Consider the following 112984-nt stretch of genomic DNA (forward strand, 5'->3'; position numbering starts at 1 on the left):
GAGAACCGGCATCCGCTGACCCCGGCGGTGATCGGGGTTCCTTAGGTCCCTAAAGGTGAATGGGACCCCGCGATCCCGTCGGTCAAGGGATCCCTCCGGCCGCGAGGTACGCGGCCACCCTGTCCGAGCGATTCCACATGAGCGGCCCACTTGGTCGTTGCGGCGAAAGCGCGCAAAAAACCTGCCATTCCAGGCACTAAATCCACGCCCTGTCGCCAATAAATGCGAATAATTCGCATTGCCAAATCTGGCGTGACGTGGCTCTATGCGCCTCAGAAATGATGCGGCTGCGACGCATGCGCAGTTCCGTTGGCGCCGTGGCTGGCCGGTCGATCGGATCGGTCCGGACGACGCCTCCAAATGGATGGATAGATGCTGAAGATGGGATCGTTCTCGGGCCGCGTGCTGGCCCCAATCGGCGCCGTGGTTTTTTTGACCCTCGCGACGGCGCTGCCCGCCGCTGCGCAGGAGGCACCGGCCACCACAAATGTACCAGCCGCTGCTGATCCGAGCGCGCCGGCGCCCACCACGGATGCCACTGTCACGGATGCCACTGCCGCCGGTGCGACGCCCACCGATGCTACAACCGGCGCGGTTCCCGCTGCCGATGGCCTGCCGCCCGGCACCACGGAAACGGTGGACGGCTATCTCCTGGGACCCGATGGGCAGCTGCTCCTGGGGCCGGATGGCCAGCCGCTGATGGCCGAGGAAGTCGCCGGCAATCTGCCGCACGATCTTTCGCCCTGGGGCATGTTCATGCAGGCCGATTGGGTGGTGAAGACCGTGATGATCGGTCTTGCCTTTGCCTCGGTCGTCACCTGGACGGTCTGGCTGGTGACCAGTCTCGAATTGATGGCGGCCCGGCGCCAGGCGCGGCGCGCGCGCGCCACTTTGGCCGATGTATCCTCGCTCGCCGAAGCAGTCGCGGTGGCACAGAGCAAGGAAGGCGAGCTCAAGGAAGGTGCCGCCCGCGATCTCATCGCCGCCGCCGCCCATGAAATGCACATCTCGACCGGGCTCCCGGCGGAAGGCATCAAGGAACGCGTGGCCTCGCGGCTGGAACGGATCGAGGCGGCGGCCCAGCGTTACATAACGCGCGGTACCGGCATCCTGGCGACGATCGGTTCGACGGCACCCTTCGTCGGTCTCTTCGGCACGGTCTGGGGCATCATGAACAGCTTCATCGGCATCTCCAAGGCGCAGACCACCAATCTCGCCGTGGTGGCGCCCGGCATCGCCGAGGCGCTGCTCGCAACCGCGATCGGCCTGGTGGCGGCCATTCCCGCCGTCGTCATCTACAACAAATTCTCGCGCTCGATCTCGGGCTACCGCGCACTTCTCGCCGACATCTCGGCGGAATTGCTGCGCCTGGTCAGCCGCGATCTCGATCAGCGGCGCGGAACTTTACGCGAAGCGGCGGAGTAGGAGGGCAGGATGGCCGTCCGGCTCAATCACGGTGAAGACGAGCTTGCCGAGAATCACGAAATCAACGTGACGCCGTTCATCGACGTCATTCTGGTGCTGCTCATCATCTTCATGGTGGCCGCACCCCTGTCGACGGTGGACGTGCCGGTTGATCTGCCGGCGGCCAGTGCCACGCCGCAGCCTCGGCCGCAGAAGCCGGTCTTTCTCACCATCGAAGAGACTCTGGCGCTCAGCCTCGGCAACAACCAGGTCCCGCGCGAGCAATTCGCCGCCGCCATCGATGCCGAAACCGGCGGCAACAAGGACAGCCGGATTTTCCTGCGCGCCGACGAGAAGGTCGATTACGGCGAGGTCATGCTGGTGATGAACCTGCTGCGCGAGGCCGGTTATCTCAAGATCGCCCTGGTCGGCCTCGAAGGAGCCGCCCCCTCGACTGGCGCCACGCCGGTGGTGGAGTAGGGCGATGGGCGAAGGGCTCGACCTCTCTCTGGAAAAGCCGCGCCGCTACTGGGCGCGCTGGCTGGGGGCCGGGATCGTCATCGCTGGCATGCATGTCTCAGGCGCTGCCATCGGCATGATGATCGAATGGCATCCGCCGCTCGAACAACCTGCCGCCATGCCGCCTGCCGTGATGATCGATCTGCAGCCGGTGGGCCGCACACCGCCGCCGCCGCAACGCATCCCGCCCCAGGCCGAACGCCAGCCGAGCGAAATCGAACCCGATCTGCCGCCGCTGACCGAGCTTGAAGATCTGCCGCTGCCCCTCCCCGACGTGCAGCCGGAGGTCGAGGTGAAGAAGAAGGAAAAGAAAAAGAAGAAGAAAGAGGACAAGGCACCGGTCAAGAAGGTCGAGAAGAAACCCGAGCCGAAACCGGTCGAGACCCAGCAGCCGCCGCAGGATTTCAAGACCGCGACCGAGGCGCCCTCGCCGACCCAGCATGAGGTCGAGAACGCGGAAGTCGCCGCAGCGCCCAATCTGCCCGTGGGACCGAGTGCCGCCGAGCTTGCCGCCGAGATGAACGAGATGAACATCTGGGCGGGTCAGGTGAATGCGCATTTGAACAAGTACAAGAAATATCCGCGCGCGGCCAAGCGCCGGAACCAGACCGGCAGCCCGGCGGTGCGCTTTTCCATGGATCGGAACGGTTATCTGATCGATGTCGTGCTGATTGACAGTTCGGGCCATGAATCGCTCGACGAAGAGGCGATCGACATGTTCCGCCGCGCCGAACCGCTGCCACCTTTGCCGCGCAGCAGCCGCACGTCGATGGTGACGCGCGAATTGGCGATCAATTTCAGTCTGAACGACTAGAACGCCGCGCAGGCGATCTCGACATAGGTCTCCGGCGCGGGCGGACCAGCGCAGAAACGCGCCGTCGCATCCGTGCGATTGCACCAGATACCGGAGAAGATCGTGAATCCGATGGGATCGTCCGGGCTGCTGCCGTCCCGGCGCAGAGGCGCTTCCGACAACGCGGCTTTGGCCCGGCCGGTGGCGAGCGCTGCTTCAATGGCGGCAAGGCGCGAGCGTGAAATCGGCGAGCCCGATTCCGGCGCCTGCTTGGGATGGTTGGTATGCCCATACCAATCCGCGCCGCCGGGCACCCGCCGCACACCCGCCGCGTCGCATTCGAACCCGCACCACGCATGCGGATCGGCGATCAAATAATGGAGACCCGAGGCGTGGCGGATCTCGCGGAGAAACATGTCGGCATCGCTCAGCGATGGACGTTCCAGCACGCCCCGGATGACGAAGAGACAGGGAAGGCCGCGCCGCGTCGGCGGCAATTGCAGCAAAGTATTGCAGCAGATGGAAAGGCCATGACTGTTGATGCCGCTCATGCCCAGCGTGCCCGCCAGTGTCGCCACCATGGCCGATCCGCCCTGTTCGAGCGGATAGCGCAACACCACCTGCAACCCGTCCATCCAGGCGCTGATATCGAGATTCTGCCCGGACCAGACGCGGCCCTCAGTGTCGCGATAGGCAAAGCTGGTGCAGGCTTCGGCATGCTTTTGGTTGGTGATCCACCATTGCTCGTCGGTGAGATTGAGCAGCAGCACGTCGTCGAAACGCTGCTTGGCTCCGGCGGCGATGCCCTGTAATTCCACCCAGAGATCCGGCGTCCATTTCTGCGCGGCGGCGGCGAAACCGGTGCCTTGCAACAGCCTGTCGGCGATCTCGCGCCAGGGCATACCCATCTGCGTTGCCGTCGTCTCGCGCCACAGATCGATATGCCGCGCGATCATCTCGCGGCAGGCTTCGCCATGGGCGCGGCCGCGCGTCCGCGCATCGCCGCGCAAATCGAGGATGGGAAAGGGCGCTCTCACTTGGGCGCAGCCTTGTGCAACTTCGCCCGCCTTTGCACGGCTGAGGTAAGCGCCAGGAGCAGCCCGGAAATCACCACCAGCACGATGGCAGCGGCGGCGATGGCCGGACTGATCGATTCTCGGACACCGCTGAAGATCTGTCGGGGCAGCGTGCGCTGATCGGCACTGCTGATGAAGCTCGCGATCACCACTTCGTCGAAGGAGATGAGGAAGGCAACCAGCGCGCCGGTCATGATGCCGGGCGCCACCAGCGGCACCAGGATGCGGCGGAAGCTCAGCCACGGCCCGGCACCCAGCGAGGCACCGGCACGCATCAAGGTGCGGTCGAAACCCTTGAGGCTCGCCATCACCGTCGTCACCACCACGGGGGCCGCCAATCCGGCATGGGCGAGAATGAGCGAGAGGCGTGAGCCGATGAGGCCCAGCGCGGCGTAGAAGCTGAAACAGGCGACACCCAGGATGATGATGGGGAGGACCAGCGGCAGCGAGATCACGGCCAGGATGCTGCGCTGGCCGGGAAAGCGGCCCCAGGTGAGACCCATCGCCGCGAGGGTACCGAGCGCGGTGGCGATCGCGGTCGAGGCGACGCCGATAATGAGCGAATTGACCAGCGCCCCGGTCCAGCGCGGATCGGTGAACACGACCTCATACCAATGCAGCGACCAGCCCGGCACCGGCAAAGTCAGCATGGTGCCGCTGGTGAGCGAGATCGGCACCATGATGGCGAGCGGCGCCAGCAGGAAGATCATCACCAAAGTGGTATGGAATTGTGCGAGGCGAGCACGGAATTTCGGCCAGAAGAACATCAGCGGCGCATCCCCTGCAGCTTCTGGAAGGCACCCCAGGCCAGAGCGGCGATGAGCAGCACCGCCATCAATTGCACGGCAAGGGCGCCGGCCAGGCCCCAATTCAGCGTCTTGTTGGTATAGAGCGCCACATAGGAGCTCAGCATCTGGTCGCGCGGCCCGCCGATCAGCGTCGGCGTGATGTAATAGCCGAGCGCGAAGACGAAGACGATGGCCGAACCGGTGAGAATCCCCGGGGCGAGGAGCGGCAGCAGCACCCGCCAATAGCCCTGCCACCAATCGGCCCCCAGCGACGAGGCCGCGCGCAGCAATTCCTTCGGCAGTTTCAGAAGAACGGCGAGGATCGAGAGGATCATGAGCGGCAGCAGCACCTGCACCATGGCGACATAAAGCGAGCCCCGCGTATAGACCAGCCGCAACGGCTCCTCGATGAGGCCGAGGAATTGCAAGGTCGCATTCACCGGCCCTTCGCCCTGAAGGATGATGATCCAGGAAACCGTGCGCACCAGCAGCGAGGTCCAGAGCGGGAAGAGGACCAGTGCCAGCAGCACATTCGACCAGGGCGGTCGCGCATTGGCCAGCACATGAGCGACCGGCAGGGCGAGAAGGATACAGATCAGCGTCACGTTGATGCCGATGACAATGGTGCGCCAGATGATCTCGCGGAAGATCGCACGGTCGGCCGATACGTTGACGATGCCGCCCGCGATGTCGCGCTCGAGATCCAGCGATTGCAGCAGATAGAAATCGGTCCAGGGGGCGCCGGCCGATTTGAGAAGCGCCCAGAAGCGGATATCGCTGAGCGCGGGAATCGCCTGAAGGAGGGCGGCGGGCCGGGTTTCCGCCGGCCCGTCCACCAGCATCCCCGCCTTGATGAAGCCATTGCGGACGCCGGTCATCTGCTGGTTGAGCGCCTGGGCGACCTGACCCAGCGTGCCGGCCTCGCGCGCGGCCAGGATGTCGTCCGCCAGCGCCGACAGGCTGGCATCGCCGGGCAGGCCATAGCCGGGCTGCCAATCGGCAAGGCTCGCCGCGACGCGCGGCAGGTTGTCGGCCAGCAGATTGTTGTCGATGGCGCGATAGAGAAACTGTGCCACCGGGATGACGACCGTGATCACGATGAACAGCAGCAGCGGCAGGACCAGCAGGAACAGGCGCAGATCGCGATTCACCCAAAGACCCGAAAGAACCGAGCGCCAGTTGCCTGGCGCTCGGTGTCTCGGACCCATTCGCTGCGCGTCGCCCGTTCGCTGCGTATCGTTGGTCAAAGCGACGCAATCTCCTCGGTTATTGGGCGAGCCAGGCCTGGAAGCGCTGCTCCAGGGCTTCCTTATTCTCTGCCCAGAAATCGGTGTCGTAAACCGCCGCGTAAGGGAGGTTCTTGTCCGAGGTCGGCAGACGGTCGAGCTGTTCCGGCGTCAGGTATTCGCTGACCTTCTTGTGGCCGACGCCATAGGCATAGAGCTTCGGGAAACCCGCCTGATTCTCCGGCTTGGCGAAGAATTCGACGAATTTCTCGGCCTGGGCCTTGTTGGGAGCCCCCTTCACGATCGCCCACATATCGGTGCCGTAGAAGAAGCCGGCTTCCCAGGCGATGACGTATTTCGCCTTGGGATCCTTCTCGTTCTCGGCCGTGACGCGGGCATTGTAGAGATCCGTCATCACCACTTCGCCGGCCTGCAGGTTCTGGAAGGCATTGGTCGAGCTGGTCCACCAGACGACGTTGGGCTTGATCTTGTCGAGCATGGCGAAGGCGCGGTCTACGCCACCTTCCTTGCGCAATTCGGCATAGACCTCGCCCGGTGCCACGCCATCGGCCATCAAGGCGTTTTCCAGCGTGTATTGCGCCTGGCCCAGCATGCCGCGCTTGCCGGGAATCTTTTCGACATTCCAGAAATCGGCCCAGCTCTTCGGGCCGTCCTTCAGCTTGTTGCCGTCATAGACCATGACCGTGGCCCAGGTGTCGGAAGCAAGTCCGCAGGGATGGATCGTGCCGGGCAGGTAATCGTCCTTCTGGGCATAAATCGCGTCGGGCAGTTTCTCGAACAGCCCCTCGGCGCAACCCATTTCCAATTGCGGCGCCTCGACGCTGACGAAATCGTAGACGATCGCATTGCTTTCAATCTGCGTGCGCAGCTTGGCCAATTCGCCGCCCCATTCGTCGAGCGTCACCTTGATGCCGCTCTCGGCGGTGAAGGGCTGGAACACGCCCTTGTCATAAGCCTCGTTCCACGATCCGCCCCAGCCGACGGCGGTCATCGTCTCTTCCGCCTGCGCCGATCCGGCGGTTGCGAGCAAAGCAAAGGCAGCGAACATTATGCGGGATTTCATGCAAACCTCCTGTTTGAACGTCTGGTGTTTTTTGTTGTTTTGGATTTGATCAAATCCTATGGATGTGTATGCTCGCTGTCAACGGCAAGAATGTGAACGCACCTCCGATCGCTGGAAGGAACGCGAAAATGCCGAGGATCTCGTTCGAGCATAAAGGTGAGGCATGGATCGACCGAATTTGGAAATCGACGCCGCGATTGCCGAGGCGCATGGCCGCTTCCTGAAGGCCAATCCGAAAAGTGCCGCGCGCCACGAAGGGGCGAAGCGCGCTCTCCCTGGCGGCAATACCCGCGCGGTTCTCTGGTACGAACCCTTTCCGCTGACCCTGACCGGCGGCGAGGGCTGCCGCGTCACCGATCTCGACGGCAACACCTATGTCGATTTTGTCAGCGAATACACCGCGGGCCTTTACGGCCACTCGAACGCGAAGATCGCGGCCACCATCAAATCCATCGCCGATAGCGGCTGGGTGCTGGGCGGCCCCAATCCCTACGAAGCGCGGCTTGGCCAGGCGATCGTCGATCGCTACCCGGCGATCGAGCGCGTGCGGTTCTGCAATTCAGGCACCGAGGCCAATCTGATGGCGCTGTCGACGGCGCGTGCCGTCACCGGCCGGAAATCGATCCTCGCTTTCGACGGCGGCTATCACGGCGGCATCCTGACCTTCGCCCATGGCGGTTCGCCCTTGAATGCGCCCTATCCCTTCATCTTCGCGCAATACAACGATCTCGAAGGCACGGCGACCCTCATCCGCCAGCATGCCGGCGACCTCGCCGCGGTCATTCTGGAACCGATGATGGGTGGTGGCGGCTGCATCGCCGCGGAGCCGGAATTCCTCGCCATGCTGCGGGAAGAGACCGCCAAAGCCGGCATCATCCTGATCTTCGACGAGGTGATGGCCTCGCGCCTCTCCTATCGCGGCTATCACGGCATGGCCGGTATCAAGCCCGACATGATCAGCCTGGGGAAATATATCGGCGGCGGCTGCAGCTTCGGCGCCTTCGGCGGCCGCGCCGACATCCTCGACCGGTTCGATCCGGGCCGGCCGGATTCCTTCGGCCATGGCGGCACCTTCAACAACAACGTCTTCAGCATGGCGGCGGGCCTGACCGGCTTTACCGAGGTGCTGACGGAAGAGGCGCTTAACCGCATGAATGCGCTGGGCGAAGAGTTGCGTGCCGGCATGAACGCGCTCATCGCCGCGCGCGGGATCGGCGCCGTCGTGACCGGGGTAGGCTCGATCATGAATCTGCATTTCGTGGCGGGGGAGGTGACATCGCCCCATGATGCCGAGGCGGGCGACCCGCGCCTCCTCCATCTGTGGCAGATCGAATCGCTCCTCAAGCGGCAATATGTGACCCCACGCGGCATGATCGCCCTTTCGCTGCCGATCGGGCGCGCGGAAATCGTTGCCTTCCTTGACGTCTTCGCCGAATTTCTCGACAGCTATCGCTCGGTCCTGCCGAATCGCGAATAGCGGCGGGTGGGCAACAGGACGTCCCAAGGTATGGCGAACAAAGATCAGGCGGCTCGACAGCGCAAACCGGCGACGCCGCCCAGCCTCGCAAAAAGGATGGGGCGCGCCCGCCGCGTGCCCCATGGCAGCACCCATGAGGACATCTATCGGCGCCTGAAACACGCCATCATGTCGGCGCGCTTCATCCCCGGCGAACGCCTGGTCGTCTCGCAGCTGGAGAAGACCTTCGGCACCAGCGCCATGCCGATCCGCGAAGCTCTCCGCCGCCTGGTGGCCGAGCAGGCGCTGGAGAACAGCCCCAATCGCGGCGTCCAGGTGCCCTTCATGACGGCGAGCCGCCTCATGGATCTCCGGCGCGTGCGCTGCGAGATCGAGGGCCTGGCGACGGAATGGGCGGCGACCCACATCACGCCGGCCGAACTCGACCAGTTGCAGGCGATCCAGGACCGGCTCAACGGCCTGGTCGCCGCCCATATCAGCCAGGATTATCTCGACCTCAATCTCGAATTCCATTTCACCATGTACCGCGCCGGCCGCTCGCCCATGCTGATGCCGATCATCGAAAGCCTCTGGCTGCAGGCGGGGCCCAGCCTCAACGCGATGCGCATGACTTCGACCCTGGGCATCGGCATGGATCATCACGAGGAAAACTTGAAAGCCCTGCGCCTGGGCGACGGCAAGGCGGCACGGGCGGGGCTTGAGCGCGAGATCACCGAAGCGGCGGAGATCATCCTGAAATCGCTCGCCGGCAATGGCGACGAGCAAGACTGAAAATCGGTAGCAAATAAAGACAGGGGAGAGAAAAATGGCTGAAGCAGCCAAGACGACCAAAACCGCGGGTGCGCGCAAGGTGATCATCACCTGCGCCGTCACCGGCTCGGTACACACGCCGACGATGACGCCCTATCTCCCCATTACGCCGGACGAGATCGCCAAGGAATCGATCGCCGCCGCCGAGGCCGGCGCTTCCGTCATCCATCTTCATGCCCGCGACCCCAAGGACGGGCGGCCGACGCCCAATCCGGACGTCTTCATGCAGTTCCTGCCGCGCATCAAACAATCCTGCGACGCGGTCATCAACATCACCACGGGCGGTTCGCTCGGCATGTCGATGGATGACCGCCTGGCGGCCCCCTTGCGCGCCAAGCCCGAGCTCTGCTCGCTCAATATGGGCTCGATGAATTTCGGCATCTTCCACGCCGCGGACAAGATCACCGAGTGGAAATACGACTGGGAAAAACCCTATGTCGAAAAGACCCGCGACAACATCGTCAGCAACACCTTCGCCCAGATCGAACGCGTGATCCGCGAGCTCGGCCATGGCTGCGGCACGCGCTTCGAATGCGAATGCTACGATATCGGCCATCTCTACACTTTGGCGCATTTCCTGGATCGCAAGCTGCTGGAGCCGCCGCTTTTCGTGCAGACCATTTTCGGTGTGCTGGGCGGCATCGGTCCGCACCCCGAGGACCTCGCCCATATGCGCCGCACCGCCGATCGGCTGTTCGGCAGCGATTACCAATGGTCGATCCTGGCCGCCGGCCGCCATCAGATGACACTCGCCACCATGGGCGCCACGATGGGGGCCAATGTGCGCGTCGGCCTCGAGGACAGCGTCTATCTGGGGCCAGGGCAGCTCGCCAAGAGCAATGCCGAGCAGGTCGCCAAGATCCGCGGCATTCTGGAGGGTCTCTCGCTGGAAATCGCCACCCCCGCCGAGGCCCGCGCCATGCTGAAACTCAAGGGCGGCGACCAGGTCGCGTTCTGAGGACCGGTATTTGTGAGGAAATGTAACCGGCGGCGACGATTTTGAAGGAATTGTCGCCGACCGGCCCGACTTGCTAGGCTGGTGCCTTATCGCAGGAGCCGCCACCAGCACGCATGCGCCCCACCCGATCCCCCAAGAGCGACATGGCCTTGACCGCCGATCTGGTGGCCCTGTGCGAACGCGCCGTGCCGGATCCCGGCCCGCGTCCGGGCGTCACCCATTTCACCGAGGCGGAACTCGCCGCAACCGCCCAGCGGCTCTCGGCGGAACATGGCAGGGAGCCGGTCTGGGTCTTCGCCTATGGGTCGCTCATCTGGAATCCGGGTTTCACCTGGGATGCCTATCGACGGGCGACCGTTCATGGCTGGCATCGCTGCTTCTCGATGAAGATGGAGCGCTGGCGCGGCACGCCGGAACAACCGGGCCTGATGATGGCGCTGGAACGCGGTGGGTCCTGCGAGGGCATTGCCTACCGCCTGCCGGAACAAGATCGGCAGGCCGAGCTCATCAATCTCCTGAAGCGCGAGATCGACGGCCATGAGGACTTGCCTTACGTGCGCTGGCTCAATGTCCGCGCCGAAGGCGAGACACACAAGGCCCTGGTCTTCTGGGCTCTCCCCAAGGGCTATGATTTCCCCGAACGGCCCAGCCTGGAGACGGCCGCGCATATGCTGGCCCGGGCCTGCGGCCATGCCGGGTCGGGTGCTGCCTATCTCCACCGCACGGTCGAGAAGCTCGCCGAACACGGCATCTGCGACCGCAACCTCTGGCGGTTGCAGGAAATGGTGGCAAGGGAGATCGAGGCCTTGCGGCGGGCATAGCTTCGCATTGTCACGTCACTTGGCTTTGGCTAAGACTGGCGCGAGCCATTCGCCGGAGCACATCCATGACCGCCATCAATCCACAGCCCTTTCCCTTCGTTTCCGTGAGCGGTGCGCCCTATGAGCGGGGCGTGCAATATGGCCGGGCGGTTCCGGAACGGGTAAAGCGCAGCATCGGGCTCTATGGCGGGACGCTCGACGAATTGGGCATGGATGCCGCGCAGAAGAAGAAGCTCATCACGGCCTTTGCCGATCAGATCGCGGGCTTCGGCGCGCATTATCTCGCGGAGATGCGCGGCATCGCCGATGGCGCAAGCGTGGCCCTCGACGACATCATCCTCATCAACGCGCGCACCGAGATCGTGGCGCAGGCGCGGCGCGAGATGCGGAAGCCGGAGGCGGAAGATGATGCGGTGGATGGCTGCACCGGCGCGGTGATCCTGCCTGAACGCAGCGCCAGCGGGCGGATCATTCACGGCCAGAACTGGGATTGGCGCGCGGAATGCGCCGAGACCGCGATCGTGCTGCGCGTGGCGCGCGAGGATGGCCCGGATTTCATGACCTTCGTGGAAGCCGGCGGCCTGGCCCGCTGCGGCCTCAACGCGGCCGGCATCGCCATCACCGCCAATTACCTCGAATCCGATCGCGATTACCGCGAGACCGGAATCCCCCTGGTGCTGATCCGCCGCAAGGTGCTGGAGCAGAAACATTTCGCCATGGCCTTGCGCGCGGTGGCGGCGACGCCGAAGACCTGCTCCAACAACATGATGGTGAGCAGCTCGGAAGGCTATGCCGTCGATTTTGAATGCGCGCCGGACGAGGTCTTTCCGCTCTATCCGGCGGACGGGCTGCTGGTCCATGCCAATCATTGGGTGAGCCCGGTCGCACTCGCGAAATTGAAGGATGTCGGGTTGCTGGGCGATTCCTTCTACCGCGACAAGCGCGTCGAGCATCTGCTGGGTGCGCGCAAGCTGACGCCCGATGATCTCAAGGCGGCCTTCTTCGACGATTTTGCCACACCCTTCGCGGTCTGCCGCCCGGTCCTTCCCAATTCGGCGGGCGATCTCTCGGCCACCGTCGCCATGATCATCCTCGATTCGACCGAGGGCACGATGGACATAGCCCCCCTGCCGGCGCATTGCCGCGACTTCACCCGCTATTCGCTGCAGGCGCCGCCGCAAGCTCTCCGCCGGGCGGCGGAATAGGATGGCGAAGAAACCCGCCCCGACCGGTCCCCGGCTCCGTGTGGTGATCGAGCCCGATATCGCGATCGGGCCGGGCAAGGCCGATCTCCTCGAGGCGATCCGCGAGACCGGATCGATCTCAGCCGCCGGAAGGCGCCTCGGCATGAGCTATCGCCGCGCCTGGCTGCTGGTCGACGAGCTCAACCGGCATCTGGGTGCCCCGGTGGTCGATGCGGTGACCGGCGGATCCAAGGGCGGCGGGGCGGCGCTCACCCGGACCGGGGACGAGGTCCTCACCCGCTACCGGCGCATGGAAGAGGCCTGCCGCGCCGCCATCGCCGCCGATGTCCAGGCGCTCAAGCAATTGATCCGGCGCAATCAACGCCAGAAATAGCCCGCCAGGACCTCGGCCCAACCCCGTCGGAAACGCATAAGTCCTTGCCGGTTGGATGTTTCTTGCCGGCAAAGCAGCATGTTAATCTCAGCCCCATGACGCCTTTGCCGCTCATTCATGAACTGCCCGCAGCGGCGCTCGATCCGGAGCGCTGGGCCGCCGCCTTGCGGCCGCAGGGCGGCTTCGTCTTTCTCGATTCCGCCCTCCGGGATCCGGCGCTCGGCCGCTATTCCTTCCTGATGGCCGACCCGTTCCACTGCCTGGTGGCGGAAGGTGCGCGTGTCACCCTCGATGGCGCGGCGGTCGCGGGCGATCCCTTCGCGGCCCTGGCCGATCTGATGGCGCGCTATCCATTGCCGCGCCAGCCGGATCTGCCGGCCTTTATCGGCGGCCTCGCCGGTTCCTTCGGCTATGGCCTCCGCCATCACGTCGAGCGCCTGCCGCATCACCGCCGCGCCCAAAGCGGGCAGGACATGCCCGATCTGCTCGCCGGCGCCTATGATCTCGTCGTTGCCATCGATCATGTGGTGGGGCGAGGCTGGCTGATCTCTAGCGGCTATCCGGCCGAGGGGGCCGCGCGCGAAGAGCGCGCTCGGGCGCGGATCGATTGGGCGCGGGGCCTCTACGATGCGGCGACGCCCGAAGGCGAGCCCAGCGCCGATTGGGCGATCGCCGCCCGGCCCGATCTCGACGGCGCCCAGTACAAGGCGATGGTCCGCCGCACGATCGATTACATCGAAGCGGGCGACATCTATCAGGCCAATATCACGCAGCGATTCCGCGCGCGGCTCCATGCCGGCATGGATCGCCTGGCGCTTTACCGCGCCCTGCGCCGCCGCAATCCCGCGAGTTTCGCGGCCTTCCTGGAATTCGGCGACACCGCCATTCTTTCGTCCTCGCCCGAGCGGTTCCTGAAATTGCAGGATGGCCAGGTCGAGACACGGCCGATCAAGGGCACCCGCCCGCGCGGCCGCAATGCCGCCGAGGATGCGGCACTTGCCGCCGAATTGCTGGCCAGCGAAAAGGACCGCGCCGAAAATCTGATGATCGTCGATCTCTTGCGCAACGACATCAGCCGCGTCTGCCGCATGGGCAGCGTCAAGGTGCCGGTGCTCTGGGGATTGGAATCCTTTGCGACCGTGCATCATCTGGTCTCGGTCGTGACCGGCGAGATGCTGCCGGAGAAGAACGCCGTCGACCTGCTGCGCGCGACCTTTCCGGGGGGGTCGGTCACCGGGGCGCCCAAGATCCGCGCCATGGAGATTATCGCCGAGCTGGAGCCGACGCCCCGCGGCCCCTATTGCGGCGCCATCGGCTATCTCGGCTTTGACGGCGCGATGGACAGCAACATCGTCATCCGGACCTATTGCGTGAAGGGGAACGATCTCACCTTCCAGGTGGGTGGCGGCATCGTCGCCGACAGCGATCCGCAGGCCGAGCTGGAGGAAAGCCTCACCAAGGCGAAGGCGCTCATCGAGACTCTGGCACAAGGCATCGGCACAAAGCGCATCGGCGGGTCGGCGGCATGATCTGGCTCAACGGCCAGATATTGCCCCCGGGTGCTGCGCGCATCGATCCGCGCGACCGCGGTTTCACCCTGGGCGACGGCGTGTTCGAAACCATGGCCGCCAGAGACGGTCACCCGATCCGCCTCGGCGATCATCTGGAACGCCTGGGGCGGGCGGCGAAGCTGCTCGATATCCCGCTGCCGGTCGAAGCGAGCGAGCTCCCCGCGGCAATCGCGGCGGTTCTTGCCGCCAACGATCTCACGACCGGCATGGCGGCCTTGCGCCTCACCTTGTCGCGCGGGGTCGGCTCGCGCGGTCTCCTGATGCCGCTCGATCCCAAGCCCACTTTGGTCATCATCGCCGCGGCGCATCCGCCGGTGCCGGATCACCTGGATGCCGCCATCGTCGCCGTGCGGCGCAATGAGGGCTCGCCCCTCTCGCGCATCAAATCGCTCAATTATCTCGACAACGTCCTCGCCCAGCAGGAAGCCCAGGCGCGCGGCGCCGATGAAGGCCTGATGCTCAACAATGCCGGCCATCTCGCCGGTTTCGCGCGCGGCAATCTGTTTCTCCTGAAGGGGCGCCATCTGCTGACGCCGCCTTTGGTGGACGGGGTGCTGGACGGCATCGTCCGCCATGTATTCCTGGTCCGGGCGGGAGAGATCGGCCTCGATCCCGGCGAGGCCTCGCTGCAGCGCGCCGATCTCGAGACCGCCGATGCCGTCTTCATCACCAATTCGCTGCTGGGCTGCGTCGCGATCCGGCGCCTGGACGGACACGATCTGGCCCAGGCTCCGGAAACCGTTGCCGGCCTCCTTTCTCTCCTGAAATCATAGGTTTAGCTCGGGATTTGGTCGATCAAGATCGATCGATTGATCGATTGTGTCGATCAATCATATCGGAACAACCCGTTTGAGCTTTCCGGCACTCTCAGCCATATTTGCAGTTAAGAATTATTCGCAATCACAGGAGATTGCCATGCTGAGAGACATCGCCAAGACCCTGAGCTTCGCCAGCCTGCATTTCGGCGTCGGCTTCGGTGTCACCTATGCCCTGACCGGCTCTCTCTCGATCGCGACCGGCGTCGCGCTGATCGAGCCGGCGGTGAACACGGTGGTCTTCTTCTTCCATGAGCGGATCTGGGCCAAATTCCCGGCCAAGGTCAGCGTCCATGGCGGCCATGGCTATCGGCATGGCGTGGACCAGCCACAACGTCTGCCGCTGATCGAGGACAGCCACACGCATATGGGCCACGATCATTTCGGCCTCCTGCGGCGCTTCGCCCAGCAGGGATAGAACGAGCCGGGCGACGGGTTGCATTCCGCCGCCCCTCGCCGCAGCATGCCGCCCGCAAAGGATGGGGCGGTTTCAAGATGAGTGATGTGATCGCGGCATTGTCGGCGGCTCTGGGTAGCCACAATGTTCTGACCGGTGCCGATATCGGTGCCAAATACAAAAGCGATATGAGCGGAAGCGGCGAGAGCTTACCCCGGGCTCTCATCCGCCCGCGTTCGGTGGCGGAGGTTTCGACCGCCCTGCGGCTTTGCCATGAACACGGCACCGCGGTGGTGCCGCAAGGCGGCCTCACCGGCCTTGCCGGCGGGGCCAATCCGCGCGGCGAGGATATAGCACTCTCCTTGGAGCTCTTGAGCGGAATCGAGGAAATCGATGTCCAGGCCGGCACCCTCACGGCATTTGCCGGCACGCCGCTGGCGCGCGCACAGGATGCCGCGGCGGCAGCGGGCTTTCTGCTGCCCCTTGATCTGGGGAGCCGCGGCTCGGCGCAAATCGGCGGCAATGTCGCCACCAATGCCGGCGGCAACCGCGTCATCCGTTACGGCATGGCGCGCGCCCTCGTGTTGGGATTGGAAGTCGTGCTGGCTGACGGCACAATCCTCACCCATCTCAACAAGATGCTGAAGAACAATGCGGGCTTCGATCTCAAGCAGCTTTTCATCGGCAGTGAGGGGACACTCGGCATCATCACCCGCGTGGTCTTCCGCCTGAAGCCTTTGCCGCGTTCGACCGCGACCGCCTTTTGCGCCGCGCCCGATTTCAAATCCGTGCTGAATCTGTTGGGCCGGGCGGAAGGCGAATTGGGCGGCCCGTCCGCCTTCGAAGTGATGTGGCCGGATTTCTATCGCTTCGTCACCGCCCATCCGGCGACCAAGGCGCAACCCTTGCCGCAAGATCACGGCTTTTACGTGCTGATCGAGCATCAGGGGAATGATGCCGAAGCCGACCCGGCGCGGTTCGAGGCGTTTCTGGGCGCAGCATTGGAAGACGACATCATTGCCGATGCCGTCATCGCGCAGAATGAGAAGGACGCGCAGAGCTTCTGGCGCGTGCGCGAAGGCCTGGCGCTGGATACCCTGCCGCATCTCGTCAATTTCGACGTATCACTGCCCATCGGCAGCATCGACGATTTCGCGCGCGATTGCCGGCAGCGCCTCGCCGTGCGCTGGCCGCTGGAGGGGGAGAACCACGCCGCCTTCTTCGGCCATATCGGCGACAGCAATCTCCACATCTGCGTCTCGGTCGCCTACGGACCGGGCGAGGGCATGCACGATGTCGACGAGATCGTCTATGCGACCGTGCGCGATTTCAACGGCTCGGTCTCGGCCGAGCATGGCATCGGCACCTTGAAGCGGGATTATCTCGGCCATTCCCGCTCGGCGGCCGAGATCGAGGTGATGCGGCGGTTGAAGGCAGCACTCGATCCCAAGGGCATCCTCAATCCGGGGAAAGTGATCTGAGCCCAATCCGGTCCTTCCCTGAGGAGAGACCGGGTTGGACCGGATGGATCGCTATCCCTGGTTCCAGTCGTCGTAATGGATTTCGACCAGACTGTTGAGCTGCGCCACGCTGCTCACATTGGCGAGTTGCTCGTTGCCGACGAAATCGACCGAGCCGCCGCCGGCGAAGTTGAGTTGCAGCCAGCCATTGGCGGTATGGCTGATGGTGACCCCCGGATCGCCAGCCTCGCCGATGCCCTGGAAGTCGAGGATGTCGTCGGCGATGTCGAAATCCTTGACGTGATCGTGGCCGTTATTGCCGAACACGTCGAAGAAGAAGATGTCGGCGGTGGTGAGCGCGGTGCCGTCACCATAGAGCGAGTCGTCGCCGGCCCCGCCGAACACCCAATCCGTGCCGGTGCCACCGCGTATTTCATCATTGCCGGTGCCGCCATCGAGATAATCGTCGGCCGCGTCGCCATTGATCATGTCGTTGCCGCCGCCGCCCCAGATGAAATCGTTGGCTCCGCCGCCGAACAGATAGTCGCGGTCGTCGCCGCCATCCAGGCTGTCCTCGCTGGTGCCGCCATAAAGGATGTCGCTGCCTTCGCCGCCTTCCATCAGCGCGCCGCCGCCCTCGGCATGGAGGGTGTCGTCGCCATTTTCGCCCTTCAGCGTGTCATAGCCCTCGCCACCATGGATATAGTCGTTGCCGGTGCCCCCGGTGATGAGATCGGCCCCACCATCGCCGTGAAGGTCGTCATTGCCGGACCCTCCGGTGATTACGTCGTTCTCGGTACCGCCATGGATTTCGTCGGCGCCACTGCCGCCGTTCAAATGGTCGATGCCGCCATCGCCCCACAATTTGTCATTGCCGGATCCGCCGGCAAGTTCGTCATTGCCGTTGCCGCCGTCGAGGACGTCGTTGCCAATACCGCCGTCCAGCGTATCATTGCCGTTATAGCCATTGAGCGTATCGTCGCCCGACATGCCGAACAGTTCGTCATCGCCACCGAATCCGACCAACTGGTCGTTGCCGTCATAGCCGTAGAAGATGTTGTCTTCGTCGTCGCCGACGATGGTGTCGGCAAAGGCCGAACCGTTGATCTGCTCGATGCCGGAGAGCTGGTCGCCATAGCTGTCGGCCGGGATGTCGTTGTCGATGCCGGTATCGCCGCTATTGCCGTTGCCAAGATCGATATAGATGCCGTCGGGGGAATCGATGTAGCTGGCGACGTCATAGCCGGCACCGCCGACCAATTGATCCGCGCCGGCTCCGCCCACCAGCCAGTCATTGCCATAGCCGCCGATGAGCACGTCATTGCCGGCACCACCGAGGATCTTGTCGTCGACATTGGACCCGATCAACGTGTCGGCGCCCGTTGTGCCGTTGCTCGTCGCGGCGAAGGTCCGATAATAGCCCATCTTCAGCAAATCGAGATCGTAGCTGTAGGTGCCCGGGTTCTGGCCGATCGGCCCCACGGGCGGTTTGTTCACAAGCATGGCAACCTCCTCAAGACTGGGTTGACGGAAAGCGGGGCAGACGAAATGCCTGCCTTGAGGAGAGGTCGCGCGGGGTGCGGGAATCGACGGTTGCCATGGACCGGAATGTGACGCGGCGCACAGATGCGGCGCGTGCCGCAAACTATCGCGGCCGATCGCATACGTCCGTGTAGTTTTTCTTTAGAGCGCGCCGCGCGCCAAGGCCATGCTGAACCGCGGCAGCAGGCGACCGCGATAGCCGGTGGCCGTGTCGCCGACATGCCGGGCGCCCATGGCGGCGTAGAAGCCGGCGGCCTGCGGGTCGGAATCGATCAGCAATTCCTCGGTGCCCAAATCGCGTGCCAGATCGCAGGCCTTGTCGAACAGCGCGCGGCCGAAGCCCCGGCCCATTTGTTCCGGCGCCACGAAGAGCAGGGTGAGGTCGGCGCGGGCTCTATCCAGCCGGTCGACCTGCACGACACCGCCGGGTGCGCCGCCCGGATCCAGCGCCACCCAGACGCGACCCAGGGCGATGGCTTCGCCTGAAACGCGGATATGGTCGCGCACATTTTCCATGAAGACGGTATCATAGCCCCAATGCGCCTTCGCTCGAAAGCAGATGTCATCGAGCATTGCGCGCTCATCTTCGCGCGCGGGGCGCAATAAGATCCCCACCGGCGCTCAGACCATTTCCAGCGGCCGCGCTTTTTTGGGCGGCGGGAAGGCGGCGTCGATCTCGGTCAGATCCTGTGGGGAGAGGACGATATCCGCGGCGGCGGCGTTTTCCTTGAGGCGATCGATATTGCGGCTCTTCGGCACGGCGAAGACATGGGGGTGGCGGATGACCCAGGCGAGCAGCACCTGCGCCGCTGTTGCCTGGTGGCGCCGGGCAATGGGTTCAAGCGCCGTCAGCGTGCGGGCATCGCCTTGCGCCAGCGGGCAATAGGACATGATCGGGATGCCGAGCCTGGCCTGCTGCGGCAGCAGGTCGAATTCGATGCCGCGCGCGGTGACGTTATAGAGCACCTGATTGGTCTGGGTTGTTTCCGCGCCGGGCAGGGCCAGCCATTCCGTCAAATCGGCGGGGTCGAAATTGCTTACCCCGAAACTCCTGATCTTGCCCTGGCGCTGCAGATCTAGAAAGGCATCGAGGGTCTCGGCCAAGGGATGGCCGCCCCGCCAATGCAGGAGATAGAGATCGACATGATCGGTCCCGAGGCGTTTGAGGCTCTGCTCGCAGGCCTGGATCGTGCCCTTGCGGCTGGCGTTCTGGGGCAGCACCTTGGTCACCAGATAGACCTCCTCCCGCCGGCCGGCGATGGCCTCGCCCGTCACTTCCTCGGCGCCGCCATTGCCGTACATTTCGGCGGTATCGATGAGGGTGAGGCCGAGATCGAGCCCGGCGCGCAGGGCCTTGGCCTCGGCCGCCCGTTCGGCCCCCCGTTCCCCCATGCGCCAGGTGCCTTGGCCAATGACCGGAATCCGGCTGCCATCCGGCAGGGCTAATCGTCGCATCGTTAAATCCTCGTGTTTCTGATGATTGGCTTCAGTCTAGCGCGGCGCGGCCGGGGCGGCTATCATCGCCGCCATGGCAAACATCCTTCTCATCCTTCTTATCATCTTCATGGTGCTCGCTTTGGGCTCGCTCCTGGTCGGCGTTTTCGCCATGGGCAAGGGCGGCGAGTTCAACAAGAAGAACAGCAACAAGCTGATGCGCTACCGCATCCTGTTCCAGGGCCTGGCGGTCGCCTGCTTCGTGCTCTATCTGCTGGCGCGCTGAGTTTTCATATGGTGCAGCTTACCCGCATCTATACCAAGGGCGGTGACAAGGGCTCGACCTCGCTCGGCTCGGGCAAGCGCGTCAAGAAGCACGATTTGCGCGTGGCCGCCTATGGCACGGTGGACGAGGCCAATGCGGTGATCGGTGTCGCGCGCCTCCATACCGATGGCGAGATCGACGCCATGCTGAACCGGATCCAGAACGATCTCTTCGATCTCGGCGCCGATCTCTGCCAGCCGGAAGATCCCGCCGATTACCCGGCGCTGCGCATTGTCGAGGCGCAGGTCGAAAGGCTGGAGCAGGAGATCGACCGCCTCAATGCCGAATTGCAGCCCCTGAAAAGCTTCGTCCTCTCCGGCGGCTCGCCCGCCGCGGCCTATCTCCATCTCGCCCGCACCGTGGCGCGCCGCGGCGAGCGCGACATGACGGCGCTGATGGAGGTGGAGGCGATCAATCCGGCGGCCCTCCGGTATATCAACCGCCTCTCCGATCTCCTTTTCGTCATGGCCCGCCATGTGAACGGCAAGGGCAAGGACGACGTGCTCTGGGTTCCGGGGAAGAATAGGTAGTTTTTCAGCGATCTCGGTGCATTGATGCGCCTGCGAAGACGGCCCTCCGGACCGGCTGCCAATGCCCAAATTTCCAGCATGGCTTGCCTAGCGAAGCTGCAATTTGTCGCCGGCCCACAGTCCGCCATAGGGTTAATCCGGCTGGTCGAAAGTCCACGAAGTCATTGAAATTTCGCCCATAAGCGCTTGTCTGACGTTCCTGGGCCAGAACCCTCGCGGCGTTGACACAAAGATGCCATGCCCCTATTTTGCGCGTGCGAAATTTACTGCCTCGATGCCAGGTCGCGCTCCAGGGCAGGGGGTGTCGCGCCAGGCGCCGGTGATCGTCCAGTAGACGGGACCGATTCAACCAATCTGGCATCGGCCGTTGCAACCTTATGTCTCATCCGGGTTTATCAAGATGAAAGTCCTCGTCGCTGTTAAGCGGGTGATCGATGCCAACGTGAAAGTGCGCGTCAAAGCGGACGGCACGGGCGTCGAGACCCAGAACGTGAAGATGTCCATGAATCCCTTCTGCGAGATCGCGACCGAGGAGGCCGTGCGCCTCAAGGAAGCGGGCAAGGTGACCGAGATCGTCGCCGTCTCGCTGGGTAACGCGCAATGCGCCGAGACGATCCGCACGGCGCTCGCCATGGGCGCCGATCGCGGCATCCATGTGCAGACCGATGTCGAATTGCAGCCTTTGGCCGTCGCCAAGCTGCTGAAGGCGGTGGTCGAGAAGGAACAGCCGGGCCTGGTCATCCTGGGCAAGCAGGCGATCGACGACGACGCGAACCAGACGGGCCAGATGCTCTCCGCGCTCTTGGGCTGGCCGCAGGCGACCTATGCCTCGAAGCTGGTCTTGAACGACAACAATACCGCCAATGTGACGCGCGAAGTGGATGGCGGCCTCGAGACGATCGAGGTGAAGACGCCCTTCATCATGACGACCGATCTGCGTCTCAATGAACCGCGCTATGCCTCGCTCCCCAACATCATGAAGGCGAAGAAGAAGCCGATTGATGCGCTGACCCCGGAGCAATTGGGTGTCGACCCCACCCCGCGCCTGAAGACCCTGAAGGTGACCGAGCCGCCGAAGCGTTCGGCCGGCATCAAGGTCGCCAGCGTCGCCGAACTGGTCGACAAGCTGAAGAACGAAGCAAAAGTCATCTGAGGGTCATCCATCATGAGCATTCTCGTCCTCGCCGAGCATGACAATTCGTCGCTGAAATCCGCGACCCTGCATGCCGTCACCGCCGCCCAGAAGATCGGCGGCGATATTCACATTCTCGTTGCCGGTGCCGGCGCCCAGGGTGCCGCCGACGCGGCCGCCAAAGTGGCCGGTGTCGCCAAGGTGCTGCTGGCCGACGATGCGGCCTATGCCCATGCGCTCGCCGAAAACGTGGCGAAGCTGATCGTGAGCCTCGCGCCGAATTACAGCCACATCCTCGCGGCCGCGACCGTCAACGGCAAGAACATCCTGCCGCGCGCCTCGGCTCTCCTCGACGTGCAGCAGATTTCGGAAATCTCGGCCGTCGACAGCGCGGATACCTTCACGCGTCCGACCTATGCCGGCAACGCGCTCACCACGGTCCAGTCCGCGGACAAGATCAAGGTGATCACGGTGCGTGCGACGGCCTTCGACGCCGCTGCCGCCGAAGGCGGCTCGGCTGCGGTTGAGAAGGTGGCGGGCGCCGGCGATGCGGGGCTTTCCAAATTCCTCGGCCAGGAAGTGCAGAAGACCGAACGTCCCGAACTCACCTCGGCGCGCATCGTCGTCTCCGGTGGCCGCGGCATGCAATCGGGCGACAATTTCAAGATGCTCGAGGAAGTGGCCGACAAATTGGGCGCCGCCGTCGGTGCCAGTCGCGCCGCGGTCGATGCGGGCTTCGTGCCCAACGATTACCAGGTCGGCCAGACCGGCAAGATCGTCGCCCCCGACCTCTATGTCGCGGTCGGCATCTCGGGTGCCATCCAGCACTTGGCCGGCATGAAGGACAGCAAGGTCATCGTCGCCATCAACAAGGACGAGGACGCGCCGATCTTCCAGGTGGCCGATTACGGCCTGGTCGCCGATCTCTTCCAGGCGGTCCCGGAACTCGCCAAGGAACTCAACAAGTAAGTCAGTGAGCGGGGCGGCGGCGTGCTAAGCGCGCCGCCGCAACCTGGTTCCAACCAGCAAAGAGGTACCAACGTGACGATCGAAAAGGTGGGCATTATCGGGGCGGGGCAGATGGGCAACGGCATCGCCCATGTGAGCGCTCTGGCCAAGCTCGACGTCAAGATGGTCGACACCAATCCGGCGCAGCTTAACAAGGCGCTGGAGACCATCCGCGGCAACATGAACCGCCAGGTGAAGCGCGGCATGTTCTCCCAAGCGGAGGAAGACGCGGCGATCAACCGCATCAAGGTGTCGCAGAACCTCGCCGATCTCAAGGATTGCGATATCGTCATCGAGGCCGCGACCGAAAAGGAAGAGGTCAAGAAGGAGATCATGCGCGCGGTCAGCCCGCTCCTGAAGCCGGAAGCGCTGATCGCCAGCAACACCTCCTCGATCTCGATCACGCGCCTCGCTGCTGCCACTGACCGGCCGCAGAAATTCATCGGCATGCATTTCATGAACCCCGTGCCGCTGATGAAGCTGGTCGAGCTCATCCGGGGTCTCGCCACCGATGACGACACCTTCAACCAGGTTCGCGAACTGGCCGAGAAGCTCGGCAAGACCACCGCGACCTCGGAAGATTTCCCGGCCTTCATCGTCAACCGCATCCTGCTGCCGATGATCAACGAGGCGGTCTATACGCTTTATGAAGGTGTCGGCAATGTGGAAGCCATCGACACCGCGATGCGGCTTGGCGCCAACCACCCGATGGGTCCGCTGGAGCTTGCCGATTTCATCGGCCTCGACGTCTGTCTTGCCGTCATGCAGGTGCTCTATGAGGGCCTTGCCGACAGCAAGTACCGTCCGTGTCCGCTGCTGGTGAAATATGTCGAGGCCGGCTGGTACGGCAAGAAGGCCGGCCGCGGCTTCTACGATTACAGCGGCGAGACGCCGATCCCGACGCGCTGACCGTGTCTCCCGCCCCGTCGGGCCTGAGCGGGCAGAGGGCGGCGGGAGCGCGCCCTCTCTTTCTTTTCCTGCTGCTGTCGGCCGCGATCTGGCTGATCTGCCTTTATCGGCAGCAACTGGTCATCCTCAACGAAGACGTGATCTGGCTGATCGTGGCGGCCGGGCGCCTGCTGGACGGGGCACGCCTCGGTGCCGATATCGTCGAAGTGAATACGCCGATCGCCGTCCTCCTTTATCTGCCTGCGGCCCTGCTGATGCGCTGGCTCCATCTGCCGATGGCGCCGGCACATCATCTCGCGACCTCGCTGATGATATTGGCGTCTCTCGGCCTCACCGCGGCGATCCTGCGTCCGGTCTGGCTGGGAAACGGCATGCGACCCTGGCTGTGGCCGGTACTGCAGGCGGTCTTTCTCGCTTTCTCTTTGCAGGCCTATCATTTCGGGCAGCGCGACAGCCTGGTCTTCATGTTCCTGCTGCCGCTCATCGCCTATCTCGCGGTGCTGCTGACCGGCGGTGAGTGCCGGCTTTCCCTGCGGATGGCGATCGGTATCGCCGCCGCCCTCGCCATCGCGATCAAGCCGCATTACCTGCCGGTTGCGATATCGATCTACGGGCTCCGGATCTGGCGTTTCGGCTTTCAAAGCCTGTTGAAATCGGTCGATCTCCGCGCGGCTGTTCTGGCTGGCCTGGCCCTTCTCGCGATCAGCTTCGCGATCTTTCCCGATTGGCTGGAAATGGTGCGCTTCACCATTCGCTTCTATCTGCCGATCTCGCACGATACCGGCTTTCTCTTCGGCGATTTCTTCCGACAGCGCATGCCGGCGATCGCCATCGCGGCCATCGGTGCCTTGCTCTGGTGGCGCCTGCCGAAAACAGCGCCCTTGCGCCCGCTCATCACCGCGCTGCTGGTAACGGAACCGGCCTTCCTGCTGGCCTATTTCCTGCAGGCGCGCGGCTATGCCTATCACCTCATTCCCTTCGAGATGGCGAGCGGACTCGCCGGGTTTCTCGCAATCCTCTCGCTCCTCGCGCAACCTTTCGGCCGCGCAAGAATGGCACTCGGCGTCTCGGCTTTGCTGGCGGCCTTTGCCGTCTTCGCCACCGCGGCGCTGCAGACCTACAATCTGCAGCCGGAACGGATGGCGGAGGATCGGGTGGTCGCGGCGGTGCATCGTTATGACCGCGGCAATGGCATGGCCCTGCTGGATATTCGCGGGCCGCCTGCGATCTTTGCCATTCCCATCTTCGGCACCAAGATGGCGGCGCGCGGGCAGAGCCTCTGGGCGATCCAGAGTATCGAGCGCGTCGCGGCGCCGGACCGCGACGCCTTTTTGCAGAGCGTGATCGCCGATTTCCGGCGCTTCCAGCCGGATGTGGTGGTGGTCAACCGGACGGCCTTGCTGCCCGATGGCCGCAACATGGCGGATCGCCTCAATGACGAACCAGCTTTCGCCGAGATCTGGAGCAACTACCGCCTGGTCGAGGAAACGCGCTCCAACCACACGGACTTTGCCATCTATGCGCGGGAGTGACGGCGCCGGCGCCTAGCCTGCGGGCGTCGCCGCCGCGAGATAGGGCTTCAGCTTTTCCTTCACTGCCTCGCCGTTCCAATCGGTGGGGCCGATGAATTTCTCCACCACCTGGCCCTCGCGATCCAGGATGAAGGTGGTGGGCAGGACCGAGCCTTCGAGTTCCTGGAAGAGGTCGCTCAACCGGTCGGTATAGAGGGTGAGGTGCTTCACCCCGGTCCGGCGGAAGAAGGGGGCGGCCTTTTTGATCCCCTCGCGGTCGAGGGAGACGGCGATCACCTTGAGGCCATCCGGGCCGAGGCTTTCCTGGAGGGCATCCAGGGTCGGCATTTCGGCGATGCAGGGGGCGCACCAACTGGCCCAGAAATTCAAGACCACGACCTGGCCCCTGAAAGCGGTCAGGTCGAGCTTGGCTCCCATCTGGTCCTCGAAGCCTTCTTTGGGCGTTGGCAGGGGTGGATCGATCGGGCTAAAGTCGCCCACCTGTTCCGCGCGGGCGAAATCGGCCGTGACCGGGGCCAGAAAGACCGCCAGAAACAGCCCGAAAACCGCCATTCTTCTTGAGAACATGAGTACCAAATCAACCTCGAACCAGCCGGATGCCGCGAATGCGATGTGGGGCGGGCGCTTTGCCGCCGGCCCCGCCGCGATCATGCAGGAGATTAATGCCTCCATCGGCGTCGACAAGCGACTTTATGCCGAGGACATCCAGGGTTCGCTGGCCCATGCCGCCATGCTGGTGAAGCAGGGGATCATTTCCGAGACGGACGGGGCGGCGATCGCCAAGGGTCTCCAGCAGGTGAAAGCCGAGATCGAGGCGGGGAAATTCGAGTTCAAGGTGGCACTCGAAGACATCCACATGAATGTCGAGCAGCGCCTCCGCGAACTGATCGGCGAGCCGGCGGGCAGGCTCCATACCGCGCGCTCGCGCAATGATCAGATCGCGACCGATTTTAAACTCTGGGTGCGCCGCGCGGCCGACGAAGTTGCCGCCGAGACGAAAAATCTGGTGGCAGCACTTATCGACCGGGCCGAGGCCGAGGCGGCGACGGTGATGCCGGGCTATACCCATCTGCAGCCGGCCCAGCCGGTCACCTTCGGTCATCATCTCCTTGCTTATGTCGAAATGCTGGGGCGCGATCTGGGGCGTCTTTCCGATGCACGGAAGCGCCTCAATGAATCGCCTTTGGGGGCGGCAGCACTCGCCGGCACGACCTTTCCCATCGACCGGCAGATGACGGCCAGGGCATTGGGCTTCGACCGGCCCAGCGCCAATTCGCTGGATGCCGTCTCGGACCGCGATTTCGCGCTCGAATATCTGGGCGCACTCTCGATCCTCGCCGTGCATCTCTCGCGCCTTGCCGAAGAGATCGTGATCTGGATGAGCGAGGGCTTCCGCTTTATCAAATTGTCGGATGCCTTCACCACCGGCTCCTCGATCATGCCGCAGAAGAAAAATCCGGATGCCGCCGAATTGGTGCGCGCGAAAGCCGGCGAAGTCATCGGCATGATGGTGCAGCTTCTCATCATCCTGAAAGGCCTGCCGCTCACCTATGGCAAGGACATGCAGGACGACAAGGCGCCGACTTTCGCCGCCACCGATACCGTGCTGCTGTCGCTGGCAGCCATGACCGGCATGGTGCGCGATTTGACACCCAACCGGGCGCGCATGCGCGATGCCTGCGAGCGCGGATTCCTCACCGCCACCGATCTTGCCGATTGGCTGGTCCGGGAACTCGGCATGCCGTTCCGCGACGCCCATCACGTGACCGGATCGCTGGTGAAGCGCGCCGAGGATCAAGGCAAGGGCCTTGCCGATCTCAGCCTTGGCGAGATGCAGGAAATCGAGCCCAGGATCAGCGAGGCGGTCTATCCCGTTCTTTCGATCGAGAATTCCGTGGCCGGCCGCAAATCCGAGGGCGGCACCGCGCCGGACAATGTGCGTGCCGCCGCACTTGCTGCCCGCAATCGTTTTCTGGGAGAGAGATTTCTATGAACCGATCGCCGATTGCCGTTCTGACGATCGTTGCCGTTTTGGCGCTGGCCCTAAGTGTCAGCGCCTGTGGCCGCAAGGGTGATCCCGTTTTGCCGAAAGAACAGCGCAACACCTTCCCCGACCAATACCCGAAATCGACCCAACCGCAGGGCGGTGTCTTCAGCGGTACCTAAGGCAGCAGCACCATCACATGAGCCAGTTCCATTACCAAGACGGCGTGCTCCACGCCGAATCCGTGAAGCTTGCCGACATCGCCGCGGCGGTGGGGACGCCGTTCTATTGCTATTCGACGGCGAAGCTCACGCAGAATTTCCAGAACTTCTCGGATGCCCTGGGCGGGCTCAACGCCAAGCTCTATTACTCGCTGAAAGCCAATTCCAACCAGGCCGTGATCAAGACCCTGGCCGGTCTCGGTGCCGGCGCCGATGTGGTGTCGGTGGGCGAGATGTACCGCGCCTTGAAGGCCGGCATCGCCGCCAAGGACATCGTCTTTGCCGGCGTCGGCAAGACGCGCGAGGAGATGGCCGAGGCCTTGAAGGCCGGGATCTATCAGTTCAACGTCGAATCCGTCGGTGAATTGCGTGCCCTCAACGAGGTGGCGCTGTCGCTGGGCCAGAAGGCGCCGGTCGCCTTGCGCATCAACCCGGATGTCGATGCGAAGACCCATGCCAAGATTGCTACCGGCAAGGCCGAGAACAAATTCGGCATCGATATCGATCATGCACCGGCGATCTATGCCGAGGCCGCCGGGCTGCCGGGCATCGCAGTCAAGGGCCTTGCCTGCCATATCGGATCGCAACTGACCAACATCGCACCCTTCCGCCACGCCTTCCAGAAAATGGCGGAATTGGTGAAGGCCCTGCGCGGTGAGGGCCACAATGTCGAGCGGGTGGATCTCGGCGGCGGGGTCGGCATCACCTATCGCGACGAGCAGATCATCAGCTTTGCCGATTACACGACTGCCGTCGCCGAGACGGTCGGCAATCTGGGCCTGAAGCTGGAAGCCGAGCCTGGCCGCAGCATCGTCGGCAATTCCGGCATCCTGGTGGCGCGCGTCATCAACGTCAAAGAGGGTGTGAGCCGCAAATTCGTGATCGTCGACGCGGCGATGAACGATCTCATCCGGCCGACCCTTTACGACGCCTATCACCAGATCCTGCCCGTGCGGCAGCCGGCCGACGATGCCGCCGTGACCCGGGTCGATGTGGTGGGGCCGATCTGCGAAACCGGCGATCAATTCGCCGAGCAAAGGCCACTGCCGCCGCTGGCGGTGGGCGACCTCATCGCCTTCGGCGAGGCGGGAGCTTACGGGGCGGTCATGTCCTCGACCTACAACACCCGCCCGCTGGTGCCCGAGGTGCTGGTAAAAGGCGATAAGTTTGAGGTGGTTAGGCCGCGCCAAACTTATGACGCAATCATCGGTCAAGACATTCTGCCAAGCTGGCTGTAGCATCGGAACCGGGCGCCCGATCCGCGGTTCGGATGGGTGCCGGCCCCACATGCAGCGGGAGGTCCGATGGCTGATATCCCCGGCGGCGACGCGCGGCAAACGGTGACAAGACAGGCTCCCGAGGCCCCCAATCCTCATCTCCCGCTCCGGGTCTCGGTGATGATCGATCTCGCCTGGGCGGTCCTGCTGCTGGAGCGGGTCGCGGCGGCGCTGGTGCCGGCGGCGGTCGTGCTGGCCTTGTTTTTCGCCATTGCCTGGTTGGGATTGCCGCGGGAATTGCCGGTCTGGGCGCATGTGCTGTTGCTGGCGGTCTTCGCTGGCGGTTTGCTCTATGCCCTCTATCGCGGCGGGCGTGGTTTTCGCTGGCCCGACCGCAAGAATGCCCTGCGACGGCTGGAGCTGGACAGCAAGCTCGATCACCGGCCCCTCACCCATATCGACGACGCGCCGGTGGGCGATCTGGCCGATCCGGCGACGCGCAGCCTGTGGCAACGGCATCGCCAGCGCCTGCTCGCCGCCATCGGCCGGCTGGATCTTAAGGGCCCCGATACCGGTTTTGCCAAACGCGATCCTTTCGCTTTGCGCCATGCGGCGTTGCTCCTGGCGCTGGTTGGTCTTTTTATCGCGGGCGGTTCCTGGCAGCGGCGTCTCGATCTGGCCCTGGTGCCGAATTTTTCCGGCATCGAAGCCGGCGAGCAGATCACCATCGAAGCCTGGATCACGCCGCCCGATTACACCGGCCTGCCGCCGATCAGTCTCAGTTACGATCCCGCCGGGGCCGAGGCCAACAAGGCGGCGCCGCTCGACGTGCCGGTGGGCTCGCGCCTGCTCATGCAGGCCCAGGGCTTGCCGACCGATGGCCTGACCGGCCCAGCCACCTTGCTGGCCAATGATGAATCGGCGGATTTCGATGTGCTCGACGCCGTCACCCAGCGCGCCGAGCGGGTGCTGCAAAAGGGCGAGGTGATCGGTGTGAAATCCGGCCTCGGCACAATCGCCGAATGGCCCGTGCGGCTGGTCCCGGATCTTGCCCCACGGCCGGGTTTTGCCGGCGACCCCACGGTGACGGATCGCGGTGTGTTGCGCCTCGGCTATGAGGTCAGGGACGATTACGGCGTGAACGATCTCCGGTTGGTGGTCGGCCGCGGCAGTGACAGTCTGGAACTGAAATTGCCGCTGGGGAAAGCGGGCGAGGCCGAAGGCGGCGGACGTGTCGCGCGCGGTGCCGCCTATCAGGATCTGACCGCGCATCCCTGGGCCGGTCTCGATGTCGAATTGCGCCTGGTGGCGCGCGACGCCCTGGGGCAGATCGGCGCCTCGGCACCGCTGGCGCTGACGTTGCCCGAGCGCAAATTCTTCCACCCCGTCGCCCGCGCCATCGCCGAAGGCCGGAAGCGCCTGGCGGAGGATTGGCAGGGGCATCAGGACGTGGCGCGGGAATTGATGATCCTCAAAGCCCAGCCCGAAACCTATGAAGGCAACATCGCGGCCTATCTCGGCATGGATATGGCGGCGCGGCGCCTCGCCCATCAGCCCTTCGCCCCCTCGCAATTGCCGCCGATCCTGCAATTGATGTGGGACACCGCCCTCGATATCGAAGACGGCGGCACCTCGATCGCCCTCCAGGAATTCCGGCGCCTGCAGCAGGAATTGATGGAGGCGCTGGAACGGGGTGCTTCGGATGAAGAGATCGAGCGGCTGATGAACCAGCTGCAGGAAGCGATGAACCGCTACATGCAGGACATGATGCAGCAATTGCAGCGCGCCATGGAGAACGGCGTGCCCTTGCAGCGCATGTCACCCAACGGCCTGCAATTGTCGCAGCGCGATCTCAATCAGATGCTGCAGGATGCGCGCCGCATGGCGCAATCCGGTGCCAAGGATTCGGCGCGTGAAATGCTGGAACAATTGCAGCGGTTGATGGAGAACCTGCAGGCCGGCGTGCCGCAGATGATGAGCCCCGAAGGCCAGCAGGGGCAGCAGCTGGCCAACGAGCTTGCCCGCATGATGCAGCGTCAGCAGGAATTGCTGCAGCAGAGCTTCGATGCCCAGCGCGGCCAGCAGCCCGGCGGACAGGACGGCATGGGCGAGGGCGAGATGGACGGCATGCCCGGCGAGGGCCGCGGCACCGGCCAGGGCGCCATGGGCCAGGAACAGCTGCGCCGCGATCTGGGTGAATTGATGCGCCAGATGGGCCAGGCCTTCGGCGATCTGCCGCAGGGTCTGGGGGCCGCCGAGCAAGCGATGCGCGACGCCGTGGAGGCGCTCAACCAGCCGGATTTCAACGGCGCCGCGAATGCCCAGAACGAGGCGCTCAATCAATTGCAGCAGGGCCTGCAATCGGCCCAGCAGATGATGCAGCGCCAGATGGGAGCGGCACCCGGTCCGGGCCGGCGCGATCAGATGGATCCTCTCGGCCGGCCGGCCAAGACCGAGGATGAAACCGCAGGCGGCAATACCAGCGATACGTTCGGGGTCAAGGTGCCGGAAGCCGGTGCCCTGGAACGCGCGCGCCAGATCTTCGAGGAATTGCGCGAACGCCGCAACGATCCGTCACGGCCCAAACAGGAACGCGATTATCTCGATCGGCTGCTGAAGCAGTTTTAAGACGCTTCAGAATCGTCGGAAGCGTATCCACGCCCTTCTTGTCATGGCCCGCTTTAGGCGGGCCATCCACGAGTTTTTTTGTTAGCGGCTGGAAAAAGCAACTCATGGATCCCCCGCCTAAAGCGGGGGATGACAGAGTGAGAGGCCCAAGGCCTCAGTTTTAGTACGAAATGTTCCAGGAAAATTAGGAGCCTGTCGGGTGGCGGTTAGGCCGCGGGCTTCTGGCCGTCGAGGGCGCTGTCGACCGCGCTGCAGATCTGCTTGAGGCTGAAGGGCTTGGTGATCACGTCGGCCACGGCAACGCCGCCGCCGTCCTGCGAGACCCGGTCGCGCGCCGCGGCAAAGCCGGTCATCATGAGAACGGTCATCTTCGGATTGATCTTGCCGGCGGTCTCGGCCAAAGCGAGGCCGTCGAGACCGGGCATGACGATATCGGTCAGCATAAGATCGAAGGTCTGGGCTTCCAGAGCGCGGATGGCGGCCTGACCGTCGCTCACCGCGACCACGCTGTGGCCACGATGCGTGAGAGCGCGGGTGACGAAGGTCCTGACGGCCTCGTCGTCCTCTGCCAGAAGAATTGCAGCCACGTTCGCCTCAGCCCTGCCAAACTCGACATTGCGCGCATACGCCACTGAATTCATTTTCTGCTGCTTCCTTTACCCACTGCACGATCATCGCCTTCAGACCTCGGTATCGGTTCATGGCGCCCGCATCAAACGTCTGCATCAAATCCCTGCGTCGGGCTAATGCGTCGAGCTGGAGCCATGAAACACAAATCTTGGATCGCAGTTCCGTCCGTCCTGGCCGTTTCCGCTCGCTGGTCCCGGTGGAGCGGCGACTCGGACCCTTGGTCTCCTCGTAAGCTAGTGCCCAAGAGTTAATATTTGGTGGAACGGGCACCCACCCGGAGGCGTATATCACTAGGAAATAATGGCAGATTTGCGGCGCCACGCGAGTCTCTTTCGCGCGAAATCCCAGCTATTCCAAGAAGGTGACGGTGAGGCTTTTGGTCCCCTTGGGCAAATTCTCGAAGAATGTGCGAAAGCTAATGGTCTCGCCCGGTTCGATCACTTCCTGTTCCAGGCGGAAGGGGTGCCAGGGTTCCAGCACCACATCCTTGCCGGTGGCCTCGTCCTTGGCCGTGGGGATCGCCACCAGATGCGGGACCTGAACCGGGAATTCCGATTTGTTGAAGATGTCGCCCTGAATCGAGACCACGGAGACGCCATCGGCATTGCGGCGATTGAACACCAGATTGCCGATATCGAGATCCTTGGCCGGGTTGCTGGTCGAGATGCCCATCAGGCTGTAGACCATGTCGAAAGCCGGCACGGCGCGGGCGATTTCGGCCCGGAAATAGAAGAGGGCGCCCAGCAAGCCGAGCACGAAGCCGGTCAGCAGGATATAGGCCGGGCGGACCACATGGCGCCGCCGCGGCATGACCGGGCGCAATTTGGGCGGAATGGTGATGGGGCCGGTCGGTCGCTGGGGCGAGCGCGGCCGGGGCGGGGCGGCGGGAATCTCGACGCCCGGCTCGAGCACCGTGTTGCCGGCGGCTGGAAGGGGATCGGCAGCAAGACCGCCCGAATCGGGCTGGGCCCCAATCGGCTCGCCACCATTGGGTGCCGCGGGCGCCGGTTCGTCGAAAGTCGCCAGCGGGGCGCCCTCCGGCGATTCGAGCTTGGGGGGCACCTGTTTCCACTTATGGCCGCATTTCGCGCAACGCACATTGCGCCCCGCGTCGCCAAGCAACGCCGCGTCCAGTGAAAACCTTGTGGCACAGGCTGGGCAGGAAACAATCACCGATTCGTCCACTCTCTCGCTTTGCCGCAATCTTTATAGGTTGCTGTCCCCCGCCGGACAAGCGGGGCGGATCGGATCGCCATGCGACTCGGGAGACGACGATTCGGGCGACGACAATTCCGGCGACGACGATTCTGGCCCAGGCCCTGCCCGGCACATGCTTTACGGGGGCAAAGCGGCTATGCGATGGTAGCGGCGAAATTTGGCCAGCCTTCCCTTACCGCCGCAAGGCGCCGTGGTGGATCGCCGGTCGTTCCGGGGCTGAACCGAGGCGCCGCCTCGGCCAACCCCAAAGCGTTGGATTGGATCCGTGGTTTTATTCGATCAGGTTTCGGTGCAATACGGCACCGGCCCGCAGATCTTGCGCGATATCTCCTTCACCCTGGCGCCCGGCTCGTTCCATTTTCTGGTGGGGCGCAGCGGCGCTGGCAAATCCTCGCTGTTGAAGCTGATGTATCTGGGCCTGCGGCCGGCCGCCGGCATCGTCAGCCTGTTCGGCCGCGACGTGGCAAGCCTTGCCCGCAGCGACTTTCCCGCCATTCGCCGCCGCGTGGGCGTGGTGTTCCAGGATTTCCGTTTGATCCCGCATCTCTCGGCGCTGGACAATGTGGCCCTGCCGCTCCGTGTCGCCGGCGTGCGCGAGGCCGATGTGCGGCGGCATTGCACAGAACTTTTGAGCTGGGTGGGTCTTGCCGATCAACTGGATGCGCTGCCCGCCACCCTCTCGGGCGGCCAGCAGCAGCGTGTCGCCATCGCCCGCGCCGTCATCGCTCGGCCCAATCTGCTGCTGGCGGACGAACCCACCGGCAATGTCGACGATGTCATCGGATTGCGCTTGATGTATCTCTTCGAGGAGCTCAACAAGCTCGGCACGACGGTGGTGGTGGCAACCCATAACGATTCCCTGGTCAGCCGCTTCACGCACCGGCAATTGCGACTGGAGCAAAGCTCGGTCCGTGTCTTCGACCCCGCGCAACCCGCGCGCAACCGCCCGGGCGCGGCGGCCCCCTTTGCCACGCCGGATCAAGCCTGATGCTGGGGATGCGTTCGGATCTGCCGCTCGACCGCGATGCCGCGGCGCGCTTCCTGCCGTGGATCCTGGGCTTCATGGTCTATCTTGCCGCCTTGGCGGTGGGGGCGGCGATGGTGGTGGACCGCGTCGCCGAGCGTTGGCAATCGGGCCTCACCGGCAATCTCACGGTCGAGATACCGTTCGACGGCGATATCAGCGTCACCGATCGCGGCATCCAGCTCGACCGGATCATCGATCTTCTGAGTGCGACACCGGGCGTCGCCGGCACCACCCTGCTCGACGAGCGCGAGATCGCGCGGCTGCTGGAACCCTGGCTCGGCGCCTCCGCGAGCGAGCTCGACATTCCGCTGCCCTCGCTCATCGCCGTCACCTTGCGTCCGGAGGCACAGCTCGACCGCGCGCAATTGCAAAGCGATCTTGCCGCGATCCAGCCGGGCGCCACGATCGACGATCACAGCGCCTGGATCGAGGACGCGCTCTCGTTCCTGCGCGGCCTCAAATTGCTGGCGGCTTTGCTGACCGGCCTGGTCCTGGCGGCAACGGCGCTCACCATCGTCTTCGTCACCCGGACCGGCCTCTCGATTCATCGCAGTGTCATCGAAATCGTCCATATCATCGGCGCGCCCGATGCCTATATCGCGCAGCAATTCCAGGCCCAGGCCCTGCGCCAGGGATTGGCGGGCGGCATTGCCGGCACGCTGCTGGCGGCGGCGACGCTGTATGGCATCGATTACCTGCTGCATCTCTCCGGACCCCTGGAGACAGGTCTGGGAACGGGCATGGGGGGGGGGGGGGCGCCGGACATTTCCCAAAGCTCGGGGTTCAGTCCCGGTTCGCTCGGCCTCGATGTCAAGTTCCTGGCCTGGCAATGGGCGATCCTCGGCATGTTGCCCTTTGCCGCCACTCTCATCGCCATGATTACCGCGCGCTGGACCGTGTTGCGGTCGCTGGCGCGGCTGGTCTGAACCTGCTAGGAAAGGCCGGCTATGGGGGTCAATCGCATCAATTTCCGGGACCCAGGGATTCAGCGCAGTGGATCGGGCCGCTTCCTGGTTCATATCGCCCTGCTGCTGGCCTTCATCTGGCTCCTCGGATTTCTTAGCTTCACCGCGGCCATCCCACGCGCCGTCCGTGACGTGACGACGCGCGCCGATGCCATCGTGGTGCTGACCGGCGGCCGCGACCGCCTCGCGGAAGCCTTCCGATTGCTGGAAGCGGGCCTAGCGCCGCGGCTGTTGATCACCGGCGTGGCGCAGGGCGTCTCATTGACGCAGGTGATCGACGGCTTGGGCGAGGATCGCGACGCCGCGCCCAGCGCCGCCCTGCAGGCCTGCTGCATCACCCTCGGCTATGAGGCCGGCAACACGGTCGGCAATGCCGCCGAAAGTGCGGCCTGGGTCGAGGCCAATAATGTGCGCTCGGTGCGGCTGGTGACGGCGAATTATCATATCCAGCGCAGTCGCCTGGAATTCCGCCGCACCCTGCCGGAGATCGAACTCATTCTCAATCCGGTCTATCCGCCCGAAGTGCAGGACGGCTTCTGGTTCGTCAAGCCGCGCATCCTGGGGCTGCTCATCGGCGAGTATCACAAATTCATCGGGGCCTGGATGCGGGCCGTCAGCCATGACGCGTTGATCTGGGCGAATGATGGCGCGCAATCGATCCGCGACATGACGGGCGATTGGTCGCTGCCGGATTGGGCCGATCTCTTCGGATCCGATTCCGCATGATCGGGTTCCGCGCCCTGCTGTTCAATACGCTTTATCTGCTGTGGACGGCGGCGATGCATATCGTCTGCCTGCCGCTGCTCCTCGCCCCGGCTTCGGTCATTCACAAGGCCGGCAAGATCTGGATCGCGGGGTCGCTCTGGCTGCTCAGAATCTGCGTCGGCCTCGACATGCGCGAGATCGGCAGCGAGCATCTGCCGGCAGAGCCGGTGCTCTTTGCCGTGAAACATCAATCGGCCTGGGAGACGCTTTATCTTTCCTGGCGACTGAACCAACCAGCCTTCGTGCTGAAGAAGGAATTGCTCCATATTCCGCTCTTCGGCTGGTTTCTGCGCCGCGTCGGCATGATCGCGATCGATCGCAGCGGCAAGGCGGCGGCGCTGAAGAAAATGGTGGCCGATGCCAAGGCGACCTTCGCCCAAGGGCGGCCGGTGATCATCTTTCCGGAAGGAACCCGTGTCGCTCCAGGGGCTCATCGGCCCTATCAGCCCGGCATCGCCGCCCTCTATGCGCAATTGGGTGTGCCGGTCATTCCGGTGGCACTGAATTCCGGCCTGTTCTGGGGAAAGAAGGCGATCCTGAAGAAGCCGGGAACCATCACCATCGAATATCTGCCGCCGATCCCGCCGGGTCTCGACCGCAAATCCTTCATGCGCGAGCTGGAGAGCCGCATCGAGACGGCCTCGAACCGATTGGCCCAGGAAAGTTAGAACGGGGAAAGCTAAAAAGCCGCCAGCGCCTTTTCGAGCGCGCCGAAGGGCAGCAGCACACAATCGCGGCGCGACTTCGCCAGATGGACCGGCGTGAAAATGGCGAGCTCGGCAAAGGCTTCGGGCAGGGCCGTCCCATCCTTCATCAGCGCGGTCACGGCGGCGATCATTTCGCGCGCCTGCGCCGGTGTCGCCCCTTTGAGTTGGCCGGCAATGGTGGCGGCGGCAGCTTCGCAGAGCAGGCAGCCTTTGACCTCATGACCGATACCGGTGATATGCCCATCGGCGATTTTGAGATCGAGCGTCACCCGGTCGCCGCAAAGGGGATTGTCGAGCCGCGCGCTGGCATCATGCGGATCGAGCCGGCCCTTGCCGAGCCCGGAACGGGCGCGGGCGACCAGGGCTTCGTGATAGAGTGCCTGGCTCATGGCTCCCGCTCCGCCACGATCTGGCGATAGGCTTCCGGCGTGTCGACATCGACGAAGATCTCGCGCGCCGCCGCCGGCACTTCCACCACTAATTCGGCATTCCCGGCGATGATGTGGCGGGCGCCCACATCGCCGTCGAGGGACAGAATCTCGCTGAAGAAGCGCCGATCGAACAAGGCCGGATTGCCGCGTTTCCCGTCGGCGATGGGGAGGACGATGGCGCGGCCTTCCAGTGGATTATAGGCGCGCATCAATCCGCGCATCAGCGTGTCCGAGACCTGGGGCATGTCGCCCAGCAGGATGAGGGCGGCATCGGCTTCGGGCGAGAGCGCCCTGATGCCGGTCTTGAGCGAGGCCGCCATGCCGAGCGCATAATCGCGCGCCTCGACGATGCGGATGGGTTCGCCGGCGAGCGCCGCCTTTACCTTGCCGGCCTGATGTCCGGTCACCACGACGATCTCGCTGAATCCGGCGCGCCGCGCTGCAGCCACCACATGGGCGACGATCGGGCGCCCGGCGAGATCGAGCAGCAGCTTGTTGGCGCCCATGCGGCTGGAGCGGCCGGCGGCCAGCACGATGGCGGCGATTTTGGGAGCGCCGGCGGGGATCTGGCCTTCGCGCGGCTGCGGGCGGCTGGGGATCTCGGCCAGCAACCCGCCGATGCCGAGCTTGCGGATGTCGTCCGGCGTGATGGCGAGGCCTGCCAGCAGGCGCTGCATCACCCAATCGCAACCATTGAGCTTAGGCGAACGCACGCAGCCGGGCAGACCCAGCACCGGCACCGCGCCGATATGAGCGAGGAGCAGCAGATTGCCGGGATCGACCGGCATGCCGAAATGATCGACGGCACCTCCCGCGGCTTCGATGGCGGCCGGGATGACATCACGGCGGTCGCTGATCGCCGAGGCGCCGACGATGAGCACCATCTCGGCGCCCTCAGCCAAAGCGGATGTGATCGCGGCGGCCAGTGCCGCCGGCTGATGCGCGCAGCGCGCGATCACCGGGGCCACCTGGTTCATGCCGGCAAGACGCTCGGTCATGATGCGCTCGGTCTTTTCCAGCACGCTCGGCTTCACGCCGGAAAGTTCGGTCTGGATGAGAGCCACGCGATGCGGGCGGTAGGGATGCAGTTTCAACAAGGCATCCGCCGCCCCACGAATGATGCTAAGTGCTTTATCGAGTGGCTCGCGCGGCACCGCATAGGGAATGATCTTGATCGTCGCCACCATCTGTCCCACGGACACCGTCGCCAAAGGCGGCAATGTGGCGATGGTGATGGCTTCGTCGATCCCGTTGAGGGCGTCGAGGGCGGCTGTGTCGAGTACCAGCACGCCGGCTTCGGCGGCATGGAGATTGACCCGGCCGGTAAAGGCGGTATCGGCCTTGAGGTGAGAGCGATGTGTGAGGAGCGCCTCGGCCAGTTCCTGCGCGGCGGCGTTCTCGGCAACGTCGCCGGTTTCCAGTTTCGCCACGGTCATGCTGGCCAATCCGGCGGCCTTCATCAGCGCGAGATCGTCGGTCGAGAGGACGCGGCCTTTCCGGAACATCTCGGTGCCCACGCGCTGGCTATGGGCCAGAATGGCACCCTGGCAATCGCCAAGCGGCAGGTCCGCAAAAATCATGGCTGGGCGTTCAGGCGGCGCCGCGCCGTCAATTCGGCGAGGACGGAGATGGCGATCTCGGCCGGCGATTTGGCGCCGATGGCCAGGCCCGCCGGACCGTGAATACGCGCGAGATCCTGCGCGCCGAAGCCTTCCGCGCGCAGGCGCTCGAGGCGGCTGGCATGGGTCTTCTTGCTGCCCAAAGCGCCGATATAGAAGGCATCGGAGCGCAAGGCGGCGATGAGGGCCGGATCGTCGAGCTTGGGGTCGTGGGTTAGCGTCACGACGGCGGTGCGGAAATCCGGCTGCAAGGCGGCAAGTGCATCATCCGGCCAGTCATTGCTGAGGGCCACACCGGGGAAGCGGTCGGCGGTGGCGAAGGCACCCCGGGGATCGATCACGGTCACGTCGTAACCGGCCAGTGCCGCCATCGGTGCCAGGGCTTGCGTGATATGGACCGCGCCGACGATGAGCACGCGCGGCGCCGGGTTGCGCACCAGGACGAAACAGCGTTTGCCGGCGATCGTCAATTCGCCGCTGCGATCCGCTTCGATCGCCGCGCGGATGTCGGGCTCAGCTTCCGCGCGCAGGACCAGATGCTGCGCGCCGCTCATCAGATCGGTGATCAGCGCCACGGCCTGCCGTTGCGCTGCCAGTTCCTGCAGGCGCTCGATGGCGGTAAGTTTCATTCCACGCGCTCGACATAGATCTGCAGCTTCCCGCCGCAGGCGAGGCCCACCTCCCACGCCTGTTCGTTGGTGACGCCGAAATCCAGGAGGCGCGGCTTGCCGTCGGCCATCACCTCGATCGCCTCGCGCACCACGGCACCTTCGACGCAGCCGCCGGAAACCGAACCCAGCATGCGGCCCTCATCGTCGACAATGAGCTGACTGCCGGGCTGGCGCGGTGACGATCCCCAGGTGGCGGTCACGGTGGCGATGGCGACGCCATGGCCGGAGCGCTTCCAATCGGCGGCGATGGCGAGCAGATCCTGATCTTCGGTCGATGTCATGCGGCCCTCATTTCCAGCCGCGCCCGCCCCGGAGCCGAAAGGACGGCGGTGAGCGCCTGCATGCTGTCTAGATTATGGATTGCCCGGAACTCGTCAACGTGGCGGATCATCACCCGAGGTCCCTGGCTGATCGGCTGATAGGCCTCGAAGCGGAGCAGGGGATTGAGCCAGATCAGGCGCCGGCAGGATTTGTGAAGCCGTTCCATCTCGGCTTCCAGCACCTCGATCGCGTCGCGGTCGAGACCGTCGGTGATCAGGAGCACGATGGCGCCCTGGCCCAGCACGCGGCGGCCCCAGCGGCGGTTGAATTCCGCAAGGCTCGGCCCGATCCGCGTGCCGCCGGACCAGTCCAGCACATGGCGGGCGACGCGGTCGAGCGAGACGTCGACATCGCGCTGCTTCAAGTCGCGGGTGATGTTGGTGAGGCGGGTTCCGAAAAGAAACGTGTGCACCCGGTCGCGGTCGCTGGTGACGGCATGAAGGAAGTGAAGGAAGAGGCGCGAATAGCGGCTCATCGAACCGGAAATGTCGCACAGCACCACCAGAGGCGGATGCCGCCGCTTGGGGCTTTTCAGTTTCAGCGGAATGGCGCCGGCATTGCGCAGACTGGCGCGCAAAGTGGCGCGAAGATCGACCCGTCTTCCCCGGCGGTCGGGTCGGTGGCGCCGGGTCGGTACTTCCATGATGGGCAGGCGGAAATGGCGGATGAGCTGTTTCGCCTCGGCGATCTCGGCCGCGCTCATGCGCTCGAAATCCTTGGCCTGGAGCAATTCGCGGTCGGAAAAAGTGAGGCTGGCGTCGAGCTCGATCTCTTCGCCCTCGGGCGCTTCCGGTGCCTGGTGGGGCCGGTCGCCCGCCATCGCATCGGCGACACGCGGCGCCAACTCCTCATCCTCGGCGCTGGGCTCCTGTTTGAAGCGCGGCAGCAGCAATCCCATGATGCGGTTGAGGAGCTTCGGGTTGCGCCAGAAGACGTGGAAGGCCTGGTCGAAAATCTCGCGCTGGTCGCGCCGGTTGACGAAGATCGCGTGGAGCACCCAGTAGAAATCCTCGCGGCTGCCGATCCCCGCCGCCTTCACCGCGGCGATGGCATCCAGTGTCTGGCCGGGACCGACCGGCAGGCCGGCGCGGCGCAAAACCCGCGCGAAATGCAGGATGTTTTCGTGGAGGCGCGAGGCCGTCGCCGCGTCGCTCACCATGTCCGGGGTGACTTCCGACATGATGTCAGACCTGCGCGGCCGCGGCCTGCAGGCGGGCGGCGGTCATTTCCTGGCGGATCTCTTCCAGGATTTGTGCTGCCTCTGTGCCGCGGATCTTGGCGATGTCGTCCTGATATTTGAGGAGGGCGCCCAGGGAATTGTCGATCGTTTCGGGGCTCAAGGTGGTCTGGTTGAGCTGGATGAGGGCATCCGCCCAATCGATCGTCTCGGCGACACCGGGCAGCTTGAAGAGATCGCGCTTCCTGAGCTTCTGGACGAAGGCCACCACTTCCTGCGTCAGATCGAGCGAGGCGGCGGGCAGCTTGGTGCGCAGGATCTCGAGCTCGCGCTGGGCGTTGGGATAATCGACCCAGTAGTAATAGCAGCGCCGCTTGATGGCGTCGTGAATCTCGCGGGTGCGGTTGGAGGTGATGATGACGATCGGCGGCTCGGCCGCCTTGATGACGCCGATCTCGGGGATGGTCGCCTGGAAATCGGAAAGCACTTCCAGCAGGAAGGCCTCGAAGGGCTCGTCGGTGCGGTCGAGCTCGTCGATGAGCAGAACGGGTGCCCCGCGTGGATTGGGCTCCAGCGCCTGCAGCAGGGGCCGCTTGATCAGGAAGCGCTCGGAAAAGATATCGGCGGCCAGTTTGCCGCGGTCGCTTTCATTGGCCGCCTCGGCAAGGCGGATCTCCAGCATCTGGCGTGCGTAATTCCACTCATAGAGTGCCGCCGCGACATCAAGACCCTCATAACATTGCAGGCGCAGGAGATCGCGGCCCAGTGTCAAACTCAGCACCTTGGCGATCTCGGTCTTGCCGACGCCGGCCTCGCCTTCGAGAAAGAGCGGGCGCTTCAGTTTCAGCGCCAGGAACACCGCCGTCGCCAGGGCACGGTCGGCGACATACTTCCCCGCGGCGAGCAAATCCTGCGTCGCGTCGATGCTGGCTGGCAGAGATGCTGCCGGCTGGATTGTCACTTCTGCTTCCAGGCGCCGCTGGCATCCATATAGAACATGCCGGGGCTCAATTTCTCGCGGATGATCTTTTCCGCGGTCAGGGCGCCGATCTGTTCGATCGGCACGCCCTTCTCGTTGGCGATCTTCTGATAGGCTTCGCGGCGCTGGCGGTTGATGCTGTCGGCAAGCGACTTGATGCTGGCGGGCGCGCCGGCATCGACCACCGCGACATAACCGTCGGGACGCTCGCCGATCTGGCCGGCGGCGCGGGCATCATCGAGCGCATCGGCCGCAGCCGGGGCGGCGGCCAGCGTCAGGCCGCCGATGGCCAGCGAGAACGCGATCAGGAACGAATGTAAAATGCGCATGGAGGGATCTTTCCGGTTCAGAACAGGGCGGGATTCGATTGCACGAGGTCTTCCACATCCTTGTCGACCTTGATGCGGACCTCCTGTTCGATCTTCACGTTGAGATTGATCACGATCGGCTTGTCCGGTGCCTCGACCTTCACGGTCGGGTTGCAGGCGGCCAAGCCGAAGGCCATCAACAGGATGGGGGCGAGCAGGATTACCCGGGATTGCGCTGGTTGCGGCACGTTGTGGCCTTTCATCATTGCCTCCCGGCCCATCACGGCGCCAGGTTCTCAAGCTGTTCTTGGATCATATCCGGCACCTGGTACCCGGCCAAGCCCTCGCGCAGGGCCTCATCCAGGCGGCCTTGGATGGTCAGATTGAATTCCACCGGATAGCCGTCATAGAAGCTGGGGTTACTGCCGGAAATATGCAATCCCAGACTGACATCGCCGGTCAGTTCCCGGGTCAGATTCAGGATCAATTCTTTGTAATGGAAGTCGGACAGGGCCTGTAGCGCCATGGCGATCGATTCGCCGGCACTCTGCAGGGCGAGGGGCGCTTGATCCCGGTCATAGCGCAGAACGCCGGGTGCGTCGGCGCGGAGCTCCGCCGCCGGAATGGCGATGCCGCCGGGAAAGATCGAAACCGGCACGGCGCCCGAGATGGTGCCTTCGCCGCTCAAGCCCGCGACACCGAGGCTGGCGAACAATTCGTTCACGGAAATTTGTTGCACTGTCAGGCGGAGATTGTGGACCGGTGCATCGATGTCGAGGGTCACCGGTTCCAGGCGCATTTCGCCGCCGCTCATCTGCAGCCTCGATTCCGCGAGATCGAGGCGCTTGCCATCACTGACCTTGAAGCGGAACAAGGCATTGGTGAGCGGCAGGCCGATATCGGCGCGTTCGATGGCAATCGCCTGATCCGGCTTGGTGGAAAGTGGCCAGGGCTTGTCGATGGTGATCACGCTGTTGACGTTGAGAAGCTGCACCGGACCGACCTTGCCGGAAAAGTTCTCGATGCCGAGCTTGAGGTCGGAGGTGAGATCACCCTGCGCGAACTGGATCGGCCCCGCTGCCTCGACGCGGCCGGAAATATCCTCGAAATAGCCGCGCAAGGGCGGAAAGAGATTGTAGGGCTGCAGGCCGCCTTGAGTGAAATCAATCGGCGCCAGCGCAAGATCGATTTCGCCACTCCCGCGCGCGAGATCGGCCTTGCCGGTGAGCTGCAAATCGATCGGCTGGTCGGTGCCGCGAAAACGCGCGGTGAATCGCGCGGCATCGCCGACGAGATTGGCGCTTGCCTCAGCGCGCAAAGGCACAAAGGCACCAAGTCCGGCGACGGCATTGCTGGAGAGCTTTGCCGCGAGGCCATTCTCATCGAATTGGGCGTTCAGGGCGACGCCGCCCAAGGTGATGCCGTGCAAGGGCGCCACCATCTGCGCGCCCGCTAGATCGAAGGCGGCGGTCGGAGGGATCGTGGAATCATAATGAGCTGAAAGGGCGGCACTGGGCATGACCAGGATCAGTCGGTCGCCGAGCGCCTTCGGTTCAAGGGCGATACTGGTCTTTCCCAGTTTCAGTGTGACGTCGGCCACAATCCGGCCGGTCTCGTCGCGGGTGAGATGCAAGGCGGGCGTCTCGCCGGCGGTGAGGCTGAGGGCGAAGCCGTCCGGCAAGGCCATGTCCGGCGAGAAGTTGACCCGGGCCGCCTGAAGAATCGCGGGTTCGGGCAATGTGATGTCGAGTGCGAGACCGCCATCCGGCTGCAGAAGACCGGCGAGATCGGTGGTGAGGGCGAGGCGTGGCTGCTGCAATTGCCTGTCGCCACCGCCGAAGGCCGCGAGCGGCAGAGCTTCGCCTTCTCCGGCGAATGTGAGGCGGCCGGTGATGCTGGTCTGCGCCGCTGCGCGCCGGATCGCAAGATCGCCGCCGATCCTGCTGCGCCAATCCGGCGCGAGGCCGCCCGTAAGATCGCCGGCAATGTTGCCGATCGTGGCGCCCGATCGGTCGAGGGCGATATCGGCTGTGACCTCGCCGTCAAGCGGCGCCGGCAGACCGGGATAGGCAAAGCCGCCGGCCGTCACCTTGCTCGCGATGGCGAGGCTGTATGTCTGCTGCCAATCGGCATCGGTGCGGATCTGTGCTGCCAGATCGAGGCGCCCTTCCAGCGGCTGGGCCAGACCGGCGAAATGCCAGAGCGCCGATTGCGCCGCGAGGCTCATCCGCAAGGCGCCACTGGGCGGCGCCCCGTCGGTAGCGAGGGAGAGCGCGATGTCGGCATCGATCCTGGCGAGATCCCGGGGCTCGGCCAGCGAGAAATTGGCGATCACGGCCTGGTTGTCGAGCGTTGCCTGGCCGTTGCCACGCAGCAATCCCGCCGGCGATTGCAACTCCACCTCGATTGTCTTCACCAGGATGGTGGGGAGGGGGCGCGTGGGTGCGTCGGCATCGCTTTCGCTCGATGCCAGGAGATTTTGCAGCTCGGCGATCAGCGGGTCGAGCTCGCCCAGGGTGAAACCCTCGGCATAGGCGGCCCTGAGACTGACGCGGTCAATTTCGACGCGTTCGAGGGCTTGGGTCCAGGGATCATAGGCCAGAGTGATGCCTTCGATCGTGAGGGCGCCGCTCTCGCCCAGTCGGATGTTGTCGATGCGGCTCTGCCGCCAATCCAGCCGACTCATGCCGAGCTCGGTCGGCACCGCCAGCCGGTCGGTCAGGAGGGTGGGTGCCAGACGATTGACGAGGTCGAGGCGGAAATAGAGTGCACTCAATCCCGCCACGATCAGCAGCAGGAGCAACCAACCAAATGAGCGCCGCAGGAATCGCCCGAACCCGCGCTTTTTTGCGGGGGCGGTGGCGAGATCGGTCTCTGGCGATATCCGTGTCATGAACGCTCGGGTCGCAATGTTGCACGCTGACGGCGCTGCCGGCGGCCACTCTATCGGGCAGCGCGCCGCATGGCCATATGCGAGCGGCAGTTTGGCTCTTGCGAGGCGGATGGCGCCACAGCAGAGTAGGCCAGCATGAAGAATCTGGAAGGCGCTGGAAACATGGGTAAAGCGGGCCTGTTGCTATCCCTGGTGCTTGCGGCCCTGCCATCTGTCGCCTGGGCGGAGGGACGGTCGGATTCCGGCCCGCTGCAGCCAACCGAATGCTGGTTCAAGGTGCCGGATTCCCGCGAGGTCGAATGTTTCAGATTGCTTGTGCCCGAAACGCGCGATGTTTCGCTGCGGCAGCGAACCGACGGGGCCATCTTCTATCTCGACCTGCCGGTGGTGATCGTGCGCGGAGAGGGGGAGGAAGGCGAGGTGCGGCCGGACCCGGTCGTCTATCTCTCCGGCGGTCCGGGGGATGGTGCCTGGGTCGATTCCGACCGCATCGAATGGTGGTGGGATTTCATCGCCGACAATGACTGGCTCTCCAGCCGCGACTTCATCCTGTTCGACCAGCGTGGTTCAGGCATGAGCAGTCCGCGGATCGATTGCGACGACGCGCAGGAGGTGGCGCTGCGCTTGCTGGGGCTGCCGGATGCGGCGGCCGACAAGCTGGAAACTGAATCGACCAGCACATGCGCCGCCGCGATCAAGGCCGGCGGTCATGACGCCGCCGCCTATACCAGCGCGGAGAATGCCGAGGATCTCCACGATCTCTTCCGCGCCTTGCGGATCCCGAATTGGAATGTCTACGGCCTTTCCTACGGCACGCGCCTGGCGCTCGAATACATGCGCCGCCATCCCGGCGACATCCGCAGCGTCATCCTCGATTCCGTCCTGCCACCGCAGGCGCAATTCTTTGAGGACGATGCCGCCAATACCGACCGCGCGTTCCAATATCTGCTGGCACGCTGTGTCGCCGAGGAGGATTGCGCGCGCGACTATCCCGATCTCGGCCAGCGCCTGCTGGCTTTGGTCGAGCGCCTCGATGCCGCGCCGCTGATGATCTCGCGGCCGCATCCCGAGGGGGCGGCCGGATCGGTGCGGCTGCGGATCGACGGCAGCCAGCTTCTCTACCGGCTGTTCGGCATGCTCTATAACCGCGACGACATCGCCTATGTGCCGCGCCTGATCGACGCCTATGACCGTGGCATCGGGGAGGAGATCGCGGCGGATCTCGATCTCTATCTGGCGGATATCTATGGCCGCGCCGATTTCGGCGACGCGATGTTCCTCTCGGTGCAATGCTTTGAGGAGATGCCCTTCAACGATCTGGCCAAGGCCGAGGCGGCTTATGCCCAATATCCCCTGACGCGCGGCATGGCGCTGTCGGGTGAATCGTCGACCTATGGCGCCATCTGCCAGACCTGGCGTGAGGCCGCCGGTATCTCGCAGCTCCGCGCGAGCGACAACGAGCCGGTGACGAGCGATTTGCCGACACTGATCCTGGCCGGCGCTTACGATCCGGTGACGCCGCCGGCCTATGGCCGCATGGCTGCGGAATTTCTCAGCCGCAGCTTCTATATCGAGTTTCCCGATCTGGGACATGACGCGATCGGCAACGATTCTTGCGCCAATGCGGTCGCGGCGGCCTTCCTCGACGATCCCATGACCCAGCCGCGACCGGGTTGTCTCGAGGATCCCGACCCGATCAGCTTCGTGGCCCCGGCCGAGGATTGACCGCCTCTAGATAAGTTCCGCCCGGCCACCGTGATTGTCGAGGTAATTGACGAGGGCGGCGACGACGCGCCGGTCGAAGGCCTTGCCAGAGCCCTTCATCAGGTTCTCGATCGCGTCGTCGATGCTGAGCGCCGAGCGGAAGGCGCGCTCGCTGGTCATGCCGATGAAGGCATTGGCGACGGCGATGACGCGGGCCGTGACGATGATGTCGTCGCCTGCCAAGCCCGGCGGCTGGCCGGATCCGTCCCAATTCGCCTGCGCCTGCCGGAGGGTGAGGACCACGGGTCCGTCGAACTCGATCCCCTGCAAGAGATCGGCGCTGGTCTGGATCGAATTCTTGATCATGTCGCGCTCGGCATCGGTGAGCTGACCGGTCTTCGAGAGCACATCCTGCGGGATGAGAATCTTGCCGAGATTGAGCAAGTTGCCGGCGATGTTCGCCGTCTCGATTTCAACCTCGGTCAGGGCCATTTCCCTGGCGACGGCGCGGGCCACCTTGGCCACACGCGAGGAATGCTGGGCGGCGAAGGGATCGCGCTTGTCGACCACGTCGACCAGCGTCTCCACCAATTGATTGAGGGTGCGGGCGCGGCGCTCGCGTTCGGTCACCACATCGGTGATGTCACGCTCGACCGTGAGCACGCTCTGCTCGTGGCCGGCATCGTCCTTCAAGGGGATGTGCTCGGATTGCACGACCTTGACCTTGCCGCCTTCTTCGGTGCGGGCGACGTTCGAGACCTCGTGTTTCAGTTCGAGGGCTTCGTGGTTGAGCGTCACGTAACGCTTGGCCGCGGCCGGCCCGAGCACGTTGGTGATCGGCTTGCCGATCATCTCGGCGGTCGGAATCCCGGCCGCCTTGGCGGCCTGGCTGTTGGCGAAGCGATAGCGGTCCTGGGCGTCCAGGATGAAGATCTGTGTCGGCTGGCTGTCGGTCACCAATTGCAGCAGGTTCTTCTGGCTTTCGAATTTGCTGGCCATCTGCTGGAACTGATGCGCGGCTTCGGAGGCGCGGCGCGACGAGCCATGGCGCCAGACCGCGACGATGATCACGGCGACCAGCGCCACGGCCAGGAGCAGATAGATGGTGAGGTTGCGGAAGCGCGCCTCGGCCGCTCCCAGGGCCTCGTCGTAATCGATCGTATAGACCAGCGACCAGGGCACCAGATTGAAGCTGCGTCCGGTCACCAGCACGCGGGTGCCGGCGGCATTGCGGCGGTCGGTGGCGAAGGCGCCGGGCTTGGCGGCGGCGAAGGCGGTGTCGAGATCCGGTGTGCTGGCATCCAATTCGATCGCCATCGGCTTGCCGTTCTCGTCGGGCGAAAGATAGGTGATCTTGTCGTCCTTGGCGCGGACCAGAATGGCCTTGGCGCTGGCGCTGGCCTCGCCGGGCTGACGCAGCAGGGGGAACAATTCGCTGGCCACCTCCTTGATCCCCAGAATGACGCCGATCTGTTCGGCCTGGGCGCCTTCCGATTGCGCCGCCACCAGCGGCACCAGAAAGGCCATGCTGGGATTGCCGCGGGCATTCAAGGTCATGTCGCCGATGACGCGCTGGCCGCGGGTCTGGCCGGCAACGAAGGCGGCCAATTCGCCGCTATAGGGAGGTGCCCCCGGGGAAGCCGCGACGACATTGCCGTCATTGTCGATGATAAGGAGCCCGGCGGCCCCGGTCTCGGCGACATTCGCGGGCACCGAGCCCGCCGATTCCGGCAGGGTGAAGCCGGTGCGGTCGGCCGTCACGGTCAGGAGGTTGCGGAGGTAATCGCGCAGGGCTTCGACCTCCTCGGCGACGCTGGGATCGCCGGAAAGCTCGCTGATCTGATCGGTGTAGATCTGGACGGATTCATTCTTGGCGAGGCCGCCCAGCTCGTCCAATTGCCGGTTCAACCAGCGATCGACATCCGAGAAACGGCTGTCGGCCACGACGCCCATGCGCAACTGCCACTGGGTTTCCTCGCGCTCGCGCTCCTGTGCCACGAAATAATTGACCGCGACCACGCCGATGATGGCGACGAGCAGCAGAATGATCGCCGGAAAGATGATCCTGAGATCGAACCTGGCTTTCTTTTCTTCAATGAGGGCGGCGGTCGTCGTGGAATCAGCCAAGTCAGGTCTCCATCGTCCCAGGTTGGGCGTTCGGTCGGATCGTTAAATCAATGGGTTGGCAGAATGAATGTATTTGCTACATTAGCATGCTGTTTGGGCGGCGCCAATCGTGGCTTTGCGCTTTACGGCAACCGGGCCTTAGCTTCGGGCCGACAAAGGGATTTTGAGCCAGATGAGCCGCGCGCGGACGGGACGGAATCAGGGCAATGGGGGACGGGCCGGCAAGGCGCTGGCGCTGAGCCTGTTGCTGGCGACCGTCCTTCTGGGGACGAGCGCCGGCGAGGCCGAAGCGCGCAAATACCCGAAGATCTTCGGCTCGATCGAACTCCCATCCAAGAATCTGAAGAAATTCCCGAAGTGGCTGGACATGGTCGGCCGCTGGAAGAACGGCGCGCCTTGTGAATCGGACACCTGCACGGCCAAGGGCTGGCAGGGCCTGGTCGACAATCTCAAAGGCAAGGACCGCCTCACCCAGATCAAAGAGGTCAACAAGCTCCTCAATTCCAAGAAATACATCATCGACATGAAGAATTGGGGGCTCGAGGATTATTGGGCCACCCCCTATCAGTTCCTGCGCAAGAACGGCGATTGTGAAGATTATGCGATCGCCAAGTTCATGGTGCTGAAAGAACTCGGCGTGCCGATCGAGGACATGCGCGTGGTGGCCTTGCAGGATCTCAATCTCGGCGTCGGCCATGCCGTGCTCGTGGTCTATGACGGCGACGATCCGCTGCTGCTCGACAACCAGATCAAATCGGTGGTGCCGGCCAATACGGTGAAACATTATCAGCCGGTCTATTCGATCAATGAAAAGGGCTGGTGGCTGCACCGCAAGTAGCCGCCGCGAAGCACGATATCCCCAGCGACAGAATCACGCGATATCGCTATGCTGTCATGGTTAAGGAAGCATTTCCCAGCCAATATGGCTGCGGCACTCCAGGGGCGGGATTCGGGGGATGAGCGAGCGGTCTAGGGATGGACGCAAAACCAGCGACGAAGAGATGCTGGTCGATTACGTCGAACGGTTGGAACGGCACCGCGCCGGCAGGCGCGCGGTCCAGATTCATTTGTCGCAGTTGCGGCCCTATCATCTGCGGCCGCACCATCTGCGCATATCCAAGCAGGTCTTCGAGCCGCTGGTGAAGCGGTTCGAAGCCGGTATTTTCCAGCTTTGGAACAGCGATCTCGTCGTGCTGACCAAGGGTGCCGGCGAAGAGGATATCGAGGGTTCGATCCGCGATATCAAGAAGCTCTTTGCCAAGGACCCGCTGTTCACGGCACCGCCCGGCAGTGCCCGGACCACCCCGTTCTGCGAGTGGTACGATATCGAGAGCGAGTGGCAGGTCTTTGTCGATCTCTGTCGCGGCCATAATGAGAACCGGCGCAAGGCAGCAAGCCCGTCCGGCGCGGCCAAAGCCAGTCTCATCGAGAATCTGATCGGGCCGGCCGTTCTGGAAAAGCTCGAGAACGCGATCGTCAATGCCGACCTTGCCAATGTGCTGCGGCGCCAGCAGGTCTTTGCGATCATCCCCGGCGCCAAGCCGGCGCCGATCCTGACCGAGCTTTTCTTCTCGATGCCGTTCCTCGCCCAGACGGTGGCGCCCGGCTACAATGTGACCGGCGACAAATGGCTGTTCCAGCATCTGGCGCGGGTGCTGGATGCGCGCATGCTGGCCCTGATGCCGCGGCAGGACTATCAGCCGATGCTGAAGAACGCGAGCCTCAATCTGTCGCTGGCGACCGTGCTCTCGCCGGAATTCCTCGATTTCGACCGCGCCACCAACAACAAGGAGCGCGGTCCCCTGGCGATCGAATTGCCGGCGCTGGATTACTTCAGCGACCCCGACGATTTCACCTTCGCCCGCGACTTCCTCAAGGAGCGCGGCTACAAGATCATCCTCGACCAGGTCAAACACGAATTGCTGCCGATCCTGGACCGCGACCGGCTGGATGTCGATCTCGTCAAGGTCGTCTGGTCACAGGCCTTCTATGACGATTGCTCCGGCGACCAGGCCGAGGACATGCAAAAGGCCATCGACCGGATCGGCCGCGAGCGCATGATTCTGTGCCGCGTCGACGCCGAGGAAGGGATCGCCATCGGCCAGAAACTCGGCCTGTCGCTGTTCCAAGGGCGTCTTCTGGATGCGATGAGCCAGGCCAAGACCTGACACATTTCCTTTAGGCCTGACCTGAAAAGAAAACGGCCGCTTGCGCGGCCGTTTTTTCGTTTGCCCGGAATCGGGTGGCTTTATTCCATCAGGCGCCGCCACCAGCCGCGCTTCTTGGGCTGATTGGGGTCCTCGGCATTGTTTTCCAGGCTCGTCGCGGCGACGGTGGTTGCGACCGGAGCTGTTTCAACCGGGGCCGCTTCGCCGATCGCAACGTCCGGCGTCTCATCTTCGCGCGCGCGGCGCGGTCGCCGGGTCCGGCGCGGCTTCTCGCTGGGTTCTTCTGCGGCACTCTCGGCCCGATCTTCGAGGCCGGGCGTGACGGTGGATTCCGTGACGGTGGGTTCGCTGCGCCATTGCGGCGGCAGGGCTTCGGCATCCTGCGGAATTTCCGGCTGGTCGCCGCTGCCGGCGAGAACGGCATGGCTCACGCCATCGCCCTCGATCGCGGTGCCGTTATGGTTCTCGGTCCCGGAGGCCTGGGCCTCGCCGGTGCCTTCGTCCTGGTGGCGCTTCGAGCGGCGACGACCGCCACGGCGGCCGCGGCGGCGGCGGCGGCGCGTTTCCTCGCTGTCGCCGGCAGCATTGTCGCTGCTGCCGGGGGCGCCGTCATCCTCATCACCCTCGTCCTGATCGTCATTCTGCGCGGCCGCTTCCTGGCTGCGCGGTCGGTCTTCGAACGCAGCCTCGCCGGTGCGGGGCGCGGTGTCGTCCTCGCCATCGCTCGCGGCTTCGGTCTGATCGGTGAATTCGTCGGCCTGGAAACGGCCACCACGACCGCGGCGGCGGCGGCCACGCCCACGGCCGCGACCACGGCCCTGGCCACGTTCGGCATTGTCGTTATCGGCAGTCTCTTCGCCGCCGGCATCGGCTTCTGCGGCCGAGTCAGCCTCGTCGCTTTCCTCGATGATGTAATCGTCATCCTCGCCTTCGTCGAGGTCGACATCGATCACCCCCGGCAAGGCCGCGGCCGGCAATTCCTCGCCCGGCGCCAGTTGCTTCAGGCGCTCGAGACGGAAGTCCGGCGGCATCAATGAATCATCGGCGCTGAGATAGATGCGCACGCCGCGGCGCAGTTCCAGTTGCGCCAAGGCATGGCGCTTCTGGTTGAGAATGAAGAGGGCGACGGCGGTCGGCACATGCACGGTGACGCCGGGCGCCGGATTGCGCGTGATCTCTTCCTCGACCATGCGCAGCACATGGAGGGCGGTCGAATCCACCGAACGCATGCGGCCGGTGCCGTGGCAATGCGGGCAGGTCGCGGTCGAGGCTTCCTCGAGGCTGGCATGGAGCCGCTGGCGCGACATTTCCAGAAGACCGAAGGACGAGATGCGGCCGATCTGGATGCGGGCGCGGTCGTTCCTGAGCGCGTCCTTCATCCGGCGTTCGACCGCGGCGTTGTTGCGGCCTTCATCCATGTCGATGAAGTCGATGACGATGAGGCCGGCCAGATCCCGGAGGCGCAACTGGCGCGCCACTTCGTCGGCGGCTTCGAGATTGGTCCGGAGGGCGGTTTCTTCGATATTGCGTTCGCGGGTCGAACGGCCGGAATTGACGTCGACCGCCACCAGCGCTTCGGTCTGGTTGATGACGATATAGCCGCCCGAGCGCAGGGTTACCACCGGATGGTGGATGGCCGCGATCTGGCTTTCGATCTGATAGCGCTGGAACAGGGGCAGCGAGGGGTCGCGGTAGAACTGCACCTGCTTCGACTGGGCCGGGGCCAGCATCCGCATGAAGGACTTTGCGGATTTATAGGCTTCGGCGCCGGCGACGATGATGTCGCCGATGTCGCGGGTATAGAGATCGCGGATCGAGCGCTTGATGAGGCTCGCTTCTTCGTAGATGAGGGCGGGCGCGCTGGAGCGCAAAGTCGTTTCGCGAATCTCGTCCCACAGGCGCAGCAGGTATTCGAAATCGCGCTTGATCTCGCTCCGCTGGCGTTCCATGCCGGCGGTGCGGACGATCACCGCCATGCCTTCGGGCGGATCCAGCTCGTCGACGATCGACTTCAGGCGCTTCCTATCGGCAACCGAGGTGATGCGGCGCGAAATGCCGCCGCCGCGATCGGTATTGGGCATCAGCACGCAGTAGCGGCCGGCCAGCGAAAGATAGGTGGTGAGGGCGGCACCCTTGTTGCCGCGTTCTTCCTTGGTCACCTGCACCAGCAGAATCTGCCGGCGCTTGATGACTTCCTGGATCTTGTAGCGGCGCAGATGGCGCTGGCGGCGGCGGCGCGCGGAATCGTCGTCGTCCTCGGCCTCGTCATCCTCGCTGGCTGCGGGCGCTTCGCCGCCCACCGTATCGATCACTTCGGGCGGCTGGGTCACTTCGACGATATCGCCACGCTGGGTCGCGGGCAGATCGTTTTCGGATGTGGCTTCGGCGGGATGGCCGTCCTGCGGGTATGGGACAAAGTCATCGGCCTGAGGCTGCCAGGAATCTTCCGTGTTGACGGGCTCGCTCTGCAGGCTGTCATGGGACGCCGCCAGCGGCATCACATGCGGGCGTTGTGGCTCGGCCTCGGCCGCTCCCGCGGCCGCGGTGTCGAAGCTGGGCGCGGAGACGGCCGCTTCGGAATATGCCGTGCCTTGATTGTCCGCGAAGGCCGGCTCGGCGCTTGCCGCCTGGACCTCACGGGATTCATCGGCCCGGAGTTCATTGGTGGGGGCGGCGAAGAGGTCGGCGCCTGGATGGCTCCCCGGATGGCTCCCCGGATGGCTCTCTGGGGCGGCTGCAATCGATTCCGAATCGGTCGTCGCGATTGCCTGGCCGATCTCGCCACCGCTTACGTCGGGCGAAACCTGATCGTCACGACCATGATCGTGGCCGTTGCTATCCTGCGGGCTGTTGCCGTCGCGGGCATCGCCCTCTTCGGCCTCGGCCTCTTCCAGTTCTTCACGCAGCAGGGCTTCCCGGTCGGCGACGGGGATGCGGTAGTAATCCGGGTGAATTTCGCTGAAAGCCAGGAAGCCATGGCGATTGCCGCCATATTCCACGAACGCCGCCTGAAGCGACGGTTCGACCCTGGTTACCTTGGCGAGATAGATATTGCCTTTGAGAGGATGGCGGCTTGCGACTTCGACGTCGAATTCTTCAAGCCTGCGCCCGTCCACCACCGCAACTCGGGTTTCCTCCGGGTGGGTGGCGTCGATCAGCATAATTTTGGTCATGGGTGAAAAGCTCCGTCACGCGCCCAGCATCGACCGCAATGGCTGCGGTCGGCGGCGCGAAGTTAGTTGGCGAATAGCAGGGTGGCGTCATGTCAACCTGTTGTCTTGGCGACAGCGCAAATGTCGACTCCGGCCCGTCTCAGGTAGGGAGCGATCTTGCCCTGCGCAAATGCGCTGCCTCAATGACGACCCACCCCGCGCCATATTTCACATGGATTGGAGTGTGTGTTGGTCGACCGCTGAGGGTCACGACCGATCGCTGGCTGCGTCTTCCAATCCGCCATATCGGCGGGCCGGAATCGTCGCCCACGACCTCGGAAAGTCACCATAGAGGCGGCTGAGCGGCAACACAACTGCAATCACGGTTGCCCGCAATCGGGGGCGAAAGGCGCCGAGAAGGGCCGGTCGAAACGTGGCCCATCTTAATAACTTGTTGCCTTTCAGTGGGTTATGGGTTTTAATTGCCTGAGTTTCACGCAACATACCGGCAACATGCGGAAGTTCAACGCTTTTCTGTCGCAGACAGGCGGCCCTGCCCGAATCGGCAGGACTCTCCTGCTGGCCATTCTGGTCGCTGCCGCCGGTCTGTGTGGAATCGGCGCCGAGCGCGCTTGGGCCAAATCGGCGGTGACTGATGCGCGGCTGGGGATCGAGGCCGAGCGAACCCGGGTGGTTCTGGATCTCACAGCCGCGACCGGCTACAGCCTCTTCGTTCTGGGCGATCCGCACCGGGTGGTGATCGATCTCGACGAGGTCGATTGGCAGATCCCGGCCGGGCGCGTGCTGCAGGGCCGTGGCCTGGTCAACGCCATGCGTTACGGCCTGTTCAAGGTCGGCACGTCCCGCATCGTCCTCGATCTTTCCGCGCCGGCCCGGGTTGCCCATGTCGTGCAATTGCCGGCGGCGGAGGGTCATCCGCCGCGCCTGATGATCGATCTCGTCGCGGCGGCGGATGGGGATTTCCGCCGCCAGATCGGCCGCACCCTGTTCGCCTCGGACGGCACGGCCAGCCCGATCCTGGTGGCCGCGGCCGAGGTGGTGCCGGCGATCGCACCCGCCATCGTCCCCACCGCGCCCGAGCCGGTGGCCAAGCCGGTCCTGGCCTCGGTCGGATCGGCCAGTGGATCAGCCAGTGGATCGGTGGTCGACCCAGCTACCAATTCCCAACCCGCCTCCCGGGAAATGCCGAAGGTAACGCTGCCCGCGACCGGATCGCTCGATCAGGCCGCGGCCATCATCCTGCCCATGCCCAAACCGGGTGGGGGAGGAGCGCCGGGCGGGGAGGGGGTGAAGAAGAAACCCCTGATCGTGATCGATCCCGGCCATGGCGGTATCGATCCCGGGGCGTTGGGCAATGGCACCAAGGAAAAGACCATCACACTCGCCGTCGCCAAGGCTTTGCAGAAGGAATTGGAGGCGACCGGCCGGTTCCGCGCGGTGCTGACCCGCGACAAGGACGTCTTTCTGCCCCTGCGCGACCGCTTCCGGGTGGCGCGGGAAAACGGCGCCGAGCTGTTTATCTCGCTCCATGCCGACAGCCACGCCAATGCCAAGACCCGGGGCGCCTCGGTTTATACCCTCTCGGAAAAGGCATCGGATGCCGAGGCGGCGGCCCTGGCCGCCAAGGAAAACAAATCCGACGTCATCGCCGGTGTCGACCTCACCCATGAGAGCAAGGTGGTGAGCGGCATCCTCATCGACCTTGCCCAGCGCGAGACCATCAATCTCTCGGCGCGCTTCGCCAAGATTCTGGTGGGTGCCCTGAAGAACGACACGCTGATGCTGGGCAACAGCCACCGTTTCGCGGGCTTTGCCGTCCTGAAGGCCCCGGACGTGCCCTCGGTGCTGCTGGAAATGGGTTATATTTCCTCGGACGAGGACCAGCAATTGCTGACCAGCAAGAAGCACCAGAAGAAGCTTGCCAAGGCGATCACCAAGGCCATCTCCAGCTTCTTCGACTGGCATGACAGCGTGCGCGGTTCCTGACCGCCCGGCCCGATCCCTAAATACCCGTCCCAACCCCTAAATGCCTGCCCCGACGCCGTAAAATTGCCTTGATCTTGGGGCAAGCCTAGCCTACCGAAGCGCCAGGTTGAGGGTGCATCGAGCAGGGCGGCAGCCTGGCTCGAATGCCCGTTAACAAGTCACCCCGTTAGCCTATAGTGGGTTGGCCTATATATAGGACCGGGCGGCGGCATATGACCCATCCGGCAGCGGATCCGCCGGCAGCGAGACGAAAAGCCAGATTATGAAGTCATTGACGCGCGTGCTCTCTTTCTTTGCCGGCCTTGCCGCGATCTTGGCAGCGGTGGGTGCCATCGGTGCCTGGCTGGTCTACGAGCACTATTCCCAAGGCCTGCCGGATTACTACCAGCTCGCGGCTTATGACCCGCCGGTCACCACCCGGATCTATGCCGGCGACGGCCGGCTGCTGGCCGAATACGCGGTCGAGAACCGGGTCTTCGTGCCGATCTCGGCCATTCCGAAGCGGGTCATCAACGCCTTCCTCGCGGCCGAGGACAAATCCTTCTACAGCCATTCGGGCATCGACATCCCGGGCCTCGTCAACGCGGTCTTCGTGAACCTGCGCAATTACGGCTCCGACCGGCGCATGGTGGGTGCCTCGACCATTACCCAGCAGGTGACCAAGAACTTCCTGCTGACCAACGAACGATCGGTCGAGCGCAAGGTCAAGGAAGCGATCCTCGCTTTGCGCATCGAGAAGGCGTTCTCGAAGAACCGCATCCTCGAGCTTTACCTCAACCAGATCTATCTCGGTGCCGGCAATTACGGCGTCGCCGCGGCGGCCCTCAATTACTTCAACAAATCGCTGGACGAACTCAGCGTTGCCGAAGCCGCCTATCTTGCCGCTTTGCCCAAGGCGCCCAACAATTATTCGATCACCCGTTATCCAGCCGCTGCCAAGGAGCGCCGCGACTGGGTGATCGGCCGCATGCTGGAAGACGGGCATATCACCGAGGCCGAGGCGCAAGAAGCGCGCGCCGCGGCGCTGGAACAGCACAAGCGCAGCCGCGAGGAACGCTTCGAGGCGGATTACTTTGCCGAGGAAGTGCGCCGCGAATTGGTGCAGCGTTTCGGCGAGGACGGACTCTACAAGAAGGGTCTCACGGTGAAGGCGACGGTCGATCCGCGTCTCCAGGAAATCGCCGACCGGATTCTCCACAAGCATCTCGTCGCCTATGACCGCACGCAGGGCTGGCGCGGGCCGCTCACCCATACCGACGATCTCGCTGATTGGCAGACGCAATTGGCGACCCTCGGCAATATTCCCTGGCTCGACAACTGGCAGCCGGCGATCGTGCTCGCCGTCGATGCGGCCGAGGCCAGGATCGGCTTCCTCGACGGATCGGAAGGGCTCATTCAGCTGGAAGACCTCGCCTGGGCGCGGCGTCGCGACAAGGAAGGCCGCCTCGGGCCGCAGGTGAAGGGTGTCGGCGATGTGCTGGCGGCCGGCGACGTGGTCGCGGTCGAGGCCAAGGTCTCGACCGAGGACAAGGCCGACAAGGTCGAGGAACTCGACACCGAAGCCGCCGCAGCAGCACAGCAGTTGAAGGCCGCGGGCCTGCCGCTCTACCTGCTGCGCCAGATTCCGGAAATCTCCGGCGCGCTCATCGCCATGGATCCCCATACCGGGCGCGTCCTCGCCATGACCGGCGGCTGGTCCTACAAGCAGAGCGAATTCAACCGCGCCACCCAGGCGATGCGCCAGCCGGGTTCCAGCTTCAAGCCGATCGTCTATCTGGCGGCGCTTGAAGCCGGCTATACGCCCTCGACCATCATTCTCGATGCGCCCATCGCCATCAATCAGGGGCCCGGCCTGCCGCTGTGGGAGCCGGAGAATTTCGAGAAGAACTTCCTGGGGCCGGCCACCATGCGCCAGGGCCTGCAGAAATCCAGGAACCTGATGACCATCCGCATGGCGCAGACCATCGGCATGGCCAAGGTCGCGGAAGTGGCGGAGCGTCTCGGTGTCGTCGACAAGATGTACCAGACTCTTGCCATGTCGCTGGGCGCCCAGGAGACCACGGCCTTGCGCATGGTCGGCGCCTATGCCGAGATCGTGAATGGCGGCAAGAAGGTCGTCCCCACCTTCATCGACCGCGTGCAGGATGCGCAAGGCTGGACTGTCTATCGCCATGACGAGCGGCAATGTGATGGCTGCCAGGTGTCGCGTTATGACGGCTCGCCGCCGCCGCAGCTTCCCGATACGCGCGAGCAGGTGCTCGACCCCGCCAACGCTTATCAGATGGTCTCGATGCTGGAAGGCGTCGTGCAGCGTGGCACGGCGAGCGCTGTGAAGCAGGTTGGCAAGCCTTTGGCTGGCAAGACCGGCACCACCAATGACGGTCGCGACGTCTGGTTCGTGGGCTTCTCGCCCGATCTGGTGGCGGGCGTTTATCTGGGCTTCGACCAGCCGCGTTCTCTGGGCGCCAAGGCGACCGGCGGCCGGCTGTCGGCGCCGATCTTCCGCGATTTCATGATCGAGGCCCTGGCCGACGAGCCTGCGACACCCTTCCGCGTGCCACCCGGCGTGCGCCTGGTGAAGGTCAACAGCCAGACCGGGGAGCGCTGGGTCGCGGGCGATGAGGGTCAGCCGATCTGGGAAGCCTTCAAGCCCGGGACCGAACCCACCGGCCAGCAGCAGATCATCGAAGGTTATGCCAATTACGGCCAGGACGCAGGCTATGGCACCGTGATCCCGCTCGGTTACGGCAATAACGGCATTTACGGCGGCTATAACGAGGGTGGAACCACGATCATCGATTCCACCGGCGTCTATCAGGGCGGCCAGCAACCGGCACCGCAGCCGAGCTATGGTCAGCAGCCCCTGGGCCAACAACCTCTGGGTCAACAACCCCTGGGCCAACAACCGGGCCAGCCGGCCTATCCGGTGCAGCCCGGCGCGCCGGTTCTGCAGCAACCACCCTTGCAGCAGCAACCGGGCCAGCAATATCCGGCCCAGGCCCAGCCGGCCTATCCGACGCAGCAGGCACCGGTCCTTGTGCCGCCGCAGCCCAGCACCGGCGGGGATTCCGGCCTCTATTGATTCCACGGGATCATCGCCCCCCGGATAATTCCTCTGGGCGCAAAAGGTTGACGGGCCGGACCGCAATCGGCATGTTCCGGCCCGACATCGAAACTGGGCATCGAAACCCGAGTATTTTGAGGCACTGACATGCGCGCTGAGATCGAGGCGGCGGCGGGGGAGATCCGATCTTCCCTGGCCCTGCTGAGGAGGCATCTTTGACTGGGACAACGCCCTGCGTCGTCTCGACGAACTGAACGCCCTCTCGGAAGACCCCACTCTCTGGGACAAGCCTGAAAAGGCGCAGAAGGTGATGCGCGAGCGCACCCATCTGCAGAACTCGCTCGACGGCTACAAGGCGCTGGAGCGCGAGCTCGACGATGCGCTCACTTTGGCCGAGCTCGGCGAGATGGAAGGCGACGAAGCCTCGATCGACGAAGCCGAGAAGCAGATCAAGGAATTGAAAGCCAAGGCCGGGCAGCGCGAGCTTGAAAGCCTGCTCTCGGGCGAAGCCGACCAGAACGATTGTTATCTCGAAGTCCATGCCGGCGCCGGCGGTACCGAGGCGCAGGACTGGGCGCAGATCCTCTTGCGCATGTATACGCGCTGGGCGGAACAGCACGGCTACAAGGTCGAATGGCTGGAAGAAAGTGCCGGCGAAGAAGCCGGCTTGAAATCGGCGACCATCGAGATCAAGGGCCATAACGCTTATGGCTGGCTGAAATCGGAAAGCGGCGTTCATCGTCTGGTGCGCATCTCGCCCTTCGATTCCAATGCGCGACGCCACACCTCGTTCAGCTCGGTCTGGGTCTATCCGGTGATCGACGACAATATCGAGATCGAGATCCTCGACAAGGATCTCCGGGTCGATACCTTCCGCGCCTCGGGCGCCGGCGGCCAGCACATCAACAAGACCGACAGCGCCATCCGCATCACCCATGAACCGACCGGGATCGTGGTCTCGTGCCAGGCCGACCGATCGCAGCATAGGAACCGCGCCATGGCGATGGACATGCTGAAGGCGCGGCTTTACGAGCGCGAATTGCGCATCCGCGAGGAAAAGGCCCAGGCAGTCGAGGATTCGAAGACCGATATCGGCTGGGGCCACCAGATCCGCTCCTACGTGCTGCAGCCCTATCAGATGATCAAGGATCTCCGCACCGGCGCCGAGACCAGCGACAGCCAGGGTGTGCTCGACGGCGACATCGATCTCTTCCTCTCGGCCTCGCTCGCCGCCAAGATCCATGGCGGCGAACCGGAGCAGGCGTGAGTGGGGCCACGGTCATCGCCGTCGCCCTCGATGGCGGGCATCGTTTTTCGAAGAAGCCCGCTTTCGAGATCCGGCTGCTGACCGGTCTGGGTGTCGCGGGCGATGCGCATATGGGCGAGACGGTGAAGCACAGGAGCCGTGTCGCCAAGGATCCCACGCAGCCCAATCTCCGGCAGGTGCATCTCATCCAGGCCGAACTCTTCGACGAACTCGCGACGAAGGGCTTCCAGGTGCAGCCCGGCGAGATGGGCGAGAATGTCACCACGCGCGGTACCGATCTGCTGGCCTTGCCGGAAGGGACGCGGCTGCAATTGGGGCCTGAGGCCGAGGTCGAGATCACCGGGTTGCGCAATCCCTGCATTCAGATCGACCGCTTCCAGCAGGGCCTGATGCAGGCCGTGCTCGATCGGGACGCGGCGGGCAATCTCCTCCGCAAGGCCGGCGTGATGGCGGTCGTCATCCGCGGCGGCGACGTCCGGCCGGGCGACGGGATTCTGACAACCCTGCCGACCGGCCCGCACCGCGCCCTTGCGCCGGTCTAGGACGTCGACCGCAAGATTTGCCAAGTTCGCGGAATCCGTTTGCGGCAAGATCGCCGGCCACCTAACCTGGATGGGTCATGGCTGCCACGATCATCTTTCAGAATGCCGATCTCAAGGTGACCGATTACCGGTGCGAGGCCGGTCCGTCGGACATTCCCTTTGCCGAGGCGCATGACAATTTCTCGGCCGCTTTCGTGCGCAAAGGCTCGTTCGGTTATCGGCATCGCGGCCGCGCCTTTGATCTGGTGGCGGGGTCCGTGCTGCTGGGGCATCCGGGCGACGAATATGTCTGCACCCACGAGCATCACGCCTGCGGCGACGCCTGTTTGAGTTTCAAGCTCTCGCCCAGCTATGCCGAGATGGTGGGCGGCGAGAAGGCAATCTGGCAGGCGGGAAGTGTCGCCCCTCATGCCAGCCTCATGGTGCTGGGGGCGCTGGGAGAGGCCGTGGCCGAGGGGCGCAGCGATCTCGGCTTCGATGAAATCGGTTTGATGTTCACCGCCGCCATCGCGCGCCATATCGCCGGGCGGAAGCCGGCCGCGGTGACGGCGCGCAGCCAGGACCGCGCGCGCATCACGTCGGCCGCCGCCTGGATCGAAGCCCATGCCGACCGCGACATCGATCTCGATCGGGCAGCCCAAGCTGCACGGCTGAGCCCCTTTCATTTCCTGCGCCTCTTTGCGCGCATCGCCGGGGTGACGCCGCATCAATATCTCGTCGGCGCGCGGCTCCGGAACGCGGCGAAGCAACTGGCCGGCAGCGAGAAGCCGATCACGGATATCGCCTATGACGTGGGCTTCGGCGATCTCTCCAATTTCGTGCGCACGTTTCACCGCGCGGCGCGCATGTCGCCCAGGCGCTTCCGGCAGAATGCGCAAGGCCGCTTCGGGCGGCATGAGCGCAAGAACCTCCAAGATCGCCTGCCTGCCAGCCTCGTAGGGTGATCGCCTCAGAGAGAGGAGATCACCATGTACGATCATATCGGCTTGCACGTGAAGGATCTGGCGGCGAGCGCGGCGTTTTACAAAGCCGTGCTGGCACCTTTGGGTCTGGTGCTGAATTCATCCGACGATAGCGGCGCAGGGCTGGGGCCGAAGGGCGCTTCGGCGCTCTGGCTCTATCCCAACAAAGGGGCGAAGGGCCCCGGAACACATGTTGCCTTTGCGGCACCCGATCGCAAAGCCGTCGACAAGTTCCATGCGGCGGGTCTCAAGGCCGGCGGCAAGGATAATGGCGGCGCGGGCCTCCGGGTCGATTACAGCCCGACTTACTACGCGGCCTTCCTCACTGATCCCGACGGCAACAATGTCGAAGCCGTCTGCATGACGAAGTAGTCGGCCCGAATCACTGGCGGGCCGGGACCCAGATTCCGGACCGACTGTTCATTTGGGCCCGTCTCCGGCAGGATGACCTGGATCATCCTGCCGGAGCAAAACCATGCCGATCACCAAGGGAATTGAGCAGCTATTGGCCGAAGCCAATGCGGCGATCAAGACCATCCCCGCCCCCGAGGCCATCGCGCGCCTCGACGATGCCGGCATCGTCTTCGTCGATCTCCGGGATCCGCGCGAGCTGGCGCGGGAGGGCAAGATCCCGAATGCCTTTCACTGCCCGCGCGGGATGCTGGAATTCTGGCTCGATCCAGAAAGCCCCTATCACAAGCCGATCTTCGCTGAAGAGAAGACCTTCCTGTTCTATTGCGCCAGCGGCTGGCGCTCGGCGCTTGCCACCAAGACGGCGCTTGATATGGGCCTCGCCAATGTCGCCCATATCGGTGGCGGCTTCACCGCCTGGAAGGAAGCGGGCGGCGCCATCGAGGCGGTCAATCCTCGGCCGTCGTGAGTCGGTCCACCCGCGCATCGGGCAGGATCGACAGCAGAAAGTCGATCGTCGCGCGCACCGCCGGCAGCATGTAGCGCCGCGAGGTGAAGACCAGATGGCGGATGCCGCGCCCGCCATCCCAATCGGGCAGGATGCGGATGAGCTGACCCGTGGCGAGCTCCCGCCGGCAGGCTTCCTGCGGCAGGCAGGCGATCCCGAGGCCGGCCACGGCCGCCTGGACCAGAATATTGAAATCGAGGCAGGCGAGGCGTGGCTGGTGGGTGAAGATTTCCTCGCAGCCATCGGGACCGGCAAGATGCCAGACGCTTTCGCCGGGATTCTCGTCATGGTCGATGGTCGGATAGCCGCGCAGGTCTTCGACCGAGGCGGGCAGGCCGAGGCGGTCGATCAGCGCGGGACTGGCGCAAAGCAGCGTGACGCTCTCGCCGAAGGCCCGCATGGTGAGCTGCGCGTCGGTGTCGAGGCGCCGGCGTATGCGGAGCGCGATGTCGACGCGCTCGCCGACGATGTCGACGCGCCGGTTGGTGATGACGAATTGCAGGCGCAGCTTCGGGTGACGCGCGAGGAAATCCGGTATCTGTCGGCTGAAGGCGGCGGAAAGACCCATGGGCGCGCTGATGCGCACCAGGCCGCGCGGTTCGCCCTGGCTATGCGCGGCGATCTCGTCTGCGGCCTCGACTTCCGCCATCACCGCCCGGCAATGGCGGTAATATTCATGGCCGAGATCGGTCACCACGAAGCGCCGGGTCGAGCGTTCGATCAGGCGCACGCCCAGCCGCGCTTCGAGCCCCGCCACATGGCGGCTAAGCTTCGATTTCGGGAGGCCGAGCGCCCGGGCGGCGGCGGCGAAGCCGCCATGGCGCACCACCGCCTCGAAATAAGCGAGGTCGTTGAGATCCTGCATCTTTCCCTCCTATTGTTCCAAAAATAGAACATTAAGTTGGAAAATTGGCAACTTATCGCTGATTGGAGCAAATCCTACGTTGAAGCCGACCCATTCGTTAATAAAAGGACGGCTTCATCATGAAAATCCTCCATATCGATTCCAGCATTCTGGGCGGCCATTCGGTGAGCCGCCAGCTTTCCAGCGATATTGTGGCCCGCCTCAAGGCCGCCCATCCCGGCGCCCAGGTGACCTATCGCGATGTCGGGGCCGTCCCCCTGCCGCATCTCTCCGGCGCCGTCCTCACGGCTGCACAAGTTCCGCAGGACGTGACCGAGGCCGTCGCCGCCGACCTCAAGACCGGTGCCACCGTGCTCGACGAGATTCTCGCCGCCGACGTGATCGTGGTGGGCGCGCCGATGTACAATTTCGGCATCAGCAGCCAGTTGAAGGCCTGGATCGACCGCATCGCCATCGCCGGCAAGACCTTCCGCTATACCGAGAAGGGGCCGGAAGGATTGCTGGGCGGGAAGAAGGCGATCGTCGCCCTCTCGCGTGGCGGCTTCTACGGCCCGGATTCCGGCATGAACGCCTTCGAGCATCAGGAAAGCCATTTGCGGGCCGTGTTCACGTTCCTCGGCATCAAGGATGTGAGCTTCGTCCTGGCCGAGGGCGTCAATATCAGCCCGGAACAGAAGGCGCAGTCGCTGGCCCAGGCCGCTGACAAGATTCAGGCGCTCGCCGCCTGATCACGCTATCTCCGATGGCGAAATTCTGGGCCGGCCCCCCTCAGCGCGTCAGCACGAGGGTGGGCTGGCCCAGATAGGTGTTGTGTTCGGCGAGCTTGTAGCCGGCACGTTCGGCGAGGCGGATCGAGGGCGTGTTCTCCGGCGCGATCAGGCAGACGGTCTTGCTGCCCTTGAAATGCCGATCGCCCCAGCGCGTGATGGCGGCCACCGCCTCGCTGGCATAGCCCTGGCGGTGAAAGGCCGGGGCCAGCATCCAGCCGATTTCCGGCAAGCGGACATAGTCGGATTCGATTGCGCGTTCGTAATTTGCAAAACCGGATTCGCCCACGAATTTGCCGTCCGACTTTTGCGTCAGCACCCAATAGCCGAATCCCATCAGGGCCCAATGGCCGACATAGCGCAGCACGCGGCCCCAGCATTCCTCGGGGGTGAAGGCGCGGCCGCTGATCATGCGGGTTACCTCAAGATCGCCCCACATGGCGGCGCTGTCGGGGAAGTCCTCGACGCGATGGCCCCGCAGGATCAGGCGTTCGGTCTCGATGATGGGAATGTCGGTCATGATCTTCCGTCGTCTATTTGCGCCGCCGTCTCGATTCGGCAGATCTCCATTCTTTGACGAAGGCGATGAAGGCGGCAAGTGCCGGCGGCGGCTGCCGGCGGCTGGGGTAATAGAGGAAGGGGCCGGGAAAGGGCGCCTGCCAATCATCGAGCACGGGAACCAGTTTCCCGGCGGCGATATGCGGGGCCGCGTAATCGGCGAACATGAGAGAGAAGCCGAGCCCCTCCATCGCCGCGCGGATCTGCAGCGCGATATGGGCGGCGATCAGCGGTCCCTGCGGCGTGAACTTGACGTTGCGGCCGGCCTTGGCGAATTCCCAGGGCAACACGATGCCCGAAGCAAAGCGGGTGACGATGCAGGGCCGGTCGACGAGGTCGCGCGGATGTTTCGGGATGCCCCATTCCTTCAGCAAGGCGGGCGCCGCCACCAATTGATAGCGCGTCGGCGGCCCGAGACTCAGTGCCACCATGTCGCGCGCCAGATTCTCCTCATAGCGCACGCCGGCATCGAAGCCTTCGGCGACGATATCGGCGAGGCGCGATTCGGCGACGACCTCCATCTGGATCTTGGGATGCGCCCGGAGAAAGGGCGTCACCATGGGGGCCAGCACCAGATCGACCGCCGGCGGCGGTGCGTTGATGCGGAGACGCCCCGAGGGTTCGCCCTGGCGCTGCTTCAATTCAACCAGCGCCGCGTCGAGATCGGCCAGGGTCGGCCGCAAACGCAGGAGCAGGTTTTCCCCGGCCTCGGTCGCGGCAACGCTGCGCGTGGTGCGGTTGAGGAGGCGGAGGCCGAGGCGCGCCTCCAGCTCCTTCACCCGCTGGCTGAGGCCCGAGACCGAGAGGCCCAGCACGCGGGCGGCACCGCGAAAGCTGCGCTGTTCCGCCACCTGGGCGAAGGCGGCAAGATCGCGGAGATCGCGCTCATCCATTGTTCATACTTACGAACAGTTCTTTCATGATTATCCATCTTATCGGACAGCCGGGCGGGCGTCATCTTGTCTTTCATCAGCAACCCCTCACCCCGCCCCTCTCCCCGCAAGCGGGGCGAGGGAGTTTCGACCGAGTTCGCTCTGAAGCCCCTCGCCCCATGAAATGGGGAGAGGGGTTGGGGTGAGGGGTGAGCAAGAACAAGGAGAAGCAAGATGCAACAACGTCAATTGGGCAGCACCGGCCCTCAGGTTTCCGCGATCGGGCTGGGGTGCATGGGGATGTCGGATTTCTATGGCCCCGCCGACCGCGACGAGAGCATCGCCACCATCCACCGCGCGCTCGATTATGGTGTCACCCTGCTCGATACCGGCGATTTCTATGGCAGCGGCCATAACGAGATGCTGCTGCAGGAAGCGCTGAAAGGCCGGCGGCGCGAGAGCTATCAGCTCAGCGTCAAATTCGGCGCCTTGCGCGATCCCATGGGTGGTTTCTTCGGCTATGATTCCAGACCCCAGTCGGTGAAGAATTTCCTGGCGCATTCTCTGAAACGCCTCGGCACCGATTACATCGACATCTACCGCCCCTCGCGTCTCGATCTCGATGTGCCGATCGAGGACACGATCGGCACCATCGCCGAGATGGTGGAGAAGGGTTATGTTCGCCATATCGGCCTCTCGGAAGTGGGTGCGACGACGATCCGCCGCGCGGCTGCCGTGCATCCCATCGCCGATCTGCAGATCGAATATTCGCTCATTGCCCGAGGTATCGAGACGGAGATCCTGCCGGCGTGCCGCGCGCTCGGCATCGGTGTCACGGCCTATGGCGTGCTGGCGCGCGGCCTCATCAGCGGGCATTTCACCGCAGACAAGGCAGCGAAGGATTTCCGCGGTATGACCCCGCGCTTCCAGGGCGAGAACCTGACCGCCAATCTGAAACTGGCCGAGACGCTGAAGGAAGTCGCCGTCGGCTTGCATGCGAGCGCGGCACAGGTCGCCATCGCCTGGGTCGCGGCGCAAGGACCCGACATCGTGCCGCTGGTTGGCGCCCGCGCGCGCAACCGTCTTGATGAGGCGCTGGGCGCGCTCAATCTCAAACTGAAACCGGAAGACCTCGCCCGCATCGAGACCGCGATCCCTTTGGGAGCGGCGAAGGGTGCGCGTTATCCGGAGGCGCTGCTGGCGCATCTCGACAGCGAGCGGGCGTGAGGTGGCGTGAGGAGAGGCAGTATACGTCAACGTAAGACTGTCATCCCCCGCGAAGGCGGGGGATCCACGAATTGCTTTACTCGGCTGCTAACAAACTCGTGGATGGCCCGCCTAAAGCGGGCCATGACAACTGAGAGTGAGGCAACTTGTCTTGACCTGTATACAGGCGCCGTCCTAATTTCCTCCGGCCATTTCCCCGTCAGCCGAAGGATCCATCCATGCCGCATGTCCAGGGCAGCCAGGCCAGCATCTATTATGAGCAGGTGGGGGCGGGGCCGGATATTGTCTGGGTCGGCGGCGGCGGCACCGCGGGCAAGGATTGGCACCGCTTCCAGACGCCGCATTTCGCGGGCACCTTCCGCAACACCGTCTTCGACAATCGCGGTATCGGTGCCACCATTTGCGACCGGCCCATGCCCTGGGGCATCGCGGATTTCGCGACCGACCTTGCCGACCTCATCAAGGGAGTCTGCGGCGGCAGGCCCGTGGCGGTGGTGGGATCGAGCCTGGGTTCGGCCATCATCCAGCAGCTCTGCATCGATCACCCCGAACTGGTGCGCGTCGCCGTCTTGATGGGGACCGGCGCCTACAGCACCGGCTGGGGCTGGGATTATCAGGAGGCCGAAATCGAATTCCGCAAACAGGGCGGCCGCCTCGACGGCATGATGGCGGTGACGCATTACGCCGCCATGCTCTATCCGGCCCGCGCGCTTGGCGACCGCGAGCTCTGGCCGAAACTGAAGGCCCTCATGCTGGAATGGATGGACAGCGATGCCAATGAAGAATCACTGGTGCCGCAATGGGACGCGAGCTTGCGCTTCGATCAGCGCGAGGCGTTGAAGAGCGTGCGCGTGCCGGTCCATGTGCTGGCCTTCGAAGAAGACGTCGAAGCCCCACCTCAGGACGGCGAGGAAGTCGCCAACCTCATCCCGGGTGCCACCCTGCACAAGCTCGCCGGCATGGGTCACGGGTCGTGGTACGGGCATAAGCATGACGAGATCAATGCGCTGATTGAGAAGATCGTGGGCGCTTGATCCTCGGTTTTTGTGTGCGGCCGGCGACCTTTTTCGAGCTCGTGCAAATCTTGGGCAGTCACGCGATATTTGCCCAAACTTTAGGCAGTATCTCGATGGGCTGCCAGCGAATCCCCAACTGAATCAATAAGTCCTATCTTTGGCACAATGCTTGCTCTCCCGGTGCTGCTTTGCAGCAATTTGAAGCAGTTAATCAGGAGAGGCGCATGCGCACGACAGGGGGAACGGCCGGAACTGGCCGGGATATTCAACAAACCAGGCTTGGCAGCCTGCTGGCCTATCTGGGTCTTGCCGGCGCCGGGCGGGCGGGGCTTTCGACTCTGGCCATGGGCCTGCTTTCGCTGCTGGCGGTGGTGGCCGTCATGGCGCCGGGGGCGGCCTTCGCCCAGGATGCCGTGCCCACCATGGACAAGGCCGATACCGTCTGGATGATGGTCTCGACCGCGCTCGTTCTTCTGATGCTGATGCCGGGCCTCGCTCTCTTCTATGGCGGCCTGGTGCGCAAGGTGAACGTCCTCACCATCGTCATGCAATCGGTGGCCTGCGCCTGCGTGCTCTCGGTAGTTTGGTACATGTTCGGCTATTCGATCGCGTTCGGTGCCGGCAGCGTGTTCGAGGGCAAGTATTTCGGCGATACCAGCCGCTTCTTCCTCAGCGGTCTTGCGGTCGACAGCCTCTCGGGCGTCATTCCGGAAAGCATCTTCATGCTGTTCCAGATGACCTTCGCCATCATCACCCCGGCCCTCATCACCGGCGCCTTCGCCGACCGCATGAAATTCTCGGCCATGGTGGTGTTCGTGATTCTGTGGTCGCTGCTGGTCTATTCGCCGCTCTGCCACATGGTCTGGGCGTCGACCGGCATGATGTTCGGCTGGGGTACTCTCGATTTCGCCGGCGGCACCGTCGTCCACATCTCGTCGGGTGTCTCGGGCCTCGTCGTCGCCCTCATGATCGGCAAGCGCCGCGGTCACGGCAAGGTGCCGTTCACCCCGCATAACCTGGTCTACAGCGTCATCGGCGCCGGTCTCCTCTGGGTCGGCTGGTTCGGCTTCAACGCCGGCTCGGCCCTGGCCGCCAGCTACAACGCCGCCATGGCCATGGTGGTGACCCATATCGCGGCGGCCGCGGCCGGCGTGGGCTGGGTTGCCGTGGAATGGCTGGTCCACAAGAAGCCCTCGGTCCTGGGCGGTGTCTCCGGCATCGTCGCCGGTTTGGTCGGCATCACGCCGGCCGCCGGCTTCGTCGATCCGACCGGTGCCCTCATCATCGGCCTTGCCGCCGGTGTGGTCTGCTTCTTCGCCTCGACCACGCTGAAGAACGCGCTGGGCTATGACGACGCCCTCGACGTGTTCGGCATCCACGGTGTCGGCGGTGCACTGGGCGCGCTGCTGACCGGTGTCTTTGCCACGATGGCGATCAAGGGCGGCGAGGCCCCGGTCGGCCTCATCGACGGCAATGCCGGCCAGCTCTGGATCCAGCTGGAGAGCGTCGTCGTCACGGTCGTCTTCGTCGCCATCGGCACGGCGATCATCTACAAGGTGGTCGACCTCATCATCGGCTGCCGCGTCTCCGAGGATGCGGAGCGCGACGGCGTCGATCTCGCCCTCCACGGCGAGGCGGTGCAGTAAACAGAAGGCAATCCCGCACGGGGCCTATGTGCCCCGCGCGGGGGTGCCGAACTGGCGAGAAAGGGGCGGATCGGCTAGAGATAGCCGGCCCGCCCTTTTTCTTTGCCCCCGTTCTTGCGCCGGAATTCCATGGCACCGCAGCACATCCTCGTCCTCGTCTTCTCCCAGGTGCTGTGGGGGGCGAATTTCGCGGTGATCAAATGGGGCCTCGCCGATTGGCCGCCGCTCTTTTTCGCGGCCTTGCGCATGCTGGCGGTGGCGGCCCTCATCATCCCCTTCATCGGTTTCCCGAAGCGGCGCGACTGGCGCCGGCTCCTCGTCCTGGGGCTGGTCCTGGGCGTCATCCATTTCGGCACCATCTTCCACGGCATCCGGCTGGTCGATGCCGCCACCGCCTCAATCATTATCCAGATCCAGGTGCCGCTGGCGGCCCTTGCCGCCGCCTTTCTGTTCGGCGACCGGATCGGCTGGCGGCGCTGGTGCGGCATGGGCCTGGCCTTCATCGGCATCGCGGTGCTGGTCGGGCGTCCGGGCTTCGCGGGCGGCTGGCTCGGGACCGGTTTCATGTTCGTGGCCTCGCTCTCCTGGGTCGCCTCCAACCTCCTCATCAAGAAGGCCTCGGCCGATCTCGATGGCTGGCAATTGAATGCCTGGGTGGCCTTGGCCGCCGGGCCGATGATGCTGCTCCTCTCCTTTGCCACCGAAACCGGGCAAATGGAGGCGATGACGGGGGCCGGCCTTGCCGGCTGGGGATCGATGGCCTATCAGGTATTGATCGTCACCGCGCTCTGCTATGGCATCTGGTACGCCATGATGCGGCGCTATCCGGTGAGTACCGTCATGCCCTTTACCCTCCTCGAACCGATCTTCGGCGCCACCACCGCGGTCCTCCTCCTTGGCGAGGATTGGGATTGGCGCATGGTGGCGGGGGCAGCGCTCACCATGTCGGGGCTTGCCATCATCATCTTCCGCCGTCCGCAGGCGGTGGAGCAGCCGGTGGGGCCCGGGGCGTGATGGGTGGGAGCATGATGGGCGGGGGCGTGACATGAAAATCACTGCGATCCGCGCCTATGCGCAGTTCCAGCCCTTTCGCGACGGGACCTATACCTGTTCCGGTGGGCGTTCGGCGGAGGGTTTCGATTCCACCATCGTCGCGATCGAGACCGATGCGGGCGTGACCGGCTGGGGCGAGATGGCGCCCCTGGGGGCCTTCTATGCACCGGCCTTCGCCGCCGGCGCACGGGCAGGCATCGCGGAACTCGCGCCGCATCTCATCGGCGCGGATCCGCGCCAACTGCGCGCGATCGAGAGACTGATGGATCACCGCTTCAACGGGCATCCCTACGTCAAATCGGCGCTCGACATGGCCTGCTGGGACATCGCGGCGCAGGCGGCGGATCAGCCGCTCGCGGAATTTCTCGGCGGGCGCTTCGGGGAATCGGTGACGCTCTATCGGTCGATTTCGCAGGCAGCGCCCGACCTCATGGTCGCAAAGGCGCGTCACTACGTGGCCGAAGGTTATCGCCGCCTGCAGGTGAAAGTGGGGCTCGACCCACGCGAGGATGTCGAGCGGCTCGAGGCCGTGCGCCAGGCGATCCCCAGCGACATCGTGCTCTTTGCCGACGGGAATGGCGGCTGGAACAGCTATCAGGCGCGGCAATTCCTGCTCGCGGTACGGCATCTCGATTTCACGCTGGAGCAACCCTGCGGCAGATATGAAGATAATGCGGCTCTGCGCGGCGTCTGTGCGCAGCCGCTGGTGCTCGATGAAGACATCGACAGCCTCGACGCCTTGCTGCGCGCCAAACGCGACGGCATCGACGGCGTCACCATCAAGATCGCGCGGGTGGGGGGCATCGGCCGGGCGCGAGCCTTGCGCGACCTTGCCGTCGATCTCGATCTCATGGTGACAATGGAGGATACCGGCGGCGCCGAGATCGACACCGCCGCCATGGCGCATCTTTCGCTCTCGACACCGCAGGCGCGGCGCCTGCACACGGTCGATTTCCACAATTGGGTGACGATCAGCCATGCGAGCGGCCTTGCCCCCTGCGCGGGCGGCGAGATGCGCGCACCCACCAAACCGGGCCTTGGCCTCACCATCGACCTGGCCAGCCTCGGCAAGCCCTTTCTGGAGCTGGCCCGTTGAAGCCGCAGCATCTGGCGCTGATGCTGCTCTGCCAGTTCATCTGGGGGGTGAATTTCGTCGCCGCCAAGATCGGTCTCGCCCATTTCGAGCCGCTGTTCTTCGTGGCGCTGCGGTTTTCGCTGGTAGCGCTGCTGCTGCTTCCCGTCGTCGGTCTGCCGAAGCGCAAGCTCCTTCAATTACTGCCGCTCTCGCTCACCATGGGGGTCATGCATTTCAGCCTGATCTTCACCGGCATGCGCTATCTGGATGCCGCCACCTCGTCGATCGCGGTGCAATTACAGGTGCCTTTCGCCGCGATCATGGCCGCCTTCTTCTTCAAGGAGACGCTGGGCTGGCGGCGCATTCTCGGCATGACGGTGGCCTTTGCCGGCGTCGTGCTCATCGCCGGCGAGCCGCGCTTCGGCGGTGGCAATCTGTGGCCGCTGCTCTCGGTGATCGGCGCCGCTCTGGTCTGGGCGACGGCCAATGTGCAGGTGAAGGCGCTGGGCGAGGAATTCGACGCGGTCCAGCTCAATGCCTATATCGCCATCCTGGCCGCCCCCCAATTGCTGCTGGTCTCGTTCCTGATCGAGGGCAATCAATGGCCCAATATCGTCAATGTGGGCCTTGCCGGCTGGGGCGCGCTCCTGTTCCAATCGGTCGTCGTCGCCATCTTCAGTTATTGGATCTGGTACAACATGATGCGCCGCTATCCGGTCAACCAGGTCATGCCGTTCACGCTGCTGCTGCCGATGATCGGCGTCATCTCCGGCCATCTCGTCCTCGACGAGGTGGTGACCTGGCAGATGGTGCTGGGCGGCATCGCCACGGTGGCGGGTGTCGCCATCGTCGTCATCCGCCGCCCGGCCGTGGTGGCGCCTTCGACCAAGACCGGTATCTGACGCCATGATGATCGAGGCGCCGTCACCCAATCACGACAGCCGCGAGGGGCAGGCGCCCGAGATCCTGCTGTTGCATTACACCGGCATGAAGACCGGCGCCGAAGCGATCGCCCGGCTCTGCGATCCGGCGGCCAAGGTGAGTGCCCATTACGTGGTCGAGGAAGACGGCTGCGTCTTTCACCTGGTGCCGGAAGATCGGCGCGCCTGGCATGCGGGCGTCTCAACCTGGCGTGGGCTCGGCAATGTGAACGCCCGTTCGATCGGGATCGAGATCGTCAATCCCGGCCATGAATGGGGCTATCGCGCCTTTCCGGCCGCACAGATGGCGGCGGTCACGGATCTCGCGCTGGGCATCCTCGCTCGCCAGGCGATACCGGCGCGCAATGTCATCGGCCATAGCGACGTCGCACCTGTGCGCAAGGAAGATCCCGGCGAGCTTTTCGATTGGCAGGGCCTGGCGAAGGTGGGGATCGGATTGTGGCCGCAGCGGAGGCCGGTGCAATGGTCCGCCGAAGAATTTTTCGCGAAGCTCGCGCGCTACGGCTATGACGTCGCCGATTCCGCCGCCGCATCCCGCGCCTTCTGCCGGCATTTCCGGCAGGCGAAGCTCAGCGACGTGCCGGATGACCAGATGGCGGCACTGCTCAACGATCTATTGATCCAGGTGGGATGAGGACATCCCCAATGATATGCGAGAGAAAATTTCCATGACCGATATCGTGATCGATCCCGCTCTGGCGCTTGCCGATGCGACCATTCCGGAACTGCCCAATCATTATCGCGGCAAGGTGCGCGACAATTACGATCTGCCGGATGGGCGGCGCATCCTCATCTCCAGCGACCGCCTCTCGGCTTTCGATCTCATCCTCGCCGCCATACCGCATAAGGGCCAGGTGCTGACGCAAACCGCGCGCTACTGGTTCGAGGCGACGGCGGATATCTGCCCCAATCATGTGCTCGATTACCCCGATCCCAATGTCGTCATCGGCCGGCATCTGAAGATCCTGCCGGTCGAGATCGTCGTACGCGGCTATCTGGCCGGCACCACGGGAACCTCGATCCTGACCCTCTACAAGAAGGGCCAACGCAAGATGTATGGCCATGATTTGCCCGACGGCATGCGCGACAACCAGATCCTGCCGCATCCGATCATCACGCCGACTTCGAAAGCGGATCAGGGCGACCATGACGCGCCGCTGACGCCCGACGAAATCCTGGCAAAGAAGCTGGTGACGCCGGAGCAATGGCAGACGCTCTCGCGCTATGCCCTGGCGCTCTTTGCGCGCGGGCAGGAGATGGCGGCGAAGAACGGCCTCATCCTGGTCGACACCAAATATGAATTCGGCCTCGACAACGACGGACATATCGTGCTCGCCGACGAGATTCACACGCCGGACAGCAGCCGCTACTGGCTGGCCGCAAGTTATGCCGAGCGATTCCAGAAGGGCGAGAAGCCGGAAAGCTTCGACAAGGATTTCGTGCGCAATTGGGTGGCGGCGCGCTGCGATCCCTACAAGGATCCGATTCCGGAGATTCCGGCCGATCTCATCCGCGATACCGCGCGCGTCTATATCCGCGCCTATGAGACCATCACCGGGCGGCGTTTCGTGCCGGGCGAGCAGCCGCCCTTGCCGCGCATCCGCCGCAACCTCGCGCCCTATTTCTCCAAAGGTTGACTTCTCACCCGCTAGGCCCTACCTCCTGCCCCCAGCCAGATGGCCGGATGGCCGCTCTTGTTTCGACAAGGGAGGAAAGTCCGGGCTCCACGGAAAAACGGTGCCGGATAACGTCCGGCGGGCGTCAAGCCTAGGGACAGTGCCACAGAGAGCAGACCGCCTGCCTTTCGAGGCAGGTAAGGGTGAAAGGGTGCGGTAAGAGCGCACCGCGCGACCGGCAACGGAAGCGGCACGGCAAACCCCACCGGGAGCAAGACCAGATAGGAGGGCACGCAGGGCGCAAGTCCTGCAGGCGTTTTCCGCGCTGATCCTCGGGTAGGTCGCGTGAGGCGTTCGGTAACGAACGTCCCAGATGAATGGCCATACAGGGGCCGGACGCGCGTGAGTGATGGCGGTTCGCCGCCATATCGTGCGCGGCTGCGGCCCTGGACAGAACCCGGCTTACAGGCCGTCTGGCGCTTTTTTTGTCGCAAGGGGGAGCAAGATGATCACCTGCCACGTCCGCTACGAGATCGATCCGGAGAAGATCGTCGATTTCGAAGCCTATAGCGAAATGTGGCTGGATCTGGTGCCGCGTTTCGGCGGCATCCATCACGGCTATTTCCTGCCCTCGGAAGGGGCCAGCGACGTAGCCCTTGCGATCTTCAGCTTCCCCAGCTTTGCCGATTACGAACGCTACCGGAAGGATGCGGCGGCCGATCCCGAGGTCAAGAAGGCGATGGAATTTGCCAAGCGGACGCAATGCTTCCGCCGCTACGACCGCACCTTCTTCCGACCGCTCCTCCCCAAGGCCGCAGGCTGATTTCGCGCTAGAACGGAATGTTGCCGTCGGCGACCGCCTCGGCAATCAAGGCGGCATCGGCATCGCCGAGTTCCGCCCCGCGCTGGAGATAGACAAGCGCCGCATCGATGTCCTGCGGCGCGCCGTGACCGCGTGCCAGCATGATTCCAGCAAGTGTCGCTGCTCGGGCAAAGCCGCCCTCGGCCGCGATCTTCAGCCAGTGGAGCGCCTGCACGGGGTCCGCTTTGATTCCCTTGCCGACGTAATAGGCGAGGCCAAGATTGTAGGCGGCGTCTGGTATGTCGAATTCGACGGCGCGCTGAAAGGCGAGGAATCCCTTTTCGAAATCCACCGGCATGTTGTTGCCGTTATAAAGATCGGCGCCGAGCTGGAATGCCGCATTGCCGCCCATGCTGGGAATTTCGCTGAGGAGAAAGCCCGAGGCGCCGTTGGGCGCGCCGGATTCGAGATTGAGCCGCGCCTGCTGGAACTGAAAGCTGCGGTAGCGCCCCTCGCCGACGACGTCCCAGCCGACTTCCTTGATGAGTTTGTCCGTAAGCTCGCGCGAGGCGGTGTCCTCCGCGTCATAGCGATGCTCGGGATCGCGCATGCATTGATCCATCCATTTGACCGCTTCGACCTGGCGCGCCCGGTCGTTGCCGGCGGTTCTGGCGAGGGCGATGCCCAATTGGCATTGCGCGCGCAAATTCCCGCCCTCGGCCAGGGGGCGGAGCAGGTCGGTGGCCCCGAGATAATCGCCGCGATCGTAGAGATCGAAGCCGTCGGGCGCGGGTGTCGCGGCAAAAGGGGTGGTATCGGGATCTGATTGCGGCATGGCGCCTTCCTTCGGCGAGACGAGGGGGTTTTCCGGCAGGATCAGCGAGAGGGCGAGGAGAAGGATGCCGACACCAAGCACCCATCCAGCAGGTCGCGCAAAGAACGAGCGGTGTCTCTCTCTTTCGTTCAATTGTTGCAATTTTCGGCGCCAATCATCCATCGCGACCCCCTCGCTGCTCTTCAGCCCATCACATCGCCCGGCGCGGCTTCGGCCACGGCTTTATCACCCCGCAGAGTGGTCGGCATTACAGAACGAAAGAGAACATAATGCAAACATAAAGAGTAGAGAGTAGCTGGTCCTAAGCTCAATCGTTAATTTCGCCTGTGAGGGGTACTCGCCAAGCCTTTGTTAACATTGATTCCCGTTCCGGCGAAAAATGACCGAAAACGGAAAAATCCAATGTTTTCCATAGCGTTACAGCCTCTTCCCATTGACGGCCCATGTTATCCCATGGTATCCCATTCAACGTAAGAGATTTCCCAGGACCGCCCAGGCAGCGGCCCGATCCGATTTGGGGGTGTCCGAATTGGGGGTGGATGGGAATTTGTGGCGGGCCGGCCACGCGCGCGAAGGGTGCCTGCGTCCGATGGCTTTGTTCATCGACACATTCGTCAACCGGATCGACAAGAAGGGGCGGGTATCCGTCCCGGCGACGTTCCGTGCTGCGCTCATCGGCTTGCCCTTCAACGGCATCGTCGGCATGCCGCATTTCCGTTACGACGCCGTGCAATGCGCCGGGATCGACTGGATGGAAGATCTGGTCGCGCAGATGGGCAATGTCGATCTCTTCTCCGACGAACATGACGATCTCAGCGCGACGCTGTTCTCCGACGCCAAGCAATTGTCCTTCGACGGCGAAGGCCGCGTGATGCTGCCGGATTCGCTGGTGACGCATGCGCATCTCGGCGACGAGGTTGCATTCGTCGGCCGTGGCCGCACCTTCGAAATCTGGGAGCCGGCTCGTTTCGCCACCCACAAGGCGGAGGCGCGCCGCCGCGCGCTCGAGAAAGGCATGACCCTGCGCGCCACACCCGCGAAGCCGGATGGCGGACAATGAGCAGCGTTTCCATGAACGCGCCGCGCCATCAGCCGGTCTTGCTGGCCGAAGTGGTCGCGGCGCTGGGCACCGATAATGCCGGCCCGCAGGACGGCGCCATCTATGTCGATGGCACGTTCGGCGCCGGCGGCTACACCCGCGCCATTCTCGATGCCGCCAATTGCACGGTCTTCGCCATCGACCGCGACCCCCATGCGATCGCGGGCGCCGACGATCTGCTGCGCCGCTATGCCGGGCGTCTCCATGTGATCCAGGGCCGTTTCGGCGACATGCTGCGGCTCTTGAATGAGCGCGGCATCACTTCCGTCGCGGGCGTGACACTTGATCTCGGCGTTTCCTCGATGCAGCTCGACGAGGCCGAACGGGGCTTCTCGTTCCGCTTCGACGGCCCGCTCGACATGCGCATGGAACAGGCCGGCGAAAGTGCCGCCGATCTCGTCAACAACATGGCCGAACGGCCATTGGCCGATCTCATCTTCACCTTCGGCGAGGAAAAGAAGGCGCGCCGCATCGCCAAATCGATCGTCGCCGCGCGGGCTCTGGCGCCCATCACCTCGACCGGCCAATTGGCCGAGATCGTGCGCCGCGCCATCGGCCCCGCGGGTCATGCCGACCGCATCGATCCGGCAACGCGCACCTTCCAGGCCCTGCGTATCGCCGTCAATGACGAGATGGGCGAAATCGATCGCGGTCTGGAAGCCGCCGAGGCGCTGCTGGCGCCGGGCGGGCGCATGGCGATTGTCTCGTTCCATTCGCTGGAAGACCGCCGCGTCAAACATTTCATGCGCGAACATGCCGGGCGCAACCCGAAGGGCTCGCGCCATCTCCCCGAACTGGCGATGACGGAACCCACCTTGCGCCTGGTGACGCCGCAGGGCATCAGCCCCGGCGATGCCGAGACGGCCGCCAATCCGCGCGCGCGTTCGGCGCGGCTGCGCGTGGCGGAGAAGTTAGGCGGGGTGGCGGCATGATCCGCATCGGCACCATCGCCTGGTTTGTCGTCCTCGCCTTGCTGGGCGTCGGCCTGTTCCAGGTCAAATACGCCGTCCAGGCGAAAGAGCGTGAATTGCGTTCGGTCAACAAGCAGATCACCGCCGACCGGCAGATCCTGCGCGTGCTGGAAGCCGAATGGAGCTATCTCAACGATCCGGTGCGCCTCGCCGATCTTACCCGCCGGCATACCGATCTCGCCCCCGCCATGGCCAACCAGATCGCGGGTTTCGGCGATCTGCGCGCGCGCCCGGCTGCAACACCGACGCCCGATGCGCCGCTGATGGTCGAAGGCCAGCAGCCGATGGCGCCCGTCCCGGCTTCCGCCACGGTGACGCAATCGGCCGCGGTCCCGCCTGTAGCAGCGCCGGCTGCCGAAGCCGGCAGTGTTTTCCAGACCTCGTCGGGTGCCGAATCCCAGCCGGTCGCCGAGCCGGTCGCCGAACCGGTCGCCGAACCGGTCGACGAGGATGCCACCATCCGCGCCATTCTGGCCGATATGGAAGCCAAGCAGAGCGATCCGGCGACGACGCCCGCTTTGGGCGGGGGCGGTGTCGAATGATCGGCCGGCGCGGCGGAAAGACGGCATCGCAACCTGATTTCAAGGCGCAGCGCGCGCAGCCCGTCATCAACCCGATCGCCTTGCAGCCGGAACCCGACGGCCAGCAGCGCCGGGCGCTCGAGACCAGCCATCACCGGCTGATGCTGGGCTTCGGTCTGTTCACCATGGCCTTCCTGGTGATCGCGGCACGCCTTGCCATCGTCACCCTGGTGCCGGGCGACAGCGACGAGGTGCGCATCGCCGCGGCGCCGGCGGCCAATCGCGCCGACATTCTCGACCGCAACGGTGTCGTGCTGGCGACCTCGCTCACCACCGCCTCGCTTTACGCCAATCCGCAGCAGATCCGCGATCCCCAGGCCGTGGCCGTGGCACTCAATGCAATCCTGCCGGAACTGCCGGTCGACGCCACCGCGTCGAAATTGACCGGCGAAAAATCCTTCGTCTGGCTGAAGCGCGCCATGACGCCCAAGCAGCAGATGGCGGTCAATCGCCTCGGCTTCCCCGGCCTTAATTTCCAGTACGAGACCAAGCGCGTCTATCCGCAGGGCAACCTCACCGCCCATGTCGTCGGCTTCTCGGATGTGGATGCCCGGGGGCTTGCTGGGGTCGAGCGTTCCTTCGACGACGTGCTGGCTTCCGGCCAGCGACCGCTCAATCTCTCGGTCGACATCCGTATCCAGCACATCCTTCATGAGGAATTGTCGCGGGCCATCGCCGATTTCACCGCCATCGGCGGCGCCGGCATGGTGATGGACATCGCGACCGGCGAATTGCTGGCGATAGTCTCGCTGCCGGATTTCGATCCGATCCATGCGGGGAATGCCAGTGACGATGCACGGTTCAACCGCGCGACACTGGGCACCTTCGAGATGGGCTCGACCTTCAAGCTCTTTAATACGGCGATCGGCCTCGATACCGGGACCGTCACCCTGGCCGGCGGGTTCGATGCCACCAGCCCGATCCGCATCGGCGGGTTCACCATCAACGATTACAAGGGCAAGCATCGCTGGCTCAATATCCCGGAGATCATCGCCTATTCCTCGAATATCGGTTCGGCGAAACTTGCCGATGCCTTCGGCGCGGAAGTGCAGAAAGCCTATCTGCAGCGTTTCGGCCTGCTCGCGAAATCGCCGATCGAATTGGCAGAAGTCGGCGTGCCGCAATTCCCGAAGAACTGGAAGCGCATCAACACCATGACCATCGCCTACGGTCATGGCATTTCGGTAACGCCCATTCAGGTCATCGCCGCCGTGGGCGCGATGGCGGATGGCGGCGTGCTGCGCTACCCCACCTTGCTCAAGCGCGCGCCCAATGAAATCGCGGCCGGCATCCGCGTCGTCTCGGAACAGACCTCGGCGCAGATCCGGCAACTGATGCGCCTGGTGGTCCAGGTCGGCAGCGGCAAGAAGGCCAATGCACCCGGCTATCTGGTCGGCGGCAAGACCGGCACGGCGGAAAAGATCACCACTGCCGGCGGCTACAACAAGAATTCGCGCATGGCGGTCTTTGCCGGCGCCTTCCCGATGAGCGCGCCGCGTTACGCCGTCGTGGTGATGATCGACGAACCGAAGCCGAACGAGCATAGCTATGGCTATGCGACGGCCGGCTGGGTGGCAGCACCCGTGGTTGGCGCCCTGGTGCAGCGCATGGCGCCGCTTCTTGGCATCCCGCCGATTTCGGATGATGCGCCGGAAGCGCAGAACCCGCTGGTCGCCATGGTGGGTGGCGAATACGACGCCCCAAATAAGTCGAAATCCGCTGCCAAAACGGTGGCGAAGAAGGAATCGGAACCGGCGGCGCCGGTGCAACAAACGCTGCCAGCGCCGGCGCAGCCGGCCACGGCGGAGAGCGGAGCGGTGTTCCAGGCCAAACCCTTTGTCGCAACCCCGGTTTCAACGGCACCGAGCGTCGCCACCCCCGCATCTGGCGCCGACAATTCCAATGCCGCGGAAGAGGACAGCTCGCTTGCGTATGAGTGAGATCATCGGTGATTGCGTCCGCATCGTGCGGGCCGGGAACGGGATCGACAGCATCGTCGTTTCCGGGCTCACCGCCGATTCGCGCGCGGTCGCTGCGGGCAATCTCTTTGCCGCCTTGCCGGGTGCCAAGGCCGATGGCCTCAGTTTCGTGCCGCAGGCCGTGGCCGCGGGTGCCGCCGCGATCCTGGTAGGCGCCGGGCAGAAGGTGGATGTTCCCGGCCATGTCGTCGTGATCGAGGCCGATCAGCCGCGCCTTGCTCTGGCCAAGATTGCCGCGCGCTTCTATGGCCGCCAGCCCAAGATCATCGCCGCCGTGACCGGTACCAGCGGCAAGACCTCGACCAGCGTCTTTGCCCGCCAGCTCTGGTCGCTGCTGGGTCATCGCGCCGCCAGCCTGGGAACCATCGGCCTCATCGGCCCCGGCCTCGAATATGGCGAATCGCTCACCACGCCGGATCCGGTGAAGCTCCACCAATTGCTGGCCGAACTGGTCGATCACGACATCCATCACCTGGCGATGGAGGCGTCGAGCCACGGCCTCGACCAGTTCCGCCTCGACGGCGTGCAGGTCTCGGCCGCCGCCTTCACCAATTTGAGCCGCGATCACCTCGATTATCACGGTACTATGGAAGCCTATCTCACCGCCAAGCTGCGGCTCTTTGCCGAATTGCTGCCGGCGGGCGGGGCCGCCATCGTCAATGCCGATATCGCCGAGGCCGACCGCATCATCGCCATCACCAGGGAACGCAAGCAGCGTCTCATCACCTTCGGCCGGGCGCGCGGCGATCTGCGTCTTGTGAAGCAGCAACCGCTTTCGACCGGCCAGCAATTGCAGCTCGATGTCTTCGGCAAGCGTTTCGACGTGACCTTCTCGGTGGCTGGCCTCTTCCAGGCGGAAAATCTGCTGGCAGCCCTTGGCCTCGTCATCGGCGAGGGCGAGAAGCCGGAGATGGCGGTCGCCATGATCGACCGCTTGACCGGCGTCCATGGCCGCATCGAGCGCGTGGCGACGACGCCGTCGGGTGCCGCCGTTTATGTCGATTACGCGCACAAGCCGGCGGGATTGGAAGCGGTTCTCAGCACGCTGCGCCCGCATACCACGGGGCGGCTGGTCGTCGTGTTCGGCTGCGGCGGCGACCGCGACAAGGGCAAGCGCCCGGAAATGGGCGCACTCGCCATGCGCCTGGCCGACCGCGTCATCGTGACCGACGACAATCCCCGGAGCGAAGATCCGGCGGCGATCCGCGCCGCGATCCTGGCGGCGGCGCCCGGCGCCAGCGAGATCGGCGACCGCGCCCAGGCGATTCGTTCCGCCATGCATGATCTGAAGGCCGGCGATCTGCTGGTCATCGCCGGCAAGGGCCACGAGACCTATCAATTGATCGGCGACCGGAAGCTCGATTTCGACGACAGCGAAGTGGCGCGCAGCTATGCCGAGGAACTGGCGCGGGGGGCGGCATGACGCAGGCTCTCTGGACCGCGCTCGAAATTGCCGAAGCGACGCGGGGTAAAGCCGGCGCCGATTTCGTTGCGCATGGCGTTTCGATCGACAGCCGCAAGATTGGCAAGGGAGATCTCTTCATCGCCTTGCAGGGGCCGAATTTCGACGGCCATGATTACATCGCAAAGGCGCTGGAACTGGGTGCCGCCGGTATCCTGGCCCATCGCTTGCCGGCCGGCATCGCTGCCAACGCGCCGATCGTGCTGGTCCAGGATACGCTGCAGGGGCTGCAGGATCTGGGCGCCGCCGCCCGCAACCGGTCGAACGCGAAGTTCATCGCGGTGACCGGCAGTGTGGGGAAGACCAGCACCAAGGAAATGCTGAAGCTGGTGCTGGGCACGCAGGCGCAGACCTTTGCCTCGGAAGGCAATCTCAACAATCACTGGGGTGCACCGCTTTCGCTCGCGCGCATGCCGCGCGATGCCGAGATCGGCATTTTCGAGCTCGGCATGAACCATGCCGAGGAAATCCGCCCGCTCGCCAGGATGGTGCGCCCGCATGCCGCCATCATCACCACGGTCGAGGCGGTGCATATCGAATTCTTCAACTCGGTGGCCGAGATCGCCGACGCGAAGGCCGAGATCCTGGAAGGCCTGGAGCCTGGCGGCACCGCCATCCTGCCGCGCGACAACCCGCATTTCGCCCGCATGGCCGCCCGCGCCAAGGAATTGGGTTTGGCGAAGATCATGGCCTTCGGTGCCGACGCGGCCAGCGATCCGCGTCTGATCAATTGCGTGACGACCGAAAACGGCAATGCGGTCGAAGCGAGTTTTCAGGGCAAGAGACTTGCCTTCGAGATGGGTCTGGCCGGCCGACATCAGGCGATCAATGCACTTGCCGTCCTCGCCGGTGTTGCAGCGCTCGGCGGTGATGTCGTCCGGGCCGCGCGCGATCTGGGTCAATCCAAGGCGTTGAAGGGCCGCGGCCAGCGCGAAGAAATCGCCCTGGCGGGCGGCACGTTGCTGCTGATCGATGAATCCTACAATGCGAGCCCCGCCGCCATGCGCGCTGCCTTCGCGGTGCTGGCGGGACTGAAGCCCGCAGCCGGCGGCCGGCGTGTTGCCATTCTCGGCGACATGCGGGAGCTGGGCGCCGAGGGGCCGGCGCTGCACAAGGCATTGCGCGATGACATCGTGAAGGCCGGGATCGACCGCGTCTATTGCGTGGGCCCGCTGATGGGCGAGCTGTTTGCGCTGCTGCCCGCCGTCCTGCAGGCCCAGCACACGGCGGAATCGGTTGCCATGGTGGCGCCGGTTCTGGCCGGCCTGCGCGCCAACGACGTGGTGCTGGTCAAGGGATCATTGGGCACACGCATGGCGCCGATTGTGGAGGCCATTCGCGCCATGGACATTCACGCCGCCGCGCAGCCCAAAGCTGCGAACGGCCACTGACGGGATCGGGGGAACCAGGGGACACATGCTCTATAATCTGCTCGCACCGTTGGCCGAAGATCTCCGCATCTTCAACCTGTTCCGGTACCTCACCTTCCGGAGCGGCGGCGCGGTGCTGTTCGCCCTGTTTCTGACGCTGGTGATCGGCCCCGGCATGATCCGCTGGCTCAAAAAGCTGCAGCGCGAGGGCCAGCCGATCCGCGATGACGGGCCGGAGAGCCATCTCCTCACCAAGAAGGGCACGCCGACCATGGGCGGGCTCATGTTCCTGCTTTCGGCCAGTATCACGACCTTGCTGTGGGCGGATATTTCCAACATTTATGTCTGGGTCGTGCTGCTGGTCACGATCGGCTATGGCGCGATCGGCTTCGCCGACGATTTCCTGAAGCTCACCAAGCGCAACACCAAGGGATTGAACGGCCGCATCAAGCTGGTGGGTCAGGCGGCGATCGGCCTCATCGCCACGATCGTCATCGTCTATCACCAGCACAGCACCATCGCGCAGCCGGCGGGCCTCGCCACCAGCGTGGCGCTGCCCTTTTTCAAGGACGTGCTCATACCGCTGGGCTTCGGTTTCCTGATCTTCGGCGCCCTGGTGATGATGGGGGCTTCCAACGCGGTCAACCTCACCGACGGGCTCGACGGGCTTGCCACCGTGCCGGTAATGATCGCCGCCGCCTGCTTCGCGCTTATCGCCTATCTGGTCGGCAACGCGGTCTTCGCCGAATACCTGCAGCTCCATTTCGTGCCGGGCTCGGGCGAGCTCGCGGTCTTCTGCGGGGCGCTCTGCGGCGCCGGCCTGGGCTTTTTGTGGTTCAACGCGCCGCCGGCCATGGTCTTCATGGGCGATACCGGCTCGCTTTCCATGGGTGGGGCACTGGGCGCCATCAGCGTCATCACCAAGCATGAATTGGTGCTGGCCATCATCGGCGGTCTCTTCGTCCTCGAGACGGTCTCGGTGATCGTCCAGGTGATGAGCTTCAAGATGACCGGCAAGCGCGTCTTCCGCATGGCGCCGCTGCATCACCATTACGAAAAGAAGGGCTGGGCCGAACCCACCATCGTCATCCGGTTCTGGATCATCGCCGCCGTGCTGGCGCTGGTCGGCCTTGCCACCTTGAAATTGCGGTAGGATCCGATGGCCGAACTCAGCCTCCATATTCCGAACGTGCAGGGGCGCACCATCGCGGTGCTGGGCCTCGGCCGTACCGGTATGGCGACGGCCGAGCGGCTGATTGCGTCGGGCGCCCGTGTGCTGGCCTGGGACGATTCCGAAACCGCGCGGATGGCAGCACCCGCCGACATCCTGGTCGATCTGCACAACGTTGATTGGTCGCAGATCGACGGTCTGGTGATGAGCCCGGGTATCCCATTGACGCATCCGGCGCCGCATCCGGTCGCGGCGGCGGCCAAGGCAGCGGGAAAGCCGATCGGCAGCGACATCGCCCTCCTTGCCGTGGCGCAGCCGACATCGCGCTTTGTCTGCATTACCGGGACCAACGGCAAATCGACCACCACGACCCTCATCGCCCATATCCTGAAGGCGGCGGGGAAATCGGTCGAGGTCGGCGGCAATCTCGGTCAGGCAGCACTCACCCTGCGTCCGCTGGGTCCCGACGGCATCTATGTGCTGGAGCTTTCCTCCTATCAGCTCGATCTCACGCCCTCGCCGATCGCCGATATCGCCATCCTCCTCAACATCACGCCGGATCATCTCGACCGGCATGGCGGCATGGAAGGTTATATCGCCTCCAAGCAATCGATCCTGCGTCCCAAGGGCCGCAGCAGCATCGGCATCGTCGGCATCGACGACGAACCCTGCCGCAAGACCTTCGAAACCTTGAAAGACAAGGGCCGCCGCCTGGTGCCGATTTCGGTGGCGGGGCCGGTCGCGGGCGGCATCTATGTGCAGGGCGGCATCCTGGTCGATGCGATCCGGGGCGAGCCGCACAAGATCGTCGATCTCAAGACCATTCCGACCTTGCCGGGTCCGCATAACTGGCAGAACGCTGCCGCCGCCTATCTCGCCACCAAGGCCTTGGGCCTGAGCGTGCAAGACATCGTCGCCGGCCTGCAAAGCTATCCCGGTCTCGCGCATCGCCAGGAATTGGTGACGACCATCGCCGGCGTGCGTTATGTCAATGACAGCAAGGCCACCAATGCCGATGCCGCGGCAAAGGCGCTGGCCTGCTACGACAACATCTATTGGATCATCGGCGGCCGCGCGAAAGACGGTGGCCTGGCCGGTCTCGAGAATTTCTATCCGAAGATCCGTCATGGCTTCCTGATCGGCGAGGCAGCGGCTGCTTTTGCAAAGCAGATCGGCCGCGCCTTCCCGCTCACGCAATGCGGCACGCTCGACAAGGCGGTGGCCGCCGCCCATGTCCTGGCGCAGCGCGAGAAGAAGGAAGGTGCCGTCGTCCTGCTGGCGCCGGCCTGCGCCTCCTGGGATCAGTTTCCGAATTTCGAGATCCGCGGCCAGCGCTTCCGTGCGCTGGTCGAAGAACTCGCTGCCAAGCAGGGAGGTGCGTGATGGCTTTTGCGCGCACCGATCGCAGCATCGTCGGGCAATGGTGGTGGACGGTCGACCGCTGGATGCTGGCCTCCATCTTCGCGCTTATGTTCCTCGGCGCCATCCTGGTGCTGGCGGCGAGCCCGGCCGTCGCCACGCGCATCGGCATGGACAATTTCGCCCTGGCACAGCGGCATTTCCTGATGCTGCCGCTGGCGCTGGGTACCATCATCGGCGCTTCGATGCTGAGCCCGCGTCAGGTGCGGCGCCTCGGCGTCATCCTGTTCCTGGTGTTTTTCACCCTCACTTTCCTCACTCTTTTCATCGGCGCCGAGATCAAGGGTGCGACGCGCTGGATCGCGCTGGGGCCGCTCTCGCTGCAGCCCTCGGAATTCCTGAAGCCCTGTTTCGCGGTCTTCGCCGCCTGGATGTTCTCGCTGCAGAAAACCTCGCCCGGCGTTCCGGGAAATGCGATCGCGATCGCGGTCTTCCTGGTGGTGGTGGGCGTATTGCTGAAGCAGCCGGATCTCGGCATGACCGCGGTGGTGACGGCGACCTGGGCGGCGCAGTTCTTCATTGCCGGCCTGCCGATCTTCTGGGTTCTGCTGCTGGTGGGTTTCGGCATCGCCGGTCTGGTCGGTGCCTATTTCATGCTGCCCCACGTCACCGAGCGCGTCGATCAGTTCTTCAACCCGGAAAGCGGCGATACCTATCAGATCGACCGCGCGCTCGAAGCCTTCCAGAGCGGTGGCCTTTACGGCACCGGCCCGGGCGAGGGTACGGTGAAGCTGGTCCTGCCGGACGCCCATGCCGATTTCGTCTTCGCGGTGGCCGGCGAGGAATTCGGCCTCATCGTCTGCCTCATCCTGGTGGCGCTCTTTGCCTTCGTGGTGCTGCGGGCCCTTTCGCGGCTGCTGGGCGAGCACAATCATTTCATCATCCTCGCCGCGACCGGTCTCGTCACCTCATTCGGCCTGCAAGCCATCGTCAACATGGCGTCCACGCTGCATCTCATGCCCACGAAGGGCATGACCCTGCCGTTCATCTCCTATGGCGGTTCCTCGATCGTCGCGATCGGTCTTGGCATCGGCATGCTGCTGGCTCTCACGCGCCGCCGTTTCCCGGGGAGCGTCGAGCCATGAACGCGCATGACAACGGCATCCGCATCCTGCTGGCCGCCGGTGGCACCGGCGGCCACATGTTCCCGGCCGAAGCTCTCGCGGAAGTGTTGCTGCGCCGTGGCTGCAAGGTGGATCTGGTGACCGACGAGCGCGGCCAGGGTTTCGGCGACCGGCTGCCGCAAGTGGCGGTGCACCGCGTCGCCGCGGGCGGCGTCGCCGGCAAGGGGCTGGGTGCGAAATTCAAGAATCTGGCGCGCCTCGGCCTGGGCTATCTGCAATGCCGCAAGCTGGTGCGCCGGCTCGACCCGGCGGTGGCTGTCGGTTTCGGCGGCTATCCCTCGGTGCCGCCACTGCTCGCCTCGCAGCAGCGCGAGAACCGGACGGTGCTCCATGAACAGAACGCCGTCGCCGGCCGAGCCAACCGCTTCCTGATGAAGCGCGCCAGCAAGGTGGCCCTGAGCTTCGACCACGTGAAATTCTGCGAGAAACTGCCGACCGAGAAGATCGTCGTTACCGGCAATCCGGTGCGCCCGGCGATCGCGGCCCTGGCCGACAAGCCTTACCGGGCACCGAATGTCGAGGGTCCGCTCAATCTGCTGGTCTTCGGCGGCAGCCTCGGCGCGCGCTCGTTCTCGCAGCATGTGCCGGCAAGCCTCGCTTTGATGTCGGCCGACGTGAAGCGGAAACTCCGCATCGTGCAGCAATGCCGCCCGGAGGATATCGAAGCGGTCGCCACGGCCTACCGGAATGCCGGAATCGAGGTCGAGCTCAAATCCTTCTTCGACGACATGCCGGCGCGTCTCGACTGGGCGCATCTGGTGCTCTGCCGTGCCGGTGCCTCGACCGTGGCCGAACTTGCCGCGGCGGGGCGGCCGGCCATCCTGGTGCCGCTGCCCAATTCGATCGACGGCCACCAATTGGCCAATGCTCAGGCTTTGGAAGAACGCGGCGGCGGCTGGGTGCTGACCGAGGCCGCTTTTTCACCCTCATCCATCGCCGAGCGCCTGACCACGCTGAGCGCGGCACCCGAGCGCCTGGCCCAGGCGGCGCTTGCCGCGCGCAGTCTCGGCAAGCGCGACGCGGCCGAACGTTTGGCCGATCTTGTCATCAATCTGCTGCCCGCCGCCCGGCGCAGCCAGCTATCCGCGGAGACGAAGTAATGCGCGCCCTGCCACTCGATATCGGGGTGATCCATTTCGTCGGCATCGGCGGAATCGGCATGAGCGGCATCGCCGAGATCCTGCACAATCTCGGCTACAAGGTGCGCGGTTCGGACATCGCCGACAGCTACAATACCAAGCGCTTGCGCGACAAGGGCATCCCGGTCGAGATCGGCCACCGCGCCGAGAACCTCGCCGATGCCGCGGTCGTTGTGATCTCCTCGGCGGTCAAGGCGGACAATCCGGAAGTGATGGCGGCGCGCGCCAAGCTCCTGCCCGTGGTGCGCCGCGCCGAGATGCTGGGCGAGCTGATGCGCCTCAAATGGTCGATCGCCATCGGCGGGACCCATGGCAAGACCACGACGACTTCATTGGTCGCGGCCCTCCTAGAAGCCGCCGGTTTCGATCCCACCGTGATCAATGGCGGCATCATCAACAATTACGGCACCAATGCACGCCTGGGTGCCGGCGACTGGATGGTGGTCGAGGCGGATGAGAGTGACGGCACCTTCCTGAAGCTGCCGGCCACCATCGCCGTCGTCACCAACATGGACCCCGAGCATCTCGATCATTACGGCAATGTCGATGCGATGAACCGGGCCTATGAGGAATTCGTCAAGAACATCCCGTTCTACGGTTTTGCGGCACTCTGCATCGATCACCCGGTGGTGCAGGCGATGATCCCGCGCCTCGCCGACCGGCGCATCATCACCTACGGCTTCTCGCCCCAGGCCGATGTGCGGGCCATCGATCTCGAGATGGCTCCGACCGGCTCGACCTACAGCGTCGTCATCAGTGACCGGTATCGCGAGACGCAGCGTACGATCAAGGGCGTGCATTTGCCCATGGTCGGCCGCCACAACGTGCAGAACAGCCTGGCTGCCATCGCGGTCGCCAACGAGATGGGTGTCGAGGATTCGGTGCTGCAGACGGGCCTCGGCAAATTCGGCGGCGTCAAACGGCGCTTTACCCGCACCGGCGAAGCGGGCGGTGTCACCGTGATCGACGATTACGGCCATCACCCGGTCGAAATCGCCGCCGTGCTGAAAGCTGCCCGGCAAGCGACACAGGGTGTCGAAAAACCGGGCCGCGTCATCGCCGTTATGCAGCCGCATCGTTATTCGCGCCTCGGCAATCTGTTCGAGGATTTCTGCACCTGCTTCAACGACGCCGATCACGTCATCATCGCCGACGTCTATGCGGCGGGCGAAGTGCCGATCGAGGGTGTGAGCGGTGCCGCTTTGGTGCAGGGCCTGCGCGAGCACGGCCATCGCCATGTCGATCACTTGGCCGATCCGAAGGATCTCGCCGCCATGGTGGCGCCGCTGGTGCGGCCGGGCGACATGGTGGTCTGCCTGGGTGCCGGCAACATCACGCAATGGGCCCATGCCCTGCCGGGCGAGCTGAAGCCGCTGCTGGAGGTCAGGAAATGATGACCGCGATCCCGCGACATAGCGCGCTCATCGATCGTCTGCCAGCCGTGCGCGGCCGCCTCACCGAAGGGGCGAGCCTCGCCAAGGTCACCTGGTTCCGTGTCGGCGGCCCGGCGGAAGTTCTTTTCAAGCCGGCCGACGTTGCCGATCTGCAGCATTTTCTGGCGCATTGCCCGGAAGACGTGGCGATCACGGTGCTGGGTGTCGGCTCCAATCTGCTGGTGCGCGATGGCGGCATTCCGGGCGTCGTCATCCGCCTCGGTCGTGCCTTTGCCGAAATCCGTACCGAGGGCACGCATGTCCTTGCGGGTGCTGCGGCACTCGATCTCAACGTCGCTCTGGCGGCGCGCGCCGCCGGCATTGCCGGCCTTGAATTTCTCTCGGGCATTCCGGGAACGATTGGCGGTGCGCTGCGCATGAATGCCGGCGCCTATGGAGCCGACCTCTCGCAGGTCTTCACGGGTGCGACCGCGCTTGACCGTCAGGGCCATCTGCACCGGCTGGATGCCGATGCGATGGGCTTCACCTATCGCCACAGCAAGGTGCCGGCCGACTGGATTTTCTGCGGTGCCGAACTTGCCGGCACGGCGGGAAACCCGGCCGTGATCCAGGCGCGCCTTAACGAGATCCAGGCAAGCCGCGAAGAAAGCCAGCCGGTGCGCGCCCGCACGGGCGGCAGCACCTTCGTCAATCCGATCGGCGGCAAGGCCTGGGAATTGATCGATCAGGCGGGCTGCCGCGGTCTCACCCTGGGTGGCGCCATGGTCTCGGAGAAGCATTGCAACTTCCTGATCAATACCGGCACCGCCACTGCCGCCGAGATCGAAGCCCTCGGCGAGATGGTACGGCATCGGGTGAAGCAAAAGAGCGGCGTGGATCTCGCCTGGGAAATCAAGCGGATCGGCGTGCCGGCGGATTCGCCCCTGGCGATCCAGTCGAAGAGTGAAGCGTGAGCGAAGGATTGGAATTGGTATGAAGCGCGTGACGGTACTCATGGGCGGCTGGTCGGCGGAGCGGGAAGTCTCGCTCGCTTCCGGCACCAATTGCGCGGCGGCCTTGAAAGAGGCCGGCTATGCCGTCGAGACGCTCGATGCCAGGCAGGATCTGGTGGCGTTCATCCAGGAATTGCGCGGGCAGAAACCGGACGTCGTCTTCAACGCGCTCCACGGTCGCTGCGGCGAGGACGGCAATATCCAGGGCGTCCTCAATCTGCTGAAGATTCCCTATACCCATTCCGGCCTGATGGCTTCGGCCGTTGCCATGGACAAGCCGGTGGCAAAGAAGCTCTTCGCCCAGGCGGGGCTGCGCGTGCCCGAGGGCAAGCTGCTCTCGCGCAAGGAATTGCTGAAAGGCGATCCCCTGGCGCGCCCCTATGTGGTGAAGCCCTTCAACGAAGGCTCGAGCGTCGGCGTCACCATCATCCGCGAAGGCGACAATGCGCGGCCCTTCGACGGCATCGATTGGCCGTTCGGCGATCTGGTCCTGGTCGAAAAATTCATCCCGGGCCGCGAATTGACCGTCGGCGTGATGGGCGACAAGCCCATGGCGGTGACCGAGCTTTGCCCGAAATCCGGCTTCTACGATTACACCAACAAATATACCGGCGGGCTCACCGAGCATCTCATTCCGGCACCCCTGCCGGCCGATGTCTATGCCGAATGCCAGCGCATGGCGCTGGTGGCGCATCAGGTTTTGGGTTGCCGCGGGGTCTCCCGGTCTGATTTCCGCTATGACGACACCAAGGGCGGCGGTATCGGCGAGATTTATATTCTGGAGACGAACACCCAGCCCGGCATGGCCGATCTCAGCCTGGTGCCGGAACAGGCGCGGCATCTCGGCATTTCCTATCCGCAATTGGTGTCCTGGATGGTGGAGCACGCTGCATGCGACGCCTGAAGACAGCCCCCGCTGGTATCATGTCGGCCGGGATCAGCCCCGGCGCGCTCTCGATGACCGGACCGATGCGCAAGCGCCAGGTGCCGGCCTCGCAGCGCGTGCCGGCGCGCAAGCGGCCACGTTCGGCGCTGGAACGCCATCTGGCGACGGCGGGGATTGCCGGCGGTGTCATCGCCGTTCTGGGCGGCCTGCTCTATTGGGTGATCGCCTCGGGCTGGAGCGCCTATCTGCTGGGGAGTGCCGGGCAGCGTCTGCTGAACATGAGCGCCGATGCCGGCTACCGGATCGAGAAACTCGAAGTCGAAGGTCGCGGCGAGACGGATTCGCAGGCCATCATGCTGGCTTTGGGCGCGCTCAAGGGCGACGCTATCTTTGCCCTCGACCTCGAAGCGGCGCGCCAGCGTCTGCTGGAACTGCCCTGGGTGACCGATGCCGTGGTGGAGCGTCATCTGCCCGACACCCTGCATGTCATCCTGACCGAAGCCGAGCCCCTGGCCTTGTGGCAGCGCCAGGGCGTTTTCCATCTGGTGAGCCGCAGCGGCCAGGTGCTTGCCATCGACGACATCGCCCGTTTCGGTCATCTGCCGGTGATCGTGGGCGATGGCGCCCCGCAGGCGGCCGGCGATCTCTTCGCCTTGCTGGCGACCGAACCCGAATTGCGCCAGCGCGTGACCGCGGCCGTGCTGGTGGGCCAGCGCCGCTGGAACCTTCGCACCGATAACGGCATCGACATCAAGCTGCCGGAGATCGACGCGGTCGCAGCCTGGGCGCGGTTCGCAGCACTTGAGCGTCAACAGCGCCTGCTGGAGAAAGACGTGACCGTGATCGACCTCCGCCAGAGCGACAAGCTGATCGTCCGCCAGGCACCGCCGCCGCCGGAATCGGCAGCGCAGCCGGCGGCTTCTCCTGATCCGGCAGAACCCGGCGTGATTAAACCCGGTGCGGCCAAAAACGGCACGAGCAACGAGACCTGACGATGAAGAAGCCCCGCATCGCGCCCAAGAACGGTTTGATCGCTGCCATCGATCTCGGCAGCAGCAAGATCTGCTGCTTCATCGCGCGGGTGGCCGATGACGGCCGCCCGAACGTGATCGGTATCGGCCATCAGGTCTCGCGCGGCCTTCGTGGCGGCGCCATCGTCGACATGGAACAGGCCGAGATGGCGGTGCTGTCGACCGTCCACGCCGCCGAGCAGATGGCGGGCGAGACCATCCAGGAAGTGGTGCTCAATCTTTCCGGCGGTTATCCCGCCTCGCAGACGGTCGGCGTCGAAGTGCCGCTCTCGGGCCGCGAGGTGGGCGAGCATGATCTCGAACGCGTGCTCATGCATGGCAGCCAGATCAACGGCAATGCCGAGCGCCGCCTCATTCATTCCATCCCGGTCGGCTATTCGATCGACGGCTCCAAGGGCATCCGCGACCCCAGGGGCATGTTCGGCGAGCGCCTGGGTGTCGACATGCATGTGATCACCGCGGCGGCCGGTGCCGTGCGCAACCTCACCACCTGCGTCGCCCGCTGCCATCTCGACATCAAGGCGCTGGTGGTCTCGCCCTTCGCTTCGGGCCTTTCCAGTCTGGTCGATGACGAAATGGATCTCGGCGTCACCGTGATCGACATGGGTGCCGGCACCACCTCGCTGGCGGTCTTCTTCGACGGCCATGTCGTCTATACCGATTCCGTCCCGATCGGCGGCGCCCATGTCACCAACGACATCGCGCGCGGCCTTTCCACACCGCTCACTCATGCCGAGCGGATGAAGACGCTTTATGGGAATTGCCTGGCGACGCCGGCGGACGAGCGCGAGATCATCCAGGTGCCGCAGGTCGGCGAGGAAGAGAGCGGCCTCATGAACGCCATTCCGCGCTCGATCCTTATCGGCATCATCCAGCCGCGCCTCGAGGAGACGTTCGAGCTGGTGCGTTCGCGCCTGGAAAGCTCGGGCTTCGACAAGGTCGCGGGCCGCCGCGTCGTGCTCACGGGCGGGGCCAGCCAGCTCTCCGGTGTCCGCGAATTGTCGGCCCTGGTGCTGGACAAGCAGGTGCGCATGGGCCGCCCCTTGCGCATTCACGGTCTGGCGGATTCCACCAACGGCCCGGCTTTTGCGACCGCCACGGGCCTGCTCGCTTACGCGCTCGAGACCGATTCCGAATCACTTCACCCCGGCAAAGCCCGCGACCATGTGCCCAACGGTTTGATCGGCCGTTTCGGCACCTGGCTGCGGGACAATTTCTGACCATGCGTACCGAATAAACATCCTGAAAATTGGAGGCACCAAAATGACGCTCAATCTCTCACTTCCCCAAGATCCGTTCGACATCCGTCCGAAGATCACCGTGATCGGCGTGGGCGGCGCCGGCGGCAATGCCGTTTCCAACATGATCCGCTCGAAGCTGGAAGGCGTCGAGTTCATGGTCGCCAATACCGACGCCCAGGCGCTGCAGCAATCTTTGTGCGAACGCCGCATCCAGTTGGGTTCGACCGTGACCAAGGGTTTGGGCGCAGGCGCCCGCCCGGATATCGGCCGCGCCTCGGCCGAGGAAGCCGTGCGCGAGATCGCCGAGCAATTGGCGGGTTCGAACATGGCCTTCATCACCGCCGGCATGGGTGGCGGTACGGGCACGGGTGCCGCCCCCGTGGTGGCGCAGATCGCCCGCGAGCAGGGCATCCTTACCGTCGGCGTGGTCACGAAGCCCTTCCACTTTGAAGGTGCGCATCGCATGCGCCTCGCCGATTCCGGTATCCAGGAATTGCAGCAATACGTGGATACGCTGATCATCATTCCGAACCAGAACCTGTTCCGCATCGCCAATGAAAAGACCACCTTCGCCGATGCCTTCAAGATGGCCGACGAAGTGCTCTATTCGGGTGTGCGCGGCGTCACCGATCTGATGGTGATGCCGGGCCTCATCAATCTCGATTTCGCCGATATCCGCGCGGTGATGAGCGAGATGGGCAAGGCGATGATGGGGACGGGCGAAGCGACCGGCGACAACCGAGCCATCGCGGCGGCCGAGGCAGCGATTTCCAACCCGCTGCTCGACGAAGTCAGCATGAAGGGTGCACGCGGTGTCCTCATCAACATCACCGGCGGCATGGACATGACCTTGTTCGAGGTCGACGAAGCGGCCAACCGCATCCGCGACGAAGTGGACCCCGATGCCAACATCATCTTCGGTTCGACCTTCGACCAATCGCTCGACGGCAAGATCCGCATCTCGGTGGTGGCGACGGGTATCGAATCGGTGGCCCAGGTGCAGCCGCGCGGTGCGGCCATGGGCGGCGGCCTCTCGATCGTCGCCCGCAACCCGAACCCGCAGACCGGCGGCTATGCCGGCGAGGACCGGACGAGTGCCGGCATCTCGGTGCAGCCGGTCAGCGTTCAGGCCGTGCAGGCGCATTCGGTGACCGCCCAGGCGGGCGGCCAGCGTCCGTCTGCGAGCCAGCCGCAGATGGGTCATTCGCAGATGATGACCCCGACCATGGGGGCGACGGCACTTCAGGCGCAGCCGGCGCGGCCGATCCTGAAGGACGAAATGTCGGCTCTGGAAGCGATCACGACGCGGCCTCAGGAACGCGCCTTCGACCGCGCGCCCGACAATGGCGGCGCCTTCATCGCCCCGCCGGCGATGGAAGCCCGTTCGGCCCAGCCCGCCATGGCGCATGCCGTGGTGTCGCAACCGGCACCCAGGATGTCGGCCCCGGCTGCGACGCAAGGCTACAGCATGCCGGCCGCAGAGACGGTGACGCCGCAGGCCTTGCAGGCCTCACCGAATGTCGATGCGCGGCAGCCGGATGCGCGCAAGCGGGCCCCGAGCCTGTTTGAAAAGATGACCAGCCGCTTTGGCGGCCAGTCGAAGAACGCCGCGCCGGGCAATCCGGCGCAGGGCCGGCCGGAGCCGCGGGTCAGCCCCCGCAATGACGGCCAGCAGGGTTATCAGCCCTCGTTGAATCTCGATCCGACCGAGCGTCTGGCGCCCTCGCGCCAGGAAGAGGAGACGCTGGACATTCCGGCTTTCCTGCGCCGCCAGGCGAATTGAGGCTGGTTGATTGACGGCCGGGCCGCCGCGCGGCCCGGATTTGGTGCCTTTAAACTTGCAAGGCCCGGCAGCTTCGGCTGTCCGGGCCTTTTTTCTTTGTGCAAGAAGAGGTTACCTGCGGATCCACGTGATCCGACCACGGGCTTGAGCGTAAAGCCCCGCCCGCCTATAGTCGGTCCGCTTCGGCCCGGGAAAAGCAGGCAAATGTCGATTCGAATCAGAAGTAAATCAAACGCTTGGCGGCGCAGTTCCAGCCGCTTCGCGGGCCTCGCTCTGGCCGCCGGCCTGCTTGTGGCCTGTTCCTCCAATGACGAGCCGCAGATCCCGGATACGCCGGTCGAAGTGCTCTACAACAACGCGAAGGACGCTTTGCAATCGGGCGAGCCGACGCGGGCCGCCACCCTCTTCGACGAGGTCGAGCGCCAGCATCCCTATTCGAAATGGGCGACGCAGGCTCAGTTGATGGCGGCCTATTCGTATTACCTCACCGATTCCTATGACGATGCCATTCCGGCACTCGAGCGCTTTATCGAATTGCACCCGGGCAATCGCAACGCCGCCTATGCCTTTTATCTGCGCGCCCTTTGCTATTATGAGCAAATCGAGGATGTGACGCGCGACCAGGGCAATACCGAACTGGCCCAGCGTGCCCTCTCCGACGTCATTGCGCGCTTTCCCAACACGCCCTATTCGCGCGATGCGACCGTGAAGCTCGATCTGGTGATGGATCACCTCGCCGGCAAGGAAATGGATGTCGGGCGCTATTATCTGGTCCGCAAGCAATATCTGGGGGCGATCAACCGCTTCAAGAGCGTGGTCGAGCGCTATCAGACGACCAGCCACGTGCCGGAGGCGCTGGAGCGTCTGACCGAATCCTATGTGGCGTTGGGCGTCTTTGCCGAGGCGCAGAAGACCACCGCCGTGCTCGGCTACAATTATCCGGGTTCGTCCTGGTATCAGGACGCCTATGCTTTGCTGGTCAGCAACGGTCTGACGCCGGAAGGCACCGAGGCGCCGCCGCCGATCGCTTTGGTCGATCCGGATGCGGTCGTGGCGCCGGACGTGCCGCCCTCGACGCCGGCATTGGCGCCGCAGGACGACATTCAACCCGCGCCGCCGGCCGTGCCCGTGGATGCGGTCCAGGGGTCGCCTGCCGATGTCGTGACGGCACCCGCGCCGGCACCGAGCGAGGGCGGCCTGTCGCATGACGACGGCACCTTGCTGCAGACCAATTCGCCGGACGATCTGATGGGCGAAGACCCGACGATCGGCGGCGGCGATACCGATCCCTCGGGCGAGCCGCTCTTGACACCCGGCGAAACTCCGCAATGGCCGCAATAGGATAATTGGACGGGCCATGCTGGTTGGCCTCAGCATCCATAATGTGGTTCTGATCGAGCGGCTGGAACTGACCTTCGCCGCCGGCCTCACCGTGCTCACTGGCGAGACCGGTGCCGGCAAATCCATCCTGCTCGACGCATTGGGCCTGGCCCTGGGGGCGCGCGCCGATAGCGGTCTGGTGCGCAAGGGTGCGCAACAGGCCGTGGTCGCGGCCGAGTTTCATCTGCCGCGCGATCATGCCGCCCAGCATCTGCTGGAAGAGCAGGGCATCGCCGGCGACGACACCCTCATCCTGCGGCGCCAGGTCGGCAGCGACGGCCGCAGCCGCGCCTTCGTCAACGACCAGCCGATCAGCGTCGCTCTCCTCAAATCGCTGGGCGAACATCTCATCGAGATCGAGGGCCAGTTCGAAACACACGGCCTTCTCGATCCTGCCAGCCACCGCGAATTGCTCGATGGCTTTGGCGCGCACAATGCCGAGCGCGCGGCGACGGGTGCTGCCTTCCGGGCCTGGCGCGCGGCGGAAGAGGCCCTCGCCGCGGCGCAGGCGGCTTTGGCCCAGGCGCGGTCGGACGAAGAATATCTGCGCCATGCGGTGGCCGAACTGGAATTGCTGGACCCGCAGCCGGAAGAAGAAACCAAGCTCGCCATGGAGCGCCAGGTCCTGATGGCGGGCGCCCAGGTAATCGAGGCGATCAATGCCGCGCATCAGGATCTCGCCGGCGATCGCGGCGCCGACCGGGCGCTCATTGCCGCCGAACGGAAATTGCAGCGGGTCGGCGACAAACTGGGCGATGCCCTGGGCCGCGAATTGACGGCGATCGCTGAATCGCTCGACCGTGCCGGTGTCGAATTGCGCGATGCTATTGCCGGCCTGCAGAACCTGCAGGCCTCGCTCGATGCCGATCCGGCGCGGCTCGACCGGGTCGAGGAGCGGCTCCATGCCTTGCGCGATCTGGCGCGCAAGCACCGCATCCGGGCCGACGATCTGCCCGGTCAACTGGACGAACTCAAATCCCGCCTTGCCTTGATCGACGGGCGCAGCAGCGATCTGGTGAAACTCACCGCCAGTGCCACTTCGACCCGCGAGGCCTACCTGAAGGCGGCGGCATCGCTTTCCCGGGCGCGCACCAAGGCGGCGAAGGCTTTGGATCAGGCGGTCGCCAAGGAGCTGGGGCCGTTGAAGCTGGAGAAGGCCAGCTTCGTCACGCGCGTGATCGCCTTGCCGGAAGCGCAATGGGGGGAATCCGGGCAGGAACGCATCGCCTTCGAGGTGGCGACCAATCCCGGTGCCGAGCCGGGGCCGATCCAGCGAATCGCCTCGGGCGGCGAGCTAGCCCGCTTCATGCTGGCACTCAAAGTGGCACTCTCGCGCGCGCAGCCGGTACCCACCCTGGTCTTCGACGAAGTGGATGCCGGCATCGGCGGTGCCACGGCGGCGGCGGTGGGCGAAAGGCTGAAGCGCCTTGCCGGCCAGGTCCAGGTCCTGGTGATCACGCATTCGCCGCAGGTAGCGGCCCTGGGTGCGCAGCATTGGCGGGTCGAGAAGAAAGTCGCAAAAGGTGTGACCAGCACCGATGTCGTGACCCTCGCCAGCGAGGCGCGGCGCGAGGAGATCGCGCGCATGCTCTCGGGCGCCACGATCAGCGACGAAGCGCGCGCCGCCGCCGACAAGCTCCTCAAGGGTGCCGCGTGAGCAAGGCGGCCAAAGGCAAAGAGGCGGCGCCGAAGCCGGTGGCCGAGCTCAACAAGATGGAAGCCTCCTTCGAGCTTGCCCAGCTTGCCAAGGCGATCGCCAAACACCGCAAGCTCTATTACCAGAAGGACGCGCCCGAAATCACCGATGCCGAATTCGATGCGCTGATGCAGCGCAACGAGGCGATCGAGGCGCAGTTCCCGGATTTGAAACGCAGCGACAGCCCGACCGATGTGGTGGGTGCGGAACCGGCACAGGGTTTTGCCAAGGTGCAGCACCTGCAGCCGATGCTCTCGCTCGACAACGCGTTCTCGTCGGAGGATGTCGGCGATTTCGTGGATCGTGTGCGCCGGTTTTTGGGGCTTGGCGCCGATGAGGTCGTGGCGCTGGCCGCCGAGCCGAAGATCGACGGGCTCTCGGCCAATCTTCTCTATGAGGACGGTGTCTTCGTGCGCGGCGCCACGCGCGGCGACGGGGCGGTGGGCGAAGACATCACCGCGAACCTCAAGCATGTGAGCGGCATTCCGCATCGGCTCAAGGACGGCAATCACCCGGCCCGGATCGAGATTCGCGGCGAAGTCTACATGCCGAAATCCGGCTTTCTGAAATTGAACGCGGCGCAGGAAGAGGCCGGCAAGCCGGTCTTCGCCAATCCGCGCAACGCGGCGGCGGGCTCGCTGCGGCAATTGGATGCCAGGATCACCGCGACCCGCCCCTTGTTTTTCTTCGCCTATGCCTGGGGCGCCGTCGAAGGCCTGCCGAAACATCCGGGATCGCAGCACGGCCTGATCGATCTGCTGGAGAAATGGGGCTTTGCCGTCAATCCCCGGCGCCGCGTCACCGAGGGACTTGAAAACACGCTGGCCTTCTATCAGGAGATCCAGACCGACCGCGCCAGGCTCGATTACGATATCGACGGCGTCGTCTACAAGGTCGATCGGGTCGATTGGCAGACGCGCCTCGGCTTCATCGGCCGCGCGCCGCGCTGGGCGATCGCCCATAAATTCCCGGCGGAACAGGCGCAGACCCATCTCAACAGCATCACGATCCAGGTCGGCCGCACCGGCGTGCTGACCCCGGTCGCCGAATTGGAACCGGTCAATGTCGGCGGCGTCATCGTCTCGCGTGCGACCTTGCATAACGAGGACGAGATCGCGCGCAAGGATATCCGCGTGGGCGACCGCGTCATCGTGCAGCGCGCCGGCGACGTCATCCCGCAGGTCGTCGCCGTCATCGACGCGGATCGCAAGGATCGTGGACCCAGTTTCAAGTTTCCCAAGACCTGCCCGGTCTGCGGCAGCCATGTCGAGCGCATCGAGGGCGAGGCGGCGACGCGCTGCACCGGCGGCCTCGTCTGCGCCGCACAGGTGGTCGAGCGGCTGCGCCATTTCGTTTCGCGCATGGCCTTCGATATTGACGGCCTCGGCGAGCGCAATATCGAAGCCTTCTTCAGGGACGGCCTCGTCAAATCGCCGGCCGATCTCTTCCGGCTCAAGGATCGCAAGGAAGAACTGCTGAAGCGCGAGGGCTGGGGCGAGCTCTCGGTCGAGAATCTCCTGCGGGCGATCGACGCGCGCAGAACGATCTCGCTCGAACGGTTCATCTATGCGCTCGGCATCCCGCAGATCGGCGAGGAGACCGCGAAGCTGCTGGCGCGCCACTATCTGTCCCTGAATGAATGGCGGCGGGCGATGGTCGAGGCGAAGGATCCGGAAAGCCCGGCGGCGCAGGATCTGGCCACGATCGCGCGCATCGGGCCTTCGATCCGGACGGATCTCATCGATTTCTTCGACGAGGAGAACAACCGGGCGGTGCTCGACGATCTGGCGACATTCGTCACGGTCGGCGATTTCGTGCCGCCGAAAATTGGCACCTCGCCGGTGGTGGGCAAGACCGTGGTCTTTACCGGCAGCCTCGAACAGATGACCCGCAACGAGGCCAAAGCCCGTGCCGAGGCCCTGGGTGCCAAGGTGGCGGGGTCGGTATCCAAGAAAACCGATTATGTTATTGTGGGTGCCGATGCGGGGTCCAAGGCGGCAAAGGCCCAGGAATTGGGCGTCACGGTTCTTTCCGAACAGGAATGGCTTGATCTGATCGGGACCTGAGCCGGTACCAAGACGGTGGTTGGGGGGCATGATCGAACTCGGCGCCATCGAATCCAAGGTCGTTTTGTCCGGCTATGAATACTGGCTGGCGAAGAAGGAATCCTTGGGTGGCGATCTGGTGCCGGCGCGCAGCGATCTCGATCCCTTGACCGAGGTGCCGCGTCTCATACCCCGCATGATGCTGAAGGACGTGCGGCGCGCGCCGCTGGATTTTCGCTATCGCCTTATCGGTACGGCCTTGCGCACGCATATGGCCCAGGATTGGACCGGCATGTGGCTGAGCGAGATTCCGTTCCAGAGTGCCGGTTCGATGGTCTGGAACAACAATCTGCGGGTCATGGAGAGTGCCGAGCCACTGCTTGCCCGCCCGCCTTATGTCGGTCCGCACAAGGACTTCCTGTATATCGAAAGCATCATCCTGCCTCTGGCCAGCGATCGCCGCCAGGTCGACATGCTGATGTTCTTTGTCGATTTCATCGGCCGGAAAGCGCCGGCAAGATGATTGCCGAGAGCGGCAACAAGTCGCTTTGACAGGTTGACGCAGCTTGCCTAGGAAGGGCAGGCACCCGCACAGCGAAGGAGCCAAGCCAGATGCGCGCAGCCATATCCGGAACGATTGTCGTCTTGAGCCTGTCGATCGGCATGCAGGCCGCGACGGCGCAGGACGCCAAGAAGGGCGAGACGGTTTTCAAGCAATGCATGGCCTGCCATACCTTGGAGGCCGGCAAGAACAAGATCGGACCGTCTCTCCATGGCGTGATCGGACGCGCGGCGGCCAGCGTCGAAGGCTTTGCCTATTCCGACGCGATGAAATCGAGCGGCCTGACCTGGGACGAAGCGACGCTTGCCGAATATCTGCGCGCGCCGCGCAAAATCGTGCCGGGCACCAAGATGGTCTTTGCCGGCATCAAGCAGGACGACAAGCTGCAGAACCTCATCGCCTATCTCAAGGCGGCGCAATAGCGGGGCGCAAAAATAAAGGAAGCGCCGCTTGACGCGACGCTTCCTTCCACCTCCATCGTCCAGCCGTCACAGACCGTCATCAATCTTTCACCTCGCGCAGGCCGCCGGCGATATAGGCCGCTTTCAACCGCGCCAGATGATGGGCAAACAAGTGGCCAATCTCCATATCGGCGAGCGGCTTGCCTTGTGTGCGCTGGATGATGTCGAGATCGGGGAAGCCGTTGGCTTCGACGATGACCGGGCCTTGCGGGGTGACCGCGATATCCCATCCGATCGCGACACGATTGGCGAAAACGGCATGCGCGGTGACGGCGAGCGTTTTGGTTTGCGTCCAGGCCGGCAACTGGCGTCCCGCGATCTGTGCGCCGGTGATGGGGTGCTTCTCATGCCAAGCACTGTCGGGAAGAAGGCCGATATCGGTCGCCGGACCCAAATGCCCGGTCTCGATATCGACGGCTGCCGCAATGCCGCCGGCGTGAAAATTGTCGACCACCGATTGAGCGTTTGCCGGCATGCGGAAGGCAGCGGCGACGGCCTTGGGCGCGTTGTTCATGTCTTGAACCGTCACCAGGCGGATGGTTGCCAAAGCGCCGATGGCAAGGTCGCTCAGGTCCGGGTGGTTGACGAGGCAGGGTTGCACCAGCATCGGGTGCCGGCGCGAGAGATCGCGGCAATAGGCGATCATGCCGGCCTGGTCGAGATGCCGGTCGCCACGGTGCCAGGCGCCATCCCGGAATCGCCAGCGCTCGGCGCCGCGACCGCCTTGCCCGGTGCGGGGCTTCAAAAAGAGATCCGCCGCCGGCAGATCGGTAACACCCTCGGGCCAGGTGACACGGCCATCCGCCTCACCGGCGAGAAGGGTCGGCGCCACCGCCAATTGGCGTTGCTGGCAAAGGGTAGCGAAGGCGGCCTTGTCCTTGAATGGGTGGTCGGGATAACCGGACATGGTCTTGTTCTTGAAGAGCGGATAGGCGCCCTCCTTGGTCTGGGCGCGCAGCAGATAGGCTTGCGCCTTTGCCAATTGTCCCGGGCGGTAGAGTTCGAACATGTAGTAATGCTGCGGCCACATCAGCCAGCGAAGCGCGATCTGCATCTGCCCGGCCCATTGCCGCAAGCGACCGATACCAGCTTCCCGCCGGACGCGCGCGCCCAGGCGATAAACCTGCTGCGTGGCGAGGGTCGCCGCGATAAAAGGCCAAAGAATGACGACCCCCAGCATGAGGAGGCGGTCGGGGAGCTTGGCGTGATCTTGAAAACGCCAGGCGCGCTCTTCCTGGAGTGCCGCGGTCACGGGATGGTCCGCCTGTCGCGGTCCGAACCAAAATCCGGGACGCCGAATGGGGGGCGGCAAAAGCAATTCTGGTTTCATGGGATCAGCGTCCGATACAATTCGATGCCGAGGAGATAACGAGGCCCTTCAGGGCCGGCAAGGGCGCATGAGCGACAATTTCAAGGCAGATCAGATCTGCTTGCGCGATAGCCCACGGCCCACTCCGTTCCATCAAGGCCGCTCGACCCAGCGCCGCAGATTGATCTGAACCGTGGTGCCCTTGCCGACCTGGCTGGCGATGCTGAGTCGGCCGCCCATGGCCTCGGCCAGGGATTTGCAGATCGAGAGGCCCAGGCCGACACCGCCGGTTTCGCGCGAATAGGAATCGGAAATCTGCACGAAGGGCTGCAGCACATCGACCAGCCGGTCGGCCGGGATGCCGCGTCCGGTATCGGCGACGGCGACCAGAACGCCATGGGTCGCCGGATCCTCTTCGGCCCAGACGGTGATCTCGCCGCCTTCGGGCGTGAACTTGACGGCGTTCGAGACCAGATTGGAAATGATCTGCATCATGGCGCGGCTTTCTCCGGCAAAGACCAGATCGCTGCCGGCGGATCGCAATGACAGATGGATGTTCTTGGCCGCCGCCGCCGCCGCCATCTCGTTGGCGATCGGCTGCCACACTTCGGCCAGGGTGATGCCCTCGATGCGCATCTCGTGCTTGCCCGCTTCGATCCGCGACAGATCGAGGATCTGGTTGATGAGGCCCAGCAGATTGCGCCCGCTCTGATTGATGTCATTGACGTAATCGAGATACTTCTGGTTTGCGATGGGGCCGAAGGTCTCGCGGGAGATCACGTCGGAAAAACCGATGATGGCATTCAGCGGCGTTCGCAATTCATGGCTCATGACGCCGAGGAAACTCGACTTTGCCCGGCTGGCCTCGTTCGCGGCCTCCAGAGCCTGGCGGGTGCGCCGTTCGCGCTGCTGCAATTGCTTGGTCGCAATCCGCGAAAGCCAAAGCAGGAAAACGATCGTCACCGCGGCGCCCAATGCAATGATGATCGCCTGTTCGCGCCAATTCGCCATGACCGAACTGCCCGACACCGACAGGATCACCACCATGGGGAAATCCGGCAGGCGCCGAGCCGCGACATAGCGCCAGAGGTGATCGACCGGGCTTTCGTGCCAGGTCAGGCCGAACGCGTTGTCGACGAGAAGCTGCTTGAAGACCGGCGTGTCCGCGAGATTCTGTCCGATGATGGCGGGGTTGGGTGGCGAGCGCAGCAGCAGGATGCCGTCGCCGCGGATCAGGGTGACGGCCGTGTCCGGGCCGATATCGATCGAGGCGAAGAAATGCTCGAAGTAATCGGTCTCAAGGCCGATGCGGACGATACCGCCGAAGCTGCCATCGGGATTCTTGATCGGGCGACTGACCAAAATCGCCCGCTCGCCGGTGGTGGCGCTCTGCGTCGGCAGGCTGACATAGATGTCTTTGACTTCACCGCTCTTCAACTTCTGGAAATATTCGCGATCGGCGATGTTGTGGGATGTCACGCGGTATTCCCGCGACGTCACAGTGGCGTTTCCATCGGCGTCGAAGATGGCGATGGTTCGCACGAAAGCGAGGCTGCGGGCCATGTCCTGGATGGCCAGATGGAGATCCAGCCGGTCGGTGGGAAAAGCCGTATCGCGCGAGCGCATCCGGTCACTGGATTGCTGCAGGACCAGTTCGACCGTCTTCATGGCCCGGTTGACGTGCTCGGAAATCACCAGGGAGAGGTTCGTGAGCTCGCGCTTGGCATTGTCGCGGTTGAGCGTATAGAGCCACCAGATGCTGACGGCGGCGACGATCACCGTCAGACTGATGGTGGACAGGGTGACCAGGCGCAGGGGATCGCCACCACGCAATTGAGTGGCCAGACGCCGCACCGACAGGCGGCCGGCGCGGGCGGCGGCAGATTTGGCGACGGGCATTTTTTCCCCAACAGACGAACGCAGGCGATGACAATTTTAGTAACTTTGCACAAAAAACGATATGCGTGACTTAAATCGCCATTTTGGCTATTTATAGGATTGGCAGCCTGTGGCTCACCGCCTTCTGGTTGCCGTTTGCCAAGGTCAGGATATTGCTGTCATGTCAAACAAACCTGTTTCCAGACCGACATCACGCGAGCGCTGGCAATCCGGTGCGACGGCAATCGAATATGGCCTCATCGCCGCCTTCGTCGCACTCGCGGTTTATGCCGGCACCATCGTCGCCGGCAATGGTCTGGGCGGGATTTTCTTCGCCATGGATAACCAGCTTCAGGGCGCATTGAGAAATGAGCAGGGGTCCTAGGGGCTCCGTCTTCAATGCTGATGCCCTGCCGCAACCGCTGATGCGCTGACGAATGGGTGTTGGCAAGAGCGCGGCTGGGCCCGGCGGCGCTTTACCCGGCCGGGACGCACAACAAGACATCTGATCGATGGGAAAAAATGGTGCCGCCTCGCGGACTTGAACCGCGGACCTACTGATTACGAATCAGTTGCTCTACCGCTGAGCTAAGGCGGCGCCTGGAAACCGGCCCAGAAAGCCCGGGTCGAAGCCCGGGCGGCGCGGGCCGGAAGCTAGTTTATCAGCCGGGCGGCGTCAACAGAGGCGGTGGGCTGCCGGTCCGGTTCGGTAACCTCGGGACCCGGGGAAGCCGGCGGGCGGCCGGGCAGGGGGCCGGATTGGGGGCCTGATTGAGGGCTGGGCTGGGGCGGCAGAATCTCGATCGTGGGGCTGCCCCGATTGGCGCCATAACCGGCTGCCATGCCGGCCTTTTCGTCGGATTCAACGGGCGTCCGGGCCAGAAGCAGGGTGCTGCCATGCACCGATTGCGCCCGTTCCGGGACCCGCCAGACCAGGCTGTCGATGGCCTGGCAGCGTGGGCAGGTCAATTGCCATTGCCCGCTCTCCGGCCCGGCCTCGCCCGGATGGCCGCATTGGCCGCAGATCCAGGCGGCATCGGCCGGCGCCATTGCGGCGGCATCCAGCCAGGGCCGGGCGGCGGCCGGATCGCGCCGCTCCCGTTCCTCGAGCCGGGCAAAGGCGCGGCAGGTCGCGCGGGTGGGGGCCCCGAGGCTTTCCCGCTCCAGTTCCGCGAGGCGCTCCAGATGGCGCCGCGCCTCGCCCCAGAGATCGGCGGCGAGATCGGCTTCGGCCAGCACGCGGTGCGTCTCCGGATGATCGCTGTTCTGCCGTTGCAGACGCTCCAGGCGCTGGGTCCGTTCCAGCGGGCGTTCGTTGTCGCCGGCCAGCAGATAGGCCTCGCCCAGGATTTCGTGGGGATGGCTGTCCCAGATCTGTTCGATGAGGCGCATCGCCTCCTTGCGCTTCCCCGCCCGGGTCAGCAGGCGCACGAGCACGAAACGCGCCGGCGCGAAATCGCCGGCGAGCTTCACCGCTTCGCGCGCGGCGATCATGGCGGAATCGGGCGAGACGTCGCTGCCATCGGCGATGATGGCCTGGCGCGCTTTCTCGGTCAGCAAGGCGGCGCGGCGCTTCTGCCCGTCCTTGGCACCGAGCGCGCCCGCGCGCACCAAGGCCTTCAAACTGTTCTCCGCCGCCTCGAAGCGGCCGACTTTCACCTGCAGCCGCAGCGCCGTATCGGCGGCCCATTGCGCATTGGGATTGGCGGCCAAGGCACGCTCGGCGAGGCGCCGGGCCTCTTCCTCGTCGCCGGCTTTGAGGGCGCCCATGGCAAGACCGCGCAGACCCAGGATCGCGGTTTCGGGTGTTTCCGACAGCGCCTTGAAATGTGCCTGCGCCGCCGCGTCGTCACCTTCGAGCTGAGCCGCCTGTGCCGCGAGGAGGCGCGTGATCGGTGGTTCTATTCCGTCATGGCTCAAAAGTTTGCGCGCCGATTGCGCAAGGCGCTTGGCTTCACGCGCATCGCCGGCGGCGGCTGCCGCCAGGCCACGGGTCAGCATCTGATAGCCCTTGGCTTCGCGGGCATGCCCGCGCATGGCGCCGATCTCGCCCGGGACCGCCATGATCCGCGCCACGATATGACCCACGAACCACAGCGCGATAATGCCGATGATGACACCCAGCATGGCCAGGCCCAGCGGCGGGATGTCGACCCGGTAGCCGAACCAGACCAGCGACAGATTGCCGGGCCGGTTGGCAAGCCAGACGGCGGCGCTCACCAGCAGGCCGAGTTTGACGATGAACCAGAGGGCGCGGCTGAAGGTCATGACGGGCGCCCTTTGTCAGTTCGATTGCGTGGGATCTGCGGCCGGCACGAGGGCCTCGGCCGAGAGTGCCGCCAATTGCGCGGCTGCCGCATCGAGGGCGAGGCGCGCTTGCGCTTCCTTCTGCCATGCGGCCACGGCATCGGCCGCCTGACCGGTGAGGCCGCCCGTCTCGGCAACCGCGCCGGCCAGATCGCCGGCGGCGAGTTTGTTTTCGGCGCGGGCCAGAATGGCGAGCGCGCCATCGCCCGCGACATCGCCCACCGGGCGCACGGTGATGAGTTCGGACAGGCGGTTGAGAGTCTGCTGCAGCCAGCCGGTTTCGACGCCGATGGCCGCACCAGCCGCATCGGCGGTCGCCGCCTGCGCGATTCCGGTTGCCGGAAAGCTTGCCTGCAATTGCGAGAGCGTCGGCACGCCACTTGCGGCCCTCTCGCGCAAGGGATCCAGGATCGGCGCGAGGCGCGCGGTCATCTCGGCATCCGGTCGCGCCAGATCTTCCAGGGCGGCCAAGGCGGAATCATAGGCCTTGTCGGTGCCAAGGACACCGCGCAATTGCCCGATCGACAGGACCAGGGCCGCCGCGCGCTGCTGTTTCAGCGCGGCATCGCCTTGCTCCTTGGCCAATGTTTCGAGATCGCTGCCCAGCGTTGCCGCGTTCTCTTCCAGCGACTTCAAGCGCGAATCCAGCAGATCGAGATTGGCAAGGCGGGCATTGGCGGTTTCGATCTCGGCCTTCTGCGTCGCCGTCTCGGCGCTCAGGCTGTCGAGTGCCGCCAGTTTTTCTTCGAGGGCGGTGAAGCGGCTGTTGAGATCGTCAAAGCGCGCGGCATCGACGGCGGGTGCCGCCGGTTCCGGCACATCCTCCGGTGCCGGTTGCGCGGCCAGCGCCTCGCTCAGCGAGGCAACACGGCCTTCCAGGGCTTCCAGCCGGCCTTCCAGGGGACCGAGATCGATCGCCGCCGTTTGGCCCGCACTGCTTTGGCCCGTCGCCGTCTCCAGTTCGGATTTCCAGTTGGCGATCTCGGATTGCAGCGTGTCGATACGGCTGCGCGCTTCCGCATCGACATCCTGTTCCGATTGCAGCGCCGCGATTTGTTCCTTGAGGGCGGCGATCTCGGCGGTGATTCCGGTGGCGATCTGGGTGGCCAGCGCCGGATCCGTGCCGGTATCGGTCTGCTGCAACGGAAGATAGGGGCGCCAATAAGGCTCGGCGATTGTCACTGCGCCGCCCGCCAGGGCGCCGGCGATCAGGCCCAGGACCAGGCCGCCGGCGCGGCTCGAACGAGGCGCTGGCATGGCGGCGATGATGGCGGCACCGCGCGCGGCATCGGCGGCGTCATTGCTTTGCGCCGTTTCACCCTCGCCGGCCAGCGTGGCCTTGTCCTGATCCGAACCCACCATCGCGGCATTCCCCCTCTTCATCTCCCGGTCGATGAGGGCCAGCATGCCCTCGCGATCCGGATTCTCGGCGGTAACGATTCGCTGCCAGCCGAGATCCTTGATCTCGGCTGCTACCGCCGCGCTGAGGCAGAGCGCCGTGACGGCGCCAAGCCCCGCCTCATTGCCGTTCTGTGCCTGCCGCCACAACTCGGCGAAAATCCGGCCCGTGCGCGGCGAGAACAAAGCCACCGCGTCGATCCCGCCCAGGCGCAGATTCATCACATTGGCCGGTGACAGTTCCGTGACCGGAACGGCATCGTAAAGTACCACACGGTTGACCACAAAGCCCGCGGCCTGCAACTGACCCCGGAGGTCGCCCGCGAGATTGGCGCCCGCTGCGTGCAGCAGCGCGCCGTCCCGAGGGTGCAGCTTGTCGATCACCAAGCCGGCCAGCGAATCGACATCGCCCGCAGCACTTTCCACCGAGGTGAAGCCAAGTTCCCTGGCCTGCGCGGCGGAATTATCGCCGACGGCGAAAACCTTGATGTCGCGGTGCGGATTCGCCGCGGCGAAACAGCGGACGCCATTGGCGCTGGTGAAGAGGATTGCCTGCACGTTGTCGAGATCGATGACAGGTGCGCCGACCGGCTGAATCGTCAGCAGCGGTTCCAGCGTTGTCTCGATGCCGCGCGCGGCCAGGGTGGCGGCCAATGCCGCCGCGTCGTCCCGGGGTCGTGTGATGAGGATATGCATGCTGGCCAAACTAAGCCAGGAAGTCAGGCCCGGCTAGTGACTTCAACCGCGCGCCGGCGGCCCGGCCGAGGGCTTCTGCATCGTCTTTGGATCCCGCGGATTCATCGCGGTGCACGGCCGATCCATCGGGCTTGGCGATCAATGCCCGCAGATGCAAAAGGCCACCGGCGCCGATCTCGGCATAAGCGGCGATCGGCGTACGGCAGGAGCCTTCCAATTCCCTGAGGCAGGCGCGCTCGGCCGTGACGGCATATTCCGTGGCCGCGTGATGGAGCGGCTGCAGCAGATCGCGCATGCGGCGATCCGCCGCGCGAATCTCGAGGCCGATAGCACCCTGCGCCACCGCCGGCAGCATCTCGGCCGTATCCAGGATCTTCGTTGCCACCTCGGCACGGCCCAATCTCTTTAACCCGGCCAGCGCCAGCAACGTGGCATCGACCTCGCCGGCGGCGAGCTTGTTGAGGCGGGTCCCGACATTGCCGCGCAAGGTGACGACCTTGAGGTCCGGCCGCAGCGCCAGAAGCTGTGCCTGGCGCCGCAGCGAGGCCGAGCCGATCACGGCGCCTTGGGGGAGGTCGGCCAGATCCTTGCCCGCCCGCAGAATAAGGGCATCGCGCGGGTCCTCGCGTTCCAGCAGGCAGGCGATGGTGAGGCCGTCCGGAAGATGGGTCGGGACATCCTTCATCGAATGCACCGCGACATCGATGCCGCCTTCCAGCAGGGCGTCCTCGATTTCCTTGGTGAACAGCCCTTTGCCGCCGATTTCGGACAAAGCGCGGTCCTGGATCCGGTCGCCGGTGGTCTTGATGACGACGATTTCGGCGGCGGGCAGGGTGGGGTGGGCGGCCCTGAGGGCGGCCTTCACCATTTCCGCCTGGGCGAGGGCCAAAGGCGAGCCACGCGTGCCGATACGGACAGCCATGCCGCTGCCCCCCTCGGTGCCTTGGTTGATCCCCGCTTGCGAACCGGCCATAACTACCTCGCCCTCCTGCTGGCGCCCTTTCCTAAAGGCCCCGGCGGGTGAATGCAAATGCTGCAATGGGGTTGCGGCGCGGCTGCCCGGGACGCCGCGAATCGTGTGATCGTCCCGGAATCGACGGGTTTCATGGTTGTTCTGGGCATCGAATCATCCTGCGACGAAACGGCGGCGGCTTTGGTGGCCGACGACCGGCGCATCCTGGCCGATGTGATCTTCGCCCAGATCGCCGAGCACACCCCCTATGGCGGCGTGGTGCCGGAAATCGCGGCCCGCGCCCATCTCGACCATCTTGATGCCACCATCCAGGCCTGCATGGACCAGGCCGGCCTCGGTTTTGCCGATTTGGATGGAATCTCGGTCACCGGCGGGCCGGGCCTCATCGGCGGCGTCATCGTCGGCGTGATGATGGGGAAGGCAATCGCCCTGGCGCAGAACAAGCCCTTCATCGCGGTCAACCATCTGGAAGGCCATGCTTTGACCGCGCGCCTCACCGACGACGCGGCCTTTCCCTATCTGTTGCTGCTGGTCTCGGGCGGACATTGCCAATTGCTGGTGGTGGAGGGTGTGGGACGCTATCGGCGCCTCGGCGCCACCATCGACGACGCGGCCGGCGAAGCCTTCGACAAGGCGGCGAAGCTCATGGGGCTCGGCTTTCCGGGCGGACCGGCGGTGGCCGCCGCCGCGGATAAGGCGACGGCACCCTATCGCGATCTGCCGCGGCCGATGAAGGGCCGCCCCGATTGCAATTTCTCGTTCAGCGGTCTGAAGACCGCCTTGCGGCAGCGGGTCGATGCGCTGCGCGCGGATGGGCATTTCGACGATGCGACGCGCGCCAATCTCGCCGCCGGTTTTCAGCAGGCGGTGGTGGATTGCCTCATTGACCGCAGCGCCCGTGCTCTTGAAATCGCCAAGACCGATTATCCGGATCTCAGCGCGCTGGTGATCGCAGGTGGTGTTGCCGCCAACAAGCATCTCCGCGAGCGCTTGCAGGATATTGCGGGGCGCCACGGCGTCAGGCTGCTGGCGCCGCCGGGCCGGCTCTGCACCGACAACGCGGCGATGATCGCCTGGGCCGGGATCGAACGATTCCGGATGGGCGAGCGCAGCGGCTTCGATTTTGCGCCGCGGCCACGCTGGCCGCTTGATGAACAGGCACCGCGCCTCATGGGCGCCGGGGTCAAGGCTTGAACGCAGCAGACGAGGAAATCACCATGGCCTTCATGATCTATTGTCTCGACAAACCCGACCATCTGGAAGTCCGCATGGCCAACCGCCCGGCGCATGTCGAGCATCTCATCGCCCATGAGGCGCATCTTATCACCGCCGGCCCGCTGCTCGATGGCGATCGCATGATCGGCAGCCTGCTGGTGGTGGATTTCACCGATCGCAAGGATGTGGATGCCTTTGTCGCGGCCGACCCCTACAGCAAGGCCGGGCTCTTTCAATCGGTGACCATCAAGCCCTATAAAAACGTCTTCCCGCGCGGCAAGTGAGGTCACGATGAATTACTGGCTGGTGAAATCCGAACCCGTCAAATACGCCTGGGATCAGTTGGTGAAGGACGGCAAGACCTTCTGGAACGGCGTCCGCAATTATCAGGCCGCCAACAATCTCAAGGCCATGAAGAAGGGCGATCAGGCCTTCTTCTATCATTCCAATGAAGGCCTCGCGGTGGTGGGGATCTGTGAGATCGCCAAGGAATACTACCCCGATCATACCGACGAGAGCGGCAAGTTCGGCATGGTGGATGTAAAGCCCTTGCGGCCCTTCAAGAACCCGGTGACGCTGGCCGCAATCAAGGCCGAGCCGGAATTGGCCGACATCGCCCTCGTCCGCCAGTCGCGCCTCTCGGTGATGCCGATCACTGCGGCGCAATGGAAGCTGATCTGCAAGATGGGTGGCGTAAAGCCCTAGGGCGCGTTGCCGCGACATGACCCCCGAATTGCCATGATCCCGGCCTGAGACGGCCTCGGCCGGCAGCGACAAACGCCTGTCCTTTCCGAAAGACAGGGGTTTTTCTTGAGCGAGCAAGTCGAAACAGCCGGGTCCACCGATCCGATCGGTGAGCGAGTGTGGCGCGACAATCTGCGCGGCAGCGGCTTCGAAGCCGCCAAGCGCATTCTCTTCCTGGGCTTCCTCATCCTCGTCATGCTCATCCCCCTCGGCATGGTCGAAGGCGTGGTGCAGGAACGCTTTGCCCGCAAGCTCGATGTGATCGCCGAACTCGGCGAACAATGGGGCCCGCCGCAGGAGATCAGCGCGCCGATCCTGATCATCCCCTATGACACAGAAGAAACGCAATTGCGCAGTGACGGCACCACCGGTGCCGTCACAATCCGCCGCTACGCAAACTTTCTGCCGGCAACGAGCAAGGTTATCCTCCAGGCGGCGGTGGAAAAGCGCTATCGCAGCATCTACGAGGTTCCGGTCTACGCCGCCGACGTGGCCATAGCCGCCTATTTCGACGCACCCGATTTCAGTCCCTGGGACGTCGAG

103 protein-coding genes, 1 tRNA gene, 1 other RNA gene and 1 pseudogene (1 of these 106 cut by a window edge) are annotated in these 112984 nt (G+C 64.4%); 74 read left to right on the top strand and 32 right to left on the bottom strand.

Features of this window, described 5'->3' with window-relative positions:
• Positions 1–372: 372 nt before the first annotated feature.
• Genes exbB through ACE3PR_RS00015 form a run of 3 tightly spaced genes read left to right on the top strand, consistent with a single transcriptional unit; the run spans position 373 to position 2737 of the window.
• A complete protein-coding gene (gene exbB, locus ACE3PR_RS00005) occupies positions 373–1425 on the top strand; it encodes a tonB-system energizer ExbB (protein WP_374366740.1) in 1053 nt (350 codons plus the stop codon).
• A 9-nt stretch (positions 1426–1434) separates the two neighbouring features.
• Positions 1435–1884, top strand: a complete 450-nt coding sequence (exbD, locus tag ACE3PR_RS00010; RefSeq protein WP_374366742.1) for a TonB system transport protein ExbD — start codon at positions 1435–1437, stop codon at positions 1882–1884.
• A 4-nt stretch (positions 1885–1888) separates the two neighbouring features.
• Positions 1889–2737, top strand: a complete 849-nt coding sequence (locus tag ACE3PR_RS00015; protein WP_374366744.1) for an energy transducer TonB — start codon at positions 1889–1891, stop codon at positions 2735–2737.
• Here the strand turns inward: ACE3PR_RS00015 and ACE3PR_RS00020 are convergent.
• From ACE3PR_RS00020 to ACE3PR_RS00035, 4 genes are all read right to left on the bottom strand, one after another.
• A complete protein-coding gene (locus tag ACE3PR_RS00020; RefSeq protein WP_374366746.1) occupies positions 2734–3753 on the bottom strand; it encodes a C45 family autoproteolytic acyltransferase/hydolase in 1020 nt (339 codons plus the stop codon). The genes ACE3PR_RS00015 and ACE3PR_RS00020 overlap by 4 nt on opposite strands.
• On the bottom strand, positions 3750–4559 hold the full coding sequence (locus tag ACE3PR_RS00025; protein ID WP_374366748.1) for an ABC transporter permease: 810 nt from the start codon (positions 4557–4559) through the stop codon (positions 3750–3752). The genes ACE3PR_RS00020 and ACE3PR_RS00025 overlap by 4 nt, the downstream gene beginning before the upstream one ends.
• Positions 4559–5731 (bottom strand): ABC transporter permease, encoded by a 1173-nt coding sequence (locus ACE3PR_RS00030; protein ID WP_374366750.1) that lies wholly within the window; start codon positions 5729–5731, stop codon positions 4559–4561. The genes ACE3PR_RS00025 and ACE3PR_RS00030 overlap by 1 nt, the downstream gene beginning before the upstream one ends.
• Positions 5732–5846: 115 nt before the next feature.
• A complete protein-coding gene (locus ACE3PR_RS00035; RefSeq protein WP_374366751.1) occupies positions 5847–6890 on the bottom strand; it encodes an ABC transporter substrate-binding protein in 1044 nt (347 codons plus the stop codon).
• Positions 6891–7053: 163 nt separating this feature from the next.
• Here ACE3PR_RS00035 and ACE3PR_RS00040 point away from each other — a divergent pair, with 163 nt between their 5' ends.
• From ACE3PR_RS00040 to ACE3PR_RS00085, 10 genes are all read left to right on the top strand, one after another.
• Positions 7054–8367, top strand: coding sequence for an aspartate aminotransferase family protein (locus tag ACE3PR_RS00040; protein WP_374366753.1), 1314 nt, complete (start codon positions 7054–7056; stop codon positions 8365–8367).
• Positions 8368–8397: 30 nt separating this feature from the next.
• On the top strand, positions 8398–9138 hold the full coding sequence (locus ACE3PR_RS00045) for a GntR family transcriptional regulator (protein WP_374366755.1): 741 nt from the start codon (positions 8398–8400) through the stop codon (positions 9136–9138).
• 34 nt (positions 9139–9172) lie between these two features.
• Positions 9173–10135 carry a 3-keto-5-aminohexanoate cleavage protein gene (locus tag ACE3PR_RS00050; RefSeq protein WP_374366757.1) on the top strand — a complete coding sequence of 321 codons (963 nt, stop codon included), beginning with the start codon at positions 9173–9175 and terminating at the stop codon, positions 10133–10135.
• Between the two features lie 143 nt (positions 10136–10278).
• Complete coding sequence (locus tag ACE3PR_RS00055; RefSeq protein ID WP_374366758.1) at positions 10279–10956, top strand: gamma-glutamylcyclotransferase; 678 nt, start codon at positions 10279–10281, stop codon at positions 10954–10956.
• 65 nt (positions 10957–11021) lie between these two features.
• Positions 11022–12161: a C45 family autoproteolytic acyltransferase/hydolase gene (locus ACE3PR_RS00060; RefSeq protein ID WP_374366760.1), complete on the top strand. Its 1140-nt coding sequence runs from the start codon at positions 11022–11024 to the stop codon at positions 12159–12161.
• 1 nt (position 12162) lies between these two features.
• On the top strand, positions 12163–12534 hold the full coding sequence (locus ACE3PR_RS00065; protein WP_374366762.1) for a winged helix-turn-helix domain-containing protein: 372 nt from the start codon (positions 12163–12165) through the stop codon (positions 12532–12534).
• Positions 12535–12596: 62 nt separating this feature from the next.
• Positions 12597–14063, top strand: a complete 1467-nt coding sequence (pabB, locus tag ACE3PR_RS00070; RefSeq protein WP_374366764.1) for an aminodeoxychorismate synthase component I — start codon at positions 12597–12599, stop codon at positions 14061–14063.
• On the top strand, positions 14060–14878 hold the full coding sequence (locus ACE3PR_RS00075) for an aminotransferase class IV (protein ID WP_374366766.1): 819 nt from the start codon (positions 14060–14062) through the stop codon (positions 14876–14878). Before pabB ends, ACE3PR_RS00075 begins: the two co-directional genes overlap by 4 nt.
• Positions 14879–15020: 142 nt before the next feature.
• On the top strand, positions 15021–15338 hold the full coding sequence (locus tag ACE3PR_RS00080; RefSeq protein WP_374366768.1) for a DUF2061 domain-containing protein: 318 nt from the start codon (positions 15021–15023) through the stop codon (positions 15336–15338).
• A gap of 77 nt (positions 15339–15415) precedes the next feature.
• Positions 15416–16798, top strand: a complete 1383-nt coding sequence (locus ACE3PR_RS00085) for an FAD-binding oxidoreductase (protein WP_374366770.1) — start codon at positions 15416–15418, stop codon at positions 16796–16798.
• A gap of 51 nt (positions 16799–16849) precedes the next feature.
• On the opposite strand, the gene ACE3PR_RS00090 is transcribed toward ACE3PR_RS00085, so the two are convergent.
• The 3 genes from ACE3PR_RS00090 to ACE3PR_RS00100 form a co-directional block, all read right to left on the bottom strand.
• Positions 16850–18280, bottom strand: coding sequence for a hypothetical protein (locus ACE3PR_RS00090; protein ID WP_374366772.1), 1431 nt, complete (start codon positions 18278–18280; stop codon positions 16850–16852).
• A gap of 180 nt (positions 18281–18460) precedes the next feature.
• Complete coding sequence (locus ACE3PR_RS00095) at positions 18461–18892, bottom strand: GNAT family N-acetyltransferase (protein ID WP_374366774.1); 432 nt, start codon at positions 18890–18892, stop codon at positions 18461–18463.
• A 48-nt stretch (positions 18893–18940) separates the two neighbouring features.
• Positions 18941–19774, bottom strand: a complete 834-nt coding sequence (locus ACE3PR_RS00100) for an aldo/keto reductase (RefSeq protein WP_374366776.1) — start codon at positions 19772–19774, stop codon at positions 18941–18943.
• Between the two features lie 73 nt (positions 19775–19847).
• Here ACE3PR_RS00100 and ACE3PR_RS00105 point away from each other — a divergent pair, with 73 nt between their 5' ends.
• The 6 genes from ACE3PR_RS00105 (at position 19848) to ACE3PR_RS00130 (ending at position 25189) form a co-directional block, all read left to right on the top strand.
• Positions 19848–20039: a twin transmembrane helix small protein gene (locus ACE3PR_RS00105; protein WP_374366778.1), complete on the top strand. Its 192-nt coding sequence runs from the start codon at positions 19848–19850 to the stop codon at positions 20037–20039.
• 8 nt (positions 20040–20047) lie between these two features.
• On the top strand, positions 20048–20608 hold the full coding sequence (locus ACE3PR_RS00110; protein WP_374366780.1) for a cob(I)yrinic acid a,c-diamide adenosyltransferase: 561 nt from the start codon (positions 20048–20050) through the stop codon (positions 20606–20608).
• Between the two features lie 400 nt (positions 20609–21008).
• Positions 21009–21761, top strand: a complete 753-nt coding sequence (locus ACE3PR_RS00115) for an electron transfer flavoprotein subunit beta/FixA family protein (protein WP_374366783.1) — start codon at positions 21009–21011, stop codon at positions 21759–21761.
• Positions 21762–21773: 12 nt separating this feature from the next.
• A complete protein-coding gene (locus tag ACE3PR_RS00120; protein WP_374366785.1) occupies positions 21774–22709 on the top strand; it encodes an FAD-binding protein in 936 nt (311 codons plus the stop codon).
• Positions 22710–22781: 72 nt separating this feature from the next.
• Positions 22782–23657 carry a 3-hydroxybutyryl-CoA dehydrogenase gene (locus ACE3PR_RS00125; RefSeq protein ID WP_374366787.1) on the top strand — a complete coding sequence of 292 codons (876 nt, stop codon included), beginning with the start codon at positions 22782–22784 and terminating at the stop codon, positions 23655–23657.
• A 2-nt stretch (positions 23658–23659) separates the two neighbouring features.
• Positions 23660–25189, top strand: coding sequence for a hypothetical protein (locus ACE3PR_RS00130; protein ID WP_374366789.1), 1530 nt, complete (start codon positions 23660–23662; stop codon positions 25187–25189).
• A gap of 12 nt (positions 25190–25201) precedes the next feature.
• Here the strand turns inward: ACE3PR_RS00130 and ACE3PR_RS00135 are convergent, their stop codons facing one another.
• Entirely contained in the window at positions 25202–25756 is a 555-nt protein-coding gene (locus tag ACE3PR_RS00135; RefSeq protein ID WP_374366791.1) for a TlpA family protein disulfide reductase, read from the bottom strand.
• On the opposite strand from ACE3PR_RS00135, the gene argH reads away from it, so the two are divergent.
• The 4 genes from argH (at position 25755) to ACE3PR_RS00155 (ending at position 31239) form a co-directional block, all read left to right on the top strand.
• Positions 25755–27182 carry an argininosuccinate lyase gene (argH, locus tag ACE3PR_RS00140; protein WP_374366793.1) on the top strand — a complete coding sequence of 476 codons (1428 nt, stop codon included), beginning with the start codon at positions 25755–25757 and terminating at the stop codon, positions 27180–27182. The two genes, ACE3PR_RS00135 and argH, sit on opposite strands and share 2 nt — an antisense overlap.
• The gene (locus ACE3PR_RS00145) at positions 27179–27355 is read left to right on the top strand and encodes a lipoprotein (RefSeq protein WP_374366795.1); all 177 of its coding nucleotides are present in this window, start codon (positions 27179–27181) and stop codon (positions 27353–27355) included. Before argH ends, ACE3PR_RS00145 begins: the two co-directional genes overlap by 4 nt.
• 17 nt (positions 27356–27372) lie before the next feature.
• Entirely contained in the window at positions 27373–28632 is a 1260-nt protein-coding gene (gene lysA / locus ACE3PR_RS00150; protein WP_374366797.1) for a diaminopimelate decarboxylase, read from the top strand.
• Positions 28633–28698: 66 nt separating this feature from the next.
• A complete protein-coding gene (locus tag ACE3PR_RS00155; protein WP_374366799.1) occupies positions 28699–31239 on the top strand; it encodes a TIGR02302 family protein in 2541 nt (846 codons plus the stop codon).
• A gap of 206 nt (positions 31240–31445) precedes the next feature.
• Here ACE3PR_RS00155 and ACE3PR_RS00160 read toward each other — a convergent pair whose 3' ends face one another.
• From ACE3PR_RS00160 to ACE3PR_RS00170, 3 genes and pseudogenes are all read right to left on the bottom strand, one after another.
• Positions 31446–31880, bottom strand: coding sequence for a response regulator (locus ACE3PR_RS00160; protein ID WP_374366801.1), 435 nt, complete (start codon positions 31878–31880; stop codon positions 31446–31448).
• A 337-nt stretch (positions 31881–32217) separates the two neighbouring features.
• On the bottom strand, positions 32218–32931 hold the full coding sequence (locus ACE3PR_RS00165) for a hypothetical protein (protein WP_374368081.1): 714 nt from the start codon (positions 32929–32931) through the stop codon (positions 32218–32220).
• 12 nt (positions 32932–32943) lie between these two features.
• A pseudogene (locus ACE3PR_RS00170) lies at positions 32944–33054 on the bottom strand (zinc-ribbon domain-containing protein); the annotation flags it as partial.
• 298 nt (positions 33055–33352) lie between these two features.
• On the opposite strand from ACE3PR_RS00170, the gene ftsE reads away from it, so the two are divergent.
• From ftsE to ACE3PR_RS00190, 4 genes are read left to right on the top strand one after another with little or no spacing between them, the layout of a single operon-like run.
• Positions 33353–34075, top strand: a complete 723-nt coding sequence (ftsE, locus tag ACE3PR_RS00175) for a cell division ATP-binding protein FtsE (protein WP_374366804.1) — start codon at positions 33353–33355, stop codon at positions 34073–34075.
• Positions 34075–35040: a cell division protein FtsX gene (locus ACE3PR_RS00180; protein ID WP_374366806.1), complete on the top strand. Its 966-nt coding sequence runs from the start codon at positions 34075–34077 to the stop codon at positions 35038–35040. Before ftsE ends, ACE3PR_RS00180 begins: the two co-directional genes overlap by 1 nt.
• Positions 35041–35061: 21 nt before the next feature.
• Entirely contained in the window at positions 35062–35805 is a 744-nt protein-coding gene (locus ACE3PR_RS00185) for a YdcF family protein (protein ID WP_374366808.1), read from the top strand.
• The gene (locus ACE3PR_RS00190; RefSeq protein ID WP_374366810.1) at positions 35802–36512 is read left to right on the top strand and encodes a lysophospholipid acyltransferase family protein; all 711 of its coding nucleotides are present in this window, start codon (positions 35802–35804) and stop codon (positions 36510–36512) included. Before ACE3PR_RS00185 ends, ACE3PR_RS00190 begins: the two co-directional genes overlap by 4 nt.
• Before the next feature lie 11 nt (positions 36513–36523).
• Here the strand turns inward: ACE3PR_RS00190 and ACE3PR_RS00195 are convergent, their stop codons facing one another.
• Genes ACE3PR_RS00195 through ACE3PR_RS00235 form a run of 9 tightly spaced genes read right to left on the bottom strand, consistent with a single transcriptional unit; the run spans position 36524 to position 44950 of the window.
• Positions 36524–36940 carry an iron-sulfur cluster assembly scaffold protein gene (locus ACE3PR_RS00195; protein ID WP_374366812.1) on the bottom strand — a complete coding sequence of 139 codons (417 nt, stop codon included), beginning with the start codon at positions 36938–36940 and terminating at the stop codon, positions 36524–36526.
• A complete protein-coding gene (locus tag ACE3PR_RS00200; RefSeq protein WP_374366814.1) occupies positions 36937–38562 on the bottom strand; it encodes an NTP transferase domain-containing protein in 1626 nt (541 codons plus the stop codon). The genes ACE3PR_RS00195 and ACE3PR_RS00200 overlap by 4 nt, the downstream gene beginning before the upstream one ends.
• Positions 38559–39230: an XdhC family protein gene (locus ACE3PR_RS00205; RefSeq protein WP_374366816.1), complete on the bottom strand. Its 672-nt coding sequence runs from the start codon at positions 39228–39230 to the stop codon at positions 38559–38561. The genes ACE3PR_RS00200 and ACE3PR_RS00205 overlap by 4 nt, the downstream gene beginning before the upstream one ends.
• Entirely contained in the window at positions 39227–39553 is a 327-nt protein-coding gene (locus tag ACE3PR_RS00210; RefSeq protein ID WP_374366818.1) for an XdhC family protein, read from the bottom strand. Before ACE3PR_RS00210 ends, ACE3PR_RS00205 begins: the two co-directional genes overlap by 4 nt.
• Entirely contained in the window at positions 39550–40773 is a 1224-nt protein-coding gene (locus ACE3PR_RS00215; RefSeq protein WP_374366820.1) for a VWA domain-containing protein, read from the bottom strand. The genes ACE3PR_RS00210 and ACE3PR_RS00215 overlap by 4 nt, the downstream gene beginning before the upstream one ends.
• Before the next feature lie 4 nt (positions 40774–40777).
• Positions 40778–41731, bottom strand: a complete 954-nt coding sequence (locus ACE3PR_RS00220) for an AAA family ATPase (protein WP_374366822.1) — start codon at positions 41729–41731, stop codon at positions 40778–40780.
• Positions 41728–42078, bottom strand: a complete 351-nt coding sequence (locus ACE3PR_RS00225; RefSeq protein ID WP_374366825.1) for a YdbL family protein — start codon at positions 42076–42078, stop codon at positions 41728–41730. The genes ACE3PR_RS00220 and ACE3PR_RS00225 overlap by 4 nt, the downstream gene beginning before the upstream one ends.
• Before the next feature lie 17 nt (positions 42079–42095).
• Positions 42096–42323: a YnbE family lipoprotein gene (locus ACE3PR_RS00230; RefSeq protein ID WP_374366826.1), complete on the bottom strand. Its 228-nt coding sequence runs from the start codon at positions 42321–42323 to the stop codon at positions 42096–42098.
• Between the two features lie 14 nt (positions 42324–42337).
• Positions 42338–44950 (bottom strand): YdbH domain-containing protein, encoded by a 2613-nt coding sequence (locus ACE3PR_RS00235; RefSeq protein ID WP_374366828.1) that lies wholly within the window; start codon positions 44948–44950, stop codon positions 42338–42340.
• 135 nt (positions 44951–45085) lie between these two features.
• Here ACE3PR_RS00235 and ACE3PR_RS00240 point away from each other — a divergent pair, with 135 nt between their 5' ends.
• Positions 45086–46675, top strand: a complete 1590-nt coding sequence (locus ACE3PR_RS00240; RefSeq protein WP_374366830.1) for an alpha/beta hydrolase — start codon at positions 45086–45088, stop codon at positions 46673–46675.
• Positions 46676–46681: 6 nt separating this feature from the next.
• Here ACE3PR_RS00240 and ACE3PR_RS00245 read toward each other — a convergent pair whose 3' ends face one another.
• Positions 46682–48781 carry an HD domain-containing phosphohydrolase gene (locus tag ACE3PR_RS00245; RefSeq protein ID WP_374366832.1) on the bottom strand — a complete coding sequence of 700 codons (2100 nt, stop codon included), beginning with the start codon at positions 48779–48781 and terminating at the stop codon, positions 46682–46684.
• A gap of 172 nt (positions 48782–48953) precedes the next feature.
• On the opposite strand from ACE3PR_RS00245, the gene ACE3PR_RS00250 reads away from it, so the two are divergent.
• Both ACE3PR_RS00250 and ACE3PR_RS00255 read left to right on the top strand, forming a co-directional pair.
• Positions 48954–49619, top strand: a complete 666-nt coding sequence (locus ACE3PR_RS00250; protein WP_374366834.1) for a transglutaminase-like cysteine peptidase — start codon at positions 48954–48956, stop codon at positions 49617–49619.
• A gap of 118 nt (positions 49620–49737) precedes the next feature.
• Positions 49738–50949 carry a hypothetical protein gene (locus ACE3PR_RS00255; RefSeq protein ID WP_374366836.1) on the top strand — a complete coding sequence of 404 codons (1212 nt, stop codon included), beginning with the start codon at positions 49738–49740 and terminating at the stop codon, positions 50947–50949.
• Positions 50950–51029: 80 nt separating this feature from the next.
• Here the strand turns inward: ACE3PR_RS00255 and ACE3PR_RS00260 are convergent, their stop codons facing one another.
• Positions 51030–54122, bottom strand: coding sequence for an Rne/Rng family ribonuclease (locus tag ACE3PR_RS00260; RefSeq protein ID WP_374366838.1), 3093 nt, complete (start codon positions 54120–54122; stop codon positions 51030–51032).
• A 492-nt stretch (positions 54123–54614) separates the two neighbouring features.
• Between ACE3PR_RS00260 and ACE3PR_RS00265 the strand changes: the two genes are divergently transcribed.
• The 7 genes from ACE3PR_RS00265 to ACE3PR_RS00295 all read left to right on the top strand — a co-directional run bounded on the left by ACE3PR_RS00265 (position 54615) and on the right by ACE3PR_RS00295 (position 62823).
• A complete protein-coding gene (locus ACE3PR_RS00265; RefSeq protein ID WP_374366840.1) occupies positions 54615–56108 on the top strand; it encodes an N-acetylmuramoyl-L-alanine amidase in 1494 nt (497 codons plus the stop codon).
• Positions 56109–56370: 262 nt separating this feature from the next.
• Positions 56371–59190, top strand: coding sequence for a penicillin-binding protein 1A (locus ACE3PR_RS00270; RefSeq protein WP_374366842.1), 2820 nt, complete (start codon positions 56371–56373; stop codon positions 59188–59190).
• A gap of 129 nt (positions 59191–59319) precedes the next feature.
• A protein-coding gene (gene prfB, locus ACE3PR_RS00275; protein WP_374366843.1) for a peptide chain release factor 2 occupies positions 59320–60439 on the top strand; the annotation gives its coding sequence in 2 pieces (ribosomal slippage) (positions 59320–59388 and positions 59390–60439; 1119 coding nt in all).
• On the top strand, positions 60436–60981 hold the full coding sequence (locus ACE3PR_RS00280; RefSeq protein WP_374366845.1) for an MOSC domain-containing protein: 546 nt from the start codon (positions 60436–60438) through the stop codon (positions 60979–60981). Before prfB ends, ACE3PR_RS00280 begins: the two co-directional genes overlap by 4 nt.
• 77 nt (positions 60982–61058) lie before the next feature.
• On the top strand, positions 61059–61925 hold the full coding sequence (locus ACE3PR_RS00285) for a helix-turn-helix domain-containing protein (RefSeq protein ID WP_374366847.1): 867 nt from the start codon (positions 61059–61061) through the stop codon (positions 61923–61925).
• A gap of 24 nt (positions 61926–61949) precedes the next feature.
• Positions 61950–62315, top strand: coding sequence for a VOC family protein (locus ACE3PR_RS00290; RefSeq protein WP_374366849.1), 366 nt, complete (start codon positions 61950–61952; stop codon positions 62313–62315).
• Between the two features lie 103 nt (positions 62316–62418).
• On the top strand, positions 62419–62823 hold the full coding sequence (locus tag ACE3PR_RS00295; RefSeq protein WP_374366851.1) for a rhodanese-like domain-containing protein: 405 nt from the start codon (positions 62419–62421) through the stop codon (positions 62821–62823).
• Here ACE3PR_RS00295 and ACE3PR_RS00300 read toward each other — a convergent pair.
• Positions 62804–63727: a LysR substrate-binding domain-containing protein gene (locus tag ACE3PR_RS00300; protein WP_374366853.1), complete on the bottom strand. Its 924-nt coding sequence runs from the start codon at positions 63725–63727 to the stop codon at positions 62804–62806. The two genes, ACE3PR_RS00295 and ACE3PR_RS00300, sit on opposite strands and share 20 nt — an antisense overlap.
• Before the next feature lie 119 nt (positions 63728–63846).
• On the opposite strand from ACE3PR_RS00300, the gene ACE3PR_RS00305 reads away from it, so the two are divergent.
• Positions 63847–64455: an FMN-dependent NADH-azoreductase gene (locus ACE3PR_RS00305; protein WP_374366855.1), complete on the top strand. Its 609-nt coding sequence runs from the start codon at positions 63847–63849 to the stop codon at positions 64453–64455.
• A gap of 40 nt (positions 64456–64495) precedes the next feature.
• On the opposite strand, the gene ACE3PR_RS00310 is transcribed toward ACE3PR_RS00305, so the two are convergent.
• Entirely contained in the window at positions 64496–65014 is a 519-nt protein-coding gene (locus ACE3PR_RS00310; protein WP_374366858.1) for a GNAT family N-acetyltransferase, read from the bottom strand.
• A 13-nt stretch (positions 65015–65027) separates the two neighbouring features.
• Positions 65028–65945, bottom strand: a complete 918-nt coding sequence (locus ACE3PR_RS00315; protein WP_374366860.1) for a LysR family transcriptional regulator — start codon at positions 65943–65945, stop codon at positions 65028–65030.
• 213 nt (positions 65946–66158) lie between these two features.
• Between ACE3PR_RS00315 and ACE3PR_RS00320 the strand changes: the two genes are divergently transcribed.
• From ACE3PR_RS00320 to ACE3PR_RS00365, 10 genes are all read left to right on the top strand, one after another.
• The gene (locus ACE3PR_RS00320; protein ID WP_374366862.1) at positions 66159–67151 is read left to right on the top strand and encodes an aldo/keto reductase; all 993 of its coding nucleotides are present in this window, start codon (positions 66159–66161) and stop codon (positions 67149–67151) included.
• A gap of 218 nt (positions 67152–67369) precedes the next feature.
• Positions 67370–68185, top strand: coding sequence for an alpha/beta fold hydrolase (locus ACE3PR_RS00325; RefSeq protein ID WP_374366864.1), 816 nt, complete (start codon positions 67370–67372; stop codon positions 68183–68185).
• A gap of 326 nt (positions 68186–68511) precedes the next feature.
• Entirely contained in the window at positions 68512–69813 is a 1302-nt protein-coding gene (locus tag ACE3PR_RS00330) for an ammonium transporter (RefSeq protein ID WP_374368051.1), read from the top strand.
• Positions 69814–69942: 129 nt separating this feature from the next.
• Positions 69943–70827 (top strand): DMT family transporter, encoded by an 885-nt coding sequence (locus ACE3PR_RS00335; RefSeq protein WP_374366865.1) that lies wholly within the window; start codon positions 69943–69945, stop codon positions 70825–70827.
• A gap of 31 nt (positions 70828–70858) precedes the next feature.
• On the top strand, positions 70859–71962 hold the full coding sequence (locus ACE3PR_RS00340; protein WP_374366867.1) for a mandelate racemase/muconate lactonizing enzyme family protein: 1104 nt from the start codon (positions 70859–70861) through the stop codon (positions 71960–71962).
• Complete coding sequence (locus tag ACE3PR_RS00345; RefSeq protein WP_374366869.1) at positions 71959–72843, top strand: DMT family transporter; 885 nt, start codon at positions 71959–71961, stop codon at positions 72841–72843. The genes ACE3PR_RS00340 and ACE3PR_RS00345 overlap by 4 nt, the downstream gene beginning before the upstream one ends.
• A 7-nt stretch (positions 72844–72850) precedes the next feature.
• A complete protein-coding gene (locus tag ACE3PR_RS00350; protein ID WP_374368054.1) occupies positions 72851–73516 on the top strand; it encodes an N-acetylmuramoyl-L-alanine amidase in 666 nt (221 codons plus the stop codon).
• A 34-nt stretch (positions 73517–73550) separates the two neighbouring features.
• The gene (locus ACE3PR_RS00355; protein ID WP_374366871.1) at positions 73551–74519 is read left to right on the top strand and encodes a phosphoribosylaminoimidazolesuccinocarboxamide synthase; all 969 of its coding nucleotides are present in this window, start codon (positions 73551–73553) and stop codon (positions 74517–74519) included.
• Between the two features lie 35 nt (positions 74520–74554).
• Positions 74555–74979, top strand: an RNA gene (gene rnpB, locus ACE3PR_RS00360) — RNase P RNA component class A.
• A 24-nt stretch (positions 74980–75003) separates the two neighbouring features.
• A complete protein-coding gene (locus tag ACE3PR_RS00365; RefSeq protein WP_374366873.1) occupies positions 75004–75321 on the top strand; it encodes an NIPSNAP family protein in 318 nt (105 codons plus the stop codon).
• A gap of 7 nt (positions 75322–75328) precedes the next feature.
• Here the strand turns inward: ACE3PR_RS00365 and ACE3PR_RS00370 are convergent, their stop codons facing one another.
• Positions 75329–76216, bottom strand: coding sequence for a tetratricopeptide repeat protein (locus ACE3PR_RS00370; RefSeq protein ID WP_374366875.1), 888 nt, complete (start codon positions 76214–76216; stop codon positions 75329–75331).
• A 508-nt stretch (positions 76217–76724) separates the two neighbouring features.
• On the opposite strand from ACE3PR_RS00370, the gene ACE3PR_RS00375 reads away from it, so the two are divergent.
• The 21 genes from ACE3PR_RS00375 (at position 76725) to ACE3PR_RS00475 (ending at position 101882) form a co-directional block, all read left to right on the top strand.
• Entirely contained in the window at positions 76725–77195 is a 471-nt protein-coding gene (locus tag ACE3PR_RS00375; RefSeq protein WP_374366877.1) for a division/cell wall cluster transcriptional repressor MraZ, read from the top strand.
• Positions 77192–78166: a 16S rRNA (cytosine(1402)-N(4))-methyltransferase RsmH gene (gene rsmH, locus ACE3PR_RS00380; RefSeq protein ID WP_374366879.1), complete on the top strand. Its 975-nt coding sequence runs from the start codon at positions 77192–77194 to the stop codon at positions 78164–78166. The genes ACE3PR_RS00375 and rsmH overlap by 4 nt, the downstream gene beginning before the upstream one ends.
• On the top strand, positions 78163–78747 hold the full coding sequence (locus ACE3PR_RS00385) for a hypothetical protein (RefSeq protein WP_374366881.1): 585 nt from the start codon (positions 78163–78165) through the stop codon (positions 78745–78747). Before rsmH ends, ACE3PR_RS00385 begins: the two co-directional genes overlap by 4 nt.
• Positions 78744–80726: a penicillin-binding transpeptidase domain-containing protein gene (locus ACE3PR_RS00390; protein WP_374366883.1), complete on the top strand. Its 1983-nt coding sequence runs from the start codon at positions 78744–78746 to the stop codon at positions 80724–80726. Before ACE3PR_RS00385 ends, ACE3PR_RS00390 begins: the two co-directional genes overlap by 4 nt.
• Entirely contained in the window at positions 80719–82188 is a 1470-nt protein-coding gene (locus tag ACE3PR_RS00395; protein ID WP_374366885.1) for a UDP-N-acetylmuramoyl-L-alanyl-D-glutamate--2,6-diaminopimelate ligase, read from the top strand. Before ACE3PR_RS00390 ends, ACE3PR_RS00395 begins: the two co-directional genes overlap by 8 nt.
• Positions 82185–83618 (top strand): UDP-N-acetylmuramoyl-tripeptide--D-alanyl-D-alanine ligase, encoded by a 1434-nt coding sequence (gene murF / locus ACE3PR_RS00400; RefSeq protein ID WP_374366888.1) that lies wholly within the window; start codon positions 82185–82187, stop codon positions 83616–83618. The genes ACE3PR_RS00395 and murF overlap by 4 nt, the downstream gene beginning before the upstream one ends.
• A gap of 25 nt (positions 83619–83643) precedes the next feature.
• Positions 83644–84750, top strand: a complete 1107-nt coding sequence (gene mraY, locus ACE3PR_RS00405; RefSeq protein WP_374366891.1) for a phospho-N-acetylmuramoyl-pentapeptide-transferase — start codon at positions 83644–83646, stop codon at positions 84748–84750.
• 6 nt (positions 84751–84756) lie between these two features.
• Positions 84757–86151: a UDP-N-acetylmuramoyl-L-alanine--D-glutamate ligase gene (gene murD / locus ACE3PR_RS00410; RefSeq protein WP_374366892.1), complete on the top strand. Its 1395-nt coding sequence runs from the start codon at positions 84757–84759 to the stop codon at positions 86149–86151.
• The gene (locus ACE3PR_RS00415) at positions 86151–87272 is read left to right on the top strand and encodes an FtsW/RodA/SpoVE family cell cycle protein (RefSeq protein ID WP_374366893.1); all 1122 of its coding nucleotides are present in this window, start codon (positions 86151–86153) and stop codon (positions 87270–87272) included. The genes murD and ACE3PR_RS00415 overlap by 1 nt, the downstream gene beginning before the upstream one ends.
• Positions 87269–88411 (top strand): undecaprenyldiphospho-muramoylpentapeptide beta-N-acetylglucosaminyltransferase, encoded by a 1143-nt coding sequence (gene murG / locus ACE3PR_RS00420; protein ID WP_374366895.1) that lies wholly within the window; start codon positions 87269–87271, stop codon positions 88409–88411. Before ACE3PR_RS00415 ends, murG begins: the two co-directional genes overlap by 4 nt.
• A complete protein-coding gene (gene murC / locus ACE3PR_RS00425) occupies positions 88411–89844 on the top strand; it encodes a UDP-N-acetylmuramate--L-alanine ligase (protein WP_374366897.1) in 1434 nt (477 codons plus the stop codon). The genes murG and murC overlap by 1 nt, the downstream gene beginning before the upstream one ends.
• The gene (gene murB, locus ACE3PR_RS00430) at positions 89844–90797 is read left to right on the top strand and encodes a UDP-N-acetylmuramate dehydrogenase (RefSeq protein ID WP_374368057.1); all 954 of its coding nucleotides are present in this window, start codon (positions 89844–89846) and stop codon (positions 90795–90797) included. Before murC ends, murB begins: the two co-directional genes overlap by 1 nt.
• A gap of 19 nt (positions 90798–90816) precedes the next feature.
• On the top strand, positions 90817–91740 hold the full coding sequence (locus ACE3PR_RS00435; protein ID WP_374366899.1) for a D-alanine--D-alanine ligase: 924 nt from the start codon (positions 90817–90819) through the stop codon (positions 91738–91740).
• Positions 91728–92714 carry a cell division protein FtsQ/DivIB gene (locus ACE3PR_RS00440; RefSeq protein WP_374366901.1) on the top strand — a complete coding sequence of 329 codons (987 nt, stop codon included), beginning with the start codon at positions 91728–91730 and terminating at the stop codon, positions 92712–92714. The genes ACE3PR_RS00435 and ACE3PR_RS00440 overlap by 13 nt, the downstream gene beginning before the upstream one ends.
• 2 nt (positions 92715–92716) lie before the next feature.
• Positions 92717–93973 (top strand): cell division protein FtsA, encoded by a 1257-nt coding sequence (gene ftsA, locus ACE3PR_RS00445; RefSeq protein ID WP_374366903.1) that lies wholly within the window; start codon positions 92717–92719, stop codon positions 93971–93973.
• A 43-nt stretch (positions 93974–94016) separates the two neighbouring features.
• Entirely contained in the window at positions 94017–95777 is a 1761-nt protein-coding gene (gene ftsZ, locus ACE3PR_RS00450; protein ID WP_374366905.1) for a cell division protein FtsZ, read from the top strand.
• Between the two features lie 204 nt (positions 95778–95981).
• Positions 95982–97118 carry an outer membrane protein assembly factor BamD gene (bamD, locus tag ACE3PR_RS00455; RefSeq protein ID WP_374366907.1) on the top strand — a complete coding sequence of 379 codons (1137 nt, stop codon included), beginning with the start codon at positions 95982–95984 and terminating at the stop codon, positions 97116–97118.
• Between the two features lie 16 nt (positions 97119–97134).
• On the top strand, positions 97135–98814 hold the full coding sequence (gene recN / locus ACE3PR_RS00460; RefSeq protein ID WP_374366910.1) for a DNA repair protein RecN: 1680 nt from the start codon (positions 97135–97137) through the stop codon (positions 98812–98814).
• Between the two features lie 56 nt (positions 98815–98870).
• Positions 98871–100919, top strand: a complete 2049-nt coding sequence (gene ligA / locus ACE3PR_RS00465) for an NAD-dependent DNA ligase LigA (protein WP_374368060.1) — start codon at positions 98871–98873, stop codon at positions 100917–100919.
• 28 nt (positions 100920–100947) lie between these two features.
• On the top strand, positions 100948–101421 hold the full coding sequence (locus ACE3PR_RS00470) for a PAS domain-containing protein (protein WP_374366912.1): 474 nt from the start codon (positions 100948–100950) through the stop codon (positions 101419–101421).
• Between the two features lie 89 nt (positions 101422–101510).
• Positions 101511–101882 (top strand): cytochrome c family protein, encoded by a 372-nt coding sequence (locus ACE3PR_RS00475; protein ID WP_374366914.1) that lies wholly within the window; start codon positions 101511–101513, stop codon positions 101880–101882.
• A gap of 79 nt (positions 101883–101961) precedes the next feature.
• Here ACE3PR_RS00475 and ACE3PR_RS00480 read toward each other — a convergent pair whose 3' ends face one another.
• Together ACE3PR_RS00480 and ACE3PR_RS00485 are read right to left on the bottom strand one after the other, a co-directional pair.
• The gene (locus ACE3PR_RS00480; RefSeq protein WP_374366916.1) at positions 101962–103173 is read right to left on the bottom strand and encodes a sugar-transfer associated ATP-grasp domain-containing protein; all 1212 of its coding nucleotides are present in this window, start codon (positions 103171–103173) and stop codon (positions 101962–101964) included.
• Positions 103174–103383: 210 nt separating this feature from the next.
• Entirely contained in the window at positions 103384–105129 is a 1746-nt protein-coding gene (locus ACE3PR_RS00485) for an ATP-binding protein (RefSeq protein ID WP_374366918.1), read from the bottom strand.
• 160 nt (positions 105130–105289) lie between these two features.
• On the opposite strand from ACE3PR_RS00485, the gene ACE3PR_RS00490 reads away from it, so the two are divergent.
• On the top strand, positions 105290–105493 hold the full coding sequence (locus tag ACE3PR_RS00490) for a Flp family type IVb pilin (RefSeq protein WP_374366920.1): 204 nt from the start codon (positions 105290–105292) through the stop codon (positions 105491–105493).
• Positions 105494–105631: 138 nt separating this feature from the next.
• Here ACE3PR_RS00490 and ACE3PR_RS00495 read toward each other — a convergent pair.
• The 4 genes from ACE3PR_RS00495 to hemC form a co-directional block, all read right to left on the bottom strand.
• Positions 105632–105706 (bottom strand) — tRNA-Thr (locus ACE3PR_RS00495).
• 56 nt (positions 105707–105762) lie between these two features.
• On the bottom strand, positions 105763–107376 hold the full coding sequence (locus ACE3PR_RS00500) for a heme biosynthesis protein HemY (protein ID WP_374366922.1): 1614 nt from the start codon (positions 107374–107376) through the stop codon (positions 105763–105765).
• A gap of 15 nt (positions 107377–107391) precedes the next feature.
• Positions 107392–109509: a uroporphyrinogen-III synthase gene (locus ACE3PR_RS00505; RefSeq protein WP_374366924.1), complete on the bottom strand. Its 2118-nt coding sequence runs from the start codon at positions 109507–109509 to the stop codon at positions 107392–107394.
• A gap of 10 nt (positions 109510–109519) precedes the next feature.
• Complete coding sequence (hemC, locus tag ACE3PR_RS00510; protein ID WP_374366926.1) at positions 109520–110482, bottom strand: hydroxymethylbilane synthase; 963 nt, start codon at positions 110480–110482, stop codon at positions 109520–109522.
• A 132-nt stretch (positions 110483–110614) separates the two neighbouring features.
• Between hemC and tsaD the strand changes: the two genes are divergently transcribed.
• From tsaD to creD, 4 genes are all read left to right on the top strand, one after another.
• A complete protein-coding gene (gene tsaD / locus ACE3PR_RS00515) occupies positions 110615–111676 on the top strand; it encodes a tRNA (adenosine(37)-N6)-threonylcarbamoyltransferase complex transferase subunit TsaD (RefSeq protein ID WP_374366928.1) in 1062 nt (353 codons plus the stop codon).
• The gene (locus ACE3PR_RS00520; protein WP_374366930.1) at positions 111673–111981 is read left to right on the top strand and encodes a YciI family protein; all 309 of its coding nucleotides are present in this window, start codon (positions 111673–111675) and stop codon (positions 111979–111981) included. The genes tsaD and ACE3PR_RS00520 overlap by 4 nt, the downstream gene beginning before the upstream one ends.
• A gap of 7 nt (positions 111982–111988) precedes the next feature.
• On the top strand, positions 111989–112402 hold the full coding sequence (locus ACE3PR_RS00525) for an EVE domain-containing protein (protein WP_374366932.1): 414 nt from the start codon (positions 111989–111991) through the stop codon (positions 112400–112402).
• Positions 112403–112507: 105 nt separating this feature from the next.
• A protein-coding gene (gene creD / locus ACE3PR_RS00530; RefSeq protein WP_374366934.1) for a cell envelope integrity protein CreD crosses the window boundary here: on the top strand, positions 112508–112984 show its start. The gene runs 918 nt beyond the window's last position; only the first 477 of its 1395 coding nucleotides appear in the window; the start codon lies at positions 112508–112510; its stop codon lies beyond the right edge, outside the window.

This window comes from Dongia sp. (assembly GCF_041909655.1).
Classification (GTDB): domain Bacteria; phylum Pseudomonadota; class Alphaproteobacteria; order Dongiales; family Dongiaceae; genus Dongia.

What these genes read in the sequence shown, in the direction of transcription:
- exbB (WP_374366740.1), top strand. Translation starts at nt 373, where the DNA reads ATGCTGAAGATGGGATCGTTCTCGGGCCGCGTGCTGGCCCCAATCGGC.
- exbD (WP_374366742.1), top strand. Translation starts at nt 1,435, where the DNA reads ATGGCCGTCCGGCTCAATCACGGTGAAGACGAGCTTGCCGAGAATCAC.
- ACE3PR_RS00015 (WP_374366744.1), top strand. Translation starts at nt 1,889, where the DNA reads ATGGGCGAAGGGCTCGACCTCTCTCTGGAAAAGCCGCGCCGCTACTGG.
- ACE3PR_RS00025 (WP_374366748.1), bottom strand. Translation starts at nt 4,559, where the DNA reads ATGTTCTTCTGGCCGAAATTCCGTGCTCGCCTCGCACAATTCCATACC.
- ACE3PR_RS00035 (WP_374366751.1), bottom strand. Translation starts at nt 6,890, where the DNA reads ATGAAATCCCGCATAATGTTCGCTGCCTTTGCTTTGCTCGCAACCGCC.
- ACE3PR_RS00040 (WP_374366753.1), top strand. Translation starts at nt 7,054, where the DNA reads ATGGATCGACCGAATTTGGAAATCGACGCCGCGATTGCCGAGGCGCAT.
- ACE3PR_RS00045 (WP_374366755.1), top strand. Translation starts at nt 8,398, where the DNA reads ATGGCGAACAAAGATCAGGCGGCTCGACAGCGCAAACCGGCGACGCCG.
- ACE3PR_RS00050 (WP_374366757.1), top strand. Translation starts at nt 9,173, where the DNA reads ATGGCTGAAGCAGCCAAGACGACCAAAACCGCGGGTGCGCGCAAGGTG.
- ACE3PR_RS00055 (WP_374366758.1), top strand. Translation starts at nt 10,279, where the DNA reads ATGGCCTTGACCGCCGATCTGGTGGCCCTGTGCGAACGCGCCGTGCCG.
- ACE3PR_RS00060 (WP_374366760.1), top strand. Translation starts at nt 11,022, where the DNA reads ATGACCGCCATCAATCCACAGCCCTTTCCCTTCGTTTCCGTGAGCGGT.
- ACE3PR_RS00065 (WP_374366762.1), top strand. Translation starts at nt 12,163, where the DNA reads ATGGCGAAGAAACCCGCCCCGACCGGTCCCCGGCTCCGTGTGGTGATC.
- ACE3PR_RS00075 (WP_374366766.1), top strand. Translation starts at nt 14,060, where the DNA reads ATGATCTGGCTCAACGGCCAGATATTGCCCCCGGGTGCTGCGCGCATC.
- ACE3PR_RS00080 (WP_374366768.1), top strand. Translation starts at nt 15,021, where the DNA reads ATGCTGAGAGACATCGCCAAGACCCTGAGCTTCGCCAGCCTGCATTTC.
- ACE3PR_RS00085 (WP_374366770.1), top strand. Translation starts at nt 15,416, where the DNA reads ATGAGTGATGTGATCGCGGCATTGTCGGCGGCTCTGGGTAGCCACAAT.
- ACE3PR_RS00090 (WP_374366772.1), bottom strand. Translation starts at nt 18,280, where the DNA reads ATGCTTGTGAACAAACCGCCCGTGGGGCCGATCGGCCAGAACCCGGGC.
- ACE3PR_RS00095 (WP_374366774.1), bottom strand. Translation starts at nt 18,892, where the DNA reads ATGCTCGATGACATCTGCTTTCGAGCGAAGGCGCATTGGGGCTATGAT.
- ACE3PR_RS00100 (WP_374366776.1), bottom strand. Translation starts at nt 19,774, where the DNA reads ATGCGACGATTAGCCCTGCCGGATGGCAGCCGGATTCCGGTCATTGGC.
- ACE3PR_RS00105 (WP_374366778.1), top strand. Translation starts at nt 19,848, where the DNA reads ATGGCAAACATCCTTCTCATCCTTCTTATCATCTTCATGGTGCTCGCT.
- ACE3PR_RS00110 (WP_374366780.1), top strand. Translation starts at nt 20,048, where the DNA reads ATGGTGCAGCTTACCCGCATCTATACCAAGGGCGGTGACAAGGGCTCG.
- ACE3PR_RS00115 (WP_374366783.1), top strand. Translation starts at nt 21,009, where the DNA reads ATGAAAGTCCTCGTCGCTGTTAAGCGGGTGATCGATGCCAACGTGAAA.
- ACE3PR_RS00120 (WP_374366785.1), top strand. Translation starts at nt 21,774, where the DNA reads ATGAGCATTCTCGTCCTCGCCGAGCATGACAATTCGTCGCTGAAATCC.
- argH (WP_374366793.1), top strand. Translation starts at nt 25,755, where the DNA reads ATGAGTACCAAATCAACCTCGAACCAGCCGGATGCCGCGAATGCGATG.
- ACE3PR_RS00135 (WP_374366791.1), bottom strand. Translation starts at nt 25,756, where the DNA reads ATGTTCTCAAGAAGAATGGCGGTTTTCGGGCTGTTTCTGGCGGTCTTT.
- ACE3PR_RS00145 (WP_374366795.1), top strand. Translation starts at nt 27,179, where the DNA reads ATGAACCGATCGCCGATTGCCGTTCTGACGATCGTTGCCGTTTTGGCG.
- lysA (WP_374366797.1), top strand. Translation starts at nt 27,373, where the DNA reads ATGAGCCAGTTCCATTACCAAGACGGCGTGCTCCACGCCGAATCCGTG.
- ACE3PR_RS00155 (WP_374366799.1), top strand. Translation starts at nt 28,699, where the DNA reads ATGGCTGATATCCCCGGCGGCGACGCGCGGCAAACGGTGACAAGACAG.
- ACE3PR_RS00160 (WP_374366801.1), bottom strand. Translation starts at nt 31,880, where the DNA reads ATGAATTCAGTGGCGTATGCGCGCAATGTCGAGTTTGGCAGGGCTGAG.
- ACE3PR_RS00180 (WP_374366806.1), top strand. Translation starts at nt 34,075, where the DNA reads ATGCTGGGGATGCGTTCGGATCTGCCGCTCGACCGCGATGCCGCGGCG.
- ACE3PR_RS00185 (WP_374366808.1), top strand. Translation starts at nt 35,062, where the DNA reads ATGGGGGTCAATCGCATCAATTTCCGGGACCCAGGGATTCAGCGCAGT.
- ACE3PR_RS00190 (WP_374366810.1), top strand. Translation starts at nt 35,802, where the DNA reads ATGATCGGGTTCCGCGCCCTGCTGTTCAATACGCTTTATCTGCTGTGG.
- ACE3PR_RS00195 (WP_374366812.1), bottom strand. Translation starts at nt 36,940, where the DNA reads ATGAGCCAGGCACTCTATCACGAAGCCCTGGTCGCCCGCGCCCGTTCC.
- ACE3PR_RS00200 (WP_374366814.1), bottom strand. Translation starts at nt 38,562, where the DNA reads ATGATTTTTGCGGACCTGCCGCTTGGCGATTGCCAGGGTGCCATTCTG.
- ACE3PR_RS00205 (WP_374366816.1), bottom strand. Translation starts at nt 39,230, where the DNA reads ATGAAACTTACCGCCATCGAGCGCCTGCAGGAACTGGCAGCGCAACGG.
- ACE3PR_RS00210 (WP_374366818.1), bottom strand. Translation starts at nt 39,553, where the DNA reads ATGACATCGACCGAAGATCAGGATCTGCTCGCCATCGCCGCCGATTGG.
- ACE3PR_RS00215 (WP_374366820.1), bottom strand. Translation starts at nt 40,773, where the DNA reads ATGTCGGAAGTCACCCCGGACATGGTGAGCGACGCGGCGACGGCCTCG.
- ACE3PR_RS00225 (WP_374366825.1), bottom strand. Translation starts at nt 42,078, where the DNA reads ATGCGCATTTTACATTCGTTCCTGATCGCGTTCTCGCTGGCCATCGGC.
- ACE3PR_RS00230 (WP_374366826.1), bottom strand. Translation starts at nt 42,323, where the DNA reads ATGATGAAAGGCCACAACGTGCCGCAACCAGCGCAATCCCGGGTAATC.
- ACE3PR_RS00235 (WP_374366828.1), bottom strand. Translation starts at nt 44,950, where the DNA reads ATGACACGGATATCGCCAGAGACCGATCTCGCCACCGCCCCCGCAAAA.
- ACE3PR_RS00240 (WP_374366830.1), top strand. Translation starts at nt 45,086, where the DNA reads ATGAAGAATCTGGAAGGCGCTGGAAACATGGGTAAAGCGGGCCTGTTG.
- ACE3PR_RS00250 (WP_374366834.1), top strand. Translation starts at nt 48,954, where the DNA reads ATGAGCCGCGCGCGGACGGGACGGAATCAGGGCAATGGGGGACGGGCC.
- ACE3PR_RS00255 (WP_374366836.1), top strand. Translation starts at nt 49,738, where the DNA reads ATGAGCGAGCGGTCTAGGGATGGACGCAAAACCAGCGACGAAGAGATG.
- ACE3PR_RS00260 (WP_374366838.1), bottom strand. Translation starts at nt 54,122, where the DNA reads ATGACCAAAATTATGCTGATCGACGCCACCCACCCGGAGGAAACCCGA.
- ACE3PR_RS00265 (WP_374366840.1), top strand. Translation starts at nt 54,615, where the DNA reads ATGCGGAAGTTCAACGCTTTTCTGTCGCAGACAGGCGGCCCTGCCCGA.
- ACE3PR_RS00270 (WP_374366842.1), top strand. Translation starts at nt 56,371, where the DNA reads ATGAAGTCATTGACGCGCGTGCTCTCTTTCTTTGCCGGCCTTGCCGCG.
- ACE3PR_RS00285 (WP_374366847.1), top strand. Translation starts at nt 61,059, where the DNA reads ATGGCTGCCACGATCATCTTTCAGAATGCCGATCTCAAGGTGACCGAT.
- ACE3PR_RS00290 (WP_374366849.1), top strand. Translation starts at nt 61,950, where the DNA reads ATGTACGATCATATCGGCTTGCACGTGAAGGATCTGGCGGCGAGCGCG.
- ACE3PR_RS00295 (WP_374366851.1), top strand. Translation starts at nt 62,419, where the DNA reads ATGCCGATCACCAAGGGAATTGAGCAGCTATTGGCCGAAGCCAATGCG.
- ACE3PR_RS00300 (WP_374366853.1), bottom strand. Translation starts at nt 63,727, where the DNA reads ATGCAGGATCTCAACGACCTCGCTTATTTCGAGGCGGTGGTGCGCCAT.
- ACE3PR_RS00305 (WP_374366855.1), top strand. Translation starts at nt 63,847, where the DNA reads ATGAAAATCCTCCATATCGATTCCAGCATTCTGGGCGGCCATTCGGTG.
- ACE3PR_RS00310 (WP_374366858.1), bottom strand. Translation starts at nt 65,014, where the DNA reads ATGACCGACATTCCCATCATCGAGACCGAACGCCTGATCCTGCGGGGC.
- ACE3PR_RS00315 (WP_374366860.1), bottom strand. Translation starts at nt 65,945, where the DNA reads ATGGATGAGCGCGATCTCCGCGATCTTGCCGCCTTCGCCCAGGTGGCG.
- ACE3PR_RS00320 (WP_374366862.1), top strand. Translation starts at nt 66,159, where the DNA reads ATGCAACAACGTCAATTGGGCAGCACCGGCCCTCAGGTTTCCGCGATC.
- ACE3PR_RS00325 (WP_374366864.1), top strand. Translation starts at nt 67,370, where the DNA reads ATGCCGCATGTCCAGGGCAGCCAGGCCAGCATCTATTATGAGCAGGTG.
- ACE3PR_RS00330 (WP_374368051.1), top strand. Translation starts at nt 68,512, where the DNA reads ATGGGCCTGCTTTCGCTGCTGGCGGTGGTGGCCGTCATGGCGCCGGGG.
- ACE3PR_RS00335 (WP_374366865.1), top strand. Translation starts at nt 69,943, where the DNA reads ATGGCACCGCAGCACATCCTCGTCCTCGTCTTCTCCCAGGTGCTGTGG.
- ACE3PR_RS00340 (WP_374366867.1), top strand. Translation starts at nt 70,859, where the DNA reads ATGAAAATCACTGCGATCCGCGCCTATGCGCAGTTCCAGCCCTTTCGC.
- ACE3PR_RS00350 (WP_374368054.1), top strand. Translation starts at nt 72,851, where the DNA reads ATGATCGAGGCGCCGTCACCCAATCACGACAGCCGCGAGGGGCAGGCG.
- ACE3PR_RS00355 (WP_374366871.1), top strand. Translation starts at nt 73,551, where the DNA reads ATGACCGATATCGTGATCGATCCCGCTCTGGCGCTTGCCGATGCGACC.
- ACE3PR_RS00365 (WP_374366873.1), top strand. Translation starts at nt 75,004, where the DNA reads ATGATCACCTGCCACGTCCGCTACGAGATCGATCCGGAGAAGATCGTC.
- ACE3PR_RS00375 (WP_374366877.1), top strand. Translation starts at nt 76,725, where the DNA reads ATGGCTTTGTTCATCGACACATTCGTCAACCGGATCGACAAGAAGGGG.
- rsmH (WP_374366879.1), top strand. Translation starts at nt 77,192, where the DNA reads ATGAGCAGCGTTTCCATGAACGCGCCGCGCCATCAGCCGGTCTTGCTG.
- ACE3PR_RS00385 (WP_374366881.1), top strand. Translation starts at nt 78,163, where the DNA reads ATGATCCGCATCGGCACCATCGCCTGGTTTGTCGTCCTCGCCTTGCTG.
- ACE3PR_RS00390 (WP_374366883.1), top strand. Translation starts at nt 78,744, where the DNA reads ATGATCGGCCGGCGCGGCGGAAAGACGGCATCGCAACCTGATTTCAAG.
- ACE3PR_RS00395 (WP_374366885.1), top strand. Translation starts at nt 80,719, where the DNA reads ATGAGTGAGATCATCGGTGATTGCGTCCGCATCGTGCGGGCCGGGAAC.
- murF (WP_374366888.1), top strand. Translation starts at nt 82,185, where the DNA reads ATGACGCAGGCTCTCTGGACCGCGCTCGAAATTGCCGAAGCGACGCGG.
- mraY (WP_374366891.1), top strand. Translation starts at nt 83,644, where the DNA reads ATGCTCTATAATCTGCTCGCACCGTTGGCCGAAGATCTCCGCATCTTC.
- murD (WP_374366892.1), top strand. Translation starts at nt 84,757, where the DNA reads ATGGCCGAACTCAGCCTCCATATTCCGAACGTGCAGGGGCGCACCATC.
- ACE3PR_RS00415 (WP_374366893.1), top strand. Translation starts at nt 86,151, where the DNA reads ATGGCTTTTGCGCGCACCGATCGCAGCATCGTCGGGCAATGGTGGTGG.
- murG (WP_374366895.1), top strand. Translation starts at nt 87,269, where the DNA reads ATGAACGCGCATGACAACGGCATCCGCATCCTGCTGGCCGCCGGTGGC.
- murC (WP_374366897.1), top strand. Translation starts at nt 88,411, where the DNA reads ATGCGCGCCCTGCCACTCGATATCGGGGTGATCCATTTCGTCGGCATC.
- murB (WP_374368057.1), top strand. Translation starts at nt 89,844, where the DNA reads ATGACCGCGATCCCGCGACATAGCGCGCTCATCGATCGTCTGCCAGCC.
- ACE3PR_RS00435 (WP_374366899.1), top strand. Translation starts at nt 90,817, where the DNA reads ATGAAGCGCGTGACGGTACTCATGGGCGGCTGGTCGGCGGAGCGGGAA.
- ACE3PR_RS00440 (WP_374366901.1), top strand. Translation starts at nt 91,728, where the DNA reads ATGCGACGCCTGAAGACAGCCCCCGCTGGTATCATGTCGGCCGGGATC.
- ftsA (WP_374366903.1), top strand. Translation starts at nt 92,717, where the DNA reads ATGAAGAAGCCCCGCATCGCGCCCAAGAACGGTTTGATCGCTGCCATC.
- ftsZ (WP_374366905.1), top strand. Translation starts at nt 94,017, where the DNA reads ATGACGCTCAATCTCTCACTTCCCCAAGATCCGTTCGACATCCGTCCG.
- bamD (WP_374366907.1), top strand. Translation starts at nt 95,982, where the DNA reads ATGTCGATTCGAATCAGAAGTAAATCAAACGCTTGGCGGCGCAGTTCC.
- recN (WP_374366910.1), top strand. Translation starts at nt 97,135, where the DNA reads ATGCTGGTTGGCCTCAGCATCCATAATGTGGTTCTGATCGAGCGGCTG.
- ligA (WP_374368060.1), top strand. Translation starts at nt 98,871, where the DNA reads ATGGAAGCCTCCTTCGAGCTTGCCCAGCTTGCCAAGGCGATCGCCAAA.
- ACE3PR_RS00470 (WP_374366912.1), top strand. Translation starts at nt 100,948, where the DNA reads ATGATCGAACTCGGCGCCATCGAATCCAAGGTCGTTTTGTCCGGCTAT.
- ACE3PR_RS00475 (WP_374366914.1), top strand. Translation starts at nt 101,511, where the DNA reads ATGCGCGCAGCCATATCCGGAACGATTGTCGTCTTGAGCCTGTCGATC.
- ACE3PR_RS00485 (WP_374366918.1), bottom strand. Translation starts at nt 105,129, where the DNA reads ATGCCCGTCGCCAAATCTGCCGCCGCCCGCGCCGGCCGCCTGTCGGTG.
- ACE3PR_RS00490 (WP_374366920.1), top strand. Translation starts at nt 105,290, where the DNA reads ATGTCAAACAAACCTGTTTCCAGACCGACATCACGCGAGCGCTGGCAA.
- ACE3PR_RS00500 (WP_374366922.1), bottom strand. Translation starts at nt 107,376, where the DNA reads ATGACCTTCAGCCGCGCCCTCTGGTTCATCGTCAAACTCGGCCTGCTG.
- ACE3PR_RS00505 (WP_374366924.1), bottom strand. Translation starts at nt 109,509, where the DNA reads ATGCATATCCTCATCACACGACCCCGGGACGACGCGGCGGCATTGGCC.
- hemC (WP_374366926.1), bottom strand. Translation starts at nt 110,482, where the DNA reads ATGGCCGGTTCGCAAGCGGGGATCAACCAAGGCACCGAGGGGGGCAGC.
- tsaD (WP_374366928.1), top strand. Translation starts at nt 110,615, where the DNA reads ATGGTTGTTCTGGGCATCGAATCATCCTGCGACGAAACGGCGGCGGCT.
- ACE3PR_RS00525 (WP_374366932.1), top strand. Translation starts at nt 111,989, where the DNA reads ATGAATTACTGGCTGGTGAAATCCGAACCCGTCAAATACGCCTGGGAT.